Source organism: Pseudomonas sp. Nvir, assembly GCF_963778085.1.
Lineage (GTDB): Bacteria > Pseudomonadota > Gammaproteobacteria > Pseudomonadales > Pseudomonadaceae > Aquipseudomonas > Aquipseudomonas juntendi.
In genome coordinates, this window is sequence record NZ_OY970405.1 from 513,867 (window position 1) to 625,739 (window position 111,873).

The following is a 111,873-nucleotide window of genomic DNA, read 5'->3' on the forward strand; positions in this document are numbered from 1 at the left end:
CTGGAGCGTGCGCTGAAAACCCTGGATACACCGCTGGTGGGCGTGAACAACCGCAACCTGCACACCTTTGAAGTCAGCCTGGAAACCACCCTCGACCTGCTGCCGCGCATACCGCGTGATCGCCTGGCAATTACCGAGAGCGGTATCTTGAACCGGGCCGATGTCGAGCTGATGGCGATCAATGACGTTTATTCGTTCCTGGTGGGTGAGGCATTCATGCGCGCCGAACAACCTGGGCTGGAGCTGCAGCGGCTGTTCTTCCCGGACCAGGTGAAGAAAACTGTTCAGCAACTGGACTGATTGCAATGAAGCCGGCGTGATTGCCGGCTTTTTTACGGGCCCGGCAAGAGGCCCTTGAAAACAACATCCAAGGTGGAGCAATGAGCGATCAACCCCTGGCCCTGACTGTCGAGCAGGGCTTGCACGCCGAACAGGACCTGCTGGCCGCCGTTTGCCGCGGCGAACGTGAGAGTGGTGTGCTGTTCTGGCGCCCCACTGACCATGCCTTGGTGATGCCCCGGCGCATGAGCCGGCTAGCCAATTTCGAAACAGCCTGCGCAGAACTGGCGATCGCCGGTTGGCCGGTATTGCTGCGTGAAACCGGCGGTGAGCCGGTCCCGCAGTCGCATGCCACCGTGAACGTGGCGCTGGTCTATGCCGCGCCGCGCAGCGAAGGCGACCATGGCCGTATCGAAACCGCTTATGAGCGCCTGTGCCTGCCACTGTGCGATGTGTTGCGCGAGTGGGGCGGGGTAGCGTCGGTGGGGGAAATCGACGGCGCCTTCTGCGATGGCCGTTACAACGTCAACCTCAACGGCCGCAAGCTGGTCGGTACCGCCCAGCGATGGCGCCAGGGCCTGGGCGGCAAACGCCCGGTGGTACTGGTGCACGGCGCGTTGTTGCTGGACAACGAACGTGAGGCGATGGTGGCGGCGGTCAACCGTTTCAACGAGTGCTGCGCGCTTGAGCAGCGTTGCCGCGCCGACGCACACATTGCCTTGCACGAAGTGGCGCCCGCAGTGCCCTGGTTCCAGCGCCTCTCGCAAGCTTACGCCAAGGTCTTGGCCGACCTGCCCAGGGATTAGCGGGTACCGTAGACCACCATGGTCTTGCCTTTGACATGGACCAGGCTGCGCTCTTCGAGGTCTTTGAGCACGCGGCCGACCATTTCCCGCGAGCAACCGACGATGCGGCCGATTTCCTGGCGGGTGATCTTGATCTGCATGCCATCCGGATGGGTCATGGCGTCGGGCTGCTTGCACAGCTCCAGCAGGCAGCGGGCGACGCGGCCGGTTACGTCGAAGAACGCCAGGTCGCCGACCTTGCGTGTGGTATTACGAAGGCGTTGGGCCATCTGGCTGCCCAGGGCGTAGAGAATTTCCGGGTCCTGGCGCGCCACTTCGCGAAATTTCTCGTAACTGATCTCGGCCACTTCGCATTCCGTCTTCGCCCGTACCCAGGCGCTGCGCTGCTGCTCACCCTCAACGGGCTCGAACAGCCCCAGCTCGCCAAAGAAATCGCCCGGGTTGAGGTAGGCGATGATCATTTCATGACCGTCATCGTCTTCGATGATGATGGTGACCGACCCCTTGATGATGAACGACAGTGTTTCGGCCCGGTCGCCAGCGCAGATGATGTTGCTTTTTGCGGTGAAGCGGCGGCGCTGGCAGTGCACCAGCAACTTGTCGATGTTCTTGATCTTTGCGGGTAGGGCAGAGGCAACCATCACGAAGTCCTGTTCGATACGAGGCTTGGGTATTTTTGTAGATCGACAGCGGCAGGCGCCAGTCATTTGGCGCCAGCTTATCAGACACTACAAGATGTTTCGGTACTAAACCGAGTCCTCTCGTACTTTTCCCACAGCCACACAAGGTCTAAGCTGACACCCTTTTCCGAATATCAGGAGTCCAGGTAGATGAAGGCACGTATCCAGTGGGCCGGTGAGGCAATGTTTCTCGGCGAATCGGGCAGCGGCCATGTCGTCGTGATGGATGGCCCGCCCGAGGCCGGCGGCCGCAACCTGGGTGTGCGCCCTATGGAGATGCTGCTGTTGGGGTTGGGTGGCTGCAGCAGCTTTGACGTGGTCAGCATTCTGAAGAAGTCGCGCCAGGCGGTGGAGAGCTGCGAGGCGTTTCTGGAAGCCGAGCGCGCCAGTGAAGACCCGAAAGTGTTCACCAAGATCCACATGAACTTCGTCGTTAAGGGGCGCGGGCTGAAAGAAGCGCAGGTCAAGCGCGCGGTAGAGCTGTCGGCAGAGAAGTACTGCTCTGCGTCGATCATGCTCGAGCGTGCCGGGGTCGAGATTACCCACGGGTACGAGATTGTAGAGTTGGGTTGAAGCCGGGTTTTTTGGGGCCGCCAGGCGGTCCCGACACCATCAGTTGCGCAGTGCCGGCAATGCAGAGCGAAGCCATGCCGGCAAGCCGCTGCGCATTGCGCGGCTCAACCGCTCCCGGCGCTTCTGGTAGACCAGCCCCAGCCAGATGACCCCCAGCCCGATCAGTGTCACCACGACCGGGAACAGCAGCGATTGCGCGAATACCTCATACGCCAGGTAGCCCAGGTAGGCCGCAACCCCCAGCGCGCCGAACACCATGAACACCGGCCGGCGCAGCAGCACTGCCATGCCCATCAGCGCAATGTTTATCAGGCAGTACAGCGCCTTGCCCAGCTCGCTGCCGCTGTCCAGTAGCGTCAGCCCGCCCCAGAATGCCGCCAGTCCTGCCAGGTACCCCCAGCGGGCATAGTCCTCGCGTGTACGGCCGTCCACCAGCAGGAACACCACCAGCATTCCCAGGCCGAACCACAGCGAAACCTCACGGCGCTGCGCCCAGCTGAACGGCGAGCCGAAGAACCACTCAGTCATGTCCATCGACATGAACCATAGGGCCACGGCGATCGGCATGACGATGAACGGGTAAGGGATCAACCGCAGCATCAGCAAACCGGCCACTACCGTGGCCGCCTCCATCGCCAGCCAGCCGCCTTGCACGTAGGTGTAGTAGTGGTGGTAGTTGGCCTGGGTGTCATCCATTGGCCACCAACCCGCCAAGCGTTCGATGGCGAACACTGCCAGCGGCACGATACTGACCGCGACGGCGGCCAGTACCCCGGCGGCTACGGGCTGCGCACGCCGCTGCAAGTTGAGGGCAAACAAGGTGATCAGCCCGATGTACAGGCTGGCGATGACCAGCAGTGCGGCGTCGCCGATGCTCATCCAGGCCTCGGTGAGCAACCAGCCCATGGCCGCCATGATCAGCATGGCGCCGAAGTAGAAGGCGACATGGGCCAGCTGAAAGGTACCGCGTGCTGGCGGTTGCTGGCGCAGGAACGCCAGCAGGGCCTGGTCCTGGCCAGGCTGGAGAACGCCGGCTTGCACGGCTCGCGCCAGGTCCTTGGCGTCGATTCGGTCCGTCATGGGGCAGCCTTCAGATGCGGTAGGTGCTCTTGGTCATGACCTTGGCCAGCAAGCTCATACCGAAGCGCACAGGAGCAGGGAAACGGTAGCCACCGGCTTCCAGGGCGGACTCGGCGTGCTGCTCTTCGTCGACGCGCATCTGCTCAAGAATGGCGCGGGACTTTTCGTCTTCTTGCGGCAACTGCTCAAGGTGTTCGTCCAGGTGCTTGCATACCTGGTGCTCGGTGGCGGCGACGAAACCCAAGCTGACCTTGTCGCTGACCAGCCCGGCCAGTGCGCCGATGCCGAAGGACATGCCATAGAACAGGGGGTTGAGCACACTTGGGTGGCTGTTCAGCTGGCGAATGCGTTGCTCGCACCACGCCAGGTGGTCGATTTCTTCCTCGGCGGCATGTTCCATGGCCTTGCGCACTTCGGGCAGCTTGGCCGTCAGGGCCTGACCTTGGTACAGGGCCTGGGCGCAGACTTCACCGGTATGGTTGATGCGCATCAGCCCGGCAATGTGGCGGGTTTGCTGTTCGTCCAGGTTGGCGTCTGGCTGGATGATGGCCGGTGACGGCCGGGCGGGTTGGCCGCTGAAGGGCAGCAAGGTGCGCATGGCGGTATCGGCCTGCAGCAACAAGCGGTCGAGCGGCGAGTAGTGACGTTCGGTAGCCATCGGGCACCTCCGCAAGAATGTGCCCGACAGTTTACCGCAATAGCGGCGGTGTCGCTTGCCGTGGATCAGCCCGGCGGCCAGTTCATCTGGCGCTGGCCAAGCACGTGCATGTGGATGTGGTAGACGGTCTGGCCGCCTTTGGGGTTGCAGTTCATTACCACGCGGAAGCCTTCCTCGCAGCCTTGTTCGACTGCCAGGCGCTGGGCAGTGAACAGGATGTGGCCTGCCAGGGCCTTGTCCTCTTCTGTGAGGTGATTGAGGGTAGGAATGTGCTTTTTCGGGATGACCAGGAAATGCACCGGCGCCGCCGGAGCAATGTCCTTGAACGCCAGGACCTGGTCGTCTTCGTAGATGATATCCGCCGGAATTTCCCGGTTGATGATTTTGAGGAATAGATCGTCCACAGCACTGCTCCATGGTGAAGGTCGGGCCGAGTGTACTCAGCCAGGCGCCAATCGCCCAGTGGCTATTCCATGCCGGCCGGGCAATAGCGGCGGTGAATGGCGCCGGCCAGTTTGCGTACCAGCCAGCGTGGCAGCAGACGGGGGGCGAAGGCCAGCCAGCGGTTGCGCCGCCCTGGCATGATCAGGGCGCGGTTCTTGTCCAGCGCCCGCACCGTGTACAGGGCCACTTCCTCGGGGCTCAGGCAGCGTGGCTTGCCATCCAGGCGGGGGATGCGCCGCCGTGCAGAGCGTACCGGGCCGGGGCACAGTACCGAGACCTTGATGCCGGCGCGCTTGAGCTCCTCGCGCAGTGCCTGGGAAAAGCTCAGCACGTAGGCTTTGCTGGCGGCATAGGCCGCCATCCATGGCCCAGGTGCGACCCCGGCCAGGCCTGCAACGTTGAGGATCTGCCCGCCACCCTGCACGGCCATCAGGTTGCCGATTGCATGGCATAGCCGGCTCATGGCCAGCACGTTGACCTCGAGCAGGTCTTGCTCGTCGGCCCACTCATGGGCCAGGAATGGGCCGTAGGTGCGCAAACCGGCACAGTTGACCAGCAGGTCGATGCGCCGCTCGCCTTCTTCCAGCTCCAGCACGAAACCTGACAGGCGCAGCGGCTGGCTGAGGTCGCAGGCGCGGAACAGTACCTCTACACCAAAGCGTTGGGTCAGCTCGAGGGCGACCGGTTCCAGCGTTTCGCGCTGGCGTGCCACCAGGATCAGGTTGCGTCCACGCCGTGCCAGCGCTTCCGCCAGGGCCAGGCCCAGGCCGCTGGAAGCACCAGTGATCATGGCGTAACGGGACATGCAAGGCTCCTGGGGGCGGAAGAGGGCGCCTAGTGTACAGCTTGCCCGTGCCAGGTGCTGCGTTTTGCTACAAGGCCCGGGGGCCAATGGCCTGGCAGCGCGGCTGGGCTTGCTGATAGTTGAGGTGGCTGTGTCAGAACGGCTTGACCACCACCAGAATCACGATGCCCAGCAGGATGAGCACGGGCACTTCGTTGAACCAGCGATAATAGACGTGGCTGCGTGTGTTGGTGCCGCTGGCGAAGCGTTTGCGCTGGGCGCCACACACGTGATGGTAGCCGGTGAGCAGGATTACCAGGGTCAGCTTGGCATGCAGCCAGCCCTGGCTCAGCCAGCCGGGGTTGAGGTAGAGCATCCAGGCGCCAAACACATAGGTGGCGACCATTGCGGGGTTCATGATGCCGCGGTAGAGCTTGCGCTCCATGGTCACGAAGCGTTCCTGGCTGATGCTGTCCTGGCTCTGGGCGTGGTACACGAACAGCCGCGGCAGATAGAACAGGCCGGCGAACCAGCAGACTACGCTGACGATATGCAGCGCTTTGATCCATAGGTAAAGCATGGAGGGTGTTCCTTCAGGTAATCACGGTCGTCAGATAGTAGTGGTCGGGCGCCGGAAGGGACACCCGAAGAGTTGTTACAGGCGCCTCGCGCCCCTATTATCGTGCGCTTTCCAGACGGCTCGTTGATAAGGGGCAAGCGTTATGATCAAGGTCGGTATTGTTGGCGGCACCGGTTACACCGGCGTCGAACTGTTGCGTCTGCTGGCACAGCATCCACAGGCCGAAGTGGCTGTCATCACTTCGCGCTCGGAGGCGGGCGTGGCGGTGGCAGACATGTACCCGAACCTGCGCGGCCACTATGACGGGCTGGCGTTCAGCGTACCCGACAGCAAGGCGCTGGCTGCTTGCGACGTCGTGTTCTTCGCCACACCGCATGGCGTTGCCCACGCACTGGCCGGCGAATTGCTGGCGGCGGGTACCAAGGTGATCGACCTGTCGGCTGACTTCCGTCTGCAGGATGCCACCGAGTGGGGCAAGTGGTACGGTCAGCCGCATGGCGCGCCTGATCTGCTCAAGGATGCCGTGTATGGCCTGCCGGAAGTGAACCGCGAGAAGATTCGCCAGGCGCGTCTGATTGCCGTGCCGGGTTGCTACCCGACCGCCACCCAGCTCGGTTTCCTGCCGTTACTGGAAGCGGGTCTGGCCGACCCCGCGCGGCTGATCGCCGACTGCAAGTCGGGTGTCAGCGGCGCCGGGCGTGGTGCGGCAGTGGGTTCGCTGTTCTGCGAAGCCGGTGAAAGCATGAAGGCCTATGCCGTCAAGGGGCACCGCCACTTGCCGGAAATCAGCCAGGGCCTGCGCCAGGCGGCCGGCAAGGACATCGGCCTGACGTTCGTGCCGCACCTGACGCCGATGATCCGTGGTATCCACGCCACCCTGTACGCGAACGTGGCCGATACTTCGGTCGACCTGCAGGCGCTGTTCGAGAAGCGCTACGCCGATGAGCCGTTCGTCGACGTGATGCCGGCCGGTAGCCACCCGGAAACCCGCAGCGTGCGCGGTGCCAACGTTTGCCGACTTGCCGTTCATCGCCCGCAGGGCGGGGACCTGGTAGTGGTGCTCTCGGTGATCGACAACCTGGTGAAGGGCGCTTCGGGGCAGGCAGTGCAGAACCTCAACATCCTGTTTGGCTTGGATGAGCGCATGGGCCTGTCCCACGCAGGCCTGCTGCCATGACAGACGCCGCGAGCAACACTCCTGTGGGTGGAGCTTGCGGCGTGTAGGTTGTCGCTTGCGGCTTACGTATTGTTGACCAATTTTCTCGGGAAAGCGGATAATGCGCGTCATCGAGAGTTATATGGCGGCTACCGCGCCGGGAGAATCAACATGAGCGTCGAAACCTTCACCCCTACCGGCCTGGAATTCACCCATGGCGCAGCCCAGAAGGTGAAGAACCTGGTCAATGAGGAAGGCAATGAACGTCTGAAGCTGCGGGTGTTCGTGACCGGTGGCGGTTGCTCGGGCTTTCAATACGGCTTCACCTTCGATGAAGACGTGGCTGAAGACGACACCATCGTCGAGCGCGAAGGCGTTTCCCTGGTGGTCGACCCGATGAGCTTCCAGTACCTGGCCGGTGCCGAAGTGGACTACCAGGAAGGCCTGGAAGGTTCGCGCTTTGTGATCAAGAACCCGAATGCCGCCACCACCTGCGGTTGCGGGTCGTCGTTCTCGATCTGAATTCGGGCCGATACGAAAACGCCGCGCAATTGCGCGGCGTTTTGCTTTCTGGCCTGGGTGTTATGCCGGATAGATTGCACCGAGTATGCGCAGGCCCCTGGCGGCAGTGACGCTGGGGCGGTTGGCGGCGATGCCCTCCAGGCAGCAATGGGCCAGCCAGGCGAAGGCCATGGCTTCGACCCAGTCAGGGTCTACGCCATGGGCACTGGTGCTTGTAACACGTGCAGTGGGCAGCAGTTGGCCGAGGCGGGCCATCAGCGCACCGTTGCGGGCGCCTCCACCGCAGACCAACAGTGCTTCGGTGCCTTGTTGCGCGTTTTCCAGCGAGTCGATGATGCTGCGTGCGGTCAACTCCAGCAGTGTCGCCTGCACATCCTCGTCCCGGTAGGCGGGCAGGCCGGCGAGGTGGCGGTCGAGCCAAGGCAGGTTGAACACCTCACGGCCGGTACTCTTGGGGCCGCTGCCCGCGAAGAACGGGTCGCTCATCAATGCGTGCAGCAAATCGGCCTGCACCACGCCGGTGGCAGCCCAGGCACCGTCGGCATCGTAGGCCTGGCCGCGTTTGCGCTCGACCCAGGCATCCAGCAAAACATTGCCTGGGCCACAATCAAAGCCATGCACCGGTGCATCCCGCTCGATCAGGCTGAGGTTGCTGAAACCGCCCACATTGAGAATTGCTACCCGTTGGCCCAGGTGGCTGAACAGGGTTTCGTGGAAGGCCGGGACAAGTGGCGCGCCTTGCCCGCCGGCGGCCACATCGCGGCGGCGGAAGTCGGCTACCACGCTGATACCAGTAAGCTCGGCGAGCAGCGCGGGGTTACCGATCTGTACGGTGAAGCCGCGGGCGGGTTCGTGACGGACCGTCTGACCATGGCTACCAATGGCGCGTATGGCGTCAGCCTGCAGGCCCTGCTGAGCGAGCAGCTGGCGTATACCCTCGGCCGCAAGGGTGGCCCAGTGATTTTCCGCCAATGCTGCCCGGGCGATTTCGTCAGGGCCGCTGCTGCACAGGGCAAGCAAGTCCTGGCGCAGGCTGGCGGGCATTGGCAGGTAGAGCGTGGCGAGCAGTTCAAGCTGCTCGCCTTGTTCGACCAAGGCGATGTCCAGGCCATCCAGGCTGGTACCGGACATCACCCCCAGGTAAAGCGCCATGGCTTAGCGCTTGTTCGCGGCGAGCAGGGTGGCCTTTTCCTGATCCATGCGGGCGATCAGTGGCTGACTCTGCTGCAAGAAGCGTTGACGCTCGTTCTTGGCGATCGGGTCGGCCATTGGCACCTTCTGGCTCAGGGGGTCGACATGCACGCCATTGACCTGGAACTCATAGTGAAGATGAGGCCCGGTGGAAAGGCCGGTGGTGCCGATGTAACCGATGATCTGGCCCTGCTTGACGGTGCTACCGGTCTTGATGCCTTTGGCAAAGCCCTGCATGTGGCCATACAGCGTCTTGTAGCGGTTACCGTGCTGGATGATCACTGTGTTGCCGTAGCCGCCGCGGCGCCCGGCCAGTTCGATGCGGCCGTCGCCTGCTGCCTTGATAGGCGTGCCGCGTGGGGCTGCGTAGTCAACGCCCTTGTGCGCGCGAATCTTGTTCAGGATCGGGTGCTTGCGGCCGGCGGAGAAGCGCGAACTGATACGGGCGAAGTCCACCGGGGTGCGGATGAAGGCTTTGCGCAGGCTGTTGCCGTCGGCAGTGTAGTAGGTAGTGTTGCCCTGCTTGTTGGTGTAGCGCACGGCAGTGTAGGTTTTGCCACGGTTGGTGAAGCGCGCCGAAAGGATATTGCCCGTGCCGACGACCTTGCCATCCATCACCTTCTGCTCGTAGACCACGTCGAACTCGTCGCCTGGGCGAATATCCTGGGCGAAGTCGATGTCGTAGCCCAGCACGCGCGCCATGTCCATGGTCATGCTGTGGGAAAGGCCGGCACGCTGGGCAGATGCTGACAGCGAGCTTTTGATGACCCCGTGGGCATAGGCAGTACGCACCACCGGCTTGCTGATTTCACGGTTGAAGGTAAAGCCTTTGGCGCTTTTGCTCAGGCTGATGGTTTCAAGGTTGCTGACCTTGCTGTGCAGGCTGGCCAGTTGGCCATCCTTGTCGAGTTCGAACTGCAGGACCTGGCCGTGCTTGAGTTGGGTGAACTGCTTGGCCTGCTTGTTGCTGGCCAGTAGGTCGTGCACGGCATTGGCTGGCAGACCGACCTTGGCAAACAGCGTGGACAGGGTATCGCCGCGCGCTACGGTAACCTCGCGGTGGCCTGGTTGCTTGGCGGCTTCGGCGACCTGTTTGGCGTCTTGCGTTGGCTGCTCGGCTTTCTGGGTTTCGGGTGTGGCTGCTTCTATCTGGGCGAAAGGTGAGCCTTGCTCACCCTGTGCCTGCACCATGGGCGCAGCGCGGGCTTCGTCCTTCAATTGTTCGGCAGGGCTTTCCAGCTCGAGGTTGAGGGTGGTTTTCTTGGCTTCCACTTCGCTGGACGGAAATACCAGCAAAGCCAGGCTGAGCAGGGCGGCAATGCCGCTGGCGGCCAACAGGTGGCTCTTCGGATAAAGCGGTGGCGCTTTAGGCGGTTCGTTGGTCATGGGTAAGGTGACTTTGAAAAAGGTGAAATGGAATAGATGAATGACATGATGAAGATGAAATAACTGTATAAAATATAACCAAATCCACTTTCACGCAAGGGCGCGTAGACGTCGCAAGCCTGTGCCCGGGTCACATTCCTTTGCAAAACTTGTATTTGACGGCCGATCTTGTATGGTTGGCTCCCCCTGAATCTGAGCCTTGCGGGTTTGTCTATGAAGTCGGTTGAAGAGCAGCTGGCGCTTATCAAGCGCGGTGCGGAAGAAGTACTGGTCGAGTCGGAACTGGTTGAGAAGCTCAAGCGCGGCCAGCCTCTGCGCATCAAGGCCGGCTTCGATCCGACCGCCCCGGACCTGCACCTGGGGCACACGGTGCTGATCAACAAGCTGCGTCAGTTCCAGGAGCTGGGCCACCAGGTCATCTTCCTGATCGGCGACTTCACCGGCATGATCGGCGACCCAAGCGGCAAGAGCGCAACGCGTCCGCCGCTGACTCGTGAGCAGGTGCTGGACAACGCCGAGACCTACAAGCAGCAGGTGTTCAAGATTCTTGATCCGGCCAAGACCGAAGTCGCCTTCAACTCCACCTGGATGGACAAGCTGACCCCGGCCGACTTTATTCGCCTGGCCTCGCAGTACACTGTGGCGCGCATGCTCGAGCGCGATGACTTCGACAAGCGCTACACCACCAACCAGCCGATTGCCATTCACGAGTTCCTCTACCCGCTGGTGCAGGGCTACGATTCGGTCGCGCTGAAAGCAGACGTCGAGCTGGGTGGTACCGACCAGAAGTTCAACCTGCTGATGGGGCGCGAACTGCAGCGTGCCTATGGCCAGGAAGCGCAGAACATCGTGACCATGCCGTTGCTCGAAGGGCTGGACGGTGTGAAGAAAATGTCCAAGTCGCTGGGCAACTATGTCGGTATCCAGGAAGCGCCGGGCGTGATGTACAGCAAGCTGGTGTCGATCCCGGATACGCTCATGTGGCGTTACTTCGAGCTGCTGAGCTTCCGCTCCATGGAAGAGATTGAGCAGTTCCGCGCCGATGTGGCCAATGGCGCCAACCCGCGAGACATCAAGATCAAGCTGGCGGAAGAGATAGTCGCGCGTTTCCATGGTGAGGAGGCTGCCGCCAATGCACACCGTGCTGCGGGCAACCGTATGAAAGAAGGCGAGCTGCCTGAAGACCTGCCGGAGGTAGAGGTGGTTTCGGCGGAAGGCTTGCCTATCGCTGCGGTTCTGAACCGTGCTGGCCTGGTGAAGAACTCGGCGCAGGCGCGTGACTTGCTGAGTGCTGGTGCAGTGAAAGTGGATGGTGTGGTGGTCGACAAGGATTTCCTGTTTGGTCTGGGTGCTACGCATGTGTGCCAGGCGGGTAAGAAGTCCTTCGGGCGGGTTACGCTGAAGGCTGAGTGATTGCCTGGCGGTGTACCTATATAGAAGCGGGGAGGCCGAAAGGCCTCCCCGCTTTGCTTTTCAAGCGCCCTGAAAGTTTATTTGAATTAAAGGTTGACGCCTTCTCGAATCCCCTTATAATGCGCCCCACTTCCAGCGACAACGGAACGACAAACTCCTTGAAATTCAATGAGTTAATCGATTCGGAAGGCGCTGTGAGGGCTACGATCAAATGATCGAAAGCGGTTGAGATGATGGTTGACAGCGCTTTTAAACGCTGTATGATTCGCCTCCCGCTACGAGAGATCGCAGCGAGTCAAGTGTTTGAAGCTAAACGAGTTTCTCGCAAAAAACTTCAAAATAAACGCTTGACAGCAAATGAGGAAAGCGTAGAATGCGCGCCTCGGTTGAGATGAAACACTCTTAACCAACCGCTCTTTAACAAATTGAATCAAGCAATTCGTGTGGGTGCTTGTGAGTACGGACTGATAGTCACAAAGATTATCAGCATCACAAGTGGCCATGCGAGAAATCACATAGTCATTTGAGATTGCTGAGCCAAGTTTAGGGTTTCTTAAAAACCCAAGCAGTATTGAACTGAAGAGTTTGATCATGGCTCAGATTGAACGCTGGCGGCAGGCCTAACACATGCAAGTCGAGCGGATGACGGGAGCTTGCTCCTTGATTCAGCGGCGGACGGGTGAGTAATGCCTAGGAATCTGCCTGGTAGTGGGGGACAACGTTTCGAAAGGAACGCTAATACCGCATACGTCCTACGGGAGAAAGCAGGGGACCTTCGGGCCTTGCGCTATCAGATGAGCCTAGGTCGGATTAGCTTGTTGGTGAGGTAATGGCTCACCAAGGCGACGATCCGTAACTGGTCTGAGAGGATGATCAGTCACACTGGAACTGAGACACGGTCCAGACTCCTACGGGAGGCAGCAGTGGGGAATATTGGACAATGGGCGAAAGCCTGATCCAGCCATGCCGCGTGTGTGAAGAAGGTCTTCGGATTGTAAAGCACTTTAAGTTGGGAGGAAGGGCAGTAAGTTAATACCTTGCTGTTTTGACGTTACCGACAGAATAAGCACCGGCTAACTCTGTGCCAGCAGCCGCGGTAATACAGAGGGTGCAAGCGTTAATCGGAATTACTGGGCGTAAAGCGCGCGTAGGTGGTTTGTTAAGTTGGATGTGAAAGCCCCGGGCTCAACCTGGGAACTGCATCCAAAACTGGCAAGCTAGAGTACGGTAGAGGGTGGTGGAATTTCCTGTGTAGCGGTGAAATGCGTAGATATAGGAAGGAACACCAGTGGCGAAGGCGACCACCTGGACTGATACTGACACTGAGGTGCGAAAGCGTGGGGAGCAAACAGGATTAGATACCCTGGTAGTCCACGCCGTAAACGATGTCAACTAGCCGTTGGAATCCTTGAGATTTTAGTGGCGCAGCTAACGCATTAAGTTGACCGCCTGGGGAGTACGGCCGCAAGGTTAAAACTCAAATGAATTGACGGGGGCCCGCACAAGCGGTGGAGCATGTGGTTTAATTCGAAGCAACGCGAAGAACCTTACCAGGCCTTGACATGCAGAGAACTTTCCAGAGATGGATTGGTGCCTTCGGGAACTCTGACACAGGTGCTGCATGGCTGTCGTCAGCTCGTGTCGTGAGATGTTGGGTTAAGTCCCGTAACGAGCGCAACCCTTGTCCTTAGTTACCAGCACGTTATGGTGGGCACTCTAAGGAGACTGCCGGTGACAAACCGGAGGAAGGTGGGGATGACGTCAAGTCATCATGGCCCTTACGGCCTGGGCTACACACGTGCTACAATGGTCGGTACAGAGGGTTGCCAAGCCGCGAGGTGGAGCTAATCTCACAAAACCGATCGTAGTCCGGATCGCAGTCTGCAACTCGACTGCGTGAAGTCGGAATCGCTAGTAATCGCGAATCAGAATGTCGCGGTGAATACGTTCCCGGGCCTTGTACACACCGCCCGTCACACCATGGGAGTGGGTTGCACCAGAAGTAGCTAGTCTAACCTTCGGGAGGACGGTTACCACGGTGTGATTCATGACTGGGGTGAAGTCGTAACAAGGTAGCCGTAGGGGAACCTGCGGCTGGATCACCTCCTTAATCGACGACATCAGCCTGCTGATGAGCTCCCACACGAATTGCTTGATTCATTGTAAAAGACGATGCTGTAACGCAACCCTGTTATAGGTCTGTAGCTCAGTTGGTTAGAGCGCACCCCTGATAAGGGTGAGGTCGGCAGTTCAAATCTGCCCAGACCTACCATTACATGGTTCAGCCGTAGAATACGGGGCCATAGCTCAGCTGGGAGAGCGCCTGCCTTGCACGCAGGAGGTCAGCGGTTCGATCCCGCTTGGCTCCACCACTTTCTGCGGTAGATGTTGCTCCTGCTCAGAAATTAGAAATGAACATTCGTCGATGAATGTTGATTTCTGACTTTTGTCAGATCGTTCTTTAAAAATTCGGATATGTGATAGATATAGACTGACATGCACTTTCACTGGTGTGTGATCAGGCTAAGGTAAAATTTGTGAGTTCTGCTCTTAATTGAGCGAAATGCGAATTTTCGGCGAATGTCGTCTTCACAGTATAACCAGATTGCTTGGGGTTATATGGTCAAGTGAAGAAGCGCATACGGTGGATGCCTTGGCAGTCAGAGGCGATGAAAGACGTGGTAGCCTGCGATAAGCTTTGGGGAGTCGGCAAACAGACTGTGATCCAGAGATCTCTGAATGGGGGAACCCACTCAGCATAAGCTGAGTATCTTGTACTGAATACATAGGTGCAAGAGGCGAACCAGGGGAACTGAAACATCTAAGTACCCTGAGGAAAAGAAATCAACCGAGATTCCCTTAGTAGTGGCGAGCGAACGGGGACCAGCCCTTAAGTTGATTTGAGATTAGTGGAACGCTCTGGAAAGTGCGGCCATAGTGGGTGATAGCCCCGTACACGAAAATCTCTTATCAATGAAATCGAGTAGGACGGAGCACGAGAAACTTTGTCTGAATATGGGGGGACCATCCTCCAAGGCTAAATACTACTGACTGACCGATAGTGAACCAGTACCGTGAGGGAAAGGCGAAAAGAACCCCGGAGAGGGGAGTGAAATAGAACCTGAAACCGTATGCGTACAAGCAGTGGGAGCCTACTTTGTTAGGTGACTGCGTACCTTTTGTATAATGGGTCAGCGACTTATATTCAGTGGCGAGCTTAACCGAATAGGGGAGGCGTAGCGAAAGCGAGTCTTAATAGGGCGTTTAGTCGCTGGGTATAGACCCGAAACCGGGCGATCTATCCATGGGCAGGTTGAAGGTTAGGTAACACTGACTGGAGGACCGAACCGACTACCGTTGAAAAGTTAGCGGATGACCTGTGGATCGGAGTGAAAGGCTAATCAAGCTCGGAGATAGCTGGTTCTCCTCGAAAGCTATTTAGGTAGCGCCTCATGTATCACTGTAGGGGGTAGAGCACTGTTTCGGCTAGGGGGTCATCCCGACTTACCAAACCGATGCAAACTCCGAATACCTACAAGTGCCGAGCATGGGAGACACACGGCGGGTGCTAACGTCCGTCGTGAAAAGGGAAACAACCCAGACCGTCAGCTAAGGTCCCAAAGTCATGGTTAAGTGGGAAACGATGTGGGAAGGCTTAGACAGCTAGGAGGTTGGCTTAGAAGCAGCCACCCTTTAAAGAAAGCGTAATAGCTCACTAGTCGAGTCGGCCTGCGCGGAAGATGTAACGGGGCTCAAACCATGCACCGAAGCTACGGGTATCACCTTTTGGTGATGCGGTAGAGGAGCGTTCTGTAAGCCTGTGAAGGTGAGTTGAGAAGCTTGCTGGAGGTATCAGAAGTGCGAATGCTGACATGAGTAACGACAATGCGAGTGAAAAACTCGCACGCCGAAAGACCAAGGTTTCCTGCGCAACGTTAATCGACGCAGGGTTAGTCGGTCCCTAAGGCGAGGCTGAAAAGCGTAGTCGATGGAAAACAGGTTAATATTCCTGTACTTCCAGTTATTGCGATGGAGGGACGGAGAAGGTTAGGCCAGCCTGGCGTTGGTTGTCCAGGTTTAAGGTGGTAGGCTGAAATCTTAGGCAAATCCGGGATTTCAAGGCCGAGAGCTGATGACGAGTTGCCTTTAGGCGACGAAGTGGTTGATACCATGCTTCCAAGAAAAGCTCCTAAGCTTCAGATAACTGGGAACCGTACCCCAAACCGACACAGGTGGTTAGGTAGAGAATACCAAGGCGCTTGAGAGAACTCGGGTGAAGGAACTAGGCAAAATGGCACCGTAACTTCGGGAGAAGGTGCGCCGGCGAGGGTGAAGGACTTGCTCCGTAAGCTCATGCCGGTCGAAGATACCAGGCCGCTGCGACTGTTTATTAAAAACACAGCACTCTGCAAACACGAAAGTGGACGTATAGGGTGTGACGCCTGCCCGGTGCCGGAAGGTTAATTGATGGGGTTAGCGCAAGCGAAGCTCTTGATCGAAGCCCCGGTAAACGGCGGCCGTAACTATAACGGTCCTAAGGTAGCGAAATTCCTTGTCGGGTAAGTTCCGACCTGCACGAATGGCGTAACGATGGCGGCGCTGTCTCCACCCGAGACTCAGTGAAATTGAAATCGCTGTGAAGATGCAGTGTATCCGCGGCTAGACGGAAAGACCCCGTGAACCTTTACTATAGCTTTGCACTGGACTTTGAATTTGCTTGTGTAGGATAGGTGGGAGGCTTTGAAGTGGGGACGCCAGTTCTCATGGAGCCATCCTTGAAATACCACCCTGGCAACTTTGAGGTTCTAACTCAGGTCCGTTATCCGGATCGAGGACAGTGTATGGTGGGTAGTTTGACTGGGGCGGTCTCCTCCCAAAGAGTAACGGAGGAGTACGAAGGTGCGCTCAGACCGGTCGGAAATCGGTCGTAGAGTATAAAGGCAAAAGCGCGCTTGACTGCGAGACAAACACGTCGAGCAGGTACGAAAGTAGGTCTTAGTGATCCGGTGGTTCTGTATGGAAGGGCCATCGCTCAACGGATAAAAGGTACTCCGGGGATAACAGGCTGATACCGCCCAAGAGTTCATATCGACGGCGGTGTTTGGCACCTCGATGTCGGCTCATCACATCCTGGGGCTGAAGCCGGTCCCAAGGGTATGGCTGTTCGCCATTTAAAGTGGTACGCGAGCTGGGTTTAGAACGTCGTGAGACAGTTCGGTCCCTATCTGCCGTGGACGTTTGAGATTTGAGAGGGGCTGCTCCTAGTACGAGAGGACCGGAGTGGACGAACCTCTGGTGTTCCGGTTGTCACGCCAGTGGCATTGCCGGGTAGCTATGTTCGGAAGAGATAACCGCTGAAAGCATCTAAGCGGGAAACTTGCCTCAAGATGAGATCTCACTGGGATCTTGAATCCCCTAAAGGGCCGTCGAAGACTACGACGTTGATAGGTTGGGTGTGTAAGCGCTGTGAGGCGTTGAGCTAACCAATACTAATTGCCCGTGAGGCTTGACCATATAACACCCAAGCAATTTGCTGACGCAGATTGCGGTGGTGAAGATGACATGAACCGAAAGTTCGCAAGGCATCACAAACATCACATATCCGAATTCGCTGGGCTGTCCAACTGGACATTCTGGCTACAGAATTTCTTGACGACCATAGAGCATTGGAACCACCTGATCCCATCCCGAACTCAGCAGTGAAACGATGCATCGCCGATGGTAGTGTGGGGTTTCCCCATGTGAGAGTAGGTCATCGTCAAGATTCATTTCGCAAAACCCCTATCTGCGCATGCAGGTAGGGGTTTTGTCTTTGTGCTCCAAAAAAGTCCCCTGGCTCACCACAATCCCTGTGGGAGCGGGCGTGCCCGCGAACACCGGCGCAGCCGGAGCCATCACAGCGCCTGCTCCTCGGCGCCATTATCGTCAGGCTGAGCGTTTAAGCCCGAGGCATTCGGCCCTTTTCCTATGCAATCCCCCAGCCCATAGCTATCATGCCTGCCTTATTCCAAGTCGAGACTGGCATGCTGAAGTTGTTGAATCTCCTCAAGGACGGCCGGTTCCATTCCGGAGAAGCTCTGGGGGCGGCCCTCGGGGTGAGTCGTAGCGCCGTTTGGAAGCAGCTGCAGCACCTGGAGAGTGAACTGAACCTCACCATTCACAAAGTTCGTGGGCGTGGTTACCAATTGGCTGCGCCGCTGGTGTTGCTTGAGGCACAAGCAATCGCCGGGTTCGCCGAAGGCGAGCAGTGGCCAGTATTCATCCACGACACGATCGACTCGACCAACGCCGAAGGCCTGCGCATGGCGGGTGAGGGCCAGGCAGCACCCTTTTTGGTTTTGGCCGAGCGCCAGAGCGCTGGCCGTGGCCGACGTGGTCGGCAATGGGTCAGTCCGTTTGCCGAGAACCTGTACTACAGCCTGGTGCTGCGGGTTGACGGCGGCATGCGCCAGCTTGAAGGCTTGAGCCTGGTGGTAGGGTTGGCAGTAATGCGCACCTTGCAGGGCTTTGGTGTAAAAGATGTAGGGCTGAAGTGGCCTAACGATGTCCTGGTTCGCGGGATGAAGATCACCGGCATTCTGCTGGAACTGGTGGGAGATCCAGCCGATGTCTGCCATGTTGTGCTGGGTGTCGGCATCAATGTGAACATGCAGGCGAACGAGCAGGTCGACCAGCAGTGGACGTCGATGCGGCGCGAGCTGGGTGGGGCAATAGACCGGAATCACCTGGTGGCGTCGCTCACCCAGCATTTGCAGCATGAACTGGCACGTCATCGGCGCTATGGTTTCGCTGCATTCCAGGAGGAATGGGAGCAGGCGCACCTTTGGCAAGGCCGGAGTGTATCGCTGATTGCCGGTAACACGCGTGTTGATGGTGTTGTTCTTGGCGTCGACGGGCAGGGCGGCTTGCGCCTTGAGGTGGATGGAGTGGAGAAGAGCTTCAGCGGTGGTGAGCTCAGTTTGAGGTTGCGTGATGATTCTTGAGCTCGATTGCGGAAACAGCTTTATCAAATGGCGGGTCATCCATGTCGCCGATGCAGTGATCGAGGGCGGCGGGATTGTCGACTCCGATCAGGCATTGGTGGCCGAAGTGGCCGCACTCGCCTCGGTGCGTCTTACGGGCTGTCGCATTGTGAGTGTGCGTAGCGAGGAAGAGACCGATGCGCTTTGCGCGGTTATCGCCCAGGCCTTTGCCGTTCAGGCCCGGGTAGCGCACCCCGCCCGGGAAATGGCAGGCGTGCGCAACGGTTATGAGGATTACCAGCGTTTGGGGATGGATCGCTGGCTGGCCGCGTTAGGTGCATTTCATGTTGCCAAAGGGGCTTGCCTGGTCATCGATTTGGGGACTGCTGCAAAAGCCGACTTCGTGGCTGCGGATGGCGAGCACCTGGGCGGGTATATCTGCCCGGGCATGCCATTGATGCGCAGTCAGTTGCGCACCCACACCCGGCGCATTCGTTATGACGATGCCTCCGCCGAGCGCGCGTTGACCAGCCTGTTGCCAGGGCGCTCAACCGTCGAGGCAGTCGAGCGCGGTTGTGTTCTGATGCTGCAGGGTTTTGCCCGAACGCAGCTCGAGCAGGCACGCGCCCTGTGGGGTGAAGATTTCACCGTATTCCTCACTGGGGGCGATGCGCCGCTAGTGAGGGAGGCCGTGCCCCAGGCGCGTGTCGTGCCCGACCTGGTGTTCGTGGGGCTGGCCATGGCTTGTCCATTGGATTGAGGTGCCTATGCGTTGGTTGTTTCTGCTGTTACTGGTGCTCAACGTCTTCTACTACGTGTGGCATCAGCAGGAAGCCCCGCTGAAGGTCAAGGAAGTCGCACCCTTGTCTCTGTACAAGGGGAGTCAGCAAGAAATCCGGCTTTTGCGTGAAACGGGTGTATCAACACCCCCAAAGCGCCGGGATGAATGCCTGGTAATCGGTGGGGTAATGGTGCAGGCGCAGCTCGAAGCCCTGCGCCAGCGGCTGCTTAGCCTCGATATTGCGACGGTGCCGGTGGTAGGGCAGTTGCCTGGTGCCGATGGTCGTTGGCTCAAGGTAGCCCCGGAAAGCGAGCGATTGCTGGATGAAACGGTGCTCTCATCTCTTTCCAATGATTTCAAAGACTTAAAACATAAAATTATTTTCTGCCAGGGTATTGCAACTGACGAATAGCTTGATAGAATGGCGCCCGCTTCACAGGGAACACCACTTAGGTGGTAGAGCTGGAAGCGGTGTCAAAGCAGCTAAGTTTCAGATTTGATTGAAAAAATTTGAAAAAACGCTTGACACTAGGACGGCAGACAAATAGAATGCCGGCCACATCTGGAGGGATTCCCGAGCGGTCAAAGGGGACGGACTGTAAATCCGTTGCGAGAGCTTCGAAGGTTCGAATCCTTCTCCCTCCACCAGTTTTAGCGAGAGCCACAAGCTCCGCGGGTATAGTTTAGTGGTAGAACCTCAGCCTTCCAAGCTGATGATGCGGGTTCGATTCCCGCTACCCGCTCCAAGTTTGCTGGGTTTTGCACAAAGTGTTTCGCTCTTGTAGCTCAGTTGGTAGAGCACACCCTTGGTAAGGGTGAGGTCAGCGGTTCAAGTCCGCTCAAGAGCTCCATACAAACAAGGCAGATATGAAAATATCTGCCTTTGTTTTATCAGCGCAAGACTATTCTTCTGCGAGGGTTGTATCGATGGCTAAGGAAAAGTTTGATCGTTCCCTTCCCCACGTTAACGTCGGCACCATCGGCCACGTTGACCACGGTAAGACCACTCTGACCGCAGCTCTGACTCGCGTCTGCTCCGAAGTTTTCGGTTCGGCAGTCGTTGAGTTCGACAAGATCGACTCGGCTCCGGAAGAAAAAGCGCGCGGTATTACCATTAACACCGCTCACGTCGAGTACAACTCGAACATTCGTCACTACGCTCACGTTGACTGCCCAGGTCACGCTGACTACGTGAAGAACATGATCACCGGTGCTGCCCAGATGGACGGCGCGATCCTGGTTTGCTCGGCCGCCGATGGTCCGATGCCACAAACCCGTGAGCACATCCTGCTGTCCCGTCAGGTTGGCGTTCCGTACATCGTGGTCTTCCTGAACAAGGCTGACCTGGTAGACGACGCTGAGCTGCTGGAACTGGTCGAGATGGAAGTTCGCGACCTGCTGTCCACCTACGACTTCCCAGGCGACGACACCCCGATCATCATCGGTTCGGCTCGTATGGCGCTGGAAGGCAAAGACGACAACGAAATGGGCACTACCGCTGTCAAGAAGCTGGTAGAAACTCTGGATGCCTACATCCCTGAGCCAGTTCGTGCCATCGACCAGCCATTCCTGATGCCAATCGAAGACGTATTCTCGATCTCGGGTCGTGGTACCGTTGTTACCGGCCGTATCGAGCGTGGTATCGTCCGCGTTCAGGATCCGCTGGAAATCGTTGGTCTGCGTGACACCTCCACCACCACCTGCACCGGTGTTGAGATGTTCCGCAAGCTGCTGGACGAAGGCCGTGCTGGCGAGAACTGCGGCGTTCTGCTGCGTGGTACCAGGCGTGACGACGTTGAGCGTGGCCAGGTTCTGGTCAAGCCAGGTTCGGTCAAGCCGCACACCAAGTTCACCGCAGAAGTCTACGTTCTGTCGAAGGAAGAAGGCGGCCGTCACACTCCGTTCTTCAAAGGCTACCGTCCTCAGTTCTACTTCCGTACCACTGACGTGACCGGTAACTGCGAACTGCCGGAAGGCGTTGAAATGGTAATGCCAGGTGACAACATTCAGATGACTGTTACCCTGATCAAGACCATCGCAATGGAAGACGGTCTGCGCTTCGCTATCCGTGAAGGCGGTCGTACCGTCGGCGCCGGCGTCGTAGCAAAAATTATTGAATAAGTAGTTGATTTACTTGATCAGGCCGGTATAATGGCCGGCCTGATACAGCGTTACAGGTCAGTAGCTCAATTGGCAGAGCGACGGTCTCCAAAACCGTAGGTTGGGGGTTCGATTCCCTCCTGACCTGCCATTTCACCTCGGTGTGATGGCTTTCTTCTTACAGGATCCTCCTCGATGACCCCCAAAACTGAAGCCCAAGAATCGCGTTTTGATCTGTTCAAGTGGCTGGCTGTAGTGGCTTTGGTGGTTGTTGGCGTAGTGGGTAACCAGTATTACTCCGCCTCCCCAATCCTGTATCGCGTTCTCGCACTTCTCGTCCTGGCTGCTGTCGCGGGCTTTGTAGCTCTGCAGACTGCGAAGGGCAAGTCGTTCTTTACGTTGGCGAAGGAAGCTCGTGCCGAGATTCGTAAAGTCGTGTGGCCGACCCGCCAGGAAACCACCCAGACCACGCTGATTGTCGTGGCTGTTGTGCTGGTTATGGCACTGCTGCTGTGGGGGCTCGACTCCCTGCTCGGCTGGGCGGTCTCCCTGATCGTTGGCTAAAGGTGTCCCGTGGCTAAGCGTTGGTATGTTGTGCATGCTTACTCGGGTTACGAGAAGCATGTAATGCGCTCCCTGATTGAGCGCGTCAAGCTGGCTGGCATGGAAGACGGTTTCGGCGAGATCTTGGTTCCGACCGAAGAAGTCGTCGAAATGCGTAACGGCCAGAAGCGCAAAAGTGAGCGCAAATTCTTCCCTGGCTATGTGCTGGTCCAGATGGAGATGAACGAAGGGACTTGGCACTTGGTCAAGGACACCCCTCGTGTGATGGGCTTTATTGGTGGTACTGCAGACAAGCCTGCGCCGATCACTGATAAAGAAGCCGAGGCTATCCTGCGTCGCGTTGCCGACGGTAGCGACAAGCCGAAGCCGAAGACGCTGTTCGAGCCAGGTGAAGTGGTTCGTGTCATTGACGGTCCGTTCGCTGACTTCAATGGCAGTGTCGAAGAGGTTAACTACGAAAAGAGCCGCCTGCAGGTTGCAGTGCTCATTTTCGGTCGCTCTACTCCGGTGGAGCTCGAGTTCAGCCAGGTCGAAAAGGTCTAGGCGGACAAAGCATCCCATACCCCGCAGCCCTGTGTGCTGCGGGGTTTTGTCGTCACTGGGATAAAACGCAAGTCATCCGGGGAGCCAGCAGGCGTTCGTACCCGATTTTGGAGTAGCTCATGGCTAAGAAGATTCAGGCTTACATCAAGCTGCAAGTTAAGGCCGGCCAGGCCAACCCAAGCCCACCCGTTGGTCCAGCACTGGGTCAACATGGTGTGAACATCATGGAATTCTGCAAGGCCTTCAACGCCCGTACCCAGGGTCAAGAAGCCGGCCTGCCGACTCCAGTGATCATCACTGTCTACAGCGACCGTAGCTTCACCTTCGAGACCAAGAGCACCCCTGCCTCGGTTCTGCTGAAGAAAGCTGCTGGCCTGACCAGTGGTTCGGCTCGCCCGAACACCGTTAAAGTCGGTACCGTTACCCGTGCTCAGCTGGAAGACATCGCGAAAGCCAAACAGGCTGACCTGACTGCCGCTGACCTGGACGCTGCTGTACGCACCATCGCTGGCTCTGCCCGCAGCATGGGCCTGAACGTGGAGGGTGTGTAATGGCTAAGCTGACCAAACGCCAAAAGGCAATCGCCGAGAAAATCGAAGCAGGCAAGGCCTACAACTTCGAAGAAGCGGCAACTCTGCTGGCCTCGCTGCCTGCTGCCAAGTTCGTCGAGTCCTACGACATCGCCGTAAACCTCGGTGTTGACCCGCGTAAATCCGACCAGGTCGTACGTAGCGCTACTGTGCTGCCGCACGGCACTGGCAAGACCGTTCGCGTTGCCGTTTTCACCCAGGGCCCAGCTGCTGAAGCTGCTCTGGCTGCAGGCGCTGACCGCGTAGGTATGGACGATCTGGCTGCCGAAATGAAAGGCGGCGACCTGAACTATGACGTCGTCATCGCATCGCCTGATGCCATGCGCGTTGTAGGTCAGCTGGGTCAGGTTCTGGGTCCTCGCGGCCTGATGCCTAACCCGAAAGTTGGTACCGTGACTCCAGACGTAGCCACTGCCGTGAAAAACGCCAAGGCTGGTCAGGTTCGCTACCGTACCGACAAGAACGGTATCATCCACACCTCCGTTGGCAAGGTCGGCTTTGAAGCTGGCAAGCTGAAGGAAAACGTTGAAGCCCTGATCGCTGACCTGAAGCGTATCAAGCCAGCTTCTTCGAAAGGTATCTACGTTAAGCGCGTTACCCTGAGCACCACCATGGGCCCAGGTCTGGTCATCGATCAGAGCTCGCTGAACGTGTAAGAACATGGTGGTGCGACATGTCGCGCCACCAGCAAAAATTGGGGTCCCTGCCTGGCGGGGGCTATCCAAGACCGTAGGCGGCGCAAGCCTTAAAAACCCAGCCCACGCAGATGGTGCTCCCGATTCGTTACCGAATCAGACACCAAAACGACATCAGGCTTCGGCCAGATGAAACGGTAAAAACCAGGAGTAAACCCGTGGCAATTAAACTCGAAGACAAGAAGGCCATCGTCGCTGAAGTCAACGAGGCTGCCAAAGTCGCTCTGTCCGCTGTCGTGGCTGATGCCCGTGGTGTGACTGTAGGCGCAATGACCGGACTCCGTAAAGAGGCCCGCGAAGCTGGCGTTTATGTACGTGTCGTACGTAACACCCTGCTCAAGCGCGCTGTTGAAGGCACCGAATTTTCGATCCTCAACGACGCGTTCAAAGGCCCGACCCTGATTGCTTTCTCCAACGAACACCCGGGCGCTGCTGCTCGTCTGTTCAAAGAGTTCGCCAAGGGTCAGGACAAGTTCGAGATCAAGGCAGCTGCGTTTGACGGCAATTTCATTGCAGCGAACCAGATCGACGTGTTGGCTACCCTGCCGACCCGCGACGAAGCTATTGCGAAACTGATGAGCGTTATTCAAGGCGCCACCAGCAAGCTGGCTCGTACTCTGGCAGCCATTCGCGACCAGAAAGAAGCTACCGCCGCCTAAGGCGTGCGAATTCTTTCAAAATCATACGTTTAATTTGATGGCTGCGTAGGCTGTCACCCCAATACAGGATTTAAGTCATGTCCCTGACTAACGAACAAATCATCGAAGCAATCGGCCAGAAAACCGTTCTGGAAGTTGTTGAGCTGATCAAAGCAATGGAAGAAACCTTCGGCGTTACCGCTGCTGTTGCCGCTGCTGGCCCAGCTGCTGCTGCTGCCGTTGTTGAAGAGCAGACCGAGTTCAACGTTGTTCTGGTTGAAGCCGGCGACAAGAAAGTGAACGTGATCAAAGCCGTTCGCGAGCTGACCGGTCTGGGCCTGAAAGAAGCCAAAGAGAAAGTCGATGGCGCTCCTCAGGTTGTAGCTGAAGGCGTTTCGAAAGAAGCCGCTGAAGACGCTAAGAAGAAGCTGGAAGAAGCAGGCGCTAAAGTCGAGCTGAAGTAATCTCGACCTTGCGATGCCAGCCTGAGCGTTGAGCAAAAGGCTGATGGCTGGTGGCTTATGCCACCGGCCTTTTTCCGTTATTGGTGGCCGGTCATGCCGGCCCCGATAACAAGCTGCAAGACACCCATGTGGGTGGCGCAAACCAAGGGGTTTGCACGATTTTCTGGCTGCTCCCGCCGGGAGAAGCCAAACAAGCAGGTGACCAAGCTGGGGAACGCTGATGGCTTACTCATACACTGAGAAAAAACGTATCCGCAAGGACTTTAGCAAGTTGCCGGACGTCATGGATGTGCCTTACCTCCTGGCCATCCAGCTGGATTCGTATCGCGAATTCCTGCAAGCGGGAGCATCCAAGGATAACTTCCGCGACGTCGGCCTGCACGCGGCCTTCAAATCGGTATTCCCGATCATCAGCTACTCCGGCAATGCTGCCCTGGAGTACGTAGGCTATCGCCTGGGCGAACCCGCCTTCGATGTGAAGGAATGTGTCCTGCGTGGTGTGACCTTCGCGGTACCACTGCGGGTCAAGGTGCGCCTGATCATCTTCGACAAGGAATCGTCGAACAAAGCGATCAAGGACATCAAAGAGCAAGAAGTCTACATGGGTGAAATCCCCCTGATGACTGAAAACGGTACCTTCGTAATCAACGGTACCGAGCGTGTGATCGTTTCCCAGCTGCACCGTTCGCCTGGTGTGTTCTTCGACCACGACCGTGGCAAGACCCACAGCTCCGGCAAGCTGCTGTACTCCGCTCGCATCATCCCTTACCGCGGCTCCTGGCTGGACTTCGAGTTCGACCCGAAGGACTGCGTGTTCGTGCGTATCGACCGTCGCCGCAAACTGCCGGCCTCGGTGCTGCTGCGTGCCCTGGGCTACAGCACTGAAGAAGTGCTGAACACCTTCTACACCACCAACGTGTTCCACATTTCCGGCGAAAAACTTAGCCTGGAACTGGTGCCACAGCGTCTGCGTGGTGAAGTTGCTGTCATGGACATCCATGACGAAACCGGCAAAGTCATCGTCGAGCAAGGCCGCCGTATTACCGCGCGCCACATCAACCAGATCGAAAAGGCCGGCGTCAAGCAGCTGGACGTTCCTATGGAATACGTCCTGGGCCGCACCACCGCCAAGGCTATCGTGCATCCGGCTACCGGTGAGATCCTCGCCGAGTGCAACACCGAGATGACCACCGAGCTGCTGATCAAGGTCGCCAAGGCGCAGGTTGTCCGTATCGAGACCCTGTACACCAACGACATCGACTGCGGTCCGTTCATCTCCGACACGCTGAAGATCGACACCACCAGCAACCAGCTGGAAGCCCTGGTCGAAATCTACCGCATGATGCGTCCAGGCGAGCCGCCGACCAAGGACGCCGCCGAGACCCTGTTCAACAACCTGTTCTTCAGCGCCGAGCGTTACGATCTGTCCGCCGTTGGCCGCATGAAGTTCAACCGTCGTATCGGTCGTACCGAGATCGAGGGTTCGGGTGTGCTGAGCAAGGAAGATATCGTCGAGGTCCTGAAGACCCTGGTCGATATCCGTAACGGCAAAGGCATTGTCGACGACATCGACCACCTGGGTAACCGTCGCGTTCGTTGCGTCGGCGAGATGGCCGAGAACCAGTTCCGCGTTGGCCTGGTGCGTGTAGAGCGCGCGGTCAAGGAACGTCTGTCGATGGCGGAAAGCGAAGGCCTGATGCCGCAAGACCTGATCAACGCCAAGCCGGTTGCGGCGGCGGTGAAAGAGTTCTTCGGTTCCAGCCAGCTGTCCCAGTTCATGGACCAGAACAACCCGCTCTCCGAGATCACCCACAAGCGCCGCGTCTCTGCACTCGGCCCTGGCGGTCTGACCCGTGAGCGTGCTGGCTTTGAAGTCCGTGACGTGCACCCGACCCACTATGGCCGTGTGTGCCCGATCGAGACCCCTGAAGGTCCGAACATCGGTCTGATCAACTCCCTGGCAGCCTATGCCCGCACCAACCAGTACGGCTTCCTGGAAAGCCCGTACCGCGTGGTGAAAGAAGGTGTGGTCAGCGACGACATCGTGTTCCTGTCGGCCATTGAAGAAGCCGATCACGTTATCGCCCAGGCTTCGGCCGCGATGAACGACAAGAAGCAGCTGATCGATGAGCTGGTAGCGGTCCGTCACCTGAACGAATTCACCGTCAAGGCGCCGGAAGACGTCACCCTGATGGACGTTTCGCCGAAGCAGGTTGTTTCCGTCGCTGCCTCGCTGATCCCGTTCCTCGAGCACGACGACGCCAACCGTGCACTGATGGGTTCGAACATGCAGCGTCAGGCTGTACCGACCCTGCGTGCCGACAAGCCGCTGGTGGGTACCGGCATGGAGCGCAACGTTGCCCGTGACTCCGGTGTCTGCGTGGTTGCTCGCCGTGGTGGCGTGATCGACTCGGTCGACGCCAGCCGTATCGTCGTTCGCGTCAATGACGATGAAGTCGAGACCGGTGAAGCCGGTGTGGACATCTACAACCTGACCAAGTACACCCGTTCCAACCAGAACACCTGCATCAACCAGCGTCCGCTGGTCAGCAAGGGTGACAAGGTTCAGCGCAGCGACATCATGGCCGACGGCCCGTCCACCGACATGGGTGAGCTGGCACTGGGTCAGAACATGCGTATCGCCTTCATGGCGTGGAACGGCTTCAACTTCGAAGACTCCATCTGCCTGTCCGAACGTGTGGTGCAGGAAGACCGCTTCACCACGATCCACATTCAGGAACTGACCTGTGTGGCGCGTGATACCAAGCTTGGCCCAGAGGAAATCACTGCGGACATCCCGAACGTGGGTGAAGCCGCACTGAACAAGCTGGACGAAGCCGGTATCGTCTACGTGGGTGCGGAAGTCGGCGCGGGTGACATCCTGGTCGGTAAAGTTACGCCAAAAGGCGAAACCCAGCTGACTCCGGAAGAAAAACTGCTGCGCGCCATCTTCGGCGAAAAAGCCAGCGACGTTAAGGACACTTCCCTGCGCGTGCCAACTGGCACCAAGGGCACTGTCATCGACGTACAGGTCTTCACCCGTGATGGCGTGGAGCGCGACAGCCGCGCCCTGGCCATCGAGAAGATGCAGCTGGACGAGATCCGCAAGGACCTCAACGAAGAGTTCCGCATCGTCGAAGGCGCAACCTTCGAGCGTCTGCGTTCTGCCCTGAACGGCCAAGTGGTCGACGGTGGCGCGGGCCTGAAGAAAGGCACCGTGATCTCCGACGAAGTACTGGACGGTCTGGAGCACGGCCAGTGGTTCAAGCTGCGCATGGCTGAAGATGCACTGAACGAGCAGCTGGAAAAGGCTCAGCAGTACATCGTTGACCGTCGCCGTCTGCTGGACGACAAGTTCGAAGACAAGAAGCGCAAGCTGCAGCAGGGCGATGACCTGGCACCAGGCGTACTGAAGATCGTCAAGGTTTACCTGGCAATCCGCCGTCGCATCCAGCCGGGTGACAAGATGGCCGGCCGTCACGGTAACAAAGGTGTTGTCTCGGTTATCATGCCGGTTGAAGACATGCCGCACGACGCCAACGGTACTCCGGTCGACGTCGTACTGAACCCGCTGGGCGTACCTTCGCGTATGAACGTTGGTCAGATCCTCGAAACCCACCTGGGCCTTGCGGCCAAAGGCCTGGGCGAGAAGATCGACCGCATGCTCGAAGAGCAGCGCAAAGCCGCTGAGCTGCGTGTGTTCCTGACCGAGGTCTACAACGAGATCGGTGGTCGTCAGGAAAACCTCGACGAGTTCTCCGACGCCGAGATCCTGGCCCTGGCGCACAACCTGAAGAAAGGTGTGCCTATGGCTACTCCGGTCTTCGATGGTGCCAAGGAGCGCGAGATCAAGGCCATGCTGAAACTGGCAGACCTGCCAGAAAGCGGCCAGATGGTGCTGTTCGATGGCCGTACCGGCAACAAGTTCGAGCGTCCGGTGACCGTTGGTTACATGTACATGCTCAAGCTGAACCACTTGGTGGACGACAAGATGCACGCGCGTTCCACTGGTTCCTACAGCCTGGTTACCCAGCAGCCGCTGGGTGGTAAGGCGCAGTTCGGTGGTCAGCGTTTCGGGGAGATGGAAGTGTGGGCGCTGGAAGCATACGGCGCGGCATACACCCTGCAAGAAATGCTCACAGTGAAGTCGGACGACGTGAACGGCCGTACCAAGATGTACAAGAACATCGTGGATGGCGATCACCGTATGGAGCCGGGCATGCCCGAGTCCTTCAACGTGTTGATCAAAGAGATCCGTTCCCTCGGTATCGATATCGATCTGGAAACCGAATAACACGTGACGCGAAGGGGAGTGGGGCAGGTAATGCCCGCTCCCTGCTCCGCCAGGAGGAAAGGCCTTGAAAGACCTACTGAATTTGCTGAAAAACCAGGGTCAAGTCGAAGAGTTCGACGCCATCCGCATCGGTCTGGCGTCGCCTGAAATGATCCGTTCGTGGTCGTTCGGTGAAGTTAAGAAGCCGGAAACCATCAACTACCGTACGTTCAAGCCTGAGCGTGACGGCCTGTTCTGCGCCAAGATCTTTGGCCCAGTCAAGGACTACGAGTGCCTGTGCGGCAAGTACAAGCGCCTCAAGCACCGTGGCGTAATCTGCGAGAAGTGCGGCGTTGAAGTTGCCCTGGCCAAAGTGCGTCGTGAGCGCATGGCGCACATCGAGCTGGCCTCGCCGGTCGCTCACATCTGGTTCCTGAAGTCGCTGCCGTCCCGTATCGGCCTGCTGATGGACATGACCCTGCGTGACATCGAGCGCGTGCTCTACTTCGAGAGCTACGTCGTTATCGACCCGGGCATGACCACCCTGGAAAAGGGCCAGCTGCTGAACGACGAGCAGTACTTCGAAGCGCTGGAAGAGTTCGGTGACGACTTCGACGCCCGCATGGGTGCCGAGGCTGTCCGCGAACTGCTGCACGCTATCGACCTGGAGCACGAGATCGGCCGCCTGCGCGAAGAAATTCCGCAGACCAACTCGGAAACCAAGATCAAGAAGCTGTCCAAGCGCCTGAAGCTGATGGAAGCTTTCCAGGGCTCGGGCAACCTGCCTGAGTGGATGGTGCTGACCGTTCTGCCAGTACTGCCGCCGGACCTGCGTCCGCTGGTGCCGCTGGATGGTGGCCGCTTCGCGACCTCCGACCTGAACGACCTGTATCGTCGGGTGATCAACCGTAACAACCGTCTGAAGCGCCTGCTGGATCTGTCGGCGCCGGACATCATCGTGCGCAACGAAAAGCGCATGCTGCAGGAGGCGGTCGACGCCCTGCTGGACAACGGCCGTCGCGGTCGCGCCATCACTGGCTCGAACAAGCGTCCGCTGAAGTCCCTGGCCGACATGATCAAAGGTAAGCAAGGTCGCTTCCGTCAGAACTTGCTCGGTAAGCGTGTGGACTACTCCGGCCGTTCGGTAATTACCGTAGGCCCGACCCTGCGTCTGCACCAGTGCGGTCTGCCGAAGAAGATGGCCCTCGAGCTGTTCAAGCCGTTCATTTTCGGCAAGCTGGAAATGCGTGGTCTGGCGACCACCATCAAGGCTGCCAAGAAGATGGTCGAGCGCGAGCTGCCAGAGGTATGGGACGTTCTCGCCGAGGTGATCCGCGAACACCCCGTACTGCTCAACCGTGCGCCAACCCTGCACCGTCTGGGTATCCAGGCCTTTGAACCGGTTCTGATCGAAGGTAAAGCCATCCAGCTGCACCCGCTGGTCTGCGCCGCGTACAACGCCGACTTCGACGGTGACCAGATGGCCGTTCACGTGCCGCTGACGCTGGAAGCCCAGCTCGAAGCGCGCGCGCTGATGATGTCGACCAACAACATTCTGTCGCCAGCCAACGGTGAGCCAATCATCGTTCCGTCGCAGGACGTTGTACTGGGTCTGTACTACATGACCCGTGAGGCCATCAATGCCAAGGGCGAAGGTCGCGTATTCGCCGACCTGCAGGAAGTCGACCGCGTATTCCGCGCCGGCGAAGCTGCCCTGCACGCGAAAATCAAGGTTCGTATCAACGAAACCGTGAAAGAGCGTGATGGCTCGGTGGTCAAGAACACCCGTATCGTCGACACCACCGTCGGCCGTGCGCTGCTGTTCCAGGTTGTACCGGCAGGCCTGCCGTACGATGTGGTCAACCAGCCAATGAAGAAAAAGGCGATCTCCAAGCTGATCAACCAGTGCTACCGCGTGGTTGGTCTGAAAGAGACCGTCATCTTCGCTGACCAGTTGATGTACACCGGTTTCGCCTACTCGACCATTTCCGGTGTTTCCATCGGTGTTAACGACTTCGTTATCCCGGACGAGAAAGCCCGCATCATCGGTAACGCTACCGATGAAGTGAAGGAAATCGAGAGCCAGTACGCCTCCGGCCTGGTAACCCAGGGCGAGAAGTACAACAAGGTCATCGACTTGTGGTCCAAGGCGAACGACGAAGTGTCCAAGGCGATGATGGCCAACCTCTCGAAAGAGAAGGTCATCGACCGCGAGGGCAAGGAAGTCGAGCAAGAGTCCTTCAACTCGATGTACATGATGGCTGACTCGGGTGCGCGGGGTTCCGCAGCACAGATCCGTCAGCTGGCTGGTATGCGTGGCCTGATGGCCAAGCCGGACGGCTCGATCATCGAGACGCCGATCACCGCGAACTTCCGTGAAGGTCTGAGCGTACTCCAGTACTTCATCTCGACCCACGGTGCTCGTAAGGGTCTGGCGGATACCGCCTTGAAGACTGCGAACTCGGGTTACCTGACGCGTCGTCTGGTGGACGTTGCCCAGGATCTGGTGGTTACCGAGATCGACTGCGGCACCGACCAAGGCCTGCTGATGACGCCGCACATCGAAGGCGGCGACGTTGTAGAGCCGCTGGGTGAGCGTGTACTGGGTCGTGTCATCGCCCGCGACGTGTTCAAGCCAGGCACCGAGGACGTGATCGTTCCGGCCGGTACCCTGGTCGACGAGCAGTGGGTCGAGTTCATCGAGCTGAACAGCATCGACGAAGTGATCGTGCGTTCGCCGATCAGCTGCGAAACCCGCTACGGCATCTGCGCCAAGTGCTACGGTCGTGACCTGGCTCGCGGTCACCAGGTGAACATCGGTGAAGCTGTCGGCGTTATCGCTGCACAGTCGATCGGTGAGCCGGGTACCCAGCTGACCATGCGTACGTTCCACATCGGTGGTGCTGCAAGCCGTACTTCGGCTGCCGACAGCGTCCAGGTGAAGAACGGCGGTATGGTGCGTCTGCACAACCTGAAGCAGGTCGAGCGTGCCGACGGCAACCTGGTTGCCGTATCGCGTTCCGGTGAGTTGGCCATTGCCGACGAATTCGGCCGTGAGCGTGAGCGCTACAAGCTGCCTTACGGTGCAGTGATTTCGGTCAAGGAAGGTGAAAAGGTCGAAGCTGGCGCCATCGTCGCCAAGTGGGACCCGCACACCCACCCGATCGTTACCGAGCTGAAAGGTACCGTGACCTTCGTGGGCATGGAAGAAAACATCACCATCAAGCGTCAGACCGATGAACTGACCGGCTTGACCAACATTGAAGTACTGGACGTGAAGGATCGCCCTGCCGCAGGCAAGGAAATCCGTCCGGCAATCAAGATGGTCGATGCCGCTGGCAAGGATCTGTACCTGCCAGGTACCGACGTACCTGCCCAGTACTTCCTGCCGGCCAACGCCCTCGTGGGTGTGGCTGACGGTGCCCAGATCGGTGTTGGTGACGTTATTGCGCGTATCCCGCAAGAAACGTCGAAGACCCGTGACATCACCGGTGGTCTGCCGCGCGTTGCCGACCTGTTCGAAGCGCGTCGTCCGAAAGAAGCCTCGATTCTGGCTGAAGTCAGCGGCACCATCGCATTCGGTAAAGAGACCAAGGGCAAGCGTCGCCTGGTGATCACTCCGACCGACGGTAGCGATCCGTACGAAGAGCTGATTCCGAAGTGGCGCCACCTGAACGTGTTCGAAGGTGAGCAGGTAAACCGCGGTGAAGTTATCTCCGACGGCCCGAGCGATCCGCACGACATCCTGCGTCTGCTGGGTGTCAGCGCGCTGGCGAAGTACATCGTCAACGAGATCCAGGACGTTTACCGTCTGCAAGGCGTGAAGATCAACGACAAGCACATCGAGACCATCCTGCGTCAGATGCTGCGCAAGGTCGAGATCTCCGAGTCGGGCGATTCCAGCTTCATCAAGGGCGACCAGATGGAACTGACCCAGGTACTGGTAGAGAACGAGCGTCTCGCCAGCGAGGACAAGTTCATCTCCAAGTTCACCCGTGTGCTGCTGGGTATCACCAAGGCCTCGCTGTCGACCGAGTCGTTCATCTCCGCGGCTTCCTTCCAGGAAACCACCCGCGTACTGACCGAAGCGGCGGTAACCGGCAAGCGCGACTACCTGCGCGGCCTGAAGGAGAACGTGGTTGTGGGTCGTTTGATCCCAGCCGGTACTGGTCTGGCTTACCACAGCGAGCGCAAGCGTCGCCGTGATGCCGACAAACCGTTGCGTGTCAGCGCCAGTGAGGTGGAAGCCGCACTGACCGAAGCGCTGAATTCCAGCGGTAACTAAGTCCAGGGCGGGGCCCCGGCTACCCTCGAACGGGCATCGGTGACATGAAATGTTGCCGATGATCGGGCGAGGAGGGCCGGGGCCTTGTCTTGACTGGGTGCAAGATCCTCTTTAGACTTTTGTACCCTTAAATTTGGTGAGGCTCCGTCTCGCCAATTTTTGGCTTTCTTGCAAGACAATAGAGTCGCAAGACAATCAGTGGAGCTAGTAGATGGCAACTATCAACCAGCTGGTACGTCAGCCGCGTAAGCGTTCGGTCGAGAAGTCCGACGTTCCTGCGCTGCAGAACTGCCCGCAACGTCGTGGCGTGTGCACCCGTGTGTACACCACCACGCCGAAAAAACCTAACTCGGCACTGCGTAAAGTATGCCGTGTGCGTCTGACCAACGGTTTCGAGGTTTCCTCGTACATCGGTGGTGAAGGCCACAACCTGCAAGAGCACAGCGTCGTCCTGATCCGTGGCGGCCGTGTAAAAGACTTGCCAGGTGTTCGTTACCACACCGTTCGCGGCTCTCTGGATACTTCGGGCGTCAAAGGCCGTAACCAGGGTCGTTCGAAATACGGTACCAAGCGTCCGAAGTAATCGGCCGTTTGCAGACATCCATTTTTTTGAGTCGATAAGAGTAAGGTCGGGCAGGGGTCGAAGACCCGCGTCCCGGGCTAACCTGAAGACCGTTTGAGGGCTTATCATGCCAAGACGTCGTGTAGCAGCAAAACGTGAGATCCTTGACGATCCGAAGTACGGATCCCAGATCCTCGCCAAGTTCATGAACCACGTGATGGAAAGCGGCAAGAAGGCCGTAGCCGAGCGCATCGTTTACGGTGCCCTGGATACCGTCAAAGCACGCAAGAACAGCGACCCCCTGGAAATCTTCGAGAAAGCTCTCGACGCCATCGCTCCGCTGGTCGAAGTCAAGTCCCGCCGTGTAGGCGGTGCTACTTACCAGGTTCCGGTTGAAGTTCGTCCATCCCGTCGTAACGCTCTGGCAATGCGCTGGCTCGTAGACTACGCCCGCAAGCGCGGCGAGAAGTCGATGGCTCTGCGTCTGGCCGGCGAACTGCTGGATGCTGCCGAAGGCAAGGGTGCTGCAGTCAAGAAGCGTGAAGACGTGCACCGTATGGCTGAAGCCAACAAAGCGTTCTCGCACTACCGCTTCTAATTCAAGCATCAATCATTTCGCGAGGGCTTTATGGCTCGTACTACAGCAATTAACCGCTACCGTAACATCGGTATCTGTGCCCACGTTGACGCGGGCAAGACTACCACTACCGAGCGGATCCTGTTCTACACAGGTCTGAGCCACAAGATGGGCGAGGTGCATGACGGCGCCGCGACCACCGACTGGATGGTGCAGGAGCAGGAGCGGGGTATCACCATTACCTCCGCTGCCGTTACCACCTTCTGGAAAGGTTCCCGTGGTCAGTACGACAACTACCGCGTAAACGTCATCGATACCCCCGGCCACGTTGACTTCACCATTGAAGTAGAGCGTTCGCTGCGCGTACTCGACGGCGCGGTCGTTGTGTTCTGCGGTACCTCCGGCGTTGAGCCGCAGTCCGAAACCGTATGGCGTCAGGCCAACAAGTACGGCGTTCCACGTGTTGTCTACGTGAACAAGATGGACCGTGCCGGTGCCAACTTCCTGCGCGTTGTAGGTCAGATCAAGAACCGTCTGGGTCACACCCCGGTTCCGGTTCAGCTGGCCATCGGTGCAGAAGATGACTTCCAGGGTCAGGTTGACCTGATCAAGATGAAAGCCATCTACTGGAACGACGACGACAAAGGCACCACCTATCGCGAGGAAGAAATTCCTGCCGAGCTGGTGGACCTGGCCAACGAATGGCGCAGCAACATGGTCGAGGCTGCTGCCGAGGCCAGCGAAGAGCTGATGAACAAGTACCTTGAAGAAGGTGACCTGTCCGTCGAAGACATCAAGGCTGGTCTGCGCGCCCGTACTCTGGCGAGCGAGATCGTTCCTGCTGTCTGCGGTTCTTCGTTCAAGAACAAGGGCGTTCCCCTGGTTCTCGATGCCGTCATTGACTACCTGCCTGCGCCAACCGAGATCCCTGCGATCAAGGGTATCCACCCTGATCTGATCGACGTGCCGAAGGATGAAGTCAAGCCTGAACAGTACGACGAGCGTCCTGCTGACGACGACGAGCCGTTCTCGGCTCTGGCGTTCAAGATCGCTACCGACCCGTTCGTGGGCACCCTGACCTTCGTCCGCGTTTACTCGGGCTTCCTGACCTCTGGTGACTCCGTCATCAACTCGGTCAAGGGCAAGAAAGAGCGCGTTGGCCGTATGGTGCAGATGCACGCCAACCAGCGTGAAGAAATCAAGGAAGTACGTGCAGGCGACATCGCTGCTCTGATCGGGATGAAGGACGTCACCACCGGTGATACCCTGTGCAACCTCGACAAGCCGATCATCCTTGAGCGTATGGACTTCCCTGAGCCGGTAATTTCGCTCTCCGTAGAGCCGAAAACCAAGGCTGACCAGGAGAAGATGGGTATCGCACTGGGCAAGCTGGCCCAGGAAGACCCGTCGTTCCGCGTCAAGACCGACGAAGAAACCGGCCAGACCATCATCTCCGGTATGGGTGAGCTGCACCTGGACATTCTCGTTGACCGCATGAAGCGCGAATTCAACGTCGAGTGCAACGTCGGCAAGCCGCAGGTTTCGTACCGCGAGAAGATCACCAAGTCCAACGTCGAGATCGAAGGCAAGTTCGTTCGTCAGTCGGGTGGTCGTGGTCAGTTCGGTCACTGCTGGATCCGTTTCTCGGAGCCAGACGTCGACGAGAAGGGCAACATCACCGAAGGTCTGGTCTTCACCAACGAAGTCGTTGGTGGTGTGATTCCGAAGGAATTCATCGCCCCGATCCAGAAGGGTATCGAAGAGCAGATGAAAAACGGCGTTGTTGCCGGCTATCCGCTGCTCGGCCTGAAGGCTACAGTGTTCGACGGTTCGTACCACGACGTCGACTCCAACGAAATGGCGTTCAAGATCGCCGCTTCGATGGCGACCAAGCAACTGGCCCAGAAGGGCGGTGGCGTGGTGCTTGAGCCGATCATGAAGGTCGAAGTTGTAACCCCGGAAGACTACCTGGGTGACGTGATGGGTGACCTGAGCCGTCGTCGTGGGATGATCCAGGGTAATGAAGACTCGGTGTCCGGCAAGGTAATCACTGCTGAGGTACCACTCGGAGAAATGTTCGGTTATGCAACCGACGTTCGTTCCATGTCTCAGGGTCGCGCAAGCTACTCCATGGAATTCTCCAAATACGCCGAAGCTCCGTCGAACATCGTCGAAGCACTCGTTAAAAAACAAGGCTAATCCCCTTTAGGCAAGAGGTTCACTGTCGTGGCTAAAGAAAAATTTGATCGTTCCCTTCCCCACGTTAACGTCGGCACCATCGGCCACGTTGACCACGGTAAGACCACTCTGACCGCAGCTCTGACTCGCGTCTGCTCCGAAGTTTTCGGTTCGGCAGTCGTTGAGTTCGACAAGATCGACTCGGCTCCGGAAGAAAAAGCGCGCGGTATTACCATCAACACCGCTCACGTCGAGTACAACTCGAACATTCGTCACTACGCTCACGTCGACTGCCCAGGTCACGCTGACTATGTGAAGAACATGATCACCGGTGCTGCCCAGATGGACGGCGCGATCCTGGTTTGCTCGGCCGCCGATGGTCCGATGCCACAAACCCGTGAGCACATCCTGCTGTCCCGTCAGGTTGGCGTTCCGTACATCGTGGTCTTCCTGAACAAGGCTGACCTGGTAGACGACGCTGAGCTGCTGGAACTGGTCGAGATGGAAGTTCGCGACCTGCTGTCCACCTACGACTTCCCAGGCGACGACACCCCGATCATCATCGGTTCGGCTCGTATGGCGCTGGAAGGCAAAGACGACAACGAAATGGGCACTACCGCTGTCAAGAAGCTGGTAGAAACTCTGGATGCCTACATCCCTGAGCCAGTTCGTGCCATCGACCAGCCATTCCTGATGCCAATCGAAGACGTATTCTCGATCTCGGGTCGTGGTACCGTTGTTACCGGCCGTATCGAGCGTGGTATCGTCCGCGTTCAGGATCCGCTGGAAATCGTTGGTCTGCGTGACACCACCACCACCACCTGCACCGGTGTTGAGATGTTCCGCAAGCTGCTGGACGAAGGCCGTGCTGGCGAGAACTGCGGCGTTCTGCTGCGTGGTACCAAGCGTGACGACGTTGAGCGTGGCCAGGTTCTGGTCAAGCCAGGTTCGGTCAAGCCGCACACCAAGTTCACCGCAGAAGTCTACGTTCTGTCGAAGGAAGAAGGCGGTCGTCACACTCCGTTCTTCAAAGGCTACCGTCCTCAGTTCTACTTCCGTACCACTGACGTGACCGGTAACTGCGAGCTGCCGGAAGGCGTTGAAATGGTAATGCCAGGTGACAACATTCAGATGACTGTTACCCTGATCAAGACCATCGCAATGGAAGACGGTCTGCGCTTCGCTATCCGTGAAGGCGGTCGTACCGTCGGCGCCGGCGTCGTAGCCAAAATCATCGAGTAATCTCTCGACCGATTGAAAAAACCCCCGCTCAGCGGGGGTTTTTTTTATTGGGTTGACACTAAATGGGGGCGTCTATAGAATCACGCCTCCTTTTAGCGGGCGTAGTGCGTCCGTTGGGAACAGCCTGGAGTCTGAAATCCAATGCAAAATCAGCAAATCCGTATCAGGTTGAAGGCTTTCGACCATCGCCTGATCGACCAATCCACCCAGGAAATCGTGGAAACCGCGAAACGTACTGGTGCACAAGTGCGTGGTCCAATTCCACTGCCTACCCGCAAAGAGCGTTTCACCGTTCTGGTTTCCCCGCACGTCAACAAAGACGCGCGTGACCAGTACGAGATCCGCACTCATAAGCGTGTTCTGGACATCGTCCAGCCAACGGATAAAACCGTTGACGCGCTGATGAAGCTTGATCTGGCGGCAGGTGTGGAAGTACAGATCAGCCTCGGCTAAGACTTCGGTCTAGTCGTGTAACGCTCTGAAATGGGCGGCCATAGCGGGTGAAAGCCCCGTACACTCATGAGGTTTACAACATGACTATTGGTGTAATCGGTCGCAAGTGCGGTATGACCCGCATTTTCACCGAAGAAGGTGTCTCCATTCCGGTCACGGTCATTGAGATCGAGCCGAATCGCGTCACCCAGTTCAAAACTGAAGAAACCGATGGCTACCGTGCAGTGCAAGTCACTGTCGGCGAGCGTCGTGCTTCGCGTGTGACTGCCGCTCAGGCAGGCCACTTCGCCAAGGCCAACGTTGCCGCTGGTCGCGGTGTTTGGGAGTTCCGTCTTGAAGAAGGCGATTTCCAGGCTGGCGATCTGATCAAAGCTGAACTCTTCACTGCAGGCCAGCTGGTTGACGTTACTGGTCAGTCCAAAGGTAAAGGCTTTGCCGGTACCATCAAGCGCTGGAACTTCCGTGGTCAGGACAACACCCACGGTAACTCCGTGTCGCACCGTGTTCCTGGTTCCATCGGCCAGTGCCAGACTCCTGGTCGTGTGTTCAAGGGCAAGAAAATGTCCGGTCACATGGGCGCCGAGCGCGTGACTGTTCAGTCCCTGGAAGTAGTTCGCGTAGACGCTGAACGCAACCTGCTGCTGATCAAAGGTGCCGTACCTGGCGCTACTGGTGGCGACGTGGTTGTACGTCCAGCTGTCAAGGCTCGCGGTTAAGGGGAAACTGACATGCAACTTAATGTAAATGACGCTCAGGCGATCGAAGTTTCCGAACTGACTTTCGGTGGCGAATTCAACGAGACGCTGGTTCACCAAGCAGTCGTGGCCTACATGGCTGGCGGCCGTCAGGGTACCAAGCAGCAGAAGACCCGTTCCGACGTGGCTGGTGGCGGTAAGCGCCCATGGCGTCAGAAGGGTACTGGCCGTGCTCGTGCTGGTACCACTCGTGGTCCGATCTGGCGTGGCGGTGGTGTAACCTTCGCAGCTCGCCCTCAAGATCACTCGCAGAAGCTCAACAAGAAGATGTACCGCGCAGCACTGCGCTCCATCCTCGCTGAGCTGGTGCGTAGCGACCGTCTGGTCGTGGTTCAGGACTTCGCTGTTGAAGCGCCAAAAACCAAAGATCTGCTGAACAAGCTGAACGGCATGGGTCTGAGCGATGTTTTGATCGTTTCCGACGCTGTTGATCAGAACCTGTACCTGGCTGCTCGTAACCTGCCGCACGTCGATGTACGTGACGTACAAGGTTCCGACCCGGTCAGTCTGATCGCATACGAGAAAGTGTTGATCACTGTCTCGGCCGTGAAGAAATTCGAGGAGCTGCTGGGATGAACCAGGAACGCGTATTCAAAGTCCTCCTTGGCCCGCACGTTTCCGAGAAGGCTACCGTTCTGGCTGAGAAAAAAGGCCAGTTCGTATTCAAGGTTGCTACCGATGCAACCAAGCTGGAAATCAAGAAAGCTGTCGAAGGCCTGTTCAACGTAAAAGTTGAAAACGTGTCGACTGTTAACGTTCTGGGTAAAACCAAGCGTACCGCACGTGGTCTGGGCAAGCGTAATGACTGGAAGAAGGCGATCGTCTCCCTTCAGCCAGGCCAAGATCTCGATTTCAGCAGCAGTGCTGAGTAAGGAAGGGGTGCATCATGGCAATCGTTAAATGCAAACCGACTTCCCCTGGCCGCCGTTTCGTGGTCAAGGTGGTCAACAAGGAGCTGCACAAAGGCGCTCCTCACGCACCGCTGATCGAGAAAAAATCGAAGTCTGGTGGTCGTAACAACAATGGCCGCATTACCACTCGTCACGTTGGTGGTGGTCATAAGCAGCATTACCGTCTGGTCGACTTCCGTCGCAACGACAAAGATGGCATCCCAGCCACTGTCGAGCGTATCGAATACGACCCGAACCGTACTGCTCACATCGCCCTGCTGTGCTACGCAGACGGTGAGCGTCGCTACATCATCGCCCCTAAAGGCGTGAGCGCTGGCGACCAGCTGATCGCAGGTGCACTGGCCCCAATCAAGGCCGGTAACTCCCTGCAGCTGCGCAACATTCCAGTAGGTAGCACCATCCACGGCATCGAACTGAAGCCGGGTAAAGGTGCACAGATCGCTCGTTCCGCTGGTGCTTCGGCTCAGCTGATCGCTCGCGAAGGTGTCTACGTGACCCTGCGTCTGCGCTCTGGTGAAATGCGTAAAGTCCTGGCTGAGTGCCGTGCGACCCTGGGCGAAGTCTCGAACTCCGAGCACAGCCTGCGTTCGCTGGGTAAAGCTGGTGCCAAACGCTGGCGCGGCGTTCGCCCAACCGTTCGTGGTGTTGCCATGAACCCGGTTGACCACCCACACGGTGGTGGTGAAGGTCGTACCTCCGGTGGTCGTCATCCGGTATCGCCATGGGGCTTCCCAACCAAGGGTGCTAAAACCCGTGGTAATAAGCGTACCGACAACATGATCGTCCGTCGTCGCAAGTAACTAGAGGGATACGACAGTGCCACGTTCTCTGAAAAAAGGTCCTTTTATCGATCTTCACCTGCTGAAGAAGGTCGAAGTGGCGGTGGAGAAGAATGATCGCAAGCCAGTTAAAACCTGGTCGCGTCGTTCGATGATCCTGCCACAAATGGTCGGTCTGACCATCGCGGTACACAACGGTCGTCAACATGTCCCAGTTCTGGTGAACGAAGACATGGTCGGCCACAAACTGGGCGAGTTCGCCGGTACCCGCACCTATCGCGGGCACGTGGCTGACAAGAAAGCCAAGCGTTAAGGGGTAAGGAAATGGAAGTAGCCGCTAAGTTGTCGGGCGCTCGAATCTCCGCCCAGAAAGCCCGCTTGGTCGCCGACCAGATCCGCGGGAAGAAGGTGGGCGAAGCGCTCAACCTGTTGGCCTTCAGCAGCAAAAAAGCTGCTGAAATCATGAAGAAAGTCCTCGAGTCGGCCGTAGCCAACGCCGAACACAACGAAGGCGCAGACGTTGATGACCTGAAGGTCTCCACCGTCTTCGTCAACGAAGGGCGTTCGCTGAAGCGCATCATGCCACGTGCCAAAGGCCGTGCTGATCGCATCGTCAAGCGGTCTTGCCATATCACTGTCAAGGTTGCGGACAAGTAACGGAGTCGATCAGATGGGTCAGAAAGTACATCCCACTGGCATTCGCCTGGGAATCGTCAAGGAGCACACCTCCGTCTGGTACGCAGACGGTGCTACTTACGCAGATTACCTGTTGAAGGATCTGAAAACGCGTGAGTACCTCCAAGACAAACTAAAAAGCGCGTCCGTAAGCCGTATCGATATTCATCGTCCGGCTCAAACTGCACGCATCACCATCCACACCGCTCGTCCAGGTATCGTTATCGGGAAGAAAGGTGAAGATGTCGAGAAGCTGCGTCAGGACCTGACCAAGCAGATGGGTGTGCCTGTGCACATCAACATCGAAGAGATCCGCAAGCCGGAACTCGACGCTATGCTGGTTGCGCAGAGCGTAGCTCAGCAGCTGGAACGCCGCGTAATGTTCCGTCGCGCCATGAAGCGCGCCGTACAGAACGCCATGCGTATTGGTGCCAAGGGCATCAAGATCCAGGTGAGCGGTCGTCTCGGCGGTGCTGAGATTGCTCGTACCGAGTGGTATCGCGAAGGTCGTGTGCCGCTGCACACCCTGCGTGCCGATATCGACTACAACACCTACGAAGCTCACACCACTTACGGTGTGATCGGTGTGAAGGTTTGGATCTTCAAAGGCGAAGTTATTGGTGGTCGCCAAGAAGAACTGAAACCACAAGCACCAGCGCCTCGTAAAAAAGCTGCTAAGTAAGGGGTACGCCAAATGTTGCAACCAAAGCGTACAAAATTCCGCAAGCAGATGACTGGCCACAACCGTGGTCTGGCACTGCGCGGTAGCAAAGTCAGCTTCGGCGAATTCGCCCTGAAAGCTGTTGCTCGCGGTCGCCTCACCGCTCGCCAGATCGAGTCCGCACGTCGTGCGCTGACCCGTCACGTTAAGCGTGGCGGCAAGATCTGGATCCGTGTGTTCCCGGACAAGCCGATCTCCAAGAAACCTCTCGAGGTTCGTATGGGTAAAGGTAAGGGTTCCGTGGAGTACTGGGTTGCCCAGATCCAGCCAGGCAAAGTCCTGTACGAGATCGAGGGTGTTTCTGAAGAGCTGGCGCGCGAAGCTTTCGCCCTGGCTGCTGCAAAGCTGCCTCTCGCCACCTCCTTTGTTAAGCGGACGGTGATGTGATGAAAGCGAATGAACTTCGTGAAAAATCGGCACAGCAACTGAACGAGCAACTGCTCGGCTTGCTGCGCGACCAGTTCAATCTGCGTATGCAGAAAGCAACTGGCCAGTTGGGGCAGTCGCACCTGCTCTCGCAAGTTAAGCGTGACATCGCTCGCGTGAAAACTGTGCTCAACCAGCAGGCAGGTAAGTGATCATGGCTGAAGCTGAAAAAACCGTCCGTACGCTGACTGGCCGTGTCGTCAGCGACAAAATGGACAAGACCATCACCGTTCTGATCGAGCGTCGCGTCAAGCACCCGATCTACGGTAAATACGTTAAGCGTTCGACTAAGCTGCACGCGCACGACGAAACCAACCAGTGCAAAATCGGCGACAAGGTTTCCATTACCGAAACCCGTCCGCTGGCCAAGACCAAGTCCTGGGCACTGGTTGAAGTCCTCGAACGCGCTGTTGAAGTCTAAGGGCTAGGGGTCGGAGAAATTTTATGATTCAGACTCAATCCATGCTCGATGTGGCCGATAACAGCGGCGCTCGTCGCGTCATGTGCATCAAGGTGCTCGGCGGCTCGCACCGCCGTTACGCCGGCATCGGTGACATCATCAAAGTAACCGTCAAGGAAGCAATTCCGCGCGGTAAGGTCAAAAAAGGCCAGGTGATGACTGCTGTTGTCGTCCGTACCCGTCACGGTGTACGTCGCGCTGACGGTTCCATCATTCGTTTCGACGGCAACGCTGCTGTTCTGCTGAACACCAAGCAAGAGCCGATCGGCACTCGCATCTTCGGGCCAGTGACCCGTGAACTTCGTACCGAGAAGTTCATGAAGATCGTCTCGCTCGCCCCTGAAGTGCTGTAAGGAGATCCGACATGCAAAAGATTCGTCGTGACGACGAGATCATCGTGATCGCCGGCAAAGACAAAGGTAAGCGCGGTAAGGTGCTGAAGGTTCTGGCTGATGACCGTCTGGTCATCGGTGGTGTGAACCTGGTCAAGCGTCATACCAAGCCTAACCCGATGGCGGGCGTACAGGGCGGTATCGTCGAGAAAGAAGCGCCTCTGCACGCTTCCAACGTTGCCATCTTCAACGGTGAAACCAACAAGGCTGATCGCGTTGGCTTCAAAGTAGAAGACGGTAAAAAAATTCGTGTCTTCAAGTCGACCCAAAAAGCGGTTGATGCTTGAACACTGCTAGGTAGAAGACCATGGCACGACTGAAAGAGATTTACCGGAACGAAATCGCTCCTAAGCTTAAGGAAGAACTTAAGCTGTCGAACGTGATGGAAGTTCCGCGCGTTACCAAGATCACCCTGAACATGGGTCTGGGCGAAGCGATCGGCGACAAGAAAGTCATCGAGCACGCTGTTGCCGACCTGGAAAAGATCACCGGTCAAAAGCCGGTTGTGACTTTCGCTCGCAAGTCCATCGCTGGCTTCAAAGTCCGCGAAGGCTGGCCGATCGGCGTCAAGGTGACCCTGCGTAGCGACAAGATGTACGAATTCCTGGACCGCCTGCTGGCGATCTCCCTGCCTCGGGTCCGCGACTTCCGCGGCCTGAATGCCAAGTCCTTCGATGGTCGTGGCAACTACAGCATGGGCGTGAAAGAGCAGATCATCTTCCCGGAAATCGACTACGACAAGATCGATGCTCTGCGCGGTTTGGACATCACCCTGACCACCACTGCTCGTTCGGACGACGAAGGCCGCGCTCTGCTGCGTGCTTTCAAGTTCCCGTTCCGCAACTGATTGGAGTAGGAAAATGGCCAAGAAGAGCATGAAAAACCGCGAGCTGAAGCGTCAGCTCACGGTAGCCAAGTTCGCTAAGAAGCGTGCTGAACTGAAAGCGACCATCGTCAACGTCAACGCCTCTCCTGAAGAGCGTTTCGCTGCCGTAGTCGCTCTGCAGAAGCAGCCACGCGACGCTAGCGCTTCGCGCCTGCGCAACCGTTGCCGCCTGACCGGTCGTCCTCACGGTGTATACCGTAAGTTCGGCCTGGGCCGTAACATGCTGCGTCAAGCTGCAATGCGCGGTGACGTACCAGGTCTGGTCAAGGCCTCCTGGTAATCGCTGCAGGCAAGATCCCGGCGCAAGGGGAGCAATCTTCCGACCGCCGGTGACCTTGCCATCAAACAAGCCCCTACATGGGGCTTGTTTCGTTTCTACCTTGTGTCTAGAATGACCGGCTCACCTGAGCCTGGGGTTTTCCCCTGCCTGTTCGGGTGGTTGTGATAGCCGCAAGGCTAATAATTCTTGTATCAGGAGCATCTAGCCCATGAGTATGCAGGACCCGTTAGCGGACATGCTAACTCGCATCCGTAATGCCCAGATGGCTGAAAAGTCCGTCGTAAGCATGCCTTCCTCCACCCTGAAGGTCGCGGTTGCCAAAGTTCTGAAAGACGAAGGTTACATCGCTGGCTACCAGGTAACTGGTGAGGCCAAGCCTTCCCTGTCGATCGAACTGAAGTATTTCGAAGGCCGTCCGGTCATCGAAGAACTGAAGCGCTCCAGCCGTCCAGGCCTGCGCCAGTACAAGTCCGTCGCAGAGCTGCCGAAAGTACGTGGCGGTCTGGGCGTGTCTATCGTCTCCACCAACAAAGGTGTGATGACTGATCGCGCTGCGCGCGCTGCCGGTGTCGGCGGCGAAGTTCTGTGCACAGTGTTCTAAGGGGAGATAGGCATGTCTCGCGTCGCTAAGAACCCCGTTAAGCTGCCAGCAGGCGTCGAAGTCAAATTCGCCGGCCAGCAGCTTTCGGTGAAGGGTGCCAAAGGCACTCTCGAACTGAACGTTCACTCGTCTGTTGAAGTTACCGAAGAATCTGGCGAGCTGCGTTTCGTCGCTCGCAACGGTGACCAGCAAGCTCGCGCCATGGCCGGTACCACCCGCGCTCTGGTGAACAACATGGTCCAAGGCGTAAGCCAAGGCTTCGAGCGCAAGCTCCAGCTGGTCGGTGTTGGTTACAAGGCACAGGCTAAAGGCACCGTCCTGAACCTGGCTCTGGGCTTCTCGCACCCAGTGGACTACGAACTGCCAGCCGGTATCACCGCTGAAACCCCAAGCCAGACCGACATCCTGATCAAGGGTATCGACAAGCAGCTGGTGGGTCAGGTGGCCGCTGAAATCCGCGACTTCCGTCCGCCAGAGCCTTACAAAGGTAAAGGTGTGCGTTACGCGGACGAAGTAGTCCGTCGTAAAGAAGCCAAGAAGAAGTAGGGCCTAGTAAATGACCGACAAAAAAGTTATTCGACTGCGTCGCGCTCGCAAAGCACGTCTCAAGATGCACGAACTCGAAGTCGTGCGCCTGTGCGTGTTCCGCTCCTCGCAGCACATCTACGCCCAGGTCATTTCGGCCGACGGCAGCAAGGTTCTGGCAAGCGCCTCGACCTTGGACAAAGAACTGCGTGATGGCGCCACTGGCAACATCGACGCGGCCACTAAGGTTGGCAAGCTGGTAGCTGAGCGTGCGAAAGCCGCCGGTGTATCTCAAGTTGCCTTTGACCGTTCCGGCTTCAAGTACCATGGCCGCGTCAAAGCGCTGGCTGATGCTGCTCGTGAAGGCGGGCTGGAGTTCTAAGTTATGGCAAATAACGATCAAAAGCGCGACGAAGGCTACATCGAGAAGCTGGTTCAAGTTAACCGCGTTGCCAAAACCGTAAAAGGCGGCCGTATCTTCACCTTCACCGCGCTGACCGTGGTAGGTGATGGTAAAGGTCGTGTCGGCTTCGGCCGTGGCAAATCGCGCGAAGTACCAGCCGCGATCCAGAAAGCCATGGAAGCTGCCCGTCGCAACATGATCCAGGTTGACCTGAAGGGCACTACCCTGCAGTACGCCACCAAGGCTGCCCACGGCGCCTCGAAGGTTTACATGCAGCCTGCTTCGGAAGGTACCGGTATCATCGCCGGTGGCGCAATGCGTGCTGTCCTGGAAGTTGCTGGTGTTCAGAACGTTCTGGCCAAGTGCTACGGTTCGACCAACCCAGTGAACGTGGTTTACGCCACCTTCAAGGGTCTGAAAGCCATGCAATCTCCTGAATCCATTGCTGCCAAGCGCGGCAAGAGCGTCGAGGAGATCTTCTGATCATGGCAACCGTAAAAGTAACGCTGATCAAGAGCGTCTCGGGCCGTCTGCCTAACCACAAACTGTGTGTTAAAGGCCTGGGTCTGCGTCGCATCGGTCACACTGTAGAAGTCCAGGATACTCCCGAGAACCGCGGGATGATCAACAAGGCTTACTACATGCTGAAGGTCGAGGGCTAATCGATGAAACTCAATGATCTGAGTCCAGCGCCGGGTTCCCGTCGCGAGAAGCATCGTCCAGGTCGTGGTATCGGTAGCGGTCTGGGTAAGACCGGCGGCCGTGGCCACAAAGGTCAGACTTCCCGTTCGGGTGGTTCGATCGCTCCTGGCTTCGAAGGCGGTCAACAGCCGCTGCACCGTCGTCTGCCGAAGTTCGGCTTCGTTTCCCTGAAAGCCATGGACCGCGCTGAAGTGCGTCTGTCCGAGCTGGCCAAAGTGGAAGGCGACGTGATCTCCGTGCAATCCCTGAAGGATGCCAACGTGATCAACCAGCACATTCAGCGTGTGAAAATCATGCTGTCTGGCGAAGTTACTCGCGCAGTCACCATCAAGGGTATCGCAGCCACCAAGGGTGCGCGTGCGGCTATCGAAGCAGCTGGCGGCAAATTCGAGGAATAAATGGCTAAGCAAGGTGCTCTCTCTTCGCTCGGTAAGGGCGGGATGTCGGAACTCTGGGCTCGTCTGCGCTTTCTGTTCATGGCGATCATCGTCTATCGGATAGGCGCACATATCCCGGTACCTGGCATCAATCCGGACCGTCTGGCGGATCTGTTTCGGCAGAATGAGGGGACCATTCTTAGCTTGTTCAACATGTTTTCCGGTGGCGCGCTCGAGCGCATGAGCATCTTTGCACTGGGGATCATGCCGTACATCTCGGCATCGATCATCATGCAGCTGATGACTGCGGTCAGCCCGCAACTGGAGCAGTTGAAGAAGGAAGGTGAAGCTGGCCGTCGCAAGATCAGCCAGTACACCCGCTACGGCACCGTTATCCTGGCACTGGTTCAAGCCATTGGCATGTCCATTGGCCTGGCCAACCAGGGCGTGGCGTTTTCTGTAGGCCTGGGCTTCCATGTCGTCGCCGTGTCCACTTTCGTGGCGGGCGCGATGTTCATGATGTGGCTGGGCGAGCAGATCACCGAGCGCGGTGTGGGCAACGGTATCTCGATGTTGATCTTCGCGGGTATCGTTGCCGGTCTTCCGAGAGCAATCGGGCAGTCTTTCGAGTCTGCACGCACAGGCGATATCAACATTTTCGCCCTGGTCGCAATCGGTTTGCTGGCAGTAGCGATTATCGGTTTCGTGGTGTTCATTGAGCGTGGTCAGCGTCGTATCGCCGTTCACTACGCCAAGCGTCAGCAGGGCCGCAAGGTCTTCGCTGCGCAGACCAGCCACTTGCCGTTGAAGGTGAACATGGCGGGGGTTATCCCGGCCATTTTCGCGAGCAGCATTTTGCTGTTCCCGGCTTCGCTGGGTGCCTGGTTCGGTCAGTCCGAAGGTATGGGCTGGCTGCAGGACATCTCGCAGTCGATCGCTCCTGGTCAGCCGTTGAACATTCTGCTGTTTAGTGCAGGGATCATTTTCTTCTGCTTCTTCTACACAGCGTTGATGTTCAACCCGAAAGACGTAGCGGAAAACCTGAAGAAGTCCGGTGCCTTTATTCCGGGTATCCGTCCTGGTGAGCAGTCGGCGCGCTACATTGATGGCGTACTGACCCGTTTGACCATGTTCGGTGCTCTTTACATGATGGCCGTCTGCCTTCTGCCCCAGTTCCTGGTGGTGGCAGCAAATGTGCCGTTCTACCTTGGCGGGACCTCGTTGCTGATTGTGGTAGTGGTTGTGATGGACTTCATGTCCCAAGTACAATCGCACCTCGTTTCGCACCAGTACGAATCCCTGATGAAGAAAGCCAACCTGAAAGGCTACGGTGGCAGCGGCCTGCTGCGCTGATACGCCCCTAAGGTTCGAGGAGTCGGTAATGAAAGTTCGTGCATCGGTGAAAAAGCTGTGCCGTAACTGCAAGATCATCCGTCGCGAAGGCGTCGTACGAGTGATCTGCAGCGCGGAACCGCGTCACAAACAGCGCCAAGGCTGAGTGTGATCTGCGCTTCAAACCCAGCAGCTAGTGTGCTGCTGGGTTGATTATTCGTTTCTACAGCGATATTATCTCGCGCCCTATTTCTTGGCTTCCGGGGCGTAGGTAGCTGTCAATTGGAGTCCCACTGAATGGCCCGTATTGCAGGCGTCAACATTCCAGATAACAAGCATACTGTTATCTCGCTGACCTACATCTATGGTGTCGGTCGCACAACTGCACAGAAGATCTGTGTAGACGCTGGTGTAAACCCAGCCGCAAAGATCAAGGATCTGAGCGACGAGCAAATCGAAACCCTGCGTGGCGAAGTCGCGAAGTTCACCACTGAAGGTGACCTGCGTCGTGACGTCAACATGAAGATCAAGCGCTTGATGGACCTGGGTTGCTACCGCGGCCTGCGTCATCGTAAAGGTCTGCCGGTTCGCGGTCAGCGCACCAAGACCAACGCACGCACCCGTAAGGGCCCGCGTAAGCCGATCCGCAAGTAATCGCCCAGGAATATAGACATGGCAAAACCTGCTGCTCGTCCTCGTAAAAAAGTTAAAAAGACAGTGGTTGATGGCATCGCCCACATCCATGCATCTTTCAACAACACCATCGTGACCATCACCGACCGTCAGGGCAATGCTTTGTCCTGGGCGACCTCCGGTGGTTCGGGTTTCCGTGGTTCGCGCAAATCCACCCCGTTCGCAGCTCAGATTGCTGCTGAGCGTGCTGGTCAAGCTGCGCTGGAATACGGTCTGAAAAACCTCGACGTAAACGTCAAGGGTCCAGGTCCAGGTCGTGAGTCCGCCGTTCGTGCATTGAACAGCTGCGGCTACAAGATCGCCAGCATCACCGACGTGACGCCTATCCCGCACAACGGGTGCCGTCCGCCGAAGAAGCGTCGCGTGTAATCAGGAGACAGAAGAATGGCACGTTACATTGGTCCAAAATGCAAACTGTCTCGTCGTGAAGGCACTGACCTGTTCCTGAAGAGCGGCGTTCGCGCTCTGGAATCGAAGTGCAACATCGAAGCAGCCCCAGGTATCCACGGCCAGCGCCGTGGCCGTCAGTCCGACTACGGCACCCAGCTGCGTGAGAAACAAAAAGTTCGTCGTATCTACGGTGTTCTGGAGCGTCAGTTCCGCGGTTACTACCAAGCTGCTGCCTCGAAAAAAGGCGCAACCGGTGAGAACCTGCTGCAACTGCTCGAGTGCCGTCTGGATAACGTCGTTTACCGTATGGGCTTCGGCTCGACTCGTTCCGAGTCCCGTCAGCTGGTTTCGCACAAAGCGATCAGCGTCAACGGTAAAACTGTAAACATTCCATCCTACCAAGTTCGTCCGGGTGACGTGGTCGCGGTTCGCGAGAAGTCGCTGAGCCAGCTGCGCATTGTTCAAGCCCTTGAACTCTGCGCCCAGCGTGGCCGCGTTGAGTGGGTTGACGTGGATGCTGCCAAAAAGTCGGGCGTTTTCAAGAACGTTCCTGCTCGCAGCGACCTGTCTGCCGACATCAACGAGAACCTGATTGTCGAGCTCTACTCCAAGTAAGGGCTAGAAAATAGGTGCATCCATGCAGATTTCGGTAAATGAGTTCCTGACTCCCCGCCATATTGATGTGCAGGTAGTCAGTCCGACCCGCGCCAAGATTACGCTCGAGCCTCTCGAGCGTGGTTTCGGCCATACCCTGGGCAACGCGCTGCGCCGCATCCTGTTGTCCTCCATGCCTGGCTGTGCAGTAGTCGAGGCCGAGATCGATGGCGTACTCCATGAGTACTCCGCGATCGAAGGTGTTCAGGAAGACGTCATTGAAATCCTGTTGAACCTGAAAGGCCTGGCTATCAAACTGCACGGTCGTGACGAAGTTACGCTGACCTTGTCGAAAAAGGGTTCGGGGGTGGTTACCGCTGCCGATATTCAGCTGGATCACGATGTCGAGATCGTCAACCCCGATCACGTAATCGCGAACCTGGCGTCGAACGGCGCCCTGAACATGAAGCTCACTGTAGCTCGTGGTCGTGGTTACGAGCCGGCCGACTCCCGTCAAACCGACGAAGACGAAAGCCGTAGCATTGGCCGTCTGCAGTTGGACGCTTCGTTCAGCCCGGTGCGTCGTATCGCCTATGTGGTCGAGAACGCCCGTGTTGAACAGCGTACCAACCTGGACAAACTGGTCATTGATCTGGAAACCAACGGCACCCTGGACCCTGAAGAGGCTATCCGCCGCGCTGCGACCATCCTGCAACAGCAGCTGGCCGCGTTCGTCGACCTCAAAGGTGACAGCGAGCCTGTCGTAGTCGAGCAGGAAGACGAGATCGATCCGATCCTGCTGCGTCCGGTTGACGACCTGGAACTGACTGTACGTTCGGCCAACTGCCTGAAGGCGGAGAACATCTACTACATCGGCGACCTGATTCAGCGTACCGAAGTAGAGCTGTTGAAAACTCCTAACCTCGGCAAGAAGTCCCTGACTGAAATCAAGGACGTCCTGGCCTCTCGTGGTCTGTCTCTCGGCATGCGCCTCGACAACTGGCCGCCTGCAAGTCTTAAGAAAGACGACAAGGCGACCGCCTGATCGTCGTAATCACCGAACGTAGTGTTTGGTAAGGAATGAATCATGCGTCATCGTAAAAGTGGACGTCACCTGAGCCGTACCAGCTCTCACCGCAAGGCTATGTTCCAGAACATGGCAGTGTCGTTGATCGAGCACGAGCTGATCAAAACCACCCTGCCGAAAGCCAAGGAACTGCGCCGCGTTGCCGAGCCGCTGATCACCCTGGCCAAGGAAGACAGCGTTGCTAACCGTCGTCTGGCCTTCGACCGTACCCGTTCGAAGTCCGCTGTTGGCAAACTGTTCAACGACCTGGGCAAGCGCTACGCCACCCGTCAGGGCGGCTACCTGCGCATCCTGAAGTGCGGTTTCCGCGCTGGCGACAACGCGCCTATGGCGTACGTCGAGCTGGTTGATCGTCCTGTCGGCGGTGCTGTAGAAGCTGCTGAGTAAGACGTTCTGTCTGCTACAAAGAACCGGGCCTAGTGCCCGGTTTTTTGTATCTGCAGCTATTGTTTATTTCTATTGATACAAGTCAGCCAATGAATTTGCTCTAGCAGCCTGGCTCATCGATACTCTCGCCATAGCCGATCAGCCGGCGTTCGAAGACCGATAAGGAGAGCCCATGAGCAAGACTCTTACCACCGCCAGCGGTGCACCAGTAGCCGACAACCAGAACTCCCGCTCCGCCGGCCCACGTGGCCCATTGTTGCTCGACGACTTCCACCTCATCGAGAAACTCGCCCATTTCAATCGCGAGAACATTCCGGAGCGCCGCGTACACGCCAAGGGTTCGGGTGCGTACGGCACCTTCACCGTCACCCGCGATATAACGGCCTACACCAGCGCCAAGCTTTTCGGCGAAATCGGCAAGCAAACCGAAACCTTCCTGCGTTTTTCCACCGTCGGTGGCGAGCGTGGTTCAGCCGATACCGAGCGTGACCCGCGTGGCTTCGCTGTAAAGTTTTATACCGAAGAAGGCAACTGGGACATTGTGGGCAACAACACCCCCGTGTTCTTCATTCGCGACCCGTTGAAGTTCCCGGACTTTATCCACACCCAGAAGCGCCACCCACAGACCAACCTCAAGAATGCCCAGATGATGTGGGACTTCTGGTCGCATTCGCCTGAAGCGCTGCATCAGGTCACCATTCTGTTCTCGGATAGAGGCATCCCTGATGGCTATCGCCATATGCACGGCTTTGGCAGCCACACCTACAGCCTGATCAACCAGAAAGGCGAGCGCACCTGGGTGAAGTGGCACTTCAAGACCCAGCAAGGCATCAAGAACCTCGCCCCCGCAGAAGCGGCACGCCTGGCCGGTACCGATCCGGACTATGCGCAGCGCGACTTGTTTGCAGCCATCGAGCGTGGTGACTACCCGCGTTGGACCGTGTGCATGCAGGTCATGAGCGAAGCGGAGGCGGCGAGCCGTAAGGAAAACCCGTTCGACGTCACCAAAACCTGGTCGCAGAAGGACTACCCGCTGATCGAGGTGGGGGTGCTGGAGCTTAACCGGAACCCGCTCAACTATTTCGCTGAAGTCGAGCAAGCAGCGTTTGGGCCTAGCAACATGGTGCCTGGCGTTGGTCTGTCACCCGACCGCATGCTGCAGGGCCGCGTATTCGCCTACGCTGACGCCCACCGCTACCGTGTCGGTACCAACCACCAGCAACTGCCGGTGAATGCACCGCGCTGCGCTGTGAACAGCTACCAGCGCGACGGCTCCATGGCGACCGGCAGTTATGGTGCGGCGCCGAATTACGAGCCTAATAGCTACGCCGACGCACCCAAGCAGTCACCGCGTCACGCTGAACCGGCACTGGCGCTCACCGGTGCAGCGGACCGCCATGATCACCGTGAGGACAACGACTACTACAGCCACGCCGGCGCGCTGTTCCGCTTGATGAGCAACGAGCAGAAGGCGCTGCTGATCAGCAACATCGCCGGGGCCATGGCAGGGGTCAGTGACGATGTCATCCAGCGCCAGTTGCAGTATTTCTTCATGGCTGACCCGGCCTATGGCGAAGGTATCGCCAAGGCGTTGGGCGTGAATCTCGCTTAACTCGAAGTGATAAGAAGAACCGCCCTCATTTGGGCGGTTTTTCAATGAATATCACTACTGTTTAGCCGATTTTTTGCCCGGATTGCCCCTTTTTCAGTGACCTTCGGCAAAAGCTGGTTCACACTATGCGGCATAGAAGCTTCCACATGGAGAAACAGGGCGATGCAAGGCCATCCGGACGTAATCAACTACCTCGTCACGCTGCTGAAGGGCGAACTGGCGGCACGCGACCAGTACTTCATTCATTCGCGCATGTACGAAGACTGGGGCCTGTCCAAACTCTACGAGCGTATCAACCACGAGATGGAAGAAGAGGCGCAACACGCTGATGCGCTGATGCGTCGTATCCTCATGCTGGAAGGTACACCTGACATGCGCGCAGACGATCTGGAAGTCGGCAGCACCGTGCCGGAAATGATCGAAGCCGACCTCAAGCTTGAATACAAAGTGCGCGCTGCGTTGTGCAAAGGCATCGAGTTGTGCGAATTGCACAAGGACTATGTCAGCCGCGACATTCTGCGTGCGCAGTTGGCCGACACTGAAGAAGATCATACCTACTGGCTGGAAAAGCAGCAGGGTCTGATCAAGGCCATTGGCCTGGAGAACTACCTGCAATCGCAGATGTAATAGCCGGGGGCTGCTTTGCAGCCCATCGCGACACAAGGCCGCTCCTACAGGCGATCGCGCCACCCAAAGGTTGATGCGATCGCCTGTAGGAGCGGCCTTGTGTCGCGATGGGGCGCAAAGCGCCCCCAAATGCCTTAGGCCCGATCCCGCTCCAGCAGCGGTTTCAAGTAATGCCCGGTATACGACTGTTTCATCTCGCTCAGTTCTTCCGGCGTACCGCAGGCAATGATCTGCCCACCCTTGGAGCCACCCTCTGGCCCCAGGTCCACCAGCCAGTCGGCCGTCTTGATCACATCCAGGTTGTGCTCGATCACCACCACGGTGTTGCCGTGGTCGCGCAGGCGGTGCAGCACATCCAGCAACTGCTGAATATCGGCAAAGTGCAGGCCAGTGGTCGGCTCGTCGAGGATATACAGGGTCTTGCCGGTGTCACGCTTGGACAGCTCGCGGGATAGCTTGACCCGTTGCGCCTCACCACCGGACAGGGTGGTCGCCGACTGCCCCAGCTTGATGTAGGACAAACCCACGTCCATCAGTGTTTGCAGCTTGCGCGCCAATGCCGGCACCGCATCGAAGAACTCGCGGGCATCCTCGATGGTCATCTCCAGCACCTCGTGGATGTTCTTGCCCTTGTACTTGATCTCCAGGGTCTCGCGGTTGTAGCGCTTGCTCTTGCATACGTCGCAGGGTACGTAGATGTCCGGCAGGAAGTGCATTTCCACCTTGATCAAGCCATCGCCCTGGCAGGCCTCGCAGCGGCCGCCCTTGACGTTGAACGAGAAGCGCCCAGGGCCATAACCGCGGGAGCGCGACTCGGGCACGCCGGAGAACAGCTCACGGATCGGAGTAAAAATGCCGGTGTAGGTAGCCGGGTTCGAGCGCGGGGTACGGCCAATCGGGCTCTGGTCGATATCCACGACCTTGTCCAGGTGCTGCAGGCCGTCCATGCTGCTGTGGGGCGCCGCCTCGATGCTGCTCGCGCCATTCAGGGCGGACGCTGCCAGCGGGTACAGGGTGTTGTTGATCAGCGTCGACTTGCCCGAGCCAGATACCCCGGTCACGCACGTCAACAAGCCAATCGGCACCTCGAGGTCAACATTCTGCAGGTTGTTGCCGCGTGCCCCCTTCAGCTTGAGTTGCAGCTTCTTGTTGCGCGGCGTGCGCTTGGCGGGCACGACGATCTTCTTGCGCCCCGACAGGTATTTGCCCGTCAGCGAGTCAGGATGGTCCATGACCTCCTGCGGCGAACCCTCGGCGACGATCTGCCCGCCATGTACGCCCGCACCTGGGCCGATGTCCACTACGTAGTCCGCCAGGCGGATGGCGTCTTCATCATGCTCCACCACAATGACCGTGTTACCCAGGTCGCGCAGGTGATTGAGCGTCGCCAGCAGGCGGTCGTTGTCGCGTTGATGAAGGCCGATCGACGGTTCGTCGAGAATGTACATCACCCCCACCAGGCCTGCGCCGATCTGGCTGGCCAGGCGGATACGCTGGGCCTCGCCCCCCGACAAGGTGTCGGCACTGCGGTCCAGGGTGAGGTAGTCGAGGCCGACGTTGACCAGGAACTGCAGGCGTTCGCAGATTTCCTTGAGGATTTTCGAGGCAATTTCGCCGCGGCGGCCGGTCAGGGTCAGTTCGGCAAAATAGCTGCTGGCATCGCCAATGGGCAGGTTGGTGACCGCCGGCAGGGTTTTCTCGCCAACCCACACGTGGCGCGCTTCGCGACGCAGGCGGGTGCCGCGGCAGTCCGGGCAGGGCTGGGTGCCGAGGAACTTGGCCAGTTCTTCACGCACGGTGGCCGATTCGGTCTCGCGGTAGCGGCGCTCCAGGTTCGGCACAATGCCTTCGAACGGGTGCGAGCGCTTGACGATATCGCCGCGGTCGTTGAGGTACTTGAAGTCGACACTGTGCTTGCCGCTGCCTTGCAGGATCACCTTCTGGTGTTCGGCAGACAGCTCGCCAAACGGCTCTTCCAGGCTGAAGCCGTAGTGTGCCGCCAGTGAGCCGAGCATCTGGAAGTAGTACACGTTGCGGCGGTCCCAGCCGCGGATGGCGCCCTCGGCCAAGGTAAGCTCGGCATTGACCAGGCGCTTGGTGTCGAAGAACTGCTTCACACCCAGGCCGTCGCAAGTCGGGCAGGCACCCGCCGGGTTGTTGAAGGAAAACAGCTTGGGCTCCAGCTCGCTGATCGCGTGGCCGCACACCGGGCAGGCGAAACGGGCGGAGAAGATCGTCTCTTCGCCTTGCTCGTCGTCCATCGGTGCCACCAGGGCAATCCCGTCGGCCAGTTTCAGCGCAGTTTCGAACGATTCGGCCAGGCGCTGCTGCAGGTCGGCGCGCACCTTGAAGCGGTCTACTACCACATCGATGCTGTGCTTCTTCTGCTTGTCCAGCTTGGGCAACTCATCAAGCTCATAGAGCTTGCCGTTGACCCGGGCGCGCACGAAACCCTGCGCGCGCATTTCATCGAACACTGCCAGGTGCTCGCCCTTGCGCTCGCGCACCACCGGCGCCAGAAGCATCAGCTTGCTGCCTTCGGGGCGCTCCAGCACCAGGTCGACCATCTGGCTGACGGTTTGCGCCTCCAGCGGAATGTCGTGGTCCGGGCAGCGTGGGGTACCGACGCGGGCGTACAGCAGGCGCAAGTAGTCGTAGATCTCGGTGATGGTGCCGACCGTCGAGCGCGGGTTATGCGACGTCGACTTCTGTTCGATGGAGATTGCCGGGGACAGACCTTCGATCGTGTCGACGTCGGGCTTTTCCATCATCGACAGGAATTGCCGGGCGTAGGCCGACAACGATTCCACGTAGCGGCGCTGGCCTTCGGCGTACAGGGTATCGAACGCCAGCGAAGACTTGCCGGAACCGGACAGGCCGGTGATCACGATCAGCTTGTCCCGGGGCAAGGTCAGGTCGATGTTCTTCAGGTTGTGGGTACGTGCCCCACGAATCAGGATCTTGTCCACTGCGGCCTCGCTTGGCGGGCATAAACAAAGAATTATACGGCCCCCTGCCAGTACGCGGCAAAGCGTCGCGTAGATGCCGTCAAGCTGTCGGACTGATAGAATCGCCGCCGGTTCACACGAGGTTACGCCATGCATGACACCCACAACGAGCGCATGAGCAGCAGCGAAACCCGCGCTGCTGGTGGCCTGGCCCTGGTCTTTGCCTTTCGTATGCTGGGCATGTTCATGGTCTTGCCGGTACTGGCCACCTACGGCATGGACCTGGCCGGTGCCACACCTGCGCTGATTGGCCTGGCCATCGGGGCCTATGGCCTGACCCAGGCGGTATTGCAGATTCCGTTCGGGATGATTTCCGACCGCATCGGGCGGCGTCCGATCATCTACCTGGGGTTGGTGATCTTTGCCCTGGGCAGTGTCCTGGCGGCCCAGGCCGACTCTATCTGGGGGGTGATCGCGGGGCGCATCCTGCAAGGTGCCGGGGCAATTTCGGCTGCCGTCATGGCGCTGCTCTCGGACCTGACCCGTGAACAACACCGGACCAAGGCCATGGCCATGATCGGCATGAGCATCGGCCTGTCGTTTGCCGTGGCCATGGTCGTCGGGCCACTGCTGACAAGTGCCTTTGGTTTGTCAGGATTGTTCCTTGCCACTGCCGGGCTTGCCCTGGTCGGCATCCTGCTGATCGCCTTCGTCGTGCCCAGTACCCACAGCCTTCTGCAGCACCGCGAGTCGGGTGTGGCGCGCAAGGCACTCGGCCCGACCCTGCGTCATCCGGACCTTTTGCGCCTGGACGTGAGCATCTTCGTGCTGCATGCCGTCCTCATGGCCAGCTTCGTCGCGCTGCCCCTGGCCTTCGTCGAGCGTGGCGGGCTGCCAAAAGAGCAGCACTGGTGGGTCTACCTGACCGCACTGTTCATCTCATTTTTTGCAATGGTGCCGTTCATCATCTACGGCGAAAAAAAGCGCAAGATGAAGCGTGTGTTGGCCGGTGCAGTCAGTGTCCTGCTGCTGACAGAGATATACTTCTGGGAGTGGGCTGACGGTTTGCGCGGACTGGTGATCGGCACCGTGGTATTCTTTACCGCATTCAACCTGCTAGAGGCCTCGCTGCCTTCGCTGGTGAGCAAGGTGTCGCCTGCCGGTGGCAAGGGCACGGCAATGGGGGTTTATTCCACCAGCCAGTTCCTTGGTGCGGCACTGGGTGGAATTCTGGGTGGCTGGCTGTTCCAGCACGGTGGGTTGGACACGGTATTCCTCGGCTGCGCGGTATTGTGTGCAATCTGGCTGATCGTCGCGTTGTCCATGAACGAGCCGCCGTATGTGACCAGCTTGCGCATGCCGCTGACGCCAGAGGCAGCCCGGGAAGCCGGCCTGACCGAGCGACTGATGGCCGTGCCGGGTGTGACCGACGCTGTGGTGGTTGCTGAAGAAGCGGCCATCTATATCAAACTGGATACGAAAATTTTGGACCGTGCGACCCTCGAGCGACTGGTGAATCCAGCCTCTTCGGCGTGCGAAGCCTAGGAGAACGTTATGGCCCGTGGGGTTAACAAAGTCATTCTGGTCGGCACTTGTGGCCAGGATCCCGAAGTCCGCTACCTGCCCAACGGTAATGCCGTGACCAACCTGAGCCTGGCTACCAGCGAGCAGTGGACTGACAAGCAGTCGGGCCAGAAGGTCGAGCGTACCGAGTGGCACCGTGTGTCGCTGTTCGGCAAGGTTGCCGAAATTGCCGGCGAGTACCTGCGTAAAGGTTCGCAGTGCTACATCGAAGGCAAGCTGCAGACCCGCGAGTGGGAAAAAGACGGCATCAAGCGTTACACCACCGAGATCATCGTCGACATCAACGGCACCATGCAGCTGCTCGGCGGGCGCCCGCAGGGCCAGCAGCAGGGCGGTGATCCGTACAACCAGGGTGGCGGCAACTACAACCAGGGTGGTGGTCAACAGCAGTACAACCAGGCCCCGCCGCGCCAGCAGGCCCAGCGCCCGCAACAGGCCCCTCAGCGCCCGGCGCCACAGCAGCCAGCGCCTCAGCCGGCTGCTGACTTCGATAGCTTCGATGACGATATTCCGTTCTGATCAGAACATCAGGCGGCTAGCGAAACCAGAAACCCAGGGCCTTGGCCCTGGGTTTTTTTATGAATGCGGCAGGCCAGCGCAGTCACCTCAGAGGGTGCTTTCACCACCCAGTTCTTCAAGCGCCACCCGGGTGAACTGCGCATCCAGCTCCGGCGTTGCGCCGCTGATGCCGATGCCGCCGATGTGCAGGCCGTTCTTATCCATGATTGGCAGGCCTCCCTCCAGCAAGGTGAGCCCCGGCAACGATGCATAGGGTTTAGCCGGGTGTGCAGGGCTGTGTTCGCCAGAGGTGGGCGAGGCCAAGGGGAATCGGGCAGAAGTCTCAGCCTTGAGTTGCGCCAGCTTGATACTGGCTTTGTCTGCGCCGTCCATACGGTGCAAATACTTGGGCTTACCGTGGTTGTCGATGATGCTGATGACGACTGAGCGAAGTTATGTAGTCCATTTCCGAAAGTGATGAGCCCCGTAACCCGGCATAGTGCTCTCTACCTGACACATGTCATCGCACCTTCTCGATTCTTGACTAGTCTTATCCATTGGCGAGCAGAATTTGGCCCGCCACCGTGACTACCAAGAGGCGCCGGCAATGTTTCGTGCGTCCAAACCTGATCAGGAGTGCACGATGGACCTGAACCGTCGGCAATTCTTCAAGGTCGCCGCTATCGGCCTTGGAGGCTCGAGCCTGGCGGCGTTGGGCATGGCCCCCACGCCAGCCTTTGCCGAGCAGGTGCGCCACTTCAAGCTGGCGCACACCAAAGAGACCCGAAATACCTGCCCTTACTGTTCGGTCGGCTGCGGCCTGATCCTGTACAGCCAGGGCGATGCGGGCAAGAACGTCAAACAGAACATCATTCATATCGAAGGTGACGCCGACCACCCGGTCAACCGCGGCACCCTCTGTCCGAAGGGTGCCGGCCTGCTGGACTTTATCCACAGCCCGAGCCGCCTGCAGTACCCAGAGGTGCGCAAGCCTGGCAGCCAGGAATGGGTGCGGGTCAGCTGGGACGAGGCCCTGGACCGCGTTGCCGACCTGATGAAGCAGGACCGTGACGCCAACTTCATCGAGAAGAACGCCCAGGGGCAAACCGTCAACCGCTGGCTCACCACCGGTTTTCTCGCTGCCTCCGCCGCCTCAAGCGAGGCGGGCTACCTGACCCACAAGGTCATCCGCGCAACAGGCATGCTGGGGTTCGATAACCAAGCACGTGTCTGACATGGCCCGACGGTGGCAAGTCTTGCCCCGACGTACGGCCGTGGCGCCATGACCAACCACTGGTCAGATATCGCCAACGCGAATCTGGTCCTGGTGATGGGTGGCAACGCAGCAGAAGCGCATCCGTGCGGCTTCAAATGGGTGACCGAGGCCAAAGCGCACAACAAGGCGCGGCTTATCGTGGTCGACCCGCGATTTACCCGAACGGCTTCGGTGGCCGACTACTACGCGCCAATCCGTACCGGTACCGACATCGCCTTCATGGGTGGGCTGATCAACTACCTGCTGAGCAACGACAAGATCCAGCACGAATACGTGCGCAATTACACCGACGTGTCTTTCATCGTCAAAGAGAACTATGGCTTCGAAGACGGGCTGTTCAGCGGCTACGACGAGGCCAAGCGCGTGTATGCCGACAAGTCCGGCTGGGGTTATGAGCTGGGTGAGGATGGCTACGCCAAGGTCGACCCGACACTGCAGCACCCGCGCTGCGTGTTCCAGCTGATGAAGCAGCACTACAGCCGCTATACCCCGGCGTTGGCGAGCATGACCTGTGGCATGCCGCAGGACGCCATGATGAAAGTCTGGGAAGAGATCGCCAGCTGCTCGGTCCCGGGCAAGACCATGACGATTCTTTACGCCCTGGGTTGGACGCAACACTCGATCGGTGCGCAAATCATCCGCAGTGCCGCCATGGTGCAGTTGCTGCTGGGTAACGTGGGCATGCCCGGTGGTGGGGTCAACGCGTTGCGCGGCCACTCCAACATCCAGGGCCTCACCGACCTTGGCCTGCTGTCCAATTCGCTGCCGGGCTACCTGACGCTGGCCGGCGATGCCGAGCAGGATTACGCCGCCTATATCGACAAGCGCGCCTCCAAACCGCTGCGCCCGGGGCAGCTGTCTTACTGGCAGAACTACGGCAAGTTCCATGTCAGCCTGATGAAGGCCTGGTACGGTGCCAACGCCACGGCTGAAAACAACTGGGGCTATGACTGGCTGCCCAAGCTCGATGTGCCGGCTTACGATGTGCTGCGCATGTTCGAGATGATGGGCCAGGGCAAGGTCAACGGCTACATGTGCCAAGGCTTCAACCCCATCGCCGCGCTGCCGGACAAGAACCGCGTTACTGCGGCTTTGGCCAAGCTCAAGTGGCTAGTGGTCATGGACCCGCTCGCCACCGAAACCTCGGAGTTCTGGCGCAACATGGGGCCGTTCAACGACGTGGACACGGCCAATATCCAGACCGAAGTGATCCGCCTGCCCACCACCTGCTTCGCTGAGGAAGATGGCTCGCTGGTCAACAGCAGCCGCTGGCTGCAGTGGCACTGGAAAGGTGCCGACGGGCCGGGCGAAACCCGCACCGACGTGCAGATCATGAGCGAGCTGTTCCTGCGCCTGCGTCAGCGTTACCAGACCGAGGGCGGTACCTACCCTGATGCGATCATGAACATCAGCTGGCCGTACAAGATTGCTGATGAGCCATCCCCCGAGGAATTGGCCAAGGAAATGAACGGCTGGGCGGTCACCGACCTTACCGATGCTGCCGGTGCAGCCCTCAAGGCTGGCCAGCAATTGTCGGGCTTCGGTCAACTCAAGGACGATGGCAGCACGGCATCGGGGTGTTGGATCTTTGCCGGCTGCTGGACCGAGCAGGGCAACCAGATGGCTCGCCGCGACAACAGCGACCCGTACGGCATGCACCAGGTGCAGAACTGGGCCTGGGCTTGGCCGGCCAACCGCCGCATCCTCTACAACCGTGCCTCCAGCGACCCGCAAGGCCAGCCTTGGGATCCGGAAAAGAAACGCCTGGTGTGGTGGAACGGCAAGACCTGGACCGGGACCGACGTGCCCGACTTCAAGGTCGACTCGCCACCCGAGGCGGGGATGAACCCGTTCATCATGAACCCCGAGGGCGTGGCGCGGTTCTTCGCCATCGACAAGATGGCCGAAGGCCCGTTCCCCGAGCACTACGAGCCGTTCGAAACACCGATTGGCATCAACCCGCTGCACCCGCAGAACAAGAAGGCGATCAGCAACCCGGCCGGGCGCATCTTCGACTCGGTATGGGACACCCTCGGCAAGCACGATGAATTCCCGTACGCGGCGACCACCTACCGGCTGACCGAGCACTTCCACTTCTGGAGCAAGCATTGCCGGCTCAACGCCATCGCCCAGCCCGAGCAGTTCGTCGAGATCGGCGAGGTGCTGGCCAATGAAAAAGGCATCAAGGCTGGCGACCGGGTGCGGGTGTCGAGCAAGCGTGGCCATATCGACGCGGTGGCGGTCGTGACCAAGCGGATTCGCCCGCTGCAGGTCAACAACCAGACCGTGCACCAGATCGGCATTCCGCTGCACTGGGGCTTCACCGGCGCAACCCGGCATGGCTACCTGACCAACACCCTGGTGCCATTCCTGGGTGACGGCAACACGCAGACGCCAGAGTCCAAGTCGTTCCTCGTCAAAGTGGAGAAACTCTGATGGCCAGCCAAGACATCATCGCCCGCTCGGCCACCACCACCGTGCCGCCCTCGGTACGCCAGCAGCAGGAAGTCGCCAAGCTGATCGACACCACCAAGTGCATCGGCTGCAAGGCTTGCCAGGTGGCGTGTTCGGAGTGGAACGAACTGCGTGACGAGGTCGGCCACAACCACGGCACCTACGACAATCCCCAGGACCTCACTGCCGAGACCTGGACGCTGATGCGCTTTACCGAGCACGAGCGCGACGACGGCAACCTGGAATGGCTGATCCGCAAGGACGGCTGCATGCATTGTGCCGAGCCAGGCTGCCTCAAGGCGTGCCCAAGCCCAGGGGCGATCATCAAGCATGCCAACGGTATCGTCGACTTCAACCAGGACCACTGTATTGGCTGTGGCTATTGCATCACCGGCTGCCCGTTCAACATTCCGCGCATCTCGCAGAAAGACCACAAGGCGTACAAGTGCACCCTGTGCTCCGACCGCGTGACCGTGGGCCTGGAGCCGGCCTGTGTGAAAACCTGCCCGACCGGGGCAATTGTGTTCGGCACCAAGGACGAGATGAAGGTGCATGCCGCCGAACGCATCGTCGACCTGAAATCGCGTGGCTACGACAACGCCGGGTTGTATGACCCGGATGGCGTCGGCGGTACCCACGTGATGTACGTGTTGCACCATGCCGATACCCCCAAGCTGTATGCCGGCCTGCCGGACCAGCCGGTGATCAGCCCCCTGGTAGGGTTGTGGAAGGGCTTTACCAAGCCCCTGGCGTTGTTGGCGATGGGCGCAGCGGTGCTGGCCGGGTTCTTCCACTATGTGCGGGTCGGGCCACAGCGGGTGGAGGAGGACGAACACCCGGCCGCGGCCGACCCGAGCGTGCAGACAGTGGACCCTGCAGTGCATGTCTATGATCCGAGCAAGCCCGGTGGGCAAGGGGAGCAGCGGCCATGAACGACAACAAACCCATCTTGCGCTACAACGCCAACGAGCGCAGCAACCACTGGCTGGTGGCGATCCTGTTCTTTCTCGCCGGGCTGTCGGGGTTGGCGCTGTTTCACCCGGCACTGTTCTGGCTCAGCAACCTGTTTGGCGGTGGGCCGTGGACGCGCATCCTGCACCCGTTTCTGGGGGTGGCGATGTTCGTGTTCTTCGTTGGCCTGGTGGTGCGGTTCTGGCGGGCCAACTTCATCACCGCGAATGATCGCCTCTGGCTGCGGCGGGTTGACCGGGTAATGCGTAACCAGGAGGAGGGCGTACCGCCAATCGGCAAGTACAACGCCGGGCAGAAGCTGCTGTTCTGGACTCTGCTGGTGTGCATGCTGGTCTTGCTGGTCAGTGGTGTGGTGATCTGGCGAGCGTATTTCAGCCACTGGTTCGGCATCGAGGTAATTCGCCTGTCGGCGTTGCTGCATGCACTGGCGGCCTTCGTGCTGATCCTCAGCATTATCGTGCACATCTACGCCGGTATCTGGATCAAAGGCTCGATTGGCGCCATGCTGCACGGCTGGGTAAGCCGCGCCTGGGCACGCAAGCACCATGAACTGTGGTACCGCGAGGTGACTGGCGACAAGCCGCCGAGTCATCACGGACGAAAAGAAGGATGAGCGCTTGAGCACGATACTCGAACCTGGGCAGATCGAAGCGTCGGCGGTGATGCCGCCGTTTCTGCACCTGCCGCCGGCCAACCTGTTTGAAGTGCGGGCTGCGCGTTTGGACACGCTGGCCCAGGGCAATGCCCTGGGCGACTACCTGAGGCTGGTTGCGCGGTTGTGCCGTGTGCAGCAGCAGCTTGTGGATAACCCCCCTGGCGCCCTGCCGGTGGCTGAGGCGCGCCAGCGCCTGTGCATAAGCCATGGTTTGCCGCCGCTGGCGGCAGACAGCCTGGTACGTGACGGGGCTTGGCTGGTCTGGCTGCAGGCCTTGCTCGGTCACTTTGGCGACGAACCCCAGGGTCCGTTGGCGGAGGCCTTGCAGGTGCTGCGTGGCAGTGATGACAACCAGCGCAAAGGCTGGGGGTTCGCGTTGCTGGCAGGGCAGTATGACGCGGTGCCGCCCGCACTGGTGCCATTGCTCGGGGCTGCGTTGCAGGCGGCCTGGTCCAGCTGGCTGCTGGCATTGCCGGCGCCTGAACTCAAACCCGCTGGCAGCCTGGCCCAGTGCCCGGCCTGCGGCTCGCCGGCGATGGCCGGGGTGGTACGCAACCGTGGCAAGCACAACGGCCTGCGCTATCTGGTGTGCGCGTTGTGCGCCTGTGAATGGCATGTGGTGCGGGTCAAGTGCGTGTACTGCGAGTCGAGCAAGGACTTGCGCTATACCAGCCTTGAGAATGACCGCCATCTACCCGGCAAGGCGCCCCTGCGGGCCGAGTGCTGCCCGGGGTGTGAAAGCTACCTCAAGCAGAACTACCTCGAAAACGACGCAGCGGCCGAGCCCTTGGCCGACGACCTGGCCAGCCTTGCGCTGGACATGCGCCTGGACGAGGAAGGTTTTCATCGCCTGGCGCCCAACCTGATGCTTGCGCCCGGTTAGTGGGTGAGTGTCTACACTGAAAAACCGAGTCGCCTGCTTCGCGGATGAACCGGTTCCCACAAGACTTGGTACAGGATCAGACACCTGCGCAGGCTTTTGTGGGGGCGGGCTCACCCGCGAACAGGCCAGTACCGACGACGGATCAATCCTAGGTAGTACCGCATGTCCAACAGCCTCGCCAGCGACACCCCACGCTTGCCGTCCATCGACACCCTCCTGCGCCATCCGGCCTGCCTCCCACTGATCGACCGCCACGGCCGCGATGCGGTCTTGAGCACCCTGCGCCAATTGCTGGACGACCTGCGGGAGCCCGCGCGCAGCGGCCAGCTCAGTGCCGCCGAACTGTCTCTCGAGATCCTTCTGGGCCGCGCCGGCGAACGTCTGGCCGCCCAGCAACGCAGCCAGGTACGCCGAGTGTTCAACCTCACCGGCACCGTGCTGCATACCAACCTCGGCCGTGCCCTGCTGCCGGAAGAAGCCATCGAGGCGATGCAGACCGCCGCCCGCTACCCGCTCAACCTGGAGTTCGACCTGGCCAGCGGCAAGCGTGGTGACCGCGACGACCTGATCGAGGGCCTTATCCGCGAGCTGACCGGCGCCGAGGCGGTTACCGTGGTCAACAACAATGCCGCGGCGGTACTGCTGGCGCTCAACAGCCTGGGGGCGCGCAAGGAGGGCATTATCTCGCGCGGCGAACTGATCGAGATCGGTGGCGCCTTCCGCATCCCGGACATCATGGCCCGCGCCGGGGTGAAGCTGCACGAGATCGGCACCACCAACCGCACCCATGCCCGCGACTACGAGGCTGCCATTGGTCCGCGAACCGGGTTACTGATGCGCGTGCACTGCAGCAACTACAGCATTCAAGGTTTCACCACCCAGGTGCCGACCGCCGAGCTGGCGCGAATCGCCCACCAGCATGACCTGCCACTGCTCGAAGACCTCGGCAGCGGTAGTTTGCTCGATCTCACCCGCTGGGGCCTGCCGGCCGAGCCCACGGTGCGCCAGGCCCTGGCTGATGGCGCCGATCTGGTGACCTTCAGTGGCGACAAGCTGCTGGGCGGCCCGCAGGCCGGGATCATCGTCGGGCGCAAGGCATTGATCGCCAGGATCAAGAAAAACCCGCTCAAGCGTGCGCTGCGGGTCGACAAGATCACCCTGGCCGCACTCGAAGCGGTGCTGGCGCTGTACCGCAACCCGGATCGGTTGGCCGAGCGCCTGCCCAGTTTGCGCTTGTTGACCCGTGGCCAGGCCGATATCCAGGCCCAGGCCGAACGCCTGCTACCAGACCTCCAGGCCCGCCTTGGTGCGCAATGGGTCGTCAGCGTAGAACCTGCGCTGGGCATGATAGGCAGTGGCAGCCAGCCGGTTGCGCGCCTGCCCAGTGCCGCGCTGTGCCTGCGCCCGCAGGTGTCGAAGAAGTTGCGCGGGCGCAGCCTGCATGTGCTGGAGCGAGCCCTGCGGGGCCTGCCGGTGCCGGTGCTTGGTCGTATCGACGACGACGCGCTATGGCTGGACCTGCGCCAGCTGGACGACGAAGCCCAATGGCTGGCGCAATTGCCGGCGTTGCAGTTGGGGCCGGTGCAGTGATCGTTGGTACCGCCGGCCACATCGACCATGGCAAGACCGCACTGCTGAAGGCACTGACCGGCCAGGCCGGTGACCTGCGCCAGGAAGAGCGTGAGCGGGGCATGACCATCGACCTGGGTTACCGCTACGCGGTGCTGGCCGAAGGTGCACCGCTGACGGGCTTCATCGATGTGCCGGGCCACGAGCGGTTTATCCACAACATGCTGGCCGGGGCCCATGGCATAGACGTGGTGCTGCTGGTGGTGGCGGCAGACGATGGCGTCATGCCGCAGACACGTGAGCACCTGGCAATCATCGAGCTGTTGGGTATCCCCCAGGCACTGGTGGCGATCAGCAAGTGCGACCGCGTCGAGCCGGCGCGCCTGGCCCAGGTGCAGGCGCAGGTCAGTGAGCTGCTGGCGCCAGGGCCCTATGCCGGGGCGCGGCAGTTCCCGGTGTCGAGCCTTGGCGGGGAGGGCATCGACGCGTTGCGCCAAGCCTTGCTGAAGGCGCAAACCGCTGTGCGGCAACGCAGTGCGCAAGGCGGTTTTCGCCTGGCTATCGACCGCGCCTTCGCCGTTACCGGTGCGGGGGTGGTGGTGACTGGCACGGCGCTGGCCGGCCGGGTGAGTGCCGGCGATACCCTGGTCCTGGGCAAGGCCGGCAAGGCGGTGCGGGTGCGGGGCCTGCATGCACAAAACCAGGCCGCGCAGGTAGCGCAGGCCGGCCAGCGAGTAGCGCTCAATATCGCAGCCGAACGCCTTAGCGCGGAGCAAGTTCACCGTGGCGACTGGCTGCTGCCGCAGTGGCTGCACGCGCCCAGTGTTCGGGTGGATATCGAGTTGAACCTGCTGCCGGGCGAGCTGCGGGCGTTCGAGCACTTCAGTGCCGTGCATGTGCACCTCGGCACCCAGGACGTGACGGCCCGTGTCGCGTTGCTGGAAGGTGAAACCCTGGCCGCCGGCCAGCGCATGTTTGCCCAGTTACTGCTCAATGCGCCGTTGCAGGCCGTGCATGGCGACCGCCTGGTACTGCGTGACCAGCGTGCTCAGCGCACCTTGGGCGGCGGCAGGGTACTCGATCCGTTTGCCCCCAGCCGCCAGCGCCGCAGCCACGAGCGTCTACGCCAGCTGCAGGTGCTGCGGGATGCCCAGGGCCTGGAGCAGGCGCTGCCGGCACTGCTGGCCAGTGCCCCCGGTGGTATCGACCCACAGCGCCTGGAGCGGCAGTTCAATCGCCTGCGCGAAACCTGGCAGCTACCGGCGAACGTGTTGGTGGTGGCCACGCGACAGGGCCAGCTGCTGTTCGCCAGCGCCCAGTGGCAGGCGCTGAAACGGCAGGTGCTGGCGCAACTTGCCCGCTTCCACGAGCAAGAACCGGATCAGCTGGGCCCCGACCGTGACCGCCTGCGACGCTTTACAGCATTGCCGTTGGAGCGGCCTGCGTTTGTCAGCCTGCTTGAGGAACTGCTAGAGGAAGGGGTGATTGCCGCCAGTGGGCCCTGGCTGCATTTGCCGGATCACAAGGTCCAGTTGAGTGAAGCCGACGAGGTACTGTGGGCGCGCCTGCAGCCCAGGTTGCTGGCGGGGCAGTTCGATCCGCCCTGGGTCAGGACATTGGCGGCAGAAGAGAACTGCCTTGAAGCCGACGTTCGTTTGTTGTTGCGCAAGCTGGCGCGTTTGGGCGTGGTGCACCAGGTGGTGCGCGACCTGTTCTACCCCGCAGCGACGCTACAGTGCATGGCAGAGCTGCTGCTGGGGCAGGCGGCTGGCACTTCAGTAGTGCAGGTTGCTGCATTTCGCGATATGTTGGGCATCGGTCGCAAGCGCAGTGTGCAGATTCTGGAATACTTCGACCGCATCGGCCTGACCCGCAGGGTGGCCGAGCAGCGTCACATTCGCGCTGACAGCGCCCTGGCCCAGCAGTACGCCAGGCACTGAGTTCAAGGAAGGCAATCGCGCCCGGTGGCGCGGCCGGGCTTCAAACCCGGTTGGGGACGGCAGCCGTTCCCGGGCAGGTTCGACTCCCGCTGCCTTCCGCCATCTTCTTTTCTTGCCCGGGCGAGTGCGGGTAGTGCCTACGCCCGCTCCCCACACAGGTCCAGGGCAAACCAGCGTTCTGCTGACTCCACATCCAACCCTGCACCCAGCAGCGCAACCATCTTGCCCAGCGCCGCCTCGCGGGTCATGCCGCCGCCACTGACCAGGCCCGCGCTACGCAGTCGGTTGCCTGCCGCATAGGTATCGAATACCACCGAGCCTTCAGGGCATTGGCTGATTGCCGCCAGCAGCACACCGCGCTGGCGCGCTGCGCGCAGTACCTCGAGCAACGCCAGGTCATCCGACGGCCCGGTACCACTGCCATAGCACTCCAGCAGCAAGCCCTGCACGCCGCTGCCCAACAAGGCCTGCAGATGGCTGGCCTGCAGCCCGGGGAACACAGGCACGACCGCCAGGTTGACCGGCTGGCGCGGCTGGCGGTAATCCAGCTCGGCCGGGATGGCTGCCGCACGCTGGCTGTCGCGATGCCGCGGCAGGGCAACGAACGCATCGAACGCTTCACTGCGCAACTTGGTAGCCCGGCAACCGTGCACCAGCTGCCCATGGAAGTACAACTGCACGCCGTCTTCCAGCCCTTGTTCGAACAGGCGCAGCGCGCCACACAGGTTGGGCCAGGCGTCGCTGTCGGCAGCGCCGGCCGGCAGCATCGAACCGGTCAGCAGTACCGGCACGGGCAAGCCCAGCAGCAGGAACGACAAGGCAGCCGCGCTATAGGCCAGGCTATCGGTGCCGTGCAGCACCAGCACCCCATCATGGCCAGCATCCACCGCCGTGACGATGGCGTCACGCATGGCCAGCCAGTTGTGCTGTTGCATGTTGGCGCTGTCCAGCAGCGGGTTCAGCTCTTGCAGGGTCCACTGCAGCTGGGGGGCATCGGACAGTTGCGCGAAGTGTTCACGCATCCGCCCGTCGAAACCGCCGGCCGGTGCCAGGCCCTCCGGGGTTTCGAGCATGCCGATGGTGCCACCGGTATAGAGAACGAGAAGATTCTTGACTGCACGCATGGAAAGCATCCGTGGCGGTGAGCGGAGAAAAAAGCCGCCCTCGGACGGGGCGGCTTTGGCAGGGCAGGGTATCAGCGCTGTGGCTGGGCCTGGACGGCTGCTTTGTCAGCGGCTGTTTCCAGCTGAGGGTTGGCTGGCCAGGCGTTGCGGTCCAGGTCCAGGTCGGCGAACTTGGTCGAATCGAACACTGGCTGCTTGATACCGGCCTTGCGCTGCTCGTCGTAGTCGCGCATCACCCGCAGGCCAATCTTGAACAACAGGGCCAGGGCGATCAGGTTGACGAAGGCCAGGCAGGTCATGGTGATGTCGGCGAAGGCGAACACGGTCGACAGGTCTTGCATCGAACCCCACACCACCAGCGCCAGTACCAGGCCACGGAACACCATCAGTACCACGCGGTTGCGGCTGAGGAACTGCAGGCTGTTCTCGCCCAGGTAGTAGTTGTAGAGAATGCAGGTGAACACGAACAGCGACAGTGCAACGCTGACGAACACGCGGCCCCAGTCACCCACCACCGCGGCCAGCGAGTTCTGGGTCAGGACAATGCCGTCGCCCTCGAAGCTTGGGGTGTAGAAGCCCGACAGCAGGATCAGCAGTGCGGTGCAGGTGCAGATCACGAAGGTGTCGAGGAACACGCTGAAGGCCTGGACCACGCCCTGCGCGCCCGGGTGTTTCACTGCCGCCACGGCCGCAACGTTCGGTGCACTGCCCAAGCCTGCTTCGTTGGCGAACACGCCCCGCTTCACGCCCATGACGATGGCGCTGCCGAGCAGGCCGCCAAACGCAGGGTCAAGGCCGAAAGCGCTCTTGAAGATGGTTTCCAGCATGGTGGGTACGTGGTCGATCTGGGTGCCGATCACGTACAGGGTCACGCCGATGTAGGCCAGGGTCTTGACCGGCACCAGCAGGTCCGAGACCGCCGCGATGCGCTTGATGCCACCGATGAAGGTGATGGCCAGCAGCACGGCCAGCACCAGCCCGGTGTGGCTTGGCTTGAAGTCGAAGGCATTTTGCAGCGAATGGGTAACGGTGTACGACTGCAGGCCGATGAAGGCGAAGCCGTAGGTCACCAGCAGCAGGATCGAGAACACGATGGCCATGCTTTTCAGCTTCAGGCCATGCTGGATGTAGTAGGCCGGGCCGCCACGGTACAGGCCGTCGCCATCGGCGCGCTTGTACACCTGGGCCAGGGTACATTCGAAGAAACTGCTGGCCATGCCGACCAGGGCAGTGACCCACATCCAGAACACCGCGCCAGGGCCGCCCAGGGTCACGGCAATGCCGACCCCGGCGATGTTACCGGCGCCCACGCGGCCAGCCAGGCTCAGCATCAGGGCCTGGAAGGAGCTCAACTGGCCTGCCTGGCCACGCAGCGATTCCTTGAACACGGCGAACATGTGGCCGAAATGGCGGAACTGTACGAACCGCGAACGGATGGTGAAGTAACCGCCGAGACCGACGATCAGCACGATGAGGAGTTTCCCCGAGAGGAAATCGTTGAGTGCTTCGAGCATTGGAAAATGACCTCGATTCTTATTCTTCGTGTGGATTGATCAGCGGACGGCAGGCGCACCGCTATTCGTTGGGGCGCATGGTTGGCCATGACAAGAGTCGTTACAATTTCGCGGGTTGCTCTGACTTGATGCGACTTGATGCTACAATGGCGTCATTCGCGTCACCTGGATTCCGCACATGAGTGAGCATTTCGCTACCAACCTCAAACTGGCTTGCAGCCACTACCGCTCTATTTCCGAAGTTTGCCGCCAGCTCTCGATCAACCGAGCGCAGTTCAACAAGTACCTCAGCGGGCAGAGCCGTCCGACGGCTTTCAACCTGAAACGCATCGGTGATTTCTTTGGCGTCGAGGATTACGAGCTGAACCTGCCTGCCGAGCAGTTCGCCCGCCTGATCGGTGCTCGCGTCTCGACCCTGGCCGAACAACCCAGCGACCCGATCAGTGAACTGTTCCGCCCGCTGCATGAGCACGCCGGCAACCTGTCGCGTTATTGCGGTTATTACTTCGAGTATTCGAACTGCATGTCGGTGCCCGGCACGATCCTGGTGTCGCTGGTGCACCTGTGGGAAGAGCGCGGGCGTTTCCTGTTCGAGCGCCAGGAGCGGCAGGAGCGCTCCAGCGCCACGGACCTGCATGCCGAAGTCCGTTGTCGCTATCTGGGCGCGGCGTTTCAGTTGCAGGACCGAGTGTTCCTCATCGACTACGAGTCGCTGACTTTCAACGAAATGAGCCAGACCATCCTGATTCCCAGCTTCAAAAGCCGGATCACACGCCTGAACGGCCTGAAGGCCGGGGTTTCCAGCGGCGACCGGCGCAACCCGGCCTGCACACGGGTGGTGTGGGAGTACCTGGGTGAGGAGATCAATCGCATCAATGCCTACCGACAGGTCAAACTGTACCGCCCGGATGATCCGCGTATAGATGATGACGTCAGGGAACGGCTGAGCGTGGGGCCGTTGCGCAACAGTTTGTTTGAGATTGAATAGACAGGATGGCTGTACTCGGCGTGCCACTGCCGCTCTATTGGTTTGACCGATGACTGAAATTGAATTCAGGCCCGCTGAGCACTCATAGGCGGTGCAACCATTGCGCCACCGGATGACCAGTACTGAGCATCAACTTGGTTGCCATCAGGCAGCACACGGCGATCAGCAGCGGTTTCACCAGCCGCGGCCCGAAGTGGAGCGCACACCGCGCGCCCAGCTGCGCACCAATGATGGCGGACACAGCCATTATCAATGCCAAAGGCCAGACGATCGCCCCACTGCATGCAAACACGGTCAGGGCTCCCAGGTTGCAGCAAGCATTCAGGAGTTTGCTTCTGCAAATTGCTTGCATGAGCGGCTGTCCCAGCAGCAGGGTGCATGCGACCATGAAAAATGAACCGGTACCTGGCCCGAAAATACCGTCATAGAAGCCAATGGCTGGCACTACCGCCAGTGTGAATGCAACGCTCGACAGCCGTTGCTTGCGCTCCTGACTACTCAGCGTGGGAGTGAACGCAAAGTAGGCGGCGACCGCGATCAGCATGATGGGAACGACAGATTCCAGGACATACCTGTCGAGCATGCTGATTGACATGGCGCCAGTGACGCCTCCAGTAAAGGATAGGCAGGCCATAGGCCAGTCTGCTCGCCAATCGATCATTCGTTTTCGAGCAAACGCCCAGACGGCTGACGCACTGGCTGAGGAAGCTTGAAATTTGTTAGTGGCCATTGCTGCCAATGGGTCGATGCCTGCGATGAATAGAGCGGGAAGAGTGAGGAGTCCGCCGCCGCCTGCTATTGCATCGAAGAAACCGGCAAACAGCGCGACGGCTGCTAGCGCTATATAGATCGAATCCATTTTCAATTGTGCTCCATTTTCACTAGCCACGTACTATCAACGGGTCTTGCTGCAGGATTAATGGCCGCGCATCTGGCGAATACCCAAACAGCCTGATCAGTAGTCGCCTGTTATCTTTGATTGTGTCGCGGGCATGCAGGGCCTGGCTGTTGTTGATTAACAGCGCAGAGGTGGGCTGCAGAACGAATTCGTAACAATCTGCCTGATTCAATAGATCTTTCAATGACCAGTAGGCTTGGCGCGCCAATTGGCTAGCTTTTTCGTGCACAGAGTACCGATAACTGTTGTAGCGCAAGGTGAAGTCACCTCGAGGGTCGAACTGGATGATGGAATGTTCTAGCATGTCCTCGCTGTCGTCCTTGACGAAACATTCACTGCGACTGAAACAGAATGATTTCGATGAAAGCGCCAGTGCTTCAAGGCCGTTCAGTTTTGCAATTACATTGCGTACCGGTATCAATTTTGTCGGCTCTTGGGATGGGTTCTATCGGGCCGTCAGAATCAAGGCGCTGGGTGCTGGAGAGTGCCCGTTTTCGGCATTGATCGAACAGTTGTAAGGGGGCTCCGTGTGCGGCCCAAGCTCAAGCCCAGAATGAGAACTAAGCTCCGCTGTGACACTTCCGGTCTCACTGGGTAGGCCCACTGCACCGCCACCCTTGAAGTTCCCTACGATTCTTATCTGCTTGCTTTCATTGTCTATGTCGAAAGCGAATGATCTATAGTTGACAAGGCTCAAAAGAATCTGACTTCGAGAGCTCAAATAAAGAGTTGTTGGTTCATTGCAGATTATATCTACTGGCGGAAGAAATTTTGGCGCAGGGTCTTGCTCGGGCTCTCGCATTCCTGTGAATTCAATGGCGGCTACTTTTCCGTTGCTGAAAAGTTCGAGCAGATCTCGTTGCGGGCGACCCATTAATCGCATCAGTGCCTGTGCATGGAAGATGGAAGTTTTTGCGCTGCCTGCTACATCTGGACCACCCATCGCACCGACTTGGCGGGCTGCGCAGTCCAGAAAATTGGCTTGCTGGTCATTGAGCTCGAACTGGATGACCTCAGTCGATCGTTGAGGCACGTTCCCTATCATTGTTTTTTTCCTTGTATGTAGGGGGAGGTGGAACTTTTTGTGAGTTCGCCGTTAATTTAGCCAGAGAATCTTACGCAGTGATGCAGGACCTGCTCCCTTGGTCATGTGAGGAATGTCCTCGGCGGTGGTAGGAATAGCCCTACGTATCCACCTCCGCCCCAGGGTTGGACTTCCCCGCCCGGAAACCGCAAAATGACCCACTTTCCTTAATCAACCTCTCCGGATCTGCTGACTCTATGCGTATGCGCCTAATGCTGTTGGGTGGTGGCAATGCCCTCGGGCAAGCGCTGATTCGTCTTGGGGCCGAGGAGGACATCGCATTCCTGGCGCCGCGCCCGCCCGAGAGCGGCTGGACGCCGGCGAGCCTGACCCAGTTGCTTGACGACCATCGCCCCGATGCCCTGGTGAACCTGGCCTATTACTTCGACTGGTTCCAGGCCGAGTCGGTCAGCGAGCCGCGCCTGGCGCAGCAGGAGCGGGCAGTCGAGCGGCTGGCAGAGCTGTGCCAGCACCACCAGATCACCCTGGTGCAGCCTTCCAGCTACCGGGTATTCGATGGCTCGCGGGCCACTGCCTACAGCGAGAAGGACGAGCCCGTACCCCTGGGGCTGCGGGGCCAGGCCTTGTGGCGGATCGAGCAGAGCGTGCGTGCGGCGTGCCCGCAACATGTACTGCTGCGCTTTGGCTGGTTGCTGGACGAAAGCATCGATGGCTCGCTCGGTCGTTTCCTCACCCGTGCCGAGCAACCGGCCGAGTTGCTGCTGGCCGATGACCGGCGCGGCAACCCCACACCTGTGGACGATGCGGCCCGGGTGATCCTGTCTGTGCTCAAGCAACTCGATTGCAACGCGCCGCTATGGGGCACCTACCATTACGCCGGCAACGAGGCGACCACGCCGCTGGTGTTGGGCCAGGCGATCCTGGCCGAGGCCGGCCAATATCGCCAGCTGGCAGTGCAGGCACCCACGGCGCAAGCGCATGCCGCGCGGCCGGATGCCAGCGAAGAGCCGCAGCATGCCGTATTGGCCTGCAAGAAAATCCTTCATACCTTTGGCATCAAGCCGCGTGCCTGGCGCGCCGGCTTGCCGCCCCTACTGGACCGTTTCTACCGCCATGGCTGATGCCCCCATCCTGATCACCGGCGGTGCCGGCTTCATTGGTTCCCACCTGTGCGATGCGTTGTTGGACAAAGGCTACGCCGTACGCATTCTCGATGACTTGTCCACTGGCCGGCGGGGCAACCTGCAGGTCGACCACCCACGGCTGGAACTGATCGAAGGCGATGTCGCCGATGCTGCTCTGGTCATGCGGGCTGCGGCAGGTTGCAGTGCCGTGGTGCACCTGGCCGCAGTGGCTTCGGTGCAGGCCTCGGTCGAAGATCCGGTGCGTACCCACCAGAGCAATTTCATCGGCACCCTCAATGTTTGTGAAGCCATGCGCGTGCACGGTCTGCGCCGGGTGGTGTTCGCCTCCAGTGCCGCCGTGTATGGCAACAATGGCGAGGGCGAGTCGATCGCCGAGGAGACGCCCAAGGCACCGCTGACGCCCTATGCCGTGGACAAGCTGGCCAGTGAGCAATACCTGGACTTCTACCGCCGTCAGCACGGGCTGGAGCCGGTGGTGTTCCGCTTCTTCAATATCTTCGGGCCTCGCCAGGACCCGTCCTCGCCCTATTCCGGGGTTATCAGCATCTTCTGCGAGCGTGCTGTGCAGGGCCTGCCGATCACCGTGTACGGGGATGGCGAGCAGACCCGCGATTTCCTGTATGTAGGCGACCTGGTGCAAGTGATGGTGCAGGCGCTGGAGCAGCCGCAGGTCGAGGAGGGGGCGGTGAACATCGGCCTCAACCAGGCAACGTCGATCAACCAGATGCTCGCGGCGCTGCAGAAAGTCGTGGGCAGCTTGCCAGCGGTGACCTACGCGGCGGCGCGTGCCGGTGATATTCGCCATTCGCGGGCCGATAACCAGCGCTTGCTGGCGCGGTTTGCATTCCCGCAGGCTACGCCGATGGTCGAGGGGCTGGCCCGGCTACTGGGTAAAAGCTGAAGTCACGGGCCAAGCGATGCCCTGCCTGCACGGCCTGTAGGAGCAACTGTCTTTCTCAAAATTTGAAAAGCCTGCGCGATCCATTGTGGGAGCGGGCGTGCCCGCGAAGCAGGCGACGCGGTGTCTGGCACCGGCTGCGCCGGTGTTCGCGGGCACGCCCGCTCCCACAGGAACCGTGAGATCTTCGAGTCCTGCATTTTGGCTGTTGATCTACACCCTCTTCGGCTGAGGCAACACCAGATCCCTCTCTCAAGACACAAGCGGCCTTGTGTCGCGACAGGGCTGCGCAGCAGCCCCGGGATCAGCCATGGCGCACCACCTTGCGCACGCAGTCCTCGGGGTTCAACATCCGCCCATCCAGGCTTCTCACCTGTAACGGTTCCAGCAAACCGCTTTCCACCAGCCACTTGAGCCGTGAGGCGAGGATGGTCTTCGCCAGCCCCAGATTCTTCTGAAACTCACTGAAGCGACGCAGGCCATCAAAAGCATCGCGAAGGATCATCAGCGCCCAGCAATCACCCAGCACCTCCTGGCGCTGTTGCTGCTGACGCTTTCATGGCTGCCCACGGCCATGCTCGGGCAATCCGTGATGGCCTTTGTCCTTGGCGTGCTGATGCTGGATTTTGCCGTGCAGGCAATGCATGTCACCAACCAGACGGTGTTGCTGGCCGGGCATGGTCATCAGCGCGGCGGCCCTGGCTTATTGGCTGTGGCTGCAACGCGCAAGGGCGGCCGGAGCCGCCCTCCAGTGTTCCGGTCAGAACTTGTAGCCTAGGCCGACCATGTACACCCATGGGTCGACATCCACGTCGACCTTGGTCTTGCTGTAGCCCAGCGCGGTGGGGCCGTTGACGCTGGCCTTGGTGTCGATGTCCACATACCAGACCGCGGCGTTGACCAGCAGGTTGTCCGTGAGCATGTAGTCCATGCCCAACTGGCCGGCGATACCTACCGAGTCTTGCAGCTTCAGGTTACTGAAGCCCTGCTGCTTGCGGGCGCTGCTGAGGTCTTCATCGAAGAACAGGGTGTAGTTGATACCTACGCCGGCATACGGCTGGAACTTGGAGTTCGGTTCCATCGGGTAGTACTGCAGCGACAGTGTCGGCGGCAGTTGCTTGATGTCGGCCAGCTTGCCGTCCAGCCCGCCACCCAGGCCTTTTACGCCTACGGTGTGCTTGAACGGCGTAGCCGCCAGCAGCTCCAGGCCAACGTGGTCGGTGAGCATGTAGGCGAAGGCCAGGCCCAGCTGGGTGTCGCTGTCCAGTGTCGCCTTGGTGCCCGAAACCTTGTTGCCGTCGAATTTCAGGTCGCTGCTGCTCTCATTCGGCGCAGTGGTGATTGCACCGGCGCGAACGATGACATCACCCGCCTGGTGGGCGTGGGCAACAGGGGCGGCGAAGGCCAGTGCCGCGAATGCGGCCCCGAGCAAGGACTTGTTCATGGAAGCTCCCAGAGGACGTTAATAATCGAGTAGTCCAATGGTACGGATGGGTCTAAACAGAATGTTTGACCCAGCTCAACGAAGCGTCTTCATGAACCGGTAATAGCGCTCACTTCAGCTCATAAGCGTAGATTTTTTCGGCTTCCATCTGGTAGCCGGCATCGGCCAGTTCGCTGCTGGAGGCTTTGACCTGCATCTTTCCCTCGATCCAGTAGGGTTGATAAAGGTCTTCGACGCGCACGCCCATTTCGCTGAAAATGTGCACGATCTGGTTCGAGGGCGGTGGCGGCACATGGATGCACGCGCCGTAGTAAGGCACCAGCAGAAACTCGGTGGTGCGCCCCTCCTCGCTGACTTCCAGCGGCACGATATACCCGGGCAGTTTGACCTGCTGGCCATCGAGGCTTTTCACCACCGGCGCGTTCGGCGCCTGCTGCCGGGCTGCTGGCGCAGACTCGGCGGCCAGGGCGTTGCTCAATTGCGACATGTCGTGCAAGGGGGTGAGTTGCGGTGGAATGACCGGGGCGCCTTCCGGGATCAGCGCTGGCCAGTCGAGCTCCTTGGGTTCGGCGGCCCACAGCGGCATCGCTGCCGCAAGCAGCAGGATCAGCAGCGTTCGCAGTGTCGGCTTCTTCGCGGGTGAACCGGCACCTACACGGGGAACGCGACCCGATGTAGGAGCGGGTTTACCCGCGAAGCAGGCGGTGAGGTGTTTGATCATTACGCGCACTCATAGGTGTATGGACAGGCCATCGGCCAACGACTGCCGATAGGCGCGCCACGCTGGCACGCTGCCCATCAGCAGTGCAGCCCCCAGGATGATAGCCAGCAAGCTCCATTCATGAGCGCTCGGCAGCGCCAGCGGCAGGTACAAACCATAGTTGGCCTGTACATACCCCTGTGCCAGGGCGATACCCGCATACAGCAAGCCCAGCCCGGCGACGATGCCGACTGCCGCCAGTGACAGCGCCTCCAGCACCAGCAGCCCGGCGATATGCCACGGCCTGGCCCCTACGGAACGCAAGATCGCCATCTCCCGGCGGCGTTCGTTGAGGCTGGTGAGAATGGCCGTGAGCATGCCGATCAGGCCCGTGAGCACAACGAACAGCGAAACCACGAACAAGGCTTGTTCGGCCGTGCCCATCAGGCTCCACAGCTCCTGCAAGGCAACGCCAGGCAGGATCGCCAGCAGCGGTTCGTTGCGGTACTCGTTGATTTCCCGCTGCAGGCTGAACGTCGCGATCTTGTTGTTCAGGCCCAACATGAACGCCGTGATGGCGGCAGGTTGCAGGTCCATGCTGCGTGCTTGCTCGGCGCTGATGCGCCCGGCGCCACGTGCCGGCACGCCATTGTGCCAGTCGATATGGATCGCCTCCATGCCGCCCAGGCTGATGTGCAGGGTGCGGTCGACCGGTGTGCCGGTACGCTTGAGCACGCCCACTACGGTGAACGGTTTGTCGTCATGCTTGACCAGGCTGATTGCGGCCACACCGTGCGCCAGCACCAGCTTGTCCCCCAGTTTGTAATGCAGTGCCTCGGCCACTTCGGCACCCAGTACCACCTCGAACGGGTCACTGGCGAATTCGCGGCCCTGGCTCAGCTGCAGGTGCTGTTTGCGGCCGTACTGGTAATGCTCGAAGTAGTCGGCAGTGGTGCCCATTACCCGATAGCCGCGGTGCGAGTCGCCCAGCGAGATCGGAATCGCCCACTTCACCCGTGGGTCATGGGCGTAGTGCTGAAAGCTGTCCCAGCGGATGTTGTTGGTGGCGTTGCCGATCCGGAATACCGAATACAGCAGCAGGTTCACCGAGCCCGAGCGCGCGCCCACGATCAGGTCGGTACCGCTGATGGTACTGGCGAAGCTGGCACGGGCTTCGGTCCGCACCCGCTCCACGGCCAATAGCAGGCAGACCGACAGGGCGATGGCAAAGGCCGTGAGAAAAGCGGTGAAACGGCGGTTGGCCAGGCTGGCCAGGGCAAGGCGGAGCAGGTACATCAGGCCTCCACGGGCTTGGCGGCACGGTTGAGTTCGGCCAGCGACAGGTGGCGATCGAACAGCGGCGCCAGGCTCTGGTCGTGGCTGACGAACAGCAGGCTGGCACCAGCGGCCCGGCACTCATCGAACAGCAGGCGGATGAACACCTCACGGGTGTCGGCGTCCAGCGCCGAGGTCGGCTCGTCGGCGATCACCAACTCGGGTTGACCGATCAGCGCGCGGGCTGCGGCAACCCGCTGTTGCTGGCCTATCGACAGGCTGTCGGCACGGCGCGCCAGCAGTGCCGGGTCGCCCAGCCCCAGGTGGGCGAGCAGTTCGCCTGCCGCCTGGTGGACACTGCCATGGCGCTGGATGGCCCGTTCCGCCCGGCTGCGGGAAAAGCGGCATGGCAGTTCGACGTTCTCCCTTACCGACAGGAAGGGCAGCAAGTTGAACTGCTGGAAGATATAGCCGGTGTGGTCGACGCGGAACCGGTCGCGTGCACCTTGGCCCAGCGCGGCCAGGTCCTGGCCAAGCAGCCGGATTCGCCCTTGGTCCGCTCGGTTCACCCCGCCCAGCAGGCCCAGCAGGGTGGTCTTGCCACTGCCGCTGGGGCCTTTGAGAAACAGGGCCTCACCGGCTTGCAGGCGAAACGCCGGGATGTCCAGCAGCGGCGCCTGGCCGGGCCAGGCGAACACCAGGTCCTGCACGTCAATCAGTGCCTGATTCATCTCAGAACGCGACCATGGCCTTGGCGGGCGAGGTTTCGACGCCTTTCTGGCCGTTGGGGCCGATTAGCTGCACGTTGATTTTTTGCGTGGCCGGGAAGGCTTTGTACAGGGGGGCCAGGTCCAGCTGGGTGAGTTTCTCCGGGGTGGCGCATGTCAGCTGGTAGTGGGCATTGATATCGCTGTGCATGTGGCCCTTCTCATGCTCGTCACCGTCGTCTTCCGCTTTGGCGGCGTCACCGAACAACGGGCTTTCCAGCGCTTGCTGGTCTTCCTTGCAGCCGGCTGCCGAGGCCAGGCCGAACAGCTTCAACGGTTGTTCCAGCTGCTGGCGCACCGCGGCAACCTTGGCCTTGTCGGCGTCGCTGCTGGCAGCGTGCTCGAAACCAACCAGGTTCATGGCGGGGCTGTCCAGCTCCAGTTCCAGGGTATTGCCGTCGAGCACGACATTGAGCTTGGCCACGCCGTGTTCATGCGCGCCCAGGGTGCCATGGGCGTGGTCGTGATCATGGTCATGGTCTTCGTGGGCATGGGCCACGGCCAGTGGCAGCAAAGCGAAGGGCAGGGCGAGCAACAGGCGACGCATGGGAGGCTCCGGGGCGGGCTGGATGATTGGGTTATGTTATAACAACTTTTCTGCGTCCTGCCAGCCCGCATGGCGCAGGTTTCATCTTGCGGTAGCATGGGCCATCGACCTTGCTCAAGGAATGCATCGTGAGAATTCGTGGACAGATTGGGGAATGGCCGGTGGACCTGACCATCGAGCTTGAGCCTGAAGAGTGGACGCAGTTGGGGCGGCAGACCGAGGTACCTGCGGCGGCGCATGCCGTTGCGGCGGCCCCGGTGGCTGCGCCACGGCAGGATGACGGGCAATGGACGGCGGCGCGCGAGGTGTTGCGCCTGGCGGGGCAAATGAGCGGGCCGCAATTGCTCGACCGGCTGGAAGGGCTGGCCGGCAGTACAGCGGCGGGCAAGCGGCTACTGGTGCGTTTGCGCCACAGCAGTGAGGTGAAGGTGGAAAACGGTGGGGATGCACCGGTTTATCACTGGGTTGGATAAACCGGTGTTGAGGTCCACCTTGTGGGAGCGGGCGTGCCCGCGAACGAGGGCGAAGCCCTCGCCATCAGCTTCAGGTCAGAACATCGCCGCCGACAGCTTGCGACGATAAACCCCAACCAGCGGGTGATCGCCACCCAGCAGTTCAAAGACCTGCAGCATCGCCTTCTGCGGCAGCCCATTGTCATAGCTGCGGTTACGCTGGAACAGCTTCAGCAACCCTTCCAGCGCCGCCTCATACTGCTGGCGCGCCAACTGCTGGACGCTCAGCTGGTAGGCGGCTTCATCATCCTCAGGGTTCTGGGCCAGGCGGCTTTTCAGCTCCGCCACTTCCGGCAGGCTGGCCGCTTGGCGCAGGAAGGTCAGCTGGGCCTTGGCGCCGGCCAGTGCGGCCTTGTGCTCATCGCTCTTGACCGCGTCCAGTACCACCTGCGCTTCCCCCAGCTCGCCACGTTCGGCCAGGCAGCGGGCGTACAGGATCAGCGCTTCGGCATTGCTGTTGTCTTCACCCAGCAGGGCCTGCAACAACGCTTCTGCTTCGGCGAAACGGCTTTCGGCGAACAGCGCCTTGGCCTGTTCCAGCGGCGATGCCTGCGGTGCGGCAGGCATTTGCACGTGCGGCTCGAGCATGGCGCGGATCGCCGATTCCGGCTGGGCACCGGCAAAGCCGTCCACCGGCTGGCCGTCCTTGAACAGCACAACGGTCGGCAGGCTGCGAATGCCGAACTGGGCGACCACCTGTTGTTCCACGTCGCAGTTGATCTTGGCCAGCAGCAGTTCGCCCTGGTAGCCCTCGGCGATCTTCGCCAGCAAGGGCATCAGTGCCTTGCATGGCGCACACCACTCGGCCCAGAAATCCACCAGCACCGGTTTGTGGAAGGAGTTCTCGATCACCAGCTGCTGGAAGGTGGCATCGGTAGCGTCGAAAATGTAAGGCGTGTCTTGGCTCATTGCGCTTCTCGCAAACTCGTGAATACCACCACTATAAGGTGTCGCGGCTGGCGTGGTACAGGCTGACCCGGCGGAATTCGTGCGGCTCGGCCAGGTCGGGCAGGGTCAGCGCTTCAAGCACCCCCAGCTGCTGGTAGAGCGGGTGGCTGAAGTCGCGTACCCGCGAGTCGGCCACCAAGGCCTGGCGACCACGGCCAAGAAAAGTATCCAGAAGCGGCAGATTGGCACGGTCGTACAGCACGTCGGCGACCAGGATCAGGTCGAAGCGGTCGTCCTCGGCGAAGAAGTCGTCGCTGTAGCCCAGTTGCACACCGTTCAGCGCGGCATTCGCGCGGCAGGCTTGCAGGGCCAGTGGGTCCAGGTCGCAGGCCACCACCTCCCGAGCACCCGCGCGGGCGGCAGCGATGCCGGCAATGCCGGACCCGGCGCCAAAGTCCAGCACCCGCTTGCCGGCCACCCATTCCGGGCGCTCGGCCAGGTAACGGGCCATGGCCAGGCCACTGGCCCAGCAGAAGCTCCAGTAGGGCGGGTCTTCCAGAATGCGCCGGGTTTCGTCGCTGCTGAAGGCGCGGTCCATGTTCTGGTCGTCGATCAGCCACAGTTTCAAGGCGCAGCCGGGCAGTTCGCTGACGACCAGCCGCGCCTCACCTATCAAGCCGCTGAGGGCCTGCTGCAGGGCAAGCGGCGCCACTCAGGGCGCCTTCTCGAAACGTAGCGGCCCGGTGGCCTGGGTCTGCGCCTGGGTGATGCGCAGCGGCGGCAGGTGCATGATCAGCTGGCCGGAGCGGCTGGCGCGGCCACGCAATTCCACGCGTGCGCCGGCCGGGAAGGCTTCGGGGTTGAAGCGCAGTTGGTAGGGCAGGGCCTGGCCGGTAGCGGTCAGGTTGCTGCTGGCCAGCAGGCGCTGCGGGCGGTCGCGTTCGTCGATCACCAGCAACGCCAGTTCCACGTCGGCGCCGGCCGGGATTTCCAGCAATGTACCGCTCAACTCGCGCTGGTAGGCCGGAAGCGGGCCGGGCGCTTCGGCGGTTTTGGCCACGCGGGCCGGTGCCGGCGCAACGGAGGTATCGGTCTTCGGCCTATCGCTGCCGCAGGCGGCGAGCAGGGCGGCGCAGCACAGCACGACGAGCGCTCGGTAGTGCATGGAGGAGTCCTTAACGGGCAGATTTCCCATGGATGTTAACCCCTTTGGCTTGTCTTGCCAGTGCAATGCGCTACCATGGCCCTCCCTTTTTTTGTTGCCTGCCACCATGCACTGTCCCTTTTGCGGTGCCAACGACACCAAGGTCATCGACTCTCGCCTCGTCGCCGAGGGCGAGCAGGTGCGCCGCCGCCGCGAATGCGTGGCCTGTGGCGAGCGCTTCACCACCTTCGAAACCGCCGAGCTGGTGCTGCCCCGGCTGATCAAGCAAGACGGCACGCGCCAGCCTTTCGACGAAGACAAGCTGCGTGCCGGCATGCAGCGGGCGCTGGAAAAACGCCCGGTCAGCGTCGAGCGCCTGGAAGCGGCGCTGGCGCACATCAAGAGCCGCCTGCGTGCCACTGGCGAGCGCGAAGTCAAGTCGCTGGTGGTGGGTGAAATGGTCATGGCCGAGCTGCGAAAGCTCGATGAGGTGGCCTACATCCGCTTTGCCTCGGTGTACCGGCGCTTCCAGGACCTCGACGAGTTCCGTGAAGAAATCGACCGCCTGGCCCGCGAGCCGGCCAAAGAGTGAACATGCCCAGCCAAGCCGCGATTCTTGACGCCCACTACATGGCGCGTGCGCTGGAGCTGGCGCGCAAAGGCCTGTTCACCACCCACCCGAACCCCCGCGTAGGCTGCGTGATCGTGCGCGACGGCGAAGTGGTCGGGGAGGGCTGGCACGTGCGCGCCGGTGAGCCCCATGCCGAAGTGCATGCCCTGCGCCAGGCCGGGGAACGCGCCCGTGGCGCGTGTGCCTATGTCACCCTGGAGCCTTGCAGCCACCATGGCCGCACGCCCCCGTGCGCCGAAGCGCTGGTCAAGGCGGGTGTGGCCCGGGTGGTAGCGGCCATGCAGGACCCTAACCCGCAAGTGGCAGGGCGGGGGCTGCGGCGCCTGGCCGAGGCCGGCATCGAAGTAGCCAGTGGTGTGCTCGAGGCCGAGGCCCGCGCCCTGAACCCGGGCTTTCTCAGGCGCATGGAGCATGGCGTGCCGTACGTGCGCGCCAAGCTGGCCATGAGCCTTGACGGCCGTACCGCCATGGCCAGTGGTGAAAGCCAGTGGATCACCGGCCCGGCCGCGCGCTCGGCCGTGCAGCGCCTGCGCGCCCGCTCCAGCGCGGTGCTGACCAGCGCCGCCAGCGTGCTGGCCGACAACGCGCGCATGACCGTACGGGGCAGCGAGTTGGGCCTGGATGCCGAAACCACCGCCCTGGCCCTCAGCCGCCCACCACTGCGCGTGTTGGTCGATGGCCGCCTGCGCCTGCCGCTGGATGCGCCATTCTTCCAGGCCGGGCCGGCCCTGGTGGTAACAGCTGTCGCAGATGACCCCGGTTATGCCGCTGCCGGCCACGAACTGCTCTGCCTGCCGGGTGACAATGGCCAGGTCGACCTGGCGGCGCTGCTGCATGCCCTGGGCGCGCGTGGTGTCAACGAAGTGCTGCTGGAAGCCGGTGCCAGCCTGGTCGGTGCCTTTGCCCGCCTTGGCCTGGTGGACGAGTACCAGTTGTTCGTCGCCGGTACCTTCCTCGGCTCCCATGCCCGCCCATTGCTGGACTGGCCAATGGAGCGGATGAGTGAAGCACCGCGGCTGAAAATTACCGAAATGCGCGCAGTGGGCGATGACTGGCGGGTCACAGCCGTGCCCCTGCCGGCGCCCGGCGTATAATGTCGGGCTTGCCCCGTGCAAACCGTTTTGAGGAAGACCCCATGTTCACCGGCATCATCGAATCCATTGGCAGCATCCGCAGCCTGACCCCCAAGGGCGGCGACGTTCGCGTCTACGTCGAAACCGGCAAGCTGGACCTGGGTGACGTCAAGCTGGGCGACAGCATCGCCGTCAACGGCGTGTGCCTGACCGCCGTGGAACTGCCTGGTGACGGCTTCTGGGCCGACGTCAGCGTCGAAACCCTCAAGCGCACTGCCTTCATCGACCTCAAGAGCGGCAGCAAGGTCAACCTGGAAAAAGCCCTGACCCCTACTACCCGCCTTGGCGGGCACCTGGTCAGCGGCCATGTCGACGGGGTGGGTGAAATCATCTCGCGCAGCGATAACGCCCGCGCCATCCAGTTCCGCGTGCGCGCACCGAAGGAGCTGGCCAAGTACATCGCCCACAAGGGCTCGATCACCGTCGACGGCACCAGCCTGACGGTCAACGAAGTCAATGGCGCCGAGTTCGAGCTGACCATTGTCCCGCACACCCTGTCCGAAACCATCATGGCCGACTACCGCGCAGGGCGTCGGGTGAACCTTGAGGTCGATCTGCTGGCCCGTTACCTGGAGCGCTTGCTGCTGGGTGACAAGGCCGCCGAACCGAGCAAGGGCAGTGGCATTACCGAAAGCTTCCTGGCCGCCAACGGCTTCTTGAAATCCTGATTGAGAAGGGGGTGCCGCGTGGCGCTCAACAGCATCGAAGAACTGGTCGAAGACATCCGCCAGGGTAAAATGGTCATCCTCATGGATGACGAAGACCGCGAGAACGAAGGCGACATCATCATGGCCGCCGAGTGCTGCCAGCCCGAACACATCAACTTCATGGCCAAGCATGCCCGTGGGCTGATATGCATGCCGATGACCCGTGAGCGTTGCGAAACGCTGAAGCTGCCATTGATGGCGCCGCGCAACGGCTCGGGCTTCGGCACCAAGTTCACCGTGTCGATCGAAGCCGCCGAAGGCGTCACCACCGGCATCTCCGCCGCCGACCGCGCGCGCACTGTGCAAGCCGCTGCTGCCCGGGACGCCAGGGCTGAAGACATCGTCAGCCCTGGCCACATCTTCCCGCTGATGGCCCAGCCTGGCGGCACCCTGGCGCGTGCCGGCCACACCGAAGCGGCCTGCGACCTGGCGCGCATGGCCGGTTTCGAGCCAAGCGGCGTGATCTGCGAAGTGATGAACGACGACGGCACCATGTCGCGCCGCGCCGAGCTGGAAGTCTTTGCTGCCGAGCATGGCCTGAAGATCGGCACCATCGCCGACCTGATCCACTACCGCATGATTCACGAGCGCACCGTGCAACGGGTGTCCGAGCAACCGGTAGAGAGCGAGCTGGGTGAGTTCAACCTGGTCACCTACCGCGATGCGGTGGAAGGCGACGTGCACATGGCCCTGACCCTGGGCAAGATCTGCGCCGAAGAGCCGACCCTGGTGCGGGTACACAACATGGACCCGCTGCGCGACCTGCTGCTGGTCAAGCAACCGGGCCGCTGGAGCCTGCGCGCGGCCATGGCGGCCGTGGCCGAAGCCGGCAGCGGCGTGGTCCTGCTGCTGGGCCACCCGCTGGACGGCGACGTGCTGTTGGCGCACATCCGCGAAAGCGCCGGCGACCTACCGGCCAAGGCACCGACCACCTACAGCACCGTGGGTGCCGGCTCGCAGATCCTGCGCGACCTCGGGGTGCGCAAGATGCGCCTGATGAGTTCGCCAATGAAGTTCAACGCGATATCCGGATTCGATCTGGAAGTTGTAGAATACGTGCCCTCCGAGTGACTTGAGGCGGCAATGACGCCCCCAGCTCGAGTCCAGACCCCTGTCGAGGCCGCTTGCAAGCGGCCTCGCTCTTGAATATGAGAATATCGGAATGACCCTGAAGACCATCGAAGGTACCTTCATCGCCCCCAAAGGTCGCTATGCTTTGGTGGTTGGCCGCTTCAACAGCTTCGTTGTCGAAAGCCTGGTAAGCGGTGCCGTTGACGCCCTGGTTCGCCACGGTGTCAGCGAAAGCGACATCACCATCATCCGTGCCCCGGGTGCATTCGAAATTCCGCTGGTGGCACAGAAGGTCGCCCAGCAAGGCGCCTACGACGCGATCATCGCCCTGGGCGCCGTGATCCGTGGCGGTACCCCGCACTTCGAATACGTGGCGGGCGAATGCACCAAGGGCCTGGCCCAGGTGTCCATGGAGTTCGGTGTTCCGGTGGCCTTCGGCGTACTGACCGTCGATTCCATCGAGCAGGCCATCGAGCGTTCCGGCACCAAGGCTGGCAACAAAGGTGCTGAAGCTGCCCTGTCCGCTCTGGAAATGGTCAGCCTGCTGGCGCAGTTGGAGGCCAAGTGATTAGCGACGAAAGCGATCGTTTCAACCCGCGCGATCCAAAACCTGCGGATGCCGGCAAGCCTTCCAAGAGCGCCAAGCGTCGCGAAGCCCGCAAGCTTGCGACCCAGGCCCTCTATCAATGGCACATGGCCCAGCATTCGCTGAACGAGATCGAAGCGCAGTTCCGGGTGGATAACGATTTCACCGATGTCGACGGTGCCTACTTCCGCGAGATCCTGCATGGGGTCCCGGCAGTCAAGGACGAAATCGACAAAGCGCTGGCCCCGTGCATGACCATTGCCCTGGACGAGCTCGACCCTGTGGAACTGGCCGTGCTGCGCCTGTCCACCTGGGAGCTGATCAAGCGCGTCGACGTACCGTACCGTGTGGTCATCAACGAAGGCGTGGAGCTGGCCAAGGTCTTCGGTGCTACCGACGGTCACAAGTTCGTCAACGGTGTGCTCGACAAGCTTGCCCCGTCCCTGCGTGAAGCAGAAGTCAAGGCGAACAAGCGCTGATCCCGGCGCTGCCTGGCCATGGGTGAATTCGAGCTGATCAACCATTACTTCGCTGCCGCGCCCTGTGCGCAAGGCGGCGAAGGCGTGGCCCTGGGGATCGGCGACGATTGCGCCTTGCTCGACCTTCCCCCCGGTGAACAATTGGCGGTGTCGACCGACACGCTGGTGGCCGGGGTGCATTTCCCTGCCGTGTGCGACCCGCAACTGCTGGGCCAGCGGTCGCTGGCCGTGGCGGCCAGTGACCTGGCCGCCATGGGCGCGACCCCGATCGGCTTCACCCTTGCCCTGACCCTGCCAAGCGTTGGCCCGGACTGGCTTGCAGCCTACGCCAACGGCCTGAGCCGCATGGCGCACCGCTGCCGCATGAGCCTGATTGGCGGCGACACCACCCGTGGCCCATTGAGCATCACCGTGACCGTGTTCGGCCGGGTGCCGGCTGGCCAGGCGTTGCGCCGCAGCGGTGCGCGGCCAGGCGACTTGCTGTGTGTTGGCGGCACCCTGGGCAAGGCCGCCGGTGCCTTGCCGCTGGTACTGGGCGAGCGCCAGGCGCCTGCCGAGCTGGCCGAGCCGCTGCTGGCCCATTACTGGTCGCCGATGCCGCAGCTCACCCTGGGCACATGGCTGCGGGGCAGGGCCACGGCGGCGCTCGACGTCTCCGATGGCCTGCTAGCCGATTGCGGGCATATCGCCAAGGCGTCCGGGGTGGCACTTGAGGTGAACCTGGCCCAGGTGCCAGTGTCTCCTGCCTTGCAGGCATTCCTCGGCCACGAGGCGGCACTGCAGGCAGCACTCACCGGTGGCGATGATTACGTACTGGCCTTCACCTTGCCGCCTGCAGCACTGCCGCCCCTGGCCGAGCTTGGCTTCATCGAGGTACACACCATTGGTCGTGTGCTGCAAGGTCGCGGTGTGACCCTGCGCGACGCACAGGGCCAGGACATCACCCCCGCCCAGCGGGGCTATCAACACTTTAGGGAGACACCGTGACCGATCACCCCAATCAGGTGCCTGCGGAGTTCGTTCCGCCTTCGGTCTGGCGCAACCCATGGCACTTCATCGCGTTCGGCTTTGGTTCCGGCACCTTGCCCAAGGCGCCAGGTACCTGGGGCTCGCTGGTGGCCATACCGTTCATCCCCCTGTGGCAGATGCTGCCCGACTGGGGCTACTGGCTGTTGCTGGGCATCAGCATGCTGTTCGGCATCTGGCTGTGCGGCAAGGTCGCCAATGACTTGCGTGTGCACGATCATGAAGGCATTGTCTGGGATGAAATCGTTGGCATGTGGATCACCCTCTGGCTGGTGCCGGAAGGCTGGCAGTGGCTGCTGGCGGGGTTCCTGATGTTCCGTTTCTTCGACATCCTCAAGCCGTGGCCCATCCGCTGGATCGACCGCCATGTGCACGGGGGCGTCGGCATCATGCTCGACGATATCCTGGCCGGTGTGTTCGCCTGGCTGGGCATGCAGGTTCTGGTATGGGCGGTTGCCTGAAACAGGGAGCGCGTGAATGGCCATGAGGGTTGTGCTGCTGGCGATGCTGCTGAGTGTCGCCCCGTGGGCGGTGGCTGCCGAAGGCCCGCCAAAGCAGATCCAGCTGGTCAGCGAGGAGTGGATCGACTACACCAATGCTGACGGTACCGGCGTTGCCTGGGACGTTCTGCGCAAGGTGTTCGAGCCGGCCGGGGTCAAGGTGGTGACCCAAAGCGCCCCCTACAGCCGCGCGGTCGGGCTGGTGAAACGTGGCGAGGCGGATGCCTGGGTCGGCTCCTACAAGGAAGAGAACGACGACAACCTGTACCCGCGCTGGCACTTCGATATGGATCATATCTATGCGCTGGGGCTGGCCAGCAAGCCTGTGCCCACGTCGCAGAATGTGGGCAAGTACCGCTTGGCCTGGGTACGTGGCTACGACTACGGCAGCTACTTGCCCGATGTGCATGAGTTCCGTGAAATCCAGCGCCGCGAAGGCATTCTGCCGATGCTGGAGCATGACCGTGTGGACTTCTACATCGATTCCCAGACTGAAGTCGATTACGTACTGAACCAGGCATCCCAGCCCGAACGCTTTCGCCGCACCCACGTGGCCGAGCTGCCGCTGTACCTGGCCTTTGCCCGCAACGACCAGGCCAAGGCCCTGCGCGACCTGTTCGACAAGCGCATGGCCGAGCTGGTACGCAGTGGCGAGCTGAAGCCGATTTTCGAGCACTGGCGGCAACCGTATCCGTTTACTGCGGATAGCAAACCGCACTGAGGCCGGGCCTGCCTGGCCTAAGTATCGAACTTTTCGATCTTACCCCGCGGTATTCAGCCAGCCCATAGTGTGCAACCTGCTGATACAATCGGCTCACGAGATATGTCCCACTTTTTCCAGGAGCACAACGTGCCCGTCGTCTTTGTTGCCGCCTCTAAACTCCCGACGCCCTTCGCGACCTTCACCATGCATGGCTTTCTTGATGAAGCCACCGGCCGGGAGCATGTGGTGCTCAGCCTGGGTGACATCGCGGATGGTCAGCCGGTGCTGGGGCGCCTGCATTCCGAATGCCTGACCGGCGATGCCCTGTTCAGCCAGCGCTGCGACTGCGGCTCGCAGCTGGAGGCCGCACTGCAGGCAATCGCCCGCGAGGGCCGCGGCGTATTGCTGTACCTGCGCCAGGAAGGCCGTGGCATTGGCCTGCTGAACAAGATTCGTGCCTACGAGTTGCAGGACGGCGGGGCGGACACCGTGGAAGCCAACGAGCGCCTGGGGTTTGCCGCCGACCAGCGTGACTACGCCATGTGCCTGCCCATGCTCGAACACCTGGGCGTGAAGGCGCTGCGGCTGATGACCAACAACCCACGCAAGGTCAAAGCCCTGACCGACATGAGCATCGTGGTTGCCGAGCGAGTACCGCTGCATACCGGGCATAACCCGCACAACCGCTACTACCTGGCAACCAAGGCCGGCAAGCTTGGCCACATGCTGGGCAACGAACACCAGGGCGAGGTGCCCCAGGCGTGACCCGCGCCGAGGTCAAGCGGCGGCTGGCGCTGGCCTGGTGGCAGTACCTGGCGGTGGGCCTGCTGCCGCTGCCGGTCATGAGCTGGGCTTTTGGCGGCGGTGAGGCGCTGGTGCCGATTCTGGCCATGCCGTTGTTCATTGCCGGCGCGGCCACCATGTTTCTCAGCCTGCCACGTTTCGGTGCCTACAAGCGTGCACTCATCGCCACCTCGAAAGCCCTGGGTACTGCTGAAGAGCCTGCCGCGTGGATCGAGCTGGCACGGGTACGGCGCCTGGCCATGTTGTACGCCTGCTTCCCGGCCTGGGTGGCGGCCCTGTCTGTAGGGGTCGCTCTTGAAGCGGTGCCGCAGATCCTGTTGGCGATATCCACCGTGGTGGTGTTGTCCCTCTACCGCATTCCACGACAGCTCGGCTGATGCGCCTGCTGCCTGGCCTGCTGGCACTGTTCGCCTGTGCCGCGCTGGCTGGCGAACCCTTGCGAGTGGTCAGCCTGGCGCCTTCGATGACGGAAATCATGCTCGAACTGCAGGCCGATGACCTGCTGGTGGGTGTGCTTGATGGGGGCGAACGGCCAAATGCGTTGCGCGATTTACCCTCGGTAGGCCGCCAAGGCCAGCTGAACATGGAGCGCCTGCTGAGCCTGCGCCCCGACCTGTTGCTGCTGTGGCCAGGCAGCGTGCCGCCGGCGCAACGCGAGCAGCTCAAACGCCTGGGTATCACGACCTTCAGCGCCGAACCCCATGACCTGGACCAGCTCATCGAGCAGATCGCCGCGATTGGCGAGCGCGTCGGCCGTGCCGAGCAAGGGCAGCAGTATGCCCGGGCCCTGCGCGAGCGGTTGCGGCAACTGCGCCAGCAGTACCGACGTGACGAGCCCTTGCAGGTGTTCTACCAGGTGTGGGATCGGCCTTTGTACACCCTTGGTGGCCGCCAGGTGGTGAGCGACGCACTGGCCGTATGCGGGGCGCGCAATGTGTTTGCCGACCTCAGCCAACCGGCGCCGCAGGTGAGTGTGGAGTCGGTGTTGCTACGCAACCCCCAGGTCATCCTGGCCGGTGACCAGGCGCAGTTGACCGGCTGGCTGGCCTGGCCGCAGTTGCGCGCCGTTGCCCACGCCGGTTTGCTGGTGGTACCCGATAAAGGTCTGGAGCGCCCGAGCGGGCAAATGATTGAAGCCACCGCCCGCTTGTGTGCGTTGCTGGCCGCTAAAGCGCCGGCGTCCACGTCACGCTGAACAGCACCGTGCGGCCTTCTTCGCGGTACGGGTGGTAGGCCCCTTCGTAGCTGTACAGGGCGCGGCTATAGCGGCGGCCCAGCACGTTATCCAGTTTGGCTTCCAGTTTCACTTCGTCGCTGGCAGCCCAACTGCCACGCAGGCCCAGCAAGCTGTGGCCACCGATGCGGTTGCGGTTGGCCTCATCGTCATAGCTGCTGCTGACGGCCTGCCAGCTGGCGCCCGCGCTGAAACGCCCGAAGTCGCGGTCCAGGTCCAGGCTCAACGTGCGCCGGGCGCGGCGGGCCAGGGTGTGGCCAGTGTCGCGGTCACGTGGGTCGATCAGTGCCATGCCCAACTGGGCGTGCCAACTCGCCCACTGCTGGGACAGGGCCATTTCCAGGCCGTTGATGCGTGCCGAGGCGACGTTGCGCGGGATCGAGTCCTGGCCAAATACGATGGCGTCGCGCAGGTCGGTCCGGTACAGCGAGGTCTCCAGGCGGGTGGTGGTCGCCAGCTGGCTGCGCCACTGCAGCTCATAGCTTTTCGAGTGCTCGGGGTCCAGGTTCGGGTTGCTGTATTGCGGGTAATACAGGTCGTTGAACGTCGGTGCGCGGAAGCCTTCGCTGTAGGACAGCAGCACATCGTTATCCGCGTTCAGCGGCACGGTCAGGCTGCCACTCCAGGTGGTCTGGCCGCCAAACTGCTGGTTGCGGTCGTGGCGCACGCCCAGCTCGGTGGAAAACTGCTCGCCCTGGTAGCGGTGCTGGGCAAAGACCGCCCGGTTCCAGCGGCTGTCTTCGGTGAAGTCGGTACTGGCATGGACACGGTCTTCATACCAGTCCCCACCGATCAGCAATGTGTTTTGTTCGCCCAGGGCGAGGTCGTTCTGCCAGGTCAGCTGATCGCGGTAGGTGTTGAATACGAAGCGCTCGGCGCTCAGCTTGTCACGCTTGTCGTCGCGGTTCTCGCTGTGGGCCAGTTCCAGGCGCGAGCGCCAGGCATCGTTGAGCTGCGCAGCGAAATAGCTGCCCAGGCTGCTGACGCTGAAGTCCGTGTAGGGCTTCTGGCCGAAGCTCTCGAAGGTTACCGGGTCGAACCCCCCGAACGGGTTGTCGTATTCACTGCGGCCACGGCTGTCGAGCAGGTTGACCCCGGCCTCGAAGCGCTCGCTGAAGGTGTGGCTCAGGCTCAGGTTGAAGGACTGGTTACGGTAGGCATCATGGTCGCCGTCACTGGCGAAGGATGGGCCAGTCGAGTCGATGCCGGCTGTTTCATCCAGGCTGGCACCGAGGTTGAAGCGGGTCGCGTCGTTGCCGCCGGAAAGCCCCAGGCTACGCTGGACGGTCTGGTGGCTGCCTGCCGCGATGCGCAGCCGCGGCTGCAGGCCGGGCGTGTTGTTGCGGCGGGTGAAGATCTGGATCACCCCGCCGATGGCATCGCTGCCGTACACCGCCGAGCGCGAGCCACGCAGCACTTCCACCCGTTCGATCTGGTCAACGTCGAGAAACTGCAGGCCGCTGTCGCCCGAAGTGGCGTTGGCAATGCGTACGCCATCCACCAGCACCAGGCTTTGCGCCGCCTTGGTACCGCGTATGAAGATGCCCGGGAGGCTGCCACGGCCGCCAGTGGGGGCCACTTGCACGCCGGGTACGCGGCTTAGCAGGTCGGTGATGCTGGTGGGTTGCAGGCGGTCGATGTCGGCGCGGGTGAAGACCGTGTTGGCGGCGCTGGTGGCGGTGCGCGACTCGACCTGGCGGCTGGCGCTGATCAGCACGTCGGGGAGCTTCAGCGCGTCATCGCGTTCGGCGGCGATTAACAATGTGGGGGCGCAGAGTAGCGCGGCACAGGCAGATTTCTTCATAAGCAGTACCCTTTTGCGAGGGCTGCGCCCTCGATCGCGACACAAGGCCGCTCCTACAGGTATTGCGCAAACCGGTAGAGCGGCGCGGTCTCTGTAGGAGCGGCCTTGTGTCGCGAAAGGGCCGCAAGGCGGCCCCGGGGATTACAAGCCGAGCTTGGCCATGCGGGCTTTCACCGAAGCCTCAATCCCGGCCGCATCCAGCCCGCACTCGGCCAGCATCTGCGCCGGCTTGGCATGTTCGACGTAGATATCAGGCAGGCCCAGGTGCAGCAGCGGCTTGACCACGGCCTGGCTGGCCAGGAACTCGCCTACCGCAGCGCCAGCGCCACCCATGATGGCGTTCTCTTCGACGGTGACCAGCAGCTCATGGCTGCCAGCCAGTTCCAGCACCAGGGCTTCGTCCAGAGGTTTGACGAAGCGCATGTCGACCACGGTGGCATTGATCTGCTCGGCAACCTGCATGGCCTCTGCCAACTGCACGCCGAACACCAGCAGGGCGACTGTCTGGCCTTGGCGGCGGACCACGCCCTTGCCGATTTGCAGCGGCTCTAGGTCGCCGCTGATCGGCGCGTTCGGGCCGGTGCCGCGGGGGTAGCGCACGGCAGCCGGGCCGTTGTACAGGTGGCCGGTGCTGAGCATCTTGCGCAGCTCGTTCTCGTCGCTGGGGGTCATCACCAGCATGCCCGGGATGCAGCGCAGGTAAGACAGGTCGTAGCTACCCGCATGGGTCGGCCCGTCTTCGCCCACCAGCCCGGCGCGGTCGATGGCGAACAGCACATCGAGGTTCTGCACCGCCACATCGTGGATGAGCTGGTCGTAGGCGCGCTGCAGGAAGGTGGAGTAGATCGCCACCACGGGCTTGCTGCCCTCGCAGGCCATGCCGGCTGCCAGGGTGACGGCGTGCTGCTCGGCGATGGCCACATCGAAGTAGCGTTGCGGGTAGCGCTCGCTGAAATCGACCAGGTCGGAGCCTTCTTTCATCGCCGGGGTGATGCCCACCAGGCGGTTGTCGGCAGCGGCCATGTCGCACAGCCACTGGCCGAACACCGCGGAGTATTTCGGCCCGCTGGGCTTCTTCGGCGCGACAGGCTTGTCGGCGGGCTCCAGCTTGGTGATGGCGTGGTAGCCGATAGGGTCGAGTTCGGCGGGGGCGAAGCCCTTGCCCTTCTTGGTCACCACGTGCAGGAACTGCGGGCCCTTCAGGTCACGCATGTTGCGCAAGGTGGCGATCATGGTCGGCAGGTCATGGCCGTCGATCGGGCCGATGTAGTTCCAGCCCAGCTCTTCGAACAGTGTGCCCGGCACCAGCATGCCCTTGGCGTACTCTTCGGTGCGCCGGGCGATTTCCCAGGCACCGGGCAGGCGCGACAGCACTTTCTTGCTGCCTTCGCGCATGCTGGCGTAGGTACGGCTGGACAGGATCTTGGCCAGGTAGTTGGACAGGCCGCCGACATTGCGCGAAATCGACATGTCGTTGTCGTTGAGGATCACCAGCATGTCGGCATTGACTTCCTGGGCGTGGTTCAACGCCTCGAAGGCCATGCCGGCGGTGAGGGCGCCATCACCGATCACGGCGATCGACTTGCGCGCGCTGTTCTGCAGGCGGGCGGCAATGGCCATGCCCAGCGCTGCGCTGATCGAGGTACTGGAGTGGCCCACGCCAAAGGTGTCGTACTCGCTTTCGCTGCGGCGCGGGAAGGCGGCGATACCGTCCTTCTGGCGCAGGCTGAGCATGCGGTTACGGCGCCCGGTCAGAATCTTGTGCGGGTAGGCCTGGTGGCCCACGTCCCACACCAGCCGGTCGTCCGGGGTATCGAACACGTAGTGCAGGGCGATGGTCAGTTCGATCACGCCCAGGCCGGCACCAAAATGCCCACCGGTCTGCCCCACGGTATACAGCAGCTCCTGGCGCAACTCGTCGGCCAGGGTCTCCAGGTCGGCTTCGGCCAGCCGGCGCAGGCCGGCAGGCGTGTCAGCGCGGTCGAGCAACGGCGTGACCGGGCGTTCGCGGGGAATCTCTTGAAACGTCGTGGGCATCAGGCGAGTCGTTATAGGTGTGTGAAGACGCGGCAGTTTACCCCATTGTGGGAAAAGTGCCCATTCGACCACTGCTTGTGACACCCCAATGGCGCGGGTATCCGTGCTTAGTTGCGGCGCTCGACGATATAGCGCGCCAATGCCCGCAGCGGCTCGGCTTTTTCGCCGAACCCTTCCAGTGCGACCAGCGCCTGGTCGCGCAGTTCGATCGCATAGGCCTTGGCCGCGTCCAGGCCCAGCAGGGCCGGGTAGGTCGGTTTGTCACGCGCGATGTCTGCCCCTTGGCGTTTACCCAGGGTGGCGGTGTCGCCTTCCACGTCGAGGATGTCGTCCTGAACCTGGAATGCCAGGCCAATGGCCTGTGCATAAGTTTGCAGGGCGTCCAGTTGCTGCTGGCCGGCACGGGCGCTGGCCAGTGCACCCAGGCGCACGCTGGCTTCGATCAGGGCGCCGGTCTTGTGCCTGTGCATGAATGCCAGTGCCCGCTGGTCGAGCTTCAGCCCGACCGAGCCAAGGTCGATGGCCTGCCCGCCCACCATGCCGGCTGGGCCGGCGGCCGTGGCCAGGGCCTGGACCATGGCCAGGCGGACGCTGTCGGCCTGCGGGCTGAGGTGCGGATCGAGCAGGGCGCTGAACGCCAGGCTCTGCAACCCGTCACCGGCCAGGATGGCGCAGGCTTCGTCGAAGGCCTTGTGCGTGGTGGGCTGGCCCCGGCGCAGGTCGTCGTCATCCATGGCAGGCAGGTCGTCATGCACCAGCGAGTAGGCATGGATCAGCTCCACCGCACAGGCCGCGCCGTTGGCCTGTTCGGCCGGGGCACCCAGGGCTTCGCACGCGGCGTAGGCCAGCAGTGGCCGCACGCGTTTGCCGCCGTTCATCACGCTGTAGCGCATGGCGGCATAGAGGCGTTCGAGTTCTTTGGTCGGGGCGACGAACAGCGGTTCGAGGGCTGCATCCACCCGCCTCTGGCAACTGGCCTGGTAGCTGCCGATCATGCTTCGGGCTCCGCGTCGAAGGGCTGGGCAGCCAGCTCGCCGTCACGCTCCAAAAGAATTTGCACCTTCTGCTCGGCCTGGGCCAGGGCACCTTGGCATTCTCGGGTCAGCGCGATGCCTTGCTCGAAAGCGGCCAGCGACTCTTCCAGCGACAACTCGCCGTTCTCCAGGCGCTCGACCAGTGTTTGCAGGTCTGCGAGGGATTGCTCGAAATCAAGGGAGGATTTTTTGCGGGCCATGGCGACTGTCTCGGAGGCATTCAGAACGGCGCGACACTAGCAGAGCGGGGCGGGGGGAGCAAACTTCCGGGGCCGTAAGGTTGGTTTCACAGGCCCTTTCGCGGGCACGCCCGCTCCCACAGGTTCATCACAGCCTTCAAGCGCTGCGCCATACCTGTGGGAGCGGGCGTGCCCGCGAATTGCCCCAAAGTGGCTTATCAGGCCGGCTCGGCTTCCAGCGCCACCATCGCTTCCCGGTACCGCGCCAGCTCTTCGATGGTCAGCACCGGCAGATTGTACTGCCGCGCGTACACCGCCACCTGTTCGCCACGGGCCATGGTCCCGTCCGGGTTCATCAGTTCGCACAGCACCGCCGCCGGGCGCAGGCCGGCAAGGCGGGCCAGGTCCACCGAGCCTTCGGTATGCCCACGGCGGGTCAGCACGCCGCCATTGCGGGCACGCAGCGGGAATACATGCCCCGGGCTGACGATATGACGCTGTTCGGCGCTGGAACGCAGTGCCGCAGCAATGGTGGTGAGGCGGTCCTGGGCAGAAACCCCGGTGGTGATCCCTTCGGCCGCCTCGATGGTGACGGTGAAGCCGGTGCCATGGCGGGCCTGGTTGTTCTGCACCATGGGCGCCAGCTGCAACGCATCGACGGTGGCTTCGTCCAGGCACAGGCAGACGATACCGCTGCAATCGCGAATCATCATGGCCATGGTTTGCAGCGTAATGTTTTCGGCGGCGGCGATGATGTCCGCCTCGTCTTCGCGGTCGTCATCGTCCAGCAACAGGACAGGGCGCCCAGCCTTGAAGGCGGCGATGGCGGCGGAAACATTGGGGTGGTGCGCGTGGTGCTGGGTGGACATGAAACGCTCCTCGTGAATGATCGATGAACGTCTCGGGGCGAACAAAATGCGTGCGCAGGGGCGCCCGGATGGCCCCCGCCTGACGCCTTCTTTCATCCGGACTATGACCGTCGGCTCTGGAGTTGCACCAGATCTGCTGACCCCCGGCATGGCCGGGGCGCTCGCGGGCTCATCTTTCGATTTACCGCCGGTGGGGACTTTCACCCCGCCCTGAAGACCGCCACAGCATACCGCACGTGGCCACCCCGCTGGCAAGCCGCGGTTCTACGACCTTTGGCGGTAGCGTGGGGCGGGCGTTGTGGAAGGTGCTGACAGGCTTACCGCGACATCCCTTCAATCACCTGCTTCAGCGAAGCCGGCAACATAGGCCCATGCCCCAACCCGGCAAACCGCTCGAAACGAACCTGCAAGCCTGGCACCCTGGCCAGGCTTGCCACCAGCTCACGCGCCGGCCGCTCGACATCGCCTTGCACCTGCGTGCGCGGGTTCGCCGGCTCTTCACTGCCACGCATCAGCAACAGCCGCGGCCGGCTGCTTCCCAGGCGCTGCTCGAGCCCCTGCGCCTCACCCGCGATCGCGCCGTCGTGCCACCATAGCGAAGGGCTGGCAGCCGCATAGTCGCTGAATGACCAAGGCCGGGTGAAAAGCGCATGCAAAACGGCCAGCCCGCCATAGGAATGCCCCCACAATGTCTGCCGTTGCAGGTCGATCGGTGCCACATCTGCCACCATCGCCCGCATGCGCCCGGTCAGCAGGTCCAGGAAAACGTCGGCACCGCCACTGGGCGCTCCGGTCAGTGGGTCAAGCTGCTCAGCCTGGCCAGGCACCGCCGGGGTGTAATCCCGGGTGCGCCCGGCACGGTCGATACGCTGCTCGGTCTGGTACCCCACCGCCACCAGCAATGGCGCCTGCCCTGCGGCAAGCCGGCCCAGCTGCTGGCCATCCAGTGCGCCCAGCGCGGCATTGCCATCGAGCATCCACAGCACCGGGTAGCCCGCCGCTGGCGCCGGCTGGTTCGGTTTGCCGACCCACAGCCGGTAATGCCGCTGGCCGTCGGCCGAGTCCAGGTCGAGCTGAGTGAAGCGGTAGGCCAGGTCATGGCGCTGCAGCAGTGAGGTGTCCATCTTCTGCTCATGGTCGGGCTGCGCAAGGGCAACATGAGCAGCAAGCGGCTGTGCCAGGCACAGTGCCATCGTCATGGCCAGGGTCAACTTGCTCATCAGGCATCTCTTCAGGGCTTTGCAGGCGCGCAAAGCGGGAACAGCAAGATGATAATCAGTCCTGATTGAGGGTAAAGCGCATTAACTTTCTAAACAGTCCCGGGCCGCCGGCAAGGTCATGTGCAGGCACAGGCCAGGGTGGCCATTGCTGGCCCACAAGCGGCCACCCTGCAGTTCGATGGCGCGGCGGGCGATGGCCAGGCCCAGGCCAAAGCCAGCGCCACTTTCGGTCAGCCGCTGGTAAGGCTGGAAGATGCGCTCCAGGTCGGCGTGCGCGACCCCCGGCCCCTGGTCACTCAGGCGCAGGTGCCAGTAATCCCCCTCGCGCCAGCCATCCAGGCTGACCCGGCCTTCGGCGGGCGAGTGGCGAACGGCATTGCGGATCAGGTTTTCCAGGGCCTGGGCCAGGCTGTCGAGGTTGGCCTGCACCCGGCACGCGGTGCCCAACGAACAAGGCAGGCGGCTTGGCGCCCAGCCACTTTCGAAACAGACGTCCTGGCACAAGGCTTCCCAGACGGCCACCATCAGCACCGGCTCGGTCGGCAGGCTGGGCTGTTCGGTGTCCAGCCAGGCCAGGTCCAGGGTGTCCTCCAGCAGCTTTTGCATGTCGGCGACTTCGCGGTCCAGGCGCTCGCGCAACTGCGGCGGCGGCAAGTCGCTGTCATGGGCGATGCGCAGCCGCGCCAACGGCGTACGCAGCTCGTGGGACAGCGTACGCAGCAGCAGGCGCTGTTGCTCCAGGCTCTGGCGCAGGCGTACCGCCATGTGCTCGAAGGCTTGTGCCAGCTCACCCAGCTCATCGCGGCGCTCCTGCAACGGCAGCGCGGGGCTGTCTAGGTCGTCGGCCCGCAAGGCGTCGGCCCGGTCGCGCAGGCGGTTCAGGGGAACTACCAGATGGCGGTACAGGGCCAGGCCCAGCAACAGGGCAAGCAGGGTGGGGGCGACCCCATGGGTGATCAGGTGGGTCCAGGGCGTGAGGCCAGTGGGTAGCAGGCGTTCGGGTAATTGCATCACCAGCCGGCCATTTTCGGGGTGTTGCGGGAACGCGATGCTGACGTACGGCAGTTCGTCCTGCAGGCGCCGGCTCATGGGCCAGTTCAGCTTGCGCATGAAGGTAAGGTGGCTGGCCTCCTCGGCGCTCAGTGGCGTGGTGCCCAGGCTTTGCAGGTGGGGGCCGATCAAGGCTGCCCAGGTGCCTTCGGTACGTTGCAGCTGCCTGCGCCAGGCTTCGGCGCCCGTGGCGCCGCCTTGGTTCCAGGCGTGTTCGGCCTGTTGCGCGTAGCGCGCCAGGTATTGCTGGTCAGCCGGCGACAGGAAGTAGGTACTGCGTTCCACCGACAGCCCCCAGGTCCAGATCAGCCAGGTCAGCAGCAGACAGAAACCGACCTGCAACAGGGCCAGTTTCCACAGCAGGGGGTGCCGCCGCATCAGGGCTGGTCCGTGTCTATCAGGATGTACCCTTGGCCCCTGACCGCCTGGATCTGCAAGTGCTGGGCGCTGATGTCGGCCAGCTTGCGGCGCAAGTTGCACACATGCACATCCAGGCCACGGTCCAGGCGCGTGTAGGCGCGGTGCAGCACGGTCTGGTAGAGGAAAGGTTTGCTCAAGGCCTCGCCGGGGTGAGCCCGCAGCGTGGCCAGCAGGCGGAATTCGGATGCGGTCAGCCCGGCAGGCCTGCCCTGGTGAAGGGCGTCCTGGCGCTCATGGTCCAGCATCACTGCCCCCCCATCGGCCCGCAACGCCGGCCCGCGGTCGAGCGCCACGCGCCGTAGCAGGGCATCGACCCGGGCGTCGAGTTCGGCCAGGCTGAACGGCTTGGGCAGGTAATCGTCCGCGCCCCGGGTAAAGCCACTGATGCGATCCTGTTCGGCCCCCAGCGCCGACATCAGCATCACTGGCACCGCTTGCTGGTGGCGCAGTTCGTCCAGCAGGCTGAGGCCGTCGATGCCCGGCAGCATGATGTCCAGCAAAACCAGGTCGAAGCGTGATTGCCGTATGGCACTCAGGGCCTGGCTGCCATTGGCGCAGGCCAGCACCTGAAACCCACGGTTGAGGAAATGGCGTTCCAGGTCCTGGCGCAGGCGTGGGTCGTCTTCGGCAAGGAGCAGTGAGGTGGGCACGTTGAGCCTTGAATGAGAATTTCTATCAGTTAGCCATCATCCCATTGACCGTGGGGCGAGGGCAACGCCGCAATGTGTTAAGAAGGTTAATCATGCTGCACCCCGGTTTTCGCTCCGGTATCTTCCGCAAAAAGCAATTTCTGTCGTTTGCGAATTATTATCAATTGGGCGAGGGTGTGTCATGAGCGGTTTGAACAGTGTGGGGGGCCCGCGACGGGTGCGGGGCTGGCTGGTAGTAGGGCTGCTGGCGCCCTTTTCGGTGTCGGCACTGGCTGAAACGGTAGCGACGCAGGCGGCCGGTGGTGGCAACTCGCTCGACCTGCCGGCACTGACCATCGAGGGCAACCGCCTGTACGACATGCTGCCTTCGGAGCAAACCGGCGGCTACAGTGTCGATGCTGCAACCGTGGGCACCAAGACCCCGGCGGCGCTCAAGGACATCCCGCAGTCGATTACGGTGTACACCCAGGATTACGTCAAGGATCGCCAGTTCGTGCACCTGGATGACCTGGCCAAGTACACCGCCGGCCTGCGGACCCTGACCAACGACAGTGGCCGCTCATCCATCTATGCCCGTGGCTACGAGTACAGTGAGTTCAATATCGACGGGCTACCGGCGCCCATGGCCAGCATCTTCGGTACTGTACCGTCGTTGGCAGCGTTCGACCGGGTCGAAATCATGCGCGGCCCGGCGGGGCTGTTCAGCAGCACCAGCGAGCTGGGCGGCATCGTGAACATGGTGCGCAAGCGCCCCACCGCCGAGTTCCAGGGCCACGTCGAAGGCAGCTATGGCACATGGGACACCAACCACGAAGAACTCGACCTGAGCGGGCCGCTGGACGATGCGGGTCGTGTGCGTGGGCGCTTCATCGCTTCGCGTGATGACACCAATGGCGAGGTCGACTACAACGCCAACACCAGCAATAGCTACTATGGTGCCCTGGACATCGACCTGAGCGACGCTACTGCCGTTTCGTTCGGCCTGATGCACGAAGTGAAGAACATCACCCCGCATAATGGCTACCCGGCCACCTTGTCGGGTGAGGTGCCCGACTTCAGCCATTCACGCTTCCTCGGGGCCGACTGGAACTACTTCGACGGCAAGACCACCGACCTGGTCGCCGAACTGACCCACCGCTTCGACAACGGCGGTTACGGCCGTATTGCCGCCCGTGGCTCCCACCGCGACACCCAGTACCTGTACGCCTTCACCGCCACCAACGCCACTACCGGTGGCAATTCCGAGCGTGCCAGCGCCCGCGATTTCACGCAGGACACCTACTCGCTGGACGCCAGCTACAGCCAGCCGTTCGAGACCTTCGGCCAGGTCAGCGAGTTCGTGGTCGGCAGCGACTACAAGAACTACGACACCGAGTACCTCAATGGCACGACCAACCTGGGCGCCATCAACGTCAACACCTACTCGCCAAAGCAGTTTGCCAAGCCGTCGCCCAACTACAGCACCGAAACCGGTATGCAGGAAGAGGAATATGGCCTGTACTCCAAGGTTACCTTCCGCCCCGTCGAGCGCCTGGCGCTGATCGCCGGTGGGCGTTTCAGCTGGTACCGCGGTGACTTCTACACCACCACCCTCGGCAGTGGCGCCAGCACCAACGACAGCAAGCGCGTCGACGGCCACTTCACCCCCTACGGCGGCGTGGTCTACGACCTCACCGACACCCACGCGCTGTACGCCAGTTATTCGCAGGTGTTCAAGCCGCAGTCAGCCACCGACAGCAGCGGCCGGGTGTTGAAGCCCCGGGAAGGCGAGCAGTATGAATTCGGCTTGAAAAGCAGCTACTTCGGGGGCGACCTGAACACGCGGTTGTCGGTATTCCGCCTGACCGACAAGCACCGTTCTACCACCCTGTACGACGCCGATGGCGTGGCGACCACCGACTCGGTAGCCGCCGGTAAAACCCGGGTCAAGGGCGCGGAAGTGGAAGTAAGCGGCAAGCTGACGCCGAACTGGGAACTGCTGGCCGGCTACACCTGGATGGAAACCGAAACCGTCAAGGGCGATGCCGAGACCACGTTCTTCATCATGCCGCGCAACCAGGCCTCATTGTGGAGCAAGTACACCATCAGCCGAGGCCCGTTGAGCGGCCTGGCAATCGGGGGCGGTATTTCGGCGATGAGCGACTTTTACGCCGAGAACGGTGGCGTGCGCATCGATGCGCCAGGGTATGCCACGGTGGATGCGATGCTGTCGTACCCGGTCACTTCGCAGCTGACCGCCACATTCAACGCCAACAACCTGTTCGACCGCGATTACTTGTCGCGCGTGGGCTCGACGTCGACCTTCAACTTCTATGGGCCGTCGCGCAGCATGATGGTGGGCGCGCGCTATGACTTCTGAGGGTTGCTCTGGCTGAAAGCGCTCTGCCCGGGCGGGCAGGCGAGTATGCGGGGGCATTAAAAAGCCGGCTTGTGGCCGGCTTCTCGGGGACGCTTCCGACTAATTTATGGTAAGCCGCAATCGCCTTAACTATGTGGCCATCAAGGGCCTGGAAGAGATGGCAGACACCCGTGTGAGATGTCGCCGAGCCCTCTGGACTGCGGCTTGCGCCGGTCGGGGCTGGATGTGCGGCGTAGCATACAAGGGCACGCTCTGGATGCCCAGCAAAAAATGGCACAGGGTGTTTCAACCGGGCCGCTGCTGGCGAAAATACGACCAGTGAAACACCCAACCAAGCACTTCCAGGCCCTGCGCCTGGCGCTGCGCCGGGGTATAGCGCTCAACCGCATAGTTGCGCCGGTCCTGGCTGTGCAGGTACAGCGTGCCATGTTGGCCGAGGCTGAGGGTATTCACCCGCAGCGCGCCGTTGTGCAGCAAGGCGTAGGTTTCGCCCTGGAACACCTGGGTCATGCTCACGTCGATCACCAGCACCGCCTCCTGCGGGATCAGCGGCAGCATGTTGCTGTCGGGCATCGTCACGCTGATTGCATCGTCGGCCCGAACCCCCAACCCCTGCAGCGCTTTTGCCGGCAGGCGCAGGTGTTTGCTGGCGACTGGGCTGAGCAGGCCGTCATGCAGTTCGTAGTACGGCACCTTGACCAGCCGGCCATGGTCCACCAGCAGCGGGGACGGCGCAGGCGTGTGCAACTTTCGCGGCCGGGCGTTGCGCAGGATCGGGCTGGGGTGCTTGGGCCCTTCGCCCGTGTGCAGCCAGCGGCGATGCACACAGAACAGGTCTGCCATTTCGTCCAGCCGTGCCAGGGGCACGCCGCGCTTGACCCAATTGTTGACGTGCTGCGGTGTGACGCCGCGTTGGGCAGCGAAATCGGAAGGGGTAAGGCCGCATTCGTGAAGCAGGGCCCTGAGGCGGTCACCGGAGGTCTTCATGCCAGCGAGTGTAGCGGCGCGGTGCCAGCAAGGATATCAACTTGATGTTGACGGGGCTTGTATGAAAAGTGGCTGGTTGTAGGGCACAGCTGTAGGGCTGTGTAGGAGTATTCGCCGAGTACAGCGATTGGCCATAAAAAAACCCCGCCATGGCGGGGTTCTTCCTGCAACCGGTATCAGCCCTTGTAGGCAGCGACCGATTTGGTGATCGCGGCACGGGCAGCGTCAGCGCCTTCCCAGCCTTCGATCTTGACCCACTTGCCCTTCTCGAGGTCTTTGTAGTTGGCAAAGAAGTGCTCGATCTGCTGAATCAGCAGGGCTGGCAGGTCGGTGTATTCCTTCACGTCGACGTACAGCTGCGACAGCTTGTCGTGAGGAACCGCGATGACCTTGGCGTCGCCGCCGCCGTCGTCGGTCATGTTCAGTACGCCAACCGGGCGGGCGCGGATAACCGAGCCTGGGGCGACCGGGTACGGGGTAACGACCAGCACGTCGAGTGGATCACCGTCGTCCGCCAGGGTGTTCGGGATGAAGCCGTAGTTGGCTGGGTAGAACATCGGGGTAGCCATGAAGCGGTCGACGAACAGCGTGTCGCTGTCCTTGTCGATCTCGTATTTGATCGGCGCGTGGTTGGCCGGGATCTCGATGGCGACGTAGATGTCGTTCGGCAGGTCTTTGCCCGCCGGAATCTTGCTGTAGCTCATTGGGCAGTGCCCCCGTGTTTGACCAAAAAAGTGGCGGCGATTATAGGCACATTCTGCCGGGGCATGCCACGCCTGGCCTGATGTGCGGCCGCGTCAGGCGTGGCTTTCGCGGTAGTCGGGGTGCTCGGCCTGAAGCCGGCGCAGGCGCGCCAGCGGGTCTTGCCGGTAGAACAGCGCCAACTGCTGATAGACCAATGGATAGGCCTGATGGAGCAGGTCGGGGGCACTAAAGAAGTATTCGCTGGTGACGGCAAAAAACTCGGCGGGGTTCTCTGCCGCATAGGGGTCGATGGCGGATTCGGCGTCGGGGTTGGCATCGAGCTGGCGGTTGAGGTCGTCGTAGGCCTGTTGCATGGCGGTGGCCCACTCGGCCACGGGCATGCCGCTGTGCAGCGGCGGCAGGCCGTTGGCATCGCCATTGAGCATGTCGAGCTTGTGCGCCAGTTCGTGGATGACCAGGTTGTAGGCCTCCCAGCCGCCACTGGCCAGTACGCCGTTCCAGGCCAGGATGATCGGGCCCTGCTGCCAGGCCTCGCCACTGTGCTCGCCGTCCCACACGTGCTCCACGCCACTGGCATCGCGGTGGCGCTGCGGGCTCTTGAAGTCGTCGGGGTAGAGCACGATTTCGTGAAAGCCCTGGTACCAGTTCAGTTCGCCCAGGTGCAGCAGTGGCAGTTGCGCCTGGGCGGCGAGCAGCAGCCGCTGCTGGTCGCCCAGTTCAACGCCCGGCAGGCACGTGAGGTGCTTGTCGAGCAGGAACAGGATGCAGGCTTCGCGCAGCCAGTGGTCTTCTTCGTCGGTGATGCCGTCCAGCATCGGCAGGCTCTCGCGAACGGCCTGCCATTGCTGTGGCGTGATCGGATAGCGTGCCAAGGCCCGCTTGCGCCGCCAGGCGCGGAACGACCACATGCTGGCCGGTCAGTGCGCCTTGGCTGCGCGGCCCAGGCGGGTACGCAGCAGGCCGAGGATCATTGGTACCAACGACAGGATGATGATGCCCACCACCATCAGCGACAGGTGTTGCTTGATGAACGGCACGTTACCGAAGAAGTAGCCCAAGGTGACCAGGCCACCTACCCACAGCAACGAGCCGGCCACGCTGAAGCCCAGGAAGCGCGGGTAATGCATGTGGGCAATACCGGCCACGAACGGGGCGAAGGTGCGCAGAATGGGCAGGAAGCGCGCCATGGTCACGGTCTTGCCGCCGTGGCGCTCGTAGAAGTCGTGGGTCCGCTGCAGGTAATCGCGACGGAAGATCTTCGAATTGGGGTTGTTGAACAAACGTTCGCCTGCCGTGCGCCCGATCACGTAGTTGGTGCTGTCGCCCATGATTGCAGCAGCCATCAGCAGGCCGGCCAGCAAGACCGGGTCCATGCCGCCCCCTGCGGCTACGGCGCCGGCGATGAACAGCAACGAATCGCCCGGCAGGAAGGGCATCACCACCAGCCCGGTTTCACAGAAGATCACGGTAAACAGGATGGCGTAGATCCAGGGGCCGTAATTGGTGACCAGCAAATCGAGGTAGGCATCGAGATGCAGGATAAGGTCGAGCGGGTTGAAATCCATGTACAGCACCTGTGTTCTTGGGCGTAGGCTCGGTTTACCGGCGGATGGGTAAATTTTCACACATGACAGGCGTGCCATTATACGGCTAAGTGACGATCATGCCCGGGGAGTTTGTAGCGGGGGGTTACTGCACGCGGTAGTGCCGTATCCGCCCCTGGGCGGGCTTGCCCGCGCAGGGGCGGACGCAGGTCAATCCTGATTGATGGGCAGAATGTAGCTCTTGAACTCGGTATCTTCACGAAAACCGATGGACTCGTAGGTCTTGTGCGCCGTGTCATTGTTGCTGCTTGTGGACACCCGCATGCGCACGGCGTTGGTGTCCTTGGCCATTTTCTTCGCTTCGCGCATCAGGTGGTCGGCTACCAGCATGCGCCGGGAGTCTTCGGCCACGTAGATATCGTTGAGGATCCATACCCGCTTCAGCGACAGCGACGAGTAGCTCGGGTACAGCTGGCAGAAGCCCAGCAGCTTGTTGTCGTCATCATCGGGGAGCGCCAGGTAGATCACCGATTCGTCCCGCTGCAGGCGTTTTTCCAGGAAGCTGCGCGAGCTGTCGGGGTAGGGCAGTTGCCCATAGAATTCACGGTATTTGACGAACATAGGCGTCAACAGGTCGAGGTGTTCCAGTTTTGCCTTGATGATGCGCATGTGCGGCCCTCAGAGTCCATTAGGGAAAACAGCGGATTGCCAGCAGCTTCGAGGGCATGCTGCCCCAAGCCCGGTCCGCGGCGCAATCCGCTTTGCATGACAGGGTGTTCAGCCCTCGCCAAGCAGGAAGTTGCCTCGCTGCGCGGGGCCATGTTCGCTGTCGATGCTATGGACCTCGGCTTCGTCCTTCAGATTCACCCCCGACAGCTGGCGCCGGCAGGCTTCACGCATCAGGTACAGCAGGCGGTGTGCGGCCATGCCATAACTCAAGCCCTCCAGGCGCACGTTGGAAATGCAGTTGCGGTAGGCATCGGTCAGGCCGACCTTTGGCGCATAGGTGAAATACAGCCCCAGGCTGTCGGGCGAACTGAGCCCGGGCCGCTCGCCGATCAGCATTACTGTCATGCGAGCGCCCAGCAGTTCACCCACCTCATCGGCCACTGCCACGCGGCCCTGCTGCACCAGCACCACCGGTGCGCTGGTCCAGCCGTCGGCGGCGGCCTGTTCCTCGAACCGGCTCAGCAACGGCAAGGTATGCCGGTGCACGGCAAGCGCCGATAGGCCATCGGCAACCACGATGGCCAGGTCGACCCCGCCTGGGTTGGCCTGGGCGTGCTGGCGCAGGGTGGCGACCGATGCTTCGTTCAGGCGCCGGCCCAGGTCGGGCCGTTGCAGATATTCGTGGCGGTCGCTGGCGGCGCTGTGCAGCACCAGGCTTTCCCGGCCGCGTTCAGCCAGCTGGGTAGCCAGGCCAGCGTGGTCGAACGCCAGGTGCACGGCATCACGGGCCTGGGCATGGGCGAACTGGAAGTCCAGTTGCGCCCCGGTCGGCAGGCTGGTACCGCTGCGGCCCAGGGCGATACGCGCCGGGGTCAGCGTGCGCAGGGCCAGCCAAGGGTTTTCAGGGGTAGGGGTGCGATGGTCCATGGTGATCCCTATGCAAGCTGTGCCAAGGCCTGGCGGAAGGCCGGCGGCAGGTTGTCACCGAAGCGCACCCGGCCATCGGCCTGGGTGAAGATGCCGGTGTGGGCCAGCCATGCCTCGAATTCCGGCCCGGGCTTCAGGCCCAGGGTCTGGCGCGCGTAGAGCGCGTCGTGGAACGAGGTGGTCTGGTAGTTGAGCATGATGTCGTCGGAGCCGGGGATACCCATGATGAAGTTGATCCCGGCGACACCCAGCAGGGTCAGCAGGGTGTCCATGTCGTCCTGGTCGGCCTCGGCGTGGTTGGTGTAGCAGATGTCGCAGCCCATCGGCACGCCCAGCAACTTGCCGCAGAAGTGGTCTTCGAGCCCGGCGCGGATGATCTGCTTGCCGTTGTACAGGTACTCCGGGCCAATGAAACCGACCACGGTGTTGACCAGGAACGGCTTGAAGTGGCGGGCCACGGCATAGGCGCGGGTTTCGCAGGTTTGCTGGTCGACCCCGTGGTGGGCATTGGCCGACAGCGCACTGCCCTGGCCGGTTTCGAAGTACATCAGGTTCTGCCCCAGGGTGCCGCGCTTGAGCGAAAGGCCGGCTTCGTAACCCTCCTGCAGCACGTTCAGGTTGATGCCGAAGCCGGCATTGGCCGCTTCGGTACCGGCGATGGACTGGAACACCAGGTCCAGCGGCACGCCGCGGTTGATCGCTTCGATGGAGGTGGTGACGTGGGTCAGCACGCAGGACTGGGTGGGTATGTCGTAGCGCTGGATGATGGCATCGAGCATTTCCAGCAGGGCGCAGATCGAGGCAATGCTGTCGGTTGCCGGGTTGATGCCGATCATGGCATCGCCGTTGCCGTACAACAGGCCGTCGAGAATGCTGGCGGCAATGCCGGCCGGCTCGTCGGTCGGGTGGTTGGGCTGCAGGCGGGTCGACAGGCGCCCGCGCAGGCCCATGGTGCCGCGAAAACGGGTGACCACACGGATTTTTTGCGCCACCAGCACCAAGTCCTGCACGCGCATGATCTTCGATACCGCCGCCGCCATTTCCGGGGTCAGCCCTGGCGCCAGGGCGCGCAGGCTGTCCTCGTTGGCCTCTTCACTCAGCAACCAGTCACGCAGGCCGCCGACGGTGAGGTGGCTGACCGGCGCAAATGCCTGGGCATCATGGCTGTCGATGATCAGCCGGGTGACCTCGTCGGCTTCGTAGGGGATCAGGGCTTCGTTGAGAAAATGCGTCAGCGGGATATTGGCCAAGGCCATCTGCGCGGCTACGCGCTCGCCGTCGTTGCTTGCCGCAACGCCTGCCAGGTAGTCCCCGGAGCGCGCCGGGCTGGCCTTGGCCATGACATCCTTGAGGCTGTCGAAGCGGTAGACCAGGTGGCCGACCGTGTGTACGAAACTTGCCATACAGAATCTCCAGAGCCGCGGGTTGCCCCGCGGCGGGTGGCGCCGGTCAGTGCAGAGCCTCTTCGGCCTGCTGGATCGCGGCGAATTCCTCTTCCGGGGTGCCCGCTACCAGGTGGTGGCGGCTGTAGAAAGCAAAGTAGGCAATTAATACCGCATAGATCACTGCGGCGCCAATCACCACGCGCGGGTCCACCAGGAAACCGGCGACCACGGCGATGCACGCCAGCACCAGGGCCAGGCCGGAGGTGAAGATGCCGCCAGGGGTACGGTACGGGCGCTCCATCTTCGGCCGGCGGATGCGCAGGGTGATATGCGCAGCCATCATCAGCACGTACGACAGCGTAGCGCCGAATACCGCGACCAGGATCAGCAGGTCGCCCTGGCCTGTCAGCGACAGCGCAAAACCGATGATGCCAGGAATGACCAGGGCCATGACCGGCGCCTTGCTCTTGTTGGTTTCCGACAGCTTGCGCGGCAGGTAGCCGGCGCGGGACAGGGCGAAAATCTGCCGGGAATAGGCGTAGATGATCGAGAAGAAGCTGGCGATCAGGCCGGCCAGGCCGACCAGGTTGACGAAGCTGCCCATCCAGGTAGCGCCGCCGTAGGCTTTGGCCAATGCTTCGACCAGGGGGTTGCCGGAAGCTTTCAGCGCCTCGGAACCCGCGCCGCCAGGGCCGACCACCAGGATCAGCAGGGCAAAGGCCAGCAGCACCAGCATGGCGCCGATCAGGCCGCGTGGCAGGTCACGCTTGGGGTTCTTGGTTTCTTCGGCGGCCAGCGGCACGCCTTCGACGGCGAGGAAGAACCAGATGGCATACGGGATCGCCGCCCATACCCCGACATAGCCGAACGGCAGGAAGCTGCTGGCGCCGACAGCGTCCGTTTTGGCGATGTCGAACAGGTTGGCTGCATCGAAATGGGGCACCATGGCCACCAGGAACACCGCCAGGGCAATGGCGGCGATGGCCGTGATGATGAACATCAACTTCAGTGCTTCGCCCACCCCGAAGATGTGGATGCCGATGAACACCACGTAGAACGCCAGGTAGATCATCCAGCCGCCAATGCCGAACAACGACTGGCAGTAGGCGCCGATGAAGGTCGCGATGGCGGCGGGGGCGATCGCGTATTCGATGAGGATCGCCGTGCCGGTAAGGAAACCGCCCCAGGGGCCGAAGGCGCTGCGGGCAAAGCCGTAGCCACCGCCAGCGGTCGGGATCATCGAGGAAAGCTCGGCCAGCGAGAAGCACATGCACAAGTACATGGTGGCCATCAGCAGGGTCGCGAGGAACATGCCGCCCCAGCCACCTTGGGCCAGGCCGAAGTTCCAGCCGGCGTAGTCGCCGGAAATGACATAGGCCACCCCCAGGCCGACCAGCAGCACCCAGCCGGCCGCGCCT

The 111,873-nt window shown here is 60.8% G+C and carries 117 protein-coding genes, 7 tRNA genes, 3 rRNA genes, 1 pseudogene and 1 riboswitch (2 of these 129 running past the window's edge); of the genes and pseudogenes, 88 read left to right on the forward strand and 40 right to left on the reverse strand.

Translation table 11 applies throughout. The annotated features are described in order from the left end of the window. Together trpC and AACG97_RS02570 are read left to right on the forward strand one after the other, a co-directional pair. On the forward strand, positions 1–300 hold the 3' portion of the coding sequence (trpC, locus tag AACG97_RS02565) for an indole-3-glycerol phosphate synthase TrpC (RefSeq protein WP_009681256.1). It extends 534 nt beyond the left edge of the window; only the last 300 of its 834 coding nucleotides appear in the window; its start codon lies beyond the left edge, outside the window; the stop codon is at positions 298–300. 80 nt (positions 301–380) lie between these two features. Beyond that, positions 381–1,085, forward strand: a complete 705-nt coding sequence (locus AACG97_RS02570) for a lipoate--protein ligase family protein (protein ID WP_009681257.1) — start codon at positions 381–383, stop codon at positions 1,083–1,085. On the opposite strand, the gene crp is transcribed toward AACG97_RS02570, so the two are convergent. Next, complete coding sequence (crp, locus tag AACG97_RS02575; RefSeq protein ID WP_009681258.1) at positions 1,082–1,726, reverse strand: cAMP-activated global transcriptional regulator CRP; 645 nt, start codon at positions 1,724–1,726, stop codon at positions 1,082–1,084. The two genes, AACG97_RS02570 and crp, sit on opposite strands and share 4 nt — an antisense overlap. 189 nt (positions 1,727–1,915) lie before the next feature. On the opposite strand from crp, the gene AACG97_RS02580 reads away from it, so the two are divergent. After that, entirely contained in the window at positions 1,916–2,338 is a 423-nt protein-coding gene (locus AACG97_RS02580) for an OsmC family protein (RefSeq protein WP_004376171.1), read from the forward strand. A 39-nt stretch (positions 2,339–2,377) separates the two neighbouring features. On the opposite strand, the gene AACG97_RS02585 is transcribed toward AACG97_RS02580, so the two are convergent. The 5 genes from AACG97_RS02585 to hemJ all read right to left on the reverse strand — a co-directional run bounded on the left by AACG97_RS02585 (position 2,378) and on the right by hemJ (position 5,884). Then, on the reverse strand, positions 2,378–3,418 hold the full coding sequence (locus AACG97_RS02585; RefSeq protein ID WP_182369644.1) for a DUF2157 domain-containing protein: 1,041 nt from the start codon (positions 3,416–3,418) through the stop codon (positions 2,378–2,380). Between the two features lie 10 nt (positions 3,419–3,428). Then, a complete protein-coding gene (coq7, locus tag AACG97_RS02590) occupies positions 3,429–4,076 on the reverse strand; it encodes a 2-polyprenyl-3-methyl-6-methoxy-1,4-benzoquinone monooxygenase (protein ID WP_029887376.1) in 648 nt (215 codons plus the stop codon). Positions 4,077–4,141: 65 nt separating this feature from the next. Then, positions 4,142–4,480, reverse strand: coding sequence for a histidine triad nucleotide-binding protein (locus AACG97_RS02595; protein WP_054906028.1), 339 nt, complete (start codon positions 4,478–4,480; stop codon positions 4,142–4,144). Between the two features lie 62 nt (positions 4,481–4,542). Beyond that, positions 4,543–5,325: an SDR family NAD(P)-dependent oxidoreductase gene (locus AACG97_RS02600; protein WP_054906027.1), complete on the reverse strand. Its 783-nt coding sequence runs from the start codon at positions 5,323–5,325 to the stop codon at positions 4,543–4,545. Positions 5,326–5,458: 133 nt separating this feature from the next. Next, positions 5,459–5,884 carry a protoporphyrinogen oxidase HemJ gene (hemJ, locus tag AACG97_RS02605; RefSeq protein WP_009681263.1) on the reverse strand — a complete coding sequence of 142 codons (426 nt, stop codon included), beginning with the start codon at positions 5,882–5,884 and terminating at the stop codon, positions 5,459–5,461. 142 nt (positions 5,885–6,026) lie between these two features. Between hemJ and argC the strand changes: the two genes are divergently transcribed. Together argC and erpA are read left to right on the forward strand one after the other, a co-directional pair. After that, positions 6,027–7,061, forward strand: a complete 1,035-nt coding sequence (gene argC / locus AACG97_RS02610; protein WP_197886308.1) for an N-acetyl-gamma-glutamyl-phosphate reductase — start codon at positions 6,027–6,029, stop codon at positions 7,059–7,061. Positions 7,062–7,211: 150 nt separating this feature from the next. Next, on the forward strand, positions 7,212–7,562 hold the full coding sequence (erpA, locus tag AACG97_RS02615) for an iron-sulfur cluster insertion protein ErpA (RefSeq protein ID WP_003255511.1): 351 nt from the start codon (positions 7,212–7,214) through the stop codon (positions 7,560–7,562). A 60-nt stretch (positions 7,563–7,622) separates the two neighbouring features. On the opposite strand, the gene AACG97_RS02620 is transcribed toward erpA, so the two are convergent. Beyond that, a complete protein-coding gene (locus AACG97_RS02620; protein ID WP_009681265.1) occupies positions 7,623–8,714 on the reverse strand; it encodes an anhydro-N-acetylmuramic acid kinase in 1,092 nt (363 codons plus the stop codon). A 3-nt stretch (positions 8,715–8,717) separates the two neighbouring features. Further along, positions 8,718–10,139 (reverse strand): peptidoglycan DD-metalloendopeptidase family protein, encoded by a 1,422-nt coding sequence (locus AACG97_RS02625; RefSeq protein ID WP_009681266.1) that lies wholly within the window; start codon positions 10,137–10,139, stop codon positions 8,718–8,720. Positions 10,140–10,352: 213 nt separating this feature from the next. On the opposite strand from AACG97_RS02625, the gene tyrS reads away from it, so the two are divergent. The 56 genes from tyrS to bfr all read left to right on the forward strand — a co-directional run bounded on the left by tyrS (position 10,353) and on the right by bfr (position 54,074). Next, the gene (gene tyrS, locus AACG97_RS02630; protein WP_009681267.1) at positions 10,353–11,552 is read left to right on the forward strand and encodes a tyrosine--tRNA ligase; all 1,200 of its coding nucleotides are present in this window, start codon (positions 10,353–10,355) and stop codon (positions 11,550–11,552) included. Positions 11,553–12,125: 573 nt separating this feature from the next. Beyond that, positions 12,126–13,662 (forward strand): 16S ribosomal RNA (locus AACG97_RS02635). An 85-nt stretch (positions 13,663–13,747) separates the two neighbouring features. Then, a tRNA-Ile gene (locus AACG97_RS02640) sits at positions 13,748–13,824 on the forward strand. 24 nt (positions 13,825–13,848) lie between these two features. Further along, positions 13,849–13,924 (forward strand) — tRNA-Ala (locus tag AACG97_RS02645). Between the two features lie 249 nt (positions 13,925–14,173). Next, positions 14,174–17,066, forward strand: a 23S ribosomal RNA gene (locus tag AACG97_RS02650). A gap of 134 nt (positions 17,067–17,200) precedes the next feature. Further along, positions 17,201–17,316: ribosomal RNA gene (rrf, locus tag AACG97_RS02655) — 5S ribosomal RNA — on the forward strand. The 16S, 23S and 5S rRNA genes sit together here with 2 tRNA genes alongside, the layout of an rRNA operon. A gap of 259 nt (positions 17,317–17,575) precedes the next feature. After that, a complete protein-coding gene (birA, locus tag AACG97_RS02660; RefSeq protein WP_009681392.1) occupies positions 17,576–18,535 on the forward strand; it encodes a bifunctional biotin--[acetyl-CoA-carboxylase] ligase/biotin operon repressor BirA in 960 nt (319 codons plus the stop codon). Next, a complete protein-coding gene (locus tag AACG97_RS02665; protein WP_009681393.1) occupies positions 18,525–19,274 on the forward strand; it encodes a pantothenate kinase in 750 nt (249 codons plus the stop codon). Before birA ends, AACG97_RS02665 begins: the two co-directional genes overlap by 11 nt. A gap of 7 nt (positions 19,275–19,281) precedes the next feature. After that, a complete protein-coding gene (locus AACG97_RS02670; protein WP_009681394.1) occupies positions 19,282–19,707 on the forward strand; it encodes a hypothetical protein in 426 nt (141 codons plus the stop codon). Between the two features lie 152 nt (positions 19,708–19,859). After that, a tRNA-Tyr gene (locus AACG97_RS02675) sits at positions 19,860–19,943 on the forward strand. A 24-nt stretch (positions 19,944–19,967) separates the two neighbouring features. Next, a tRNA-Gly gene (locus AACG97_RS02680) sits at positions 19,968–20,041 on the forward strand. A gap of 29 nt (positions 20,042–20,070) precedes the next feature. After that, positions 20,071–20,146, forward strand: a tRNA-Thr gene (locus AACG97_RS02685). A gap of 76 nt (positions 20,147–20,222) precedes the next feature. Further along, the gene (gene tuf / locus AACG97_RS02690; RefSeq protein WP_225786148.1) at positions 20,223–21,416 is read left to right on the forward strand and encodes an elongation factor Tu; all 1,194 of its coding nucleotides are present in this window, start codon (positions 20,223–20,225) and stop codon (positions 21,414–21,416) included. Positions 21,417–21,470: 54 nt separating this feature from the next. Beyond that, a tRNA-Trp gene (locus tag AACG97_RS02695) sits at positions 21,471–21,546 on the forward strand. A 44-nt stretch (positions 21,547–21,590) separates the two neighbouring features. Continuing rightward, positions 21,591–21,959, forward strand: coding sequence for a preprotein translocase subunit SecE (secE, locus tag AACG97_RS02700; RefSeq protein ID WP_009681243.1), 369 nt, complete (start codon positions 21,591–21,593; stop codon positions 21,957–21,959). Positions 21,960–21,968: 9 nt separating this feature from the next. Then, positions 21,969–22,502: a transcription termination/antitermination protein NusG gene (nusG, locus tag AACG97_RS02705; protein WP_003255501.1), complete on the forward strand. Its 534-nt coding sequence runs from the start codon at positions 21,969–21,971 to the stop codon at positions 22,500–22,502. Between the two features lie 119 nt (positions 22,503–22,621). Beyond that, the gene (gene rplK / locus AACG97_RS02710; RefSeq protein ID WP_003255500.1) at positions 22,622–23,053 is read left to right on the forward strand and encodes a 50S ribosomal protein L11; all 432 of its coding nucleotides are present in this window, start codon (positions 22,622–22,624) and stop codon (positions 23,051–23,053) included. Further along, entirely contained in the window at positions 23,053–23,748 is a 696-nt protein-coding gene (gene rplA / locus AACG97_RS02715; RefSeq protein ID WP_009681244.1) for a 50S ribosomal protein L1, read from the forward strand. The genes rplK and rplA overlap by 1 nt, the downstream gene beginning before the upstream one ends. A 197-nt stretch (positions 23,749–23,945) precedes the next feature. Next, positions 23,946–24,446, forward strand: coding sequence for a 50S ribosomal protein L10 (gene rplJ, locus AACG97_RS02720; protein ID WP_009681245.1), 501 nt, complete (start codon positions 23,946–23,948; stop codon positions 24,444–24,446). 77 nt (positions 24,447–24,523) lie between these two features. Further along, entirely contained in the window at positions 24,524–24,889 is a 366-nt protein-coding gene (gene rplL / locus AACG97_RS02725; RefSeq protein ID WP_003255496.1) for a 50S ribosomal protein L7/L12, read from the forward strand. A gap of 220 nt (positions 24,890–25,109) precedes the next feature. Further along, positions 25,110–29,183, forward strand: a complete 4,074-nt coding sequence (gene rpoB, locus AACG97_RS02730) for a DNA-directed RNA polymerase subunit beta (RefSeq protein ID WP_009681246.1) — start codon at positions 25,110–25,112, stop codon at positions 29,181–29,183. Positions 29,184–29,247: 64 nt separating this feature from the next. After that, a complete protein-coding gene (rpoC, locus tag AACG97_RS02735) occupies positions 29,248–33,447 on the forward strand; it encodes a DNA-directed RNA polymerase subunit beta' (RefSeq protein WP_009681247.1) in 4,200 nt (1,399 codons plus the stop codon). A gap of 211 nt (positions 33,448–33,658) precedes the next feature. Next, on the forward strand, positions 33,659–34,030 hold the full coding sequence (rpsL, locus tag AACG97_RS02740) for a 30S ribosomal protein S12 (protein ID WP_003255492.1): 372 nt from the start codon (positions 33,659–33,661) through the stop codon (positions 34,028–34,030). Between the two features lie 106 nt (positions 34,031–34,136). Continuing rightward, positions 34,137–34,607: a 30S ribosomal protein S7 gene (gene rpsG / locus AACG97_RS02745; protein ID WP_003246741.1), complete on the forward strand. Its 471-nt coding sequence runs from the start codon at positions 34,137–34,139 to the stop codon at positions 34,605–34,607. Positions 34,608–34,637: 30 nt separating this feature from the next. Continuing rightward, positions 34,638–36,785 carry an elongation factor G gene (gene fusA / locus AACG97_RS02750; protein ID WP_009681248.1) on the forward strand — a complete coding sequence of 716 codons (2,148 nt, stop codon included), beginning with the start codon at positions 34,638–34,640 and terminating at the stop codon, positions 36,783–36,785. 27 nt (positions 36,786–36,812) lie between these two features. Continuing rightward, on the forward strand, positions 36,813–38,006 hold the full coding sequence (gene tuf, locus AACG97_RS02755; protein WP_010951775.1) for an elongation factor Tu: 1,194 nt from the start codon (positions 36,813–36,815) through the stop codon (positions 38,004–38,006). A gap of 141 nt (positions 38,007–38,147) precedes the next feature. After that, the gene (gene rpsJ, locus AACG97_RS02760) at positions 38,148–38,459 is read left to right on the forward strand and encodes a 30S ribosomal protein S10 (protein ID WP_003186070.1); all 312 of its coding nucleotides are present in this window, start codon (positions 38,148–38,150) and stop codon (positions 38,457–38,459) included. 80 nt (positions 38,460–38,539) lie between these two features. Next, the gene (gene rplC / locus AACG97_RS02765) at positions 38,540–39,175 is read left to right on the forward strand and encodes a 50S ribosomal protein L3 (protein ID WP_003255486.1); all 636 of its coding nucleotides are present in this window, start codon (positions 38,540–38,542) and stop codon (positions 39,173–39,175) included. A gap of 12 nt (positions 39,176–39,187) precedes the next feature. After that, positions 39,188–39,790, forward strand: a complete 603-nt coding sequence (gene rplD / locus AACG97_RS02770) for a 50S ribosomal protein L4 (RefSeq protein ID WP_003255485.1) — start codon at positions 39,188–39,190, stop codon at positions 39,788–39,790. Then, the gene (rplW, locus tag AACG97_RS02775; protein WP_003255484.1) at positions 39,787–40,086 is read left to right on the forward strand and encodes a 50S ribosomal protein L23; all 300 of its coding nucleotides are present in this window, start codon (positions 39,787–39,789) and stop codon (positions 40,084–40,086) included. The genes rplD and rplW overlap by 4 nt, the downstream gene beginning before the upstream one ends. 14 nt (positions 40,087–40,100) lie before the next feature. Further along, a complete protein-coding gene (gene rplB, locus AACG97_RS02780) occupies positions 40,101–40,925 on the forward strand; it encodes a 50S ribosomal protein L2 (RefSeq protein WP_003255483.1) in 825 nt (274 codons plus the stop codon). A 16-nt stretch (positions 40,926–40,941) separates the two neighbouring features. Continuing rightward, complete coding sequence (rpsS, locus tag AACG97_RS02785; RefSeq protein WP_003255482.1) at positions 40,942–41,217, forward strand: 30S ribosomal protein S19; 276 nt, start codon at positions 40,942–40,944, stop codon at positions 41,215–41,217. Between the two features lie 11 nt (positions 41,218–41,228). Next, on the forward strand, positions 41,229–41,561 hold the full coding sequence (gene rplV, locus AACG97_RS02790; protein ID WP_003103908.1) for a 50S ribosomal protein L22: 333 nt from the start codon (positions 41,229–41,231) through the stop codon (positions 41,559–41,561). Positions 41,562–41,574: 13 nt separating this feature from the next. After that, positions 41,575–42,261, forward strand: a complete 687-nt coding sequence (gene rpsC, locus AACG97_RS02795; RefSeq protein WP_003255481.1) for a 30S ribosomal protein S3 — start codon at positions 41,575–41,577, stop codon at positions 42,259–42,261. 12 nt (positions 42,262–42,273) lie between these two features. Further along, positions 42,274–42,687: a 50S ribosomal protein L16 gene (gene rplP, locus AACG97_RS02800; protein WP_003255479.1), complete on the forward strand. Its 414-nt coding sequence runs from the start codon at positions 42,274–42,276 to the stop codon at positions 42,685–42,687. Beyond that, positions 42,687–42,878, forward strand: a complete 192-nt coding sequence (gene rpmC / locus AACG97_RS02805) for a 50S ribosomal protein L29 (protein WP_002555481.1) — start codon at positions 42,687–42,689, stop codon at positions 42,876–42,878. The genes rplP and rpmC overlap by 1 nt, the downstream gene beginning before the upstream one ends. Positions 42,879–42,880: 2 nt before the next feature. Beyond that, positions 42,881–43,147, forward strand: a complete 267-nt coding sequence (gene rpsQ / locus AACG97_RS02810) for a 30S ribosomal protein S17 (RefSeq protein ID WP_023534981.1) — start codon at positions 42,881–42,883, stop codon at positions 43,145–43,147. A gap of 23 nt (positions 43,148–43,170) precedes the next feature. Beyond that, complete coding sequence (rplN, locus tag AACG97_RS02815) at positions 43,171–43,539, forward strand: 50S ribosomal protein L14 (RefSeq protein WP_008089810.1); 369 nt, start codon at positions 43,171–43,173, stop codon at positions 43,537–43,539. Positions 43,540–43,550: 11 nt separating this feature from the next. Continuing rightward, positions 43,551–43,865, forward strand: coding sequence for a 50S ribosomal protein L24 (gene rplX / locus AACG97_RS02820; protein WP_003255476.1), 315 nt, complete (start codon positions 43,551–43,553; stop codon positions 43,863–43,865). A gap of 20 nt (positions 43,866–43,885) precedes the next feature. Further along, positions 43,886–44,425, forward strand: coding sequence for a 50S ribosomal protein L5 (gene rplE / locus AACG97_RS02825; RefSeq protein WP_003255474.1), 540 nt, complete (start codon positions 43,886–43,888; stop codon positions 44,423–44,425). A gap of 13 nt (positions 44,426–44,438) precedes the next feature. After that, positions 44,439–44,744 carry a 30S ribosomal protein S14 gene (rpsN, locus tag AACG97_RS02830; protein WP_009681970.1) on the forward strand — a complete coding sequence of 102 codons (306 nt, stop codon included), beginning with the start codon at positions 44,439–44,441 and terminating at the stop codon, positions 44,742–44,744. A 208-nt stretch (positions 44,745–44,952) separates the two neighbouring features. Further along, entirely contained in the window at positions 44,953–45,345 is a 393-nt protein-coding gene (rpsH, locus tag AACG97_RS02835; RefSeq protein ID WP_009681971.1) for a 30S ribosomal protein S8, read from the forward strand. Between the two features lie 12 nt (positions 45,346–45,357). Next, the gene (gene rplF / locus AACG97_RS02840; RefSeq protein WP_009681972.1) at positions 45,358–45,891 is read left to right on the forward strand and encodes a 50S ribosomal protein L6; all 534 of its coding nucleotides are present in this window, start codon (positions 45,358–45,360) and stop codon (positions 45,889–45,891) included. Between the two features lie 10 nt (positions 45,892–45,901). Next, the gene (gene rplR / locus AACG97_RS02845) at positions 45,902–46,252 is read left to right on the forward strand and encodes a 50S ribosomal protein L18 (protein WP_009681973.1); all 351 of its coding nucleotides are present in this window, start codon (positions 45,902–45,904) and stop codon (positions 46,250–46,252) included. A gap of 3 nt (positions 46,253–46,255) precedes the next feature. After that, positions 46,256–46,756 (forward strand): 30S ribosomal protein S5, encoded by a 501-nt coding sequence (gene rpsE / locus AACG97_RS02850; RefSeq protein WP_003255465.1) that lies wholly within the window; start codon positions 46,256–46,258, stop codon positions 46,754–46,756. A gap of 2 nt (positions 46,757–46,758) precedes the next feature. After that, complete coding sequence (rpmD, locus tag AACG97_RS02855; protein WP_003255463.1) at positions 46,759–46,935, forward strand: 50S ribosomal protein L30; 177 nt, start codon at positions 46,759–46,761, stop codon at positions 46,933–46,935. 3 nt (positions 46,936–46,938) lie between these two features. After that, complete coding sequence (rplO, locus tag AACG97_RS02860; protein ID WP_003255461.1) at positions 46,939–47,373, forward strand: 50S ribosomal protein L15; 435 nt, start codon at positions 46,939–46,941, stop codon at positions 47,371–47,373. Then, entirely contained in the window at positions 47,374–48,705 is a 1,332-nt protein-coding gene (secY, locus tag AACG97_RS02865) for a preprotein translocase subunit SecY (protein WP_003257108.1), read from the forward strand. Between the two features lie 28 nt (positions 48,706–48,733). Next, positions 48,734–48,850 (forward strand): 50S ribosomal protein L36, encoded by a 117-nt coding sequence (gene rpmJ, locus AACG97_RS02870; RefSeq protein ID WP_002555468.1) that lies wholly within the window; start codon positions 48,734–48,736, stop codon positions 48,848–48,850. Positions 48,851–48,981: 131 nt separating this feature from the next. Beyond that, positions 48,982–49,338, forward strand: a complete 357-nt coding sequence (gene rpsM / locus AACG97_RS02875; RefSeq protein ID WP_009681976.1) for a 30S ribosomal protein S13 — start codon at positions 48,982–48,984, stop codon at positions 49,336–49,338. Positions 49,339–49,356: 18 nt separating this feature from the next. Continuing rightward, on the forward strand, positions 49,357–49,746 hold the full coding sequence (gene rpsK / locus AACG97_RS02880) for a 30S ribosomal protein S11 (RefSeq protein WP_003255454.1): 390 nt from the start codon (positions 49,357–49,359) through the stop codon (positions 49,744–49,746). A gap of 15 nt (positions 49,747–49,761) precedes the next feature. Beyond that, positions 49,762–50,382: a 30S ribosomal protein S4 gene (gene rpsD / locus AACG97_RS02885; RefSeq protein ID WP_009681977.1), complete on the forward strand. Its 621-nt coding sequence runs from the start codon at positions 49,762–49,764 to the stop codon at positions 50,380–50,382. A 22-nt stretch (positions 50,383–50,404) separates the two neighbouring features. Further along, positions 50,405–51,406, forward strand: a complete 1,002-nt coding sequence (locus AACG97_RS02890) for a DNA-directed RNA polymerase subunit alpha (protein WP_003255452.1) — start codon at positions 50,405–50,407, stop codon at positions 51,404–51,406. A gap of 42 nt (positions 51,407–51,448) precedes the next feature. Then, on the forward strand, positions 51,449–51,835 hold the full coding sequence (rplQ, locus tag AACG97_RS02895) for a 50S ribosomal protein L17 (RefSeq protein WP_003255451.1): 387 nt from the start codon (positions 51,449–51,451) through the stop codon (positions 51,833–51,835). Positions 51,836–52,007: 172 nt separating this feature from the next. Then, entirely contained in the window at positions 52,008–53,447 is a 1,440-nt protein-coding gene (locus tag AACG97_RS02900) for a catalase (RefSeq protein WP_054904980.1), read from the forward strand. Positions 53,448–53,609: 162 nt separating this feature from the next. After that, entirely contained in the window at positions 53,610–54,074 is a 465-nt protein-coding gene (bfr, locus tag AACG97_RS02905) for a bacterioferritin (protein ID WP_009681979.1), read from the forward strand. A gap of 134 nt (positions 54,075–54,208) precedes the next feature. Here bfr and uvrA read toward each other — a convergent pair whose 3' ends face one another. Beyond that, entirely contained in the window at positions 54,209–57,043 is a 2,835-nt protein-coding gene (gene uvrA, locus AACG97_RS02910) for an excinuclease ABC subunit UvrA (protein ID WP_009681965.1), read from the reverse strand. Positions 57,044–57,172: 129 nt separating this feature from the next. Between uvrA and AACG97_RS02915 the strand changes: the two genes are divergently transcribed. Then, positions 57,173–58,567 (forward strand): MFS transporter, encoded by a 1,395-nt coding sequence (locus tag AACG97_RS02915; protein WP_009681966.1) that lies wholly within the window; start codon positions 57,173–57,175, stop codon positions 58,565–58,567. 9 nt (positions 58,568–58,576) lie between these two features. After that, positions 58,577–59,125 carry a single-stranded DNA-binding protein gene (locus AACG97_RS02920; protein ID WP_009681967.1) on the forward strand — a complete coding sequence of 183 codons (549 nt, stop codon included), beginning with the start codon at positions 58,577–58,579 and terminating at the stop codon, positions 59,123–59,125. Positions 59,126–59,212: 87 nt separating this feature from the next. Here AACG97_RS02920 and AACG97_RS02925 read toward each other — a convergent pair whose 3' ends face one another. Continuing rightward, positions 59,213–59,542, reverse strand: a complete 330-nt coding sequence (locus AACG97_RS02925) for a GlcG/HbpS family heme-binding protein (RefSeq protein WP_144187462.1) — start codon at positions 59,540–59,542, stop codon at positions 59,213–59,215. 205 nt (positions 59,543–59,747) lie between these two features. Here AACG97_RS02925 and fdnG point away from each other — a divergent pair, with 205 nt between their 5' ends. The 7 genes from fdnG to AACG97_RS02960 all read left to right on the forward strand — a co-directional run bounded on the left by fdnG (position 59,748) and on the right by AACG97_RS02960 (position 68,955). Then, positions 59,748–62,816: a formate dehydrogenase-N subunit alpha gene (gene fdnG / locus AACG97_RS02930; protein WP_146226816.1), complete on the forward strand. Its 3,069-nt coding sequence runs from the start codon at positions 59,748–59,750 to the stop codon at positions 62,814–62,816. Next, positions 62,816–63,766, forward strand: a complete 951-nt coding sequence (gene fdxH, locus AACG97_RS02935) for a formate dehydrogenase subunit beta (RefSeq protein ID WP_009685687.1) — start codon at positions 62,816–62,818, stop codon at positions 63,764–63,766. Before fdnG ends, fdxH begins: the two co-directional genes overlap by 1 nt. Then, on the forward strand, positions 63,763–64,419 hold the full coding sequence (locus tag AACG97_RS02940; protein ID WP_009685688.1) for a formate dehydrogenase subunit gamma: 657 nt from the start codon (positions 63,763–63,765) through the stop codon (positions 64,417–64,419). Before fdxH ends, AACG97_RS02940 begins: the two co-directional genes overlap by 4 nt. A gap of 4 nt (positions 64,420–64,423) precedes the next feature. After that, positions 64,424–65,344, forward strand: a complete 921-nt coding sequence (fdhE, locus tag AACG97_RS02945) for a formate dehydrogenase accessory protein FdhE (protein WP_009685689.1) — start codon at positions 64,424–64,426, stop codon at positions 65,342–65,344. A 162-nt stretch (positions 65,345–65,506) separates the two neighbouring features. Then, on the forward strand, positions 65,507–66,934 hold the full coding sequence (gene selA / locus AACG97_RS02950) for an L-seryl-tRNA(Sec) selenium transferase (protein WP_144187466.1): 1,428 nt from the start codon (positions 65,507–65,509) through the stop codon (positions 66,932–66,934). After that, positions 66,931–68,853, forward strand: coding sequence for a selenocysteine-specific translation elongation factor (selB, locus tag AACG97_RS02955; RefSeq protein WP_047149815.1), 1,923 nt, complete (start codon positions 66,931–66,933; stop codon positions 68,851–68,853). Before selA ends, selB begins: the two co-directional genes overlap by 4 nt. 6 nt (positions 68,854–68,859) lie before the next feature. After that, a tRNA-Sec gene (locus tag AACG97_RS02960) sits at positions 68,860–68,955 on the forward strand. A gap of 35 nt (positions 68,956–68,990) precedes the next feature. On the opposite strand, the gene AACG97_RS02965 is transcribed toward AACG97_RS02960, so the two are convergent. Together AACG97_RS02965 and AACG97_RS02970 are read right to left on the reverse strand one after the other, a co-directional pair. After that, positions 68,991–69,977: an asparaginase gene (locus tag AACG97_RS02965; protein ID WP_390898577.1), complete on the reverse strand. Its 987-nt coding sequence runs from the start codon at positions 69,975–69,977 to the stop codon at positions 68,991–68,993. A gap of 71 nt (positions 69,978–70,048) precedes the next feature. Further along, on the reverse strand, positions 70,049–71,491 hold the full coding sequence (locus AACG97_RS02970; RefSeq protein WP_197886118.1) for an alanine/glycine:cation symporter family protein: 1,443 nt from the start codon (positions 71,489–71,491) through the stop codon (positions 70,049–70,051). A gap of 178 nt (positions 71,492–71,669) precedes the next feature. Here AACG97_RS02970 and AACG97_RS02975 point away from each other — a divergent pair, with 178 nt between their 5' ends. Next, positions 71,670–72,479 carry a helix-turn-helix domain-containing protein gene (locus AACG97_RS02975; RefSeq protein ID WP_029885046.1) on the forward strand — a complete coding sequence of 270 codons (810 nt, stop codon included), beginning with the start codon at positions 71,670–71,672 and terminating at the stop codon, positions 72,477–72,479. Between the two features lie 82 nt (positions 72,480–72,561). On the opposite strand, the gene AACG97_RS02980 is transcribed toward AACG97_RS02975, so the two are convergent. From AACG97_RS02980 to AACG97_RS02990, 3 genes are read right to left on the reverse strand one after another with little or no spacing between them, the layout of a single operon-like run. After that, positions 72,562–73,338 carry a TSUP family transporter gene (locus tag AACG97_RS02980; protein WP_197886117.1) on the reverse strand — a complete coding sequence of 259 codons (777 nt, stop codon included), beginning with the start codon at positions 73,336–73,338 and terminating at the stop codon, positions 72,562–72,564. Positions 73,339–73,360: 22 nt separating this feature from the next. Beyond that, positions 73,361–73,798 (reverse strand): TauD/TfdA family dioxygenase, encoded by a 438-nt coding sequence (locus AACG97_RS02985; protein WP_177331332.1) that lies wholly within the window; start codon positions 73,796–73,798, stop codon positions 73,361–73,363. 24 nt (positions 73,799–73,822) lie between these two features. Next, on the reverse strand, positions 73,823–74,422 hold the full coding sequence (locus AACG97_RS02990) for a hypothetical protein (RefSeq protein WP_197886116.1): 600 nt from the start codon (positions 74,420–74,422) through the stop codon (positions 73,823–73,825). Positions 74,423–74,658: 236 nt separating this feature from the next. Here AACG97_RS02990 and AACG97_RS02995 point away from each other — a divergent pair, with 236 nt between their 5' ends. Beyond that, the gene (locus AACG97_RS02995) at positions 74,659–75,543 is read left to right on the forward strand and encodes a sugar nucleotide-binding protein (protein WP_080709155.1); all 885 of its coding nucleotides are present in this window, start codon (positions 74,659–74,661) and stop codon (positions 75,541–75,543) included. Continuing rightward, positions 75,536–76,468 (forward strand): NAD-dependent epimerase/dehydratase family protein, encoded by a 933-nt coding sequence (locus AACG97_RS03000; protein ID WP_197886115.1) that lies wholly within the window; start codon positions 75,536–75,538, stop codon positions 76,466–76,468. Before AACG97_RS02995 ends, AACG97_RS03000 begins: the two co-directional genes overlap by 8 nt. Before the next feature lie 301 nt (positions 76,469–76,769). Here the strand turns inward: AACG97_RS03000 and AACG97_RS03005 are convergent, their stop codons facing one another. Next, positions 76,770–76,994, reverse strand: coding sequence for a winged helix-turn-helix transcriptional regulator (locus tag AACG97_RS03005; RefSeq protein WP_009685700.1), 225 nt, complete (start codon positions 76,992–76,994; stop codon positions 76,770–76,772). Between the two features lie 3 nt (positions 76,995–76,997). Between AACG97_RS03005 and AACG97_RS03010 the strand changes: the two are divergent. After that, positions 76,998–77,238, forward strand: a pseudogene (locus tag AACG97_RS03010) (MFS transporter); the annotation flags it as partial. Here AACG97_RS03010 and AACG97_RS03015 read toward each other — a convergent pair. The 5 genes from AACG97_RS03015 to AACG97_RS03035 form a co-directional block, all read right to left on the reverse strand. Beyond that, entirely contained in the window at positions 77,226–77,909 is a 684-nt protein-coding gene (locus AACG97_RS03015) for an OmpW/AlkL family protein (RefSeq protein ID WP_009685701.1), read from the reverse strand. The pseudogene AACG97_RS03010 and the gene AACG97_RS03015 sit on opposite strands and share 13 nt — an antisense overlap. Positions 77,910–78,018: 109 nt before the next feature. Continuing rightward, positions 78,019–78,531 (reverse strand): DUF3299 domain-containing protein, encoded by a 513-nt coding sequence (locus AACG97_RS03020; protein WP_033690955.1) that lies wholly within the window; start codon positions 78,529–78,531, stop codon positions 78,019–78,021. 108 nt (positions 78,532–78,639) lie between these two features. Beyond that, complete coding sequence (locus tag AACG97_RS03025; protein WP_009685703.1) at positions 78,640–79,905, reverse strand: ABC transporter permease; 1,266 nt, start codon at positions 79,903–79,905, stop codon at positions 78,640–78,642. Then, positions 79,905–80,615, reverse strand: coding sequence for an ABC transporter ATP-binding protein (locus tag AACG97_RS03030; RefSeq protein ID WP_009685704.1), 711 nt, complete (start codon positions 80,613–80,615; stop codon positions 79,905–79,907). Before AACG97_RS03030 ends, AACG97_RS03025 begins: the two co-directional genes overlap by 1 nt. A gap of 1 nt (position 80,616) precedes the next feature. Continuing rightward, entirely contained in the window at positions 80,617–81,198 is a 582-nt protein-coding gene (locus tag AACG97_RS03035; protein WP_009685705.1) for a DUF2796 domain-containing protein, read from the reverse strand. A gap of 128 nt (positions 81,199–81,326) precedes the next feature. Between AACG97_RS03035 and AACG97_RS03040 the strand changes: the two genes are divergently transcribed. Further along, complete coding sequence (locus tag AACG97_RS03040; RefSeq protein WP_033690952.1) at positions 81,327–81,671, forward strand: hypothetical protein; 345 nt, start codon at positions 81,327–81,329, stop codon at positions 81,669–81,671. Positions 81,672–81,746: 75 nt separating this feature from the next. On the opposite strand, the gene trxA is transcribed toward AACG97_RS03040, so the two are convergent. Genes trxA through AACG97_RS03055 form a run of 3 tightly spaced genes read right to left on the reverse strand, consistent with a single transcriptional unit; the run spans position 81,747 to position 83,763 of the window. Then, positions 81,747–82,619 (reverse strand): thioredoxin, encoded by an 873-nt coding sequence (trxA, locus tag AACG97_RS03045; protein WP_009685707.1) that lies wholly within the window; start codon positions 82,617–82,619, stop codon positions 81,747–81,749. A gap of 31 nt (positions 82,620–82,650) precedes the next feature. After that, positions 82,651–83,310, reverse strand: a complete 660-nt coding sequence (locus AACG97_RS03050; RefSeq protein ID WP_054904993.1) for a class I SAM-dependent methyltransferase — start codon at positions 83,308–83,310, stop codon at positions 82,651–82,653. Then, positions 83,311–83,763 carry a YbaY family lipoprotein gene (locus tag AACG97_RS03055; protein WP_009685709.1) on the reverse strand — a complete coding sequence of 151 codons (453 nt, stop codon included), beginning with the start codon at positions 83,761–83,763 and terminating at the stop codon, positions 83,311–83,313. A 106-nt stretch (positions 83,764–83,869) separates the two neighbouring features. Between AACG97_RS03055 and nrdR the strand changes: the two genes are divergently transcribed. The 12 genes from nrdR to AACG97_RS03115 all read left to right on the forward strand — a co-directional run bounded on the left by nrdR (position 83,870) and on the right by AACG97_RS03115 (position 92,577). Then, positions 83,870–84,334 carry a transcriptional regulator NrdR gene (gene nrdR / locus AACG97_RS03060; protein ID WP_009685710.1) on the forward strand — a complete coding sequence of 155 codons (465 nt, stop codon included), beginning with the start codon at positions 83,870–83,872 and terminating at the stop codon, positions 84,332–84,334. 2 nt (positions 84,335–84,336) lie between these two features. Continuing rightward, positions 84,337–85,467 (forward strand): bifunctional diaminohydroxyphosphoribosylaminopyrimidine deaminase/5-amino-6-(5-phosphoribosylamino)uracil reductase RibD, encoded by a 1,131-nt coding sequence (gene ribD, locus AACG97_RS03065; protein WP_225786145.1) that lies wholly within the window; start codon positions 84,337–84,339, stop codon positions 85,465–85,467. Between the two features lie 41 nt (positions 85,468–85,508). After that, on the forward strand, positions 85,509–86,174 hold the full coding sequence (locus AACG97_RS03070; protein WP_009685712.1) for a riboflavin synthase: 666 nt from the start codon (positions 85,509–85,511) through the stop codon (positions 86,172–86,174). A gap of 18 nt (positions 86,175–86,192) precedes the next feature. After that, positions 86,193–87,284, forward strand: coding sequence for a bifunctional 3,4-dihydroxy-2-butanone-4-phosphate synthase/GTP cyclohydrolase II (gene ribBA / locus AACG97_RS03075; RefSeq protein WP_009685713.1), 1,092 nt, complete (start codon positions 86,193–86,195; stop codon positions 87,282–87,284). A 91-nt stretch (positions 87,285–87,375) separates the two neighbouring features. Beyond that, positions 87,376–87,852: a 6,7-dimethyl-8-ribityllumazine synthase gene (gene ribH, locus AACG97_RS03080; protein WP_003255395.1), complete on the forward strand. Its 477-nt coding sequence runs from the start codon at positions 87,376–87,378 to the stop codon at positions 87,850–87,852. Continuing rightward, positions 87,849–88,349, forward strand: coding sequence for a transcription antitermination factor NusB (nusB, locus tag AACG97_RS03085; protein WP_009685714.1), 501 nt, complete (start codon positions 87,849–87,851; stop codon positions 88,347–88,349). The genes ribH and nusB overlap by 4 nt, the downstream gene beginning before the upstream one ends. Before the next feature lie 18 nt (positions 88,350–88,367). Continuing rightward, positions 88,368–89,336 carry a thiamine-phosphate kinase gene (gene thiL, locus AACG97_RS03090; protein ID WP_009685715.1) on the forward strand — a complete coding sequence of 323 codons (969 nt, stop codon included), beginning with the start codon at positions 88,368–88,370 and terminating at the stop codon, positions 89,334–89,336. Beyond that, the gene (locus tag AACG97_RS03095; RefSeq protein WP_009685716.1) at positions 89,333–89,836 is read left to right on the forward strand and encodes a phosphatidylglycerophosphatase A family protein; all 504 of its coding nucleotides are present in this window, start codon (positions 89,333–89,335) and stop codon (positions 89,834–89,836) included. Before thiL ends, AACG97_RS03095 begins: the two co-directional genes overlap by 4 nt. 16 nt (positions 89,837–89,852) lie before the next feature. Further along, positions 89,853–90,596, forward strand: a complete 744-nt coding sequence (locus tag AACG97_RS03100; protein ID WP_197886237.1) for a substrate-binding periplasmic protein — start codon at positions 89,853–89,855, stop codon at positions 90,594–90,596. Between the two features lie 129 nt (positions 90,597–90,725). Further along, positions 90,726–91,343, forward strand: coding sequence for a GTP cyclohydrolase II (gene ribA, locus AACG97_RS03105; protein WP_029886268.1), 618 nt, complete (start codon positions 90,726–90,728; stop codon positions 91,341–91,343). Further along, the gene (locus AACG97_RS03110; RefSeq protein ID WP_047149798.1) at positions 91,340–91,759 is read left to right on the forward strand and encodes a hypothetical protein; all 420 of its coding nucleotides are present in this window, start codon (positions 91,340–91,342) and stop codon (positions 91,757–91,759) included. The genes ribA and AACG97_RS03110 overlap by 4 nt, the downstream gene beginning before the upstream one ends. Further along, entirely contained in the window at positions 91,759–92,577 is an 819-nt protein-coding gene (locus AACG97_RS03115; protein WP_029886270.1) for a cobalamin-binding protein, read from the forward strand. The genes AACG97_RS03110 and AACG97_RS03115 overlap by 1 nt, the downstream gene beginning before the upstream one ends. Here the strand turns inward: AACG97_RS03115 and AACG97_RS03120 are convergent. The 8 genes from AACG97_RS03120 to AACG97_RS03155 form a co-directional block, all read right to left on the reverse strand. Next, positions 92,549–94,420 (reverse strand): TonB-dependent receptor domain-containing protein, encoded by a 1,872-nt coding sequence (locus AACG97_RS03120; protein ID WP_232555133.1) that lies wholly within the window; start codon positions 94,418–94,420, stop codon positions 92,549–92,551. The two genes, AACG97_RS03115 and AACG97_RS03120, sit on opposite strands and share 29 nt — an antisense overlap. 141 nt (positions 94,421–94,561) lie before the next feature. Further along, positions 94,562–96,457 (reverse strand): 1-deoxy-D-xylulose-5-phosphate synthase, encoded by a 1,896-nt coding sequence (gene dxs, locus AACG97_RS03125; protein WP_054906293.1) that lies wholly within the window; start codon positions 96,455–96,457, stop codon positions 94,562–94,564. A gap of 107 nt (positions 96,458–96,564) precedes the next feature. After that, positions 96,565–97,452, reverse strand: a complete 888-nt coding sequence (ispA, locus tag AACG97_RS03130; protein WP_009685725.1) for a (2E,6E)-farnesyl diphosphate synthase — start codon at positions 97,450–97,452, stop codon at positions 96,565–96,567. Further along, the gene (locus AACG97_RS03135; protein ID WP_009685726.1) at positions 97,449–97,691 is read right to left on the reverse strand and encodes an exodeoxyribonuclease VII small subunit; all 243 of its coding nucleotides are present in this window, start codon (positions 97,689–97,691) and stop codon (positions 97,449–97,451) included. The genes ispA and AACG97_RS03135 overlap by 4 nt, the downstream gene beginning before the upstream one ends. Before the next feature lie 197 nt (positions 97,692–97,888). After that, on the reverse strand, positions 97,889–98,539 hold the full coding sequence (gene ribB / locus AACG97_RS03140) for a 3,4-dihydroxy-2-butanone-4-phosphate synthase (RefSeq protein ID WP_125855108.1): 651 nt from the start codon (positions 98,537–98,539) through the stop codon (positions 97,889–97,891). An 80-nt stretch (positions 98,540–98,619) separates the two neighbouring features. Next, positions 98,620–98,761: riboswitch (FMN riboswitch) on the reverse strand. A gap of 95 nt (positions 98,762–98,856) precedes the next feature. After that, on the reverse strand, positions 98,857–99,759 hold the full coding sequence (locus AACG97_RS03145; RefSeq protein WP_047149802.1) for an alpha/beta hydrolase: 903 nt from the start codon (positions 99,757–99,759) through the stop codon (positions 98,857–98,859). Between the two features lie 81 nt (positions 99,760–99,840). Beyond that, the gene (locus tag AACG97_RS03150; protein ID WP_009685731.1) at positions 99,841–101,187 is read right to left on the reverse strand and encodes a HAMP domain-containing sensor histidine kinase; all 1,347 of its coding nucleotides are present in this window, start codon (positions 101,185–101,187) and stop codon (positions 99,841–99,843) included. Next, complete coding sequence (locus AACG97_RS03155) at positions 101,187–101,879, reverse strand: response regulator transcription factor (protein ID WP_054890388.1); 693 nt, start codon at positions 101,877–101,879, stop codon at positions 101,187–101,189. The genes AACG97_RS03150 and AACG97_RS03155 overlap by 1 nt, the downstream gene beginning before the upstream one ends. Before the next feature lie 181 nt (positions 101,880–102,060). Between AACG97_RS03155 and AACG97_RS03160 the strand changes: the two genes are divergently transcribed. Continuing rightward, positions 102,061–104,238, forward strand: coding sequence for a TonB-dependent siderophore receptor (locus tag AACG97_RS03160; protein WP_197886290.1), 2,178 nt, complete (start codon positions 102,061–102,063; stop codon positions 104,236–104,238). 285 nt (positions 104,239–104,523) lie between these two features. Here the strand turns inward: AACG97_RS03160 and AACG97_RS03165 are convergent, their stop codons facing one another. The 8 genes from AACG97_RS03165 to eat all read right to left on the reverse strand — a co-directional run. Next, positions 104,524–105,225 carry an XRE family transcriptional regulator gene (locus AACG97_RS03165; protein WP_047149803.1) on the reverse strand — a complete coding sequence of 234 codons (702 nt, stop codon included), beginning with the start codon at positions 105,223–105,225 and terminating at the stop codon, positions 104,524–104,526. 176 nt (positions 105,226–105,401) lie between these two features. Continuing rightward, the gene (gene ppa, locus AACG97_RS03170; protein ID WP_003255365.1) at positions 105,402–105,929 is read right to left on the reverse strand and encodes an inorganic diphosphatase; all 528 of its coding nucleotides are present in this window, start codon (positions 105,927–105,929) and stop codon (positions 105,402–105,404) included. A 93-nt stretch (positions 105,930–106,022) separates the two neighbouring features. Further along, complete coding sequence (locus AACG97_RS03175; RefSeq protein WP_047149804.1) at positions 106,023–106,838, reverse strand: M90 family metallopeptidase; 816 nt, start codon at positions 106,836–106,838, stop codon at positions 106,023–106,025. A 9-nt stretch (positions 106,839–106,847) separates the two neighbouring features. Further along, positions 106,848–107,495 (reverse strand): DedA family protein, encoded by a 648-nt coding sequence (locus AACG97_RS03180; protein WP_009685738.1) that lies wholly within the window; start codon positions 107,493–107,495, stop codon positions 106,848–106,850. A gap of 189 nt (positions 107,496–107,684) precedes the next feature. Then, entirely contained in the window at positions 107,685–108,143 is a 459-nt protein-coding gene (locus AACG97_RS03185) for a GNAT family N-acetyltransferase (protein ID WP_009685739.1), read from the reverse strand. A 108-nt stretch (positions 108,144–108,251) separates the two neighbouring features. Further along, entirely contained in the window at positions 108,252–109,070 is an 819-nt protein-coding gene (eutC, locus tag AACG97_RS03190) for an ethanolamine ammonia-lyase subunit EutC (protein ID WP_009685740.1), read from the reverse strand. Positions 109,071–109,078: 8 nt separating this feature from the next. After that, complete coding sequence (locus tag AACG97_RS03195; protein WP_009685741.1) at positions 109,079–110,473, reverse strand: ethanolamine ammonia-lyase subunit EutB; 1,395 nt, start codon at positions 110,471–110,473, stop codon at positions 109,079–109,081. A 46-nt stretch (positions 110,474–110,519) separates the two neighbouring features. Beyond that, a protein-coding gene (gene eat, locus AACG97_RS03200) for an ethanolamine permease (protein ID WP_009685742.1) crosses the window boundary here: on the reverse strand, positions 110,520–111,873 show its 3' portion. 95 nt of this gene lie beyond the right edge of the window; the window shows 1,354 of its 1,449 coding nt (coding positions 96–1,449); the start codon falls outside the window, past its right edge — the gene reads right to left on this strand; its stop codon occupies positions 110,520–110,522.

Bases quoted from the DNA above. Each gene is read 5' to 3' on its own strand.
- rpsQ (WP_023534981.1), top strand. From the start codon at position 42,881: ATGGCTGAAGCTGAAAAAACCGTCCGTACGCTGACTGGCCGTGTCGTC.
- AACG97_RS02975 (WP_029885046.1), top strand. From the start codon at position 71,670: ATGAGTGAGCATTTCGCTACCAACCTCAAACTGGCTTGCAGCCACTAC.
- AACG97_RS03120 (WP_232555133.1), bottom strand. From the start codon at position 94,420: ATGAAGAAATCTGCCTGTGCCGCGCTACTCTGCGCCCCCACATTGTTA.
- hemJ (WP_009681263.1), bottom strand. From the start codon at position 5,884: ATGCTTTACCTATGGATCAAAGCGCTGCATATCGTCAGCGTAGTCTGC.
- dxs (WP_054906293.1), bottom strand. From the start codon at position 96,457: ATGCCCACGACGTTTCAAGAGATTCCCCGCGAACGCCCGGTCACGCCG.
- AACG97_RS02600 (WP_054906027.1), bottom strand. From the start codon at position 5,325: ATGTCCCGTTACGCCATGATCACTGGTGCTTCCAGCGGCCTGGGCCTG.
- coq7 (WP_029887376.1), bottom strand. From the start codon at position 4,076: ATGGCTACCGAACGTCACTACTCGCCGCTCGACCGCTTGTTGCTGCAG.
- AACG97_RS02890 (WP_003255452.1), top strand. From the start codon at position 50,405: ATGCAGATTTCGGTAAATGAGTTCCTGACTCCCCGCCATATTGATGTG.
- AACG97_RS03150 (WP_009685731.1), bottom strand. From the start codon at position 101,187: ATGCGGCGGCACCCCCTGCTGTGGAAACTGGCCCTGTTGCAGGTCGGT.
- rpsH (WP_009681971.1), top strand. From the start codon at position 44,953: ATGAGTATGCAGGACCCGTTAGCGGACATGCTAACTCGCATCCGTAAT.
- AACG97_RS03145 (WP_047149802.1), bottom strand. From the start codon at position 99,759: ATGAGCAAGTTGACCCTGGCCATGACGATGGCACTGTGCCTGGCACAG.
- AACG97_RS03135 (WP_009685726.1), bottom strand. From the start codon at position 97,691: ATGGCCCGCAAAAAATCCTCCCTTGATTTCGAGCAATCCCTCGCAGAC.
- rpmC (WP_002555481.1), top strand. From the start codon at position 42,687: ATGAAAGCGAATGAACTTCGTGAAAAATCGGCACAGCAACTGAACGAG.
- rplD (WP_003255485.1), top strand. From the start codon at position 39,188: ATGCAACTTAATGTAAATGACGCTCAGGCGATCGAAGTTTCCGAACTG.
- rplE (WP_003255474.1), top strand. From the start codon at position 43,886: ATGGCACGACTGAAAGAGATTTACCGGAACGAAATCGCTCCTAAGCTT.
- erpA (WP_003255511.1), top strand. From the start codon at position 7,212: ATGAGCGTCGAAACCTTCACCCCTACCGGCCTGGAATTCACCCATGGC.
- AACG97_RS02580 (WP_004376171.1), top strand. From the start codon at position 1,916: ATGAAGGCACGTATCCAGTGGGCCGGTGAGGCAATGTTTCTCGGCGAA.
- ppa (WP_003255365.1), bottom strand. From the start codon at position 105,929: ATGAGCTACAGCAAGATTCCGGCGGGCAAAGACCTGCCGAACGACATC.
- rpmJ (WP_002555468.1), top strand. From the start codon at position 48,734: ATGAAAGTTCGTGCATCGGTGAAAAAGCTGTGCCGTAACTGCAAGATC.
- secE (WP_009681243.1), top strand. From the start codon at position 21,591: ATGACCCCCAAAACTGAAGCCCAAGAATCGCGTTTTGATCTGTTCAAG.
- bfr (WP_009681979.1), top strand. From the start codon at position 53,610: ATGCAAGGCCATCCGGACGTAATCAACTACCTCGTCACGCTGCTGAAG.
- AACG97_RS03195 (WP_009685741.1), bottom strand. From the start codon at position 110,473: ATGGCAAGTTTCGTACACACGGTCGGCCACCTGGTCTACCGCTTCGAC.
- rpoB (WP_009681246.1), top strand. From the start codon at position 25,110: ATGGCTTACTCATACACTGAGAAAAAACGTATCCGCAAGGACTTTAGC.
- rplV (WP_003103908.1), top strand. From the start codon at position 41,229: ATGGAAGTAGCCGCTAAGTTGTCGGGCGCTCGAATCTCCGCCCAGAAA.
- rplF (WP_009681972.1), top strand. From the start codon at position 45,358: ATGTCTCGCGTCGCTAAGAACCCCGTTAAGCTGCCAGCAGGCGTCGAA.
- rplL (WP_003255496.1), top strand. From the start codon at position 24,524: ATGTCCCTGACTAACGAACAAATCATCGAAGCAATCGGCCAGAAAACC.
- ribD (WP_225786145.1), top strand. From the start codon at position 84,337: ATGCCCAGCCAAGCCGCGATTCTTGACGCCCACTACATGGCGCGTGCG.
- rpsC (WP_003255481.1), top strand. From the start codon at position 41,575: ATGGGTCAGAAAGTACATCCCACTGGCATTCGCCTGGGAATCGTCAAG.
- crp (WP_009681258.1), bottom strand. From the start codon at position 1,726: ATGGTTGCCTCTGCCCTACCCGCAAAGATCAAGAACATCGACAAGTTG.
- rpmD (WP_003255463.1), top strand. From the start codon at position 46,759: ATGGCAACCGTAAAAGTAACGCTGATCAAGAGCGTCTCGGGCCGTCTG.
- AACG97_RS02570 (WP_009681257.1), top strand. From the start codon at position 381: ATGAGCGATCAACCCCTGGCCCTGACTGTCGAGCAGGGCTTGCACGCC.
- AACG97_RS03000 (WP_197886115.1), top strand. From the start codon at position 75,536: ATGGCTGATGCCCCCATCCTGATCACCGGCGGTGCCGGCTTCATTGGT.
- AACG97_RS03030 (WP_009685704.1), bottom strand. From the start codon at position 80,615: ATGAATCAGGCACTGATTGACGTGCAGGACCTGGTGTTCGCCTGGCCC.
- AACG97_RS02670 (WP_009681394.1), top strand. From the start codon at position 19,282: ATGCGTTGGTTGTTTCTGCTGTTACTGGTGCTCAACGTCTTCTACTAC.
- AACG97_RS02900 (WP_054904980.1), top strand. From the start codon at position 52,008: ATGAGCAAGACTCTTACCACCGCCAGCGGTGCACCAGTAGCCGACAAC.
- fdxH (WP_009685687.1), top strand. From the start codon at position 62,816: ATGGCCAGCCAAGACATCATCGCCCGCTCGGCCACCACCACCGTGCCG.
- tyrS (WP_009681267.1), top strand. From the start codon at position 10,353: ATGAAGTCGGTTGAAGAGCAGCTGGCGCTTATCAAGCGCGGTGCGGAA.
- rplW (WP_003255484.1), top strand. From the start codon at position 39,787: ATGAACCAGGAACGCGTATTCAAAGTCCTCCTTGGCCCGCACGTTTCC.
- AACG97_RS02915 (WP_009681966.1), top strand. From the start codon at position 57,173: ATGCATGACACCCACAACGAGCGCATGAGCAGCAGCGAAACCCGCGCT.
- AACG97_RS03185 (WP_009685739.1), bottom strand. From the start codon at position 108,143: ATGCGCATCATCAAGGCAAAACTGGAACACCTCGACCTGTTGACGCCT.
- rplK (WP_003255500.1), top strand. From the start codon at position 22,622: ATGGCTAAGAAGATTCAGGCTTACATCAAGCTGCAAGTTAAGGCCGGC.
- nrdR (WP_009685710.1), top strand. From the start codon at position 83,870: ATGCACTGTCCCTTTTGCGGTGCCAACGACACCAAGGTCATCGACTCT.
- AACG97_RS02620 (WP_009681265.1), bottom strand. From the start codon at position 8,714: ATGGCGCTTTACCTGGGGGTGATGTCCGGTACCAGCCTGGATGGCCTG.
- AACG97_RS03180 (WP_009685738.1), bottom strand. From the start codon at position 107,495: ATGGATTTCAACCCGCTCGACCTTATCCTGCATCTCGATGCCTACCTC.
- rpsL (WP_003255492.1), top strand. From the start codon at position 33,659: ATGGCAACTATCAACCAGCTGGTACGTCAGCCGCGTAAGCGTTCGGTC.
- ribB (WP_125855108.1), bottom strand. From the start codon at position 98,539: ATGTCCACCCAGCACCACGCGCACCACCCCAATGTTTCCGCCGCCATC.
- argC (WP_197886308.1), top strand. From the start codon at position 6,027: ATGATCAAGGTCGGTATTGTTGGCGGCACCGGTTACACCGGCGTCGAA.
- AACG97_RS03165 (WP_047149803.1), bottom strand. From the start codon at position 105,225: ATGAAGACCTCCGGTGACCGCCTCAGGGCCCTGCTTCACGAATGCGGC.
- rplQ (WP_003255451.1), top strand. From the start codon at position 51,449: ATGCGTCATCGTAAAAGTGGACGTCACCTGAGCCGTACCAGCTCTCAC.
- AACG97_RS02920 (WP_009681967.1), top strand. From the start codon at position 58,577: ATGGCCCGTGGGGTTAACAAAGTCATTCTGGTCGGCACTTGTGGCCAG.
- ispA (WP_009685725.1), bottom strand. From the start codon at position 97,452: ATGATCGGCAGCTACCAGGCCAGTTGCCAGAGGCGGGTGGATGCAGCC.
- rplB (WP_003255483.1), top strand. From the start codon at position 40,101: ATGGCAATCGTTAAATGCAAACCGACTTCCCCTGGCCGCCGTTTCGTG.
- rpsD (WP_009681977.1), top strand. From the start codon at position 49,762: ATGGCACGTTACATTGGTCCAAAATGCAAACTGTCTCGTCGTGAAGGC.
- AACG97_RS02665 (WP_009681393.1), top strand. From the start codon at position 18,525: ATGATTCTTGAGCTCGATTGCGGAAACAGCTTTATCAAATGGCGGGTC.
- birA (WP_009681392.1), top strand. From the start codon at position 17,576: ATGCTGAAGTTGTTGAATCTCCTCAAGGACGGCCGGTTCCATTCCGGA.
- rpsM (WP_009681976.1), top strand. From the start codon at position 48,982: ATGGCCCGTATTGCAGGCGTCAACATTCCAGATAACAAGCATACTGTT.
- rplN (WP_008089810.1), top strand. From the start codon at position 43,171: ATGATTCAGACTCAATCCATGCTCGATGTGGCCGATAACAGCGGCGCT.
- ribH (WP_003255395.1), top strand. From the start codon at position 87,376: ATGACCCTGAAGACCATCGAAGGTACCTTCATCGCCCCCAAAGGTCGC.
- trxA (WP_009685707.1), bottom strand. From the start codon at position 82,619: ATGAGCCAAGACACGCCTTACATTTTCGACGCTACCGATGCCACCTTC.
- eutC (WP_009685740.1), bottom strand. From the start codon at position 109,070: ATGGACCATCGCACCCCTACCCCTGAAAACCCTTGGCTGGCCCTGCGC.
- AACG97_RS02965 (WP_390898577.1), bottom strand. From the start codon at position 69,977: ATGCGTGCAGTCAAGAATCTTCTCGTTCTCTATACCGGTGGCACCATC.
- AACG97_RS03025 (WP_009685703.1), bottom strand. From the start codon at position 79,905: ATGTACCTGCTCCGCCTTGCCCTGGCCAGCCTGGCCAACCGCCGTTTC.
- AACG97_RS02940 (WP_009685688.1), top strand. From the start codon at position 63,763: ATGAACGACAACAAACCCATCTTGCGCTACAACGCCAACGAGCGCAGC.
- AACG97_RS03070 (WP_009685712.1), top strand. From the start codon at position 85,509: ATGTTCACCGGCATCATCGAATCCATTGGCAGCATCCGCAGCCTGACC.
- fusA (WP_009681248.1), top strand. From the start codon at position 34,638: ATGGCTCGTACTACAGCAATTAACCGCTACCGTAACATCGGTATCTGT.
- rpsE (WP_003255465.1), top strand. From the start codon at position 46,256: ATGGCAAATAACGATCAAAAGCGCGACGAAGGCTACATCGAGAAGCTG.
- AACG97_RS03115 (WP_029886270.1), top strand. From the start codon at position 91,759: ATGCGCCTGCTGCCTGGCCTGCTGGCACTGTTCGCCTGTGCCGCGCTG.
- AACG97_RS03100 (WP_197886237.1), top strand. From the start codon at position 89,853: ATGGCCATGAGGGTTGTGCTGCTGGCGATGCTGCTGAGTGTCGCCCCG.
- rplX (WP_003255476.1), top strand. From the start codon at position 43,551: ATGCAAAAGATTCGTCGTGACGACGAGATCATCGTGATCGCCGGCAAA.
- selA (WP_144187466.1), top strand. From the start codon at position 65,507: ATGTCCAACAGCCTCGCCAGCGACACCCCACGCTTGCCGTCCATCGAC.
- AACG97_RS02980 (WP_197886117.1), bottom strand. From the start codon at position 73,338: ATGGATTCGATCTATATAGCGCTAGCAGCCGTCGCGCTGTTTGCCGGT.
- AACG97_RS03175 (WP_047149804.1), bottom strand. From the start codon at position 106,838: ATGTGGTCGTTCCGCGCCTGGCGGCGCAAGCGGGCCTTGGCACGCTAT.
- rpsN (WP_009681970.1), top strand. From the start codon at position 44,439: ATGGCCAAGAAGAGCATGAAAAACCGCGAGCTGAAGCGTCAGCTCACG.
- rplA (WP_009681244.1), top strand. From the start codon at position 23,053: ATGGCTAAGCTGACCAAACGCCAAAAGGCAATCGCCGAGAAAATCGAA.
- rplC (WP_003255486.1), top strand. From the start codon at position 38,540: ATGACTATTGGTGTAATCGGTCGCAAGTGCGGTATGACCCGCATTTTC.
- rplO (WP_003255461.1), top strand. From the start codon at position 46,939: ATGAAACTCAATGATCTGAGTCCAGCGCCGGGTTCCCGTCGCGAGAAG.
- AACG97_RS03015 (WP_009685701.1), bottom strand. From the start codon at position 77,909: ATGAACAAGTCCTTGCTCGGGGCCGCATTCGCGGCACTGGCCTTCGCC.
- rplR (WP_009681973.1), top strand. From the start codon at position 45,902: ATGACCGACAAAAAAGTTATTCGACTGCGTCGCGCTCGCAAAGCACGT.
- thiL (WP_009685715.1), top strand. From the start codon at position 88,368: ATGGGTGAATTCGAGCTGATCAACCATTACTTCGCTGCCGCGCCCTGT.
- AACG97_RS02990 (WP_197886116.1), bottom strand. From the start codon at position 74,422: ATGATAGGGAACGTGCCTCAACGATCGACTGAGGTCATCCAGTTCGAG.
- secY (WP_003257108.1), top strand. From the start codon at position 47,374: ATGGCTAAGCAAGGTGCTCTCTCTTCGCTCGGTAAGGGCGGGATGTCG.
- AACG97_RS03160 (WP_197886290.1), top strand. From the start codon at position 102,061: ATGAGCGGTTTGAACAGTGTGGGGGGCCCGCGACGGGTGCGGGGCTGG.
- AACG97_RS02585 (WP_182369644.1), bottom strand. From the start codon at position 3,418: ATGACGGACCGAATCGACGCCAAGGACCTGGCGCGAGCCGTGCAAGCC.
- tuf (WP_225786148.1), top strand. From the start codon at position 20,223: ATGGCTAAGGAAAAGTTTGATCGTTCCCTTCCCCACGTTAACGTCGGC.
- rpsG (WP_003246741.1), top strand. From the start codon at position 34,137: ATGCCAAGACGTCGTGTAGCAGCAAAACGTGAGATCCTTGACGATCCG.
- AACG97_RS03035 (WP_009685705.1), bottom strand. From the start codon at position 81,198: ATGCGTCGCCTGTTGCTCGCCCTGCCCTTCGCTTTGCTGCCACTGGCC.
- rpsJ (WP_003186070.1), top strand. From the start codon at position 38,148: ATGCAAAATCAGCAAATCCGTATCAGGTTGAAGGCTTTCGACCATCGC.
- rpsK (WP_003255454.1), top strand. From the start codon at position 49,357: ATGGCAAAACCTGCTGCTCGTCCTCGTAAAAAAGTTAAAAAGACAGTG.
- AACG97_RS02625 (WP_009681266.1), bottom strand. From the start codon at position 10,139: ATGACCAACGAACCGCCTAAAGCGCCACCGCTTTATCCGAAGAGCCAC.
- AACG97_RS02970 (WP_197886118.1), bottom strand. From the start codon at position 71,491: ATGCTCGAAGCACTCAACGATTTCCTCTCGGGGAAACTCCTCATCGTG.
- AACG97_RS03055 (WP_009685709.1), bottom strand. From the start codon at position 83,763: ATGCACTACCGAGCGCTCGTCGTGCTGTGCTGCGCCGCCCTGCTCGCC.
- AACG97_RS02995 (WP_080709155.1), top strand. From the start codon at position 74,659: ATGCGTATGCGCCTAATGCTGTTGGGTGGTGGCAATGCCCTCGGGCAA.
- rplP (WP_003255479.1), top strand. From the start codon at position 42,274: ATGTTGCAACCAAAGCGTACAAAATTCCGCAAGCAGATGACTGGCCAC.